104 protein-coding genes and 2 tRNA genes (1 of these 106 running past the window's edge) are annotated in these 115343 nt (G+C 56.6%); 58 read left to right on the top strand and 48 right to left on the bottom strand.

Annotated features, from left to right (window positions below):
* Nucleotides 1-1623, bottom strand: partial view of a DNA polymerase III subunit alpha gene (dnaE, locus tag ACR0NE_RS08835; protein ID WP_170594402.1) — the 5' end (the start) only. The gene continues 1878 nt to the left of window position 1, outside the view; the window shows 1623 of its 3501 coding nt (coding positions 1-1623); it begins with the start codon at nucleotides 1621-1623; its stop codon lies beyond the left edge, outside the window.
* Nucleotides 1624-1964: 341 nt separating this feature from the next.
* Here dnaE and xdhA point away from each other — a divergent pair, with 341 nt between their 5' ends.
* From xdhA to ACR0NE_RS08795, 8 genes are all read left to right on the top strand, one after another.
* Nucleotides 1965-3326, top strand: coding sequence for a xanthine dehydrogenase small subunit (xdhA, locus tag ACR0NE_RS08830; protein ID WP_170594401.1), 1362 nt, complete (start codon nucleotides 1965-1967; stop codon nucleotides 3324-3326).
* On the top strand, nucleotides 3323-5725 hold the full coding sequence (gene xdhB, locus ACR0NE_RS08825) for a xanthine dehydrogenase molybdopterin binding subunit (RefSeq protein ID WP_170594400.1): 2403 nt from the start codon (nucleotides 3323-3325) through the stop codon (nucleotides 5723-5725). The genes xdhA and xdhB overlap by 4 nt, the downstream gene beginning before the upstream one ends.
* Complete coding sequence (xdhC, locus tag ACR0NE_RS08820) at nucleotides 5725-6660, top strand: xanthine dehydrogenase accessory protein XdhC (protein WP_170564238.1); 936 nt, start codon at nucleotides 5725-5727, stop codon at nucleotides 6658-6660. Before xdhB ends, xdhC begins: the two co-directional genes overlap by 1 nt.
* Entirely contained in the window at nucleotides 6657-8174 is a 1518-nt protein-coding gene (locus ACR0NE_RS08815) for an ABC transporter ATP-binding protein (protein ID WP_170401928.1), read from the top strand. The genes xdhC and ACR0NE_RS08815 overlap by 4 nt, the downstream gene beginning before the upstream one ends.
* A gap of 38 nt (nucleotides 8175-8212) precedes the next feature.
* Complete coding sequence (locus ACR0NE_RS08810) at nucleotides 8213-9295, top strand: ABC transporter permease (protein ID WP_170392492.1); 1083 nt, start codon at nucleotides 8213-8215, stop codon at nucleotides 9293-9295.
* 1 nt (nucleotide 9296) lies between these two features.
* Nucleotides 9297-10217 (top strand): ABC transporter permease, encoded by a 921-nt coding sequence (locus ACR0NE_RS08805; RefSeq protein WP_170392493.1) that lies wholly within the window; start codon nucleotides 9297-9299, stop codon nucleotides 10215-10217.
* A gap of 34 nt (nucleotides 10218-10251) precedes the next feature.
* On the top strand, nucleotides 10252-11325 hold the full coding sequence (locus ACR0NE_RS08800; RefSeq protein WP_170392494.1) for a BMP family ABC transporter substrate-binding protein: 1074 nt from the start codon (nucleotides 10252-10254) through the stop codon (nucleotides 11323-11325).
* A 106-nt stretch (nucleotides 11326-11431) separates the two neighbouring features.
* Nucleotides 11432-12622 (top strand): S41 family peptidase, encoded by a 1191-nt coding sequence (locus ACR0NE_RS08795; RefSeq protein WP_170594399.1) that lies wholly within the window; start codon nucleotides 11432-11434, stop codon nucleotides 12620-12622.
* A gap of 195 nt (nucleotides 12623-12817) precedes the next feature.
* Here ACR0NE_RS08795 and ACR0NE_RS08790 read toward each other — a convergent pair whose 3' ends face one another.
* Nucleotides 12818-14050, bottom strand: a complete 1233-nt coding sequence (locus ACR0NE_RS08790) for an HlyD family secretion protein (RefSeq protein ID WP_170392496.1) — start codon at nucleotides 14048-14050, stop codon at nucleotides 12818-12820.
* Nucleotides 14051-14053: 3 nt separating this feature from the next.
* Nucleotides 14054-14464 carry a hypothetical protein gene (locus ACR0NE_RS08785; RefSeq protein WP_170595262.1) on the bottom strand — a complete coding sequence of 137 codons (411 nt, stop codon included), beginning with the start codon at nucleotides 14462-14464 and terminating at the stop codon, nucleotides 14054-14056.
* 203 nt (nucleotides 14465-14667) lie between these two features.
* On the opposite strand from ACR0NE_RS08785, the gene ACR0NE_RS08780 reads away from it, so the two are divergent.
* From ACR0NE_RS08780 to ACR0NE_RS08770, 3 genes are all read left to right on the top strand, one after another.
* Nucleotides 14668-15729, top strand: a complete 1062-nt coding sequence (locus ACR0NE_RS08780; protein WP_170594398.1) for an NAD(P)/FAD-dependent oxidoreductase — start codon at nucleotides 14668-14670, stop codon at nucleotides 15727-15729.
* 2 nt (nucleotides 15730-15731) lie between these two features.
* A complete protein-coding gene (locus ACR0NE_RS08775) occupies nucleotides 15732-16385 on the top strand; it encodes a DUF938 domain-containing protein (RefSeq protein WP_170594397.1) in 654 nt (217 codons plus the stop codon).
* A gap of 72 nt (nucleotides 16386-16457) precedes the next feature.
* Nucleotides 16458-16793: a carboxymuconolactone decarboxylase family protein gene (locus ACR0NE_RS08770; protein ID WP_170594396.1), complete on the top strand. Its 336-nt coding sequence runs from the start codon at nucleotides 16458-16460 to the stop codon at nucleotides 16791-16793.
* A 69-nt stretch (nucleotides 16794-16862) separates the two neighbouring features.
* Here ACR0NE_RS08770 and ACR0NE_RS08765 read toward each other — a convergent pair whose 3' ends face one another.
* From ACR0NE_RS08765 to ACR0NE_RS08750, 4 genes are all read right to left on the bottom strand, one after another.
* Nucleotides 16863-19370, bottom strand: a complete 2508-nt coding sequence (locus ACR0NE_RS08765; protein WP_170594395.1) for a GcvT family protein — start codon at nucleotides 19368-19370, stop codon at nucleotides 16863-16865.
* 140 nt (nucleotides 19371-19510) lie between these two features.
* The gene (locus ACR0NE_RS08760) at nucleotides 19511-20839 is read right to left on the bottom strand and encodes a hypothetical protein (RefSeq protein WP_170594394.1); all 1329 of its coding nucleotides are present in this window, start codon (nucleotides 20837-20839) and stop codon (nucleotides 19511-19513) included.
* A gap of 86 nt (nucleotides 20840-20925) precedes the next feature.
* Complete coding sequence (locus ACR0NE_RS08755; protein ID WP_170594393.1) at nucleotides 20926-22323, bottom strand: FAD-linked oxidase C-terminal domain-containing protein; 1398 nt, start codon at nucleotides 22321-22323, stop codon at nucleotides 20926-20928.
* Between the two features lie 27 nt (nucleotides 22324-22350).
* Complete coding sequence (locus ACR0NE_RS08750) at nucleotides 22351-23337, bottom strand: 2-hydroxyacid dehydrogenase (RefSeq protein WP_170594391.1); 987 nt, start codon at nucleotides 23335-23337, stop codon at nucleotides 22351-22353.
* A 175-nt stretch (nucleotides 23338-23512) separates the two neighbouring features.
* Between ACR0NE_RS08750 and ACR0NE_RS08745 the strand changes: the two genes are divergently transcribed.
* Nucleotides 23513-23995, top strand: coding sequence for an SH3 domain-containing protein (locus ACR0NE_RS08745; RefSeq protein WP_480459646.1), 483 nt, complete (start codon nucleotides 23513-23515; stop codon nucleotides 23993-23995).
* A gap of 27 nt (nucleotides 23996-24022) precedes the next feature.
* Here ACR0NE_RS08745 and ACR0NE_RS08740 read toward each other — a convergent pair whose 3' ends face one another.
* Complete coding sequence (locus ACR0NE_RS08740) at nucleotides 24023-24532, bottom strand: ferritin (RefSeq protein WP_170594389.1); 510 nt, start codon at nucleotides 24530-24532, stop codon at nucleotides 24023-24025.
* Between the two features lie 370 nt (nucleotides 24533-24902).
* On the opposite strand from ACR0NE_RS08740, the gene ACR0NE_RS08735 reads away from it, so the two are divergent.
* Nucleotides 24903-24977: transfer RNA gene (locus tag ACR0NE_RS08735), tRNA-Gln, on the top strand.
* A gap of 182 nt (nucleotides 24978-25159) precedes the next feature.
* Here ACR0NE_RS08735 and ACR0NE_RS08730 read toward each other — a convergent pair.
* The 3 genes from ACR0NE_RS08730 to ACR0NE_RS08720 form a co-directional block, all read right to left on the bottom strand.
* Nucleotides 25160-25378 carry a hypothetical protein gene (locus ACR0NE_RS08730; protein ID WP_170594387.1) on the bottom strand — a complete coding sequence of 73 codons (219 nt, stop codon included), beginning with the start codon at nucleotides 25376-25378 and terminating at the stop codon, nucleotides 25160-25162.
* Nucleotides 25379-25498: 120 nt separating this feature from the next.
* Nucleotides 25499-25642, bottom strand: a complete 144-nt coding sequence (locus tag ACR0NE_RS08725) for a hypothetical protein (protein ID WP_170594385.1) — start codon at nucleotides 25640-25642, stop codon at nucleotides 25499-25501.
* Between the two features lie 404 nt (nucleotides 25643-26046).
* Nucleotides 26047-27381 carry a tetratricopeptide repeat protein gene (locus tag ACR0NE_RS08720; protein WP_170594383.1) on the bottom strand — a complete coding sequence of 445 codons (1335 nt, stop codon included), beginning with the start codon at nucleotides 27379-27381 and terminating at the stop codon, nucleotides 26047-26049.
* Nucleotides 27382-27459: 78 nt separating this feature from the next.
* Here ACR0NE_RS08720 and ACR0NE_RS08715 point away from each other — a divergent pair, with 78 nt between their 5' ends.
* The 4 genes from ACR0NE_RS08715 to ACR0NE_RS08700 all read left to right on the top strand — a co-directional run bounded on the left by ACR0NE_RS08715 (nucleotide 27460) and on the right by ACR0NE_RS08700 (nucleotide 31149).
* A complete protein-coding gene (locus tag ACR0NE_RS08715) occupies nucleotides 27460-27714 on the top strand; it encodes a hypothetical protein (RefSeq protein ID WP_170594381.1) in 255 nt (84 codons plus the stop codon).
* A 10-nt stretch (nucleotides 27715-27724) separates the two neighbouring features.
* On the top strand, nucleotides 27725-29191 hold the full coding sequence (gene gntH, locus ACR0NE_RS08710) for a guanitoxin biosynthesis MBL fold metallo-hydrolase GntH (RefSeq protein WP_480459580.1): 1467 nt from the start codon (nucleotides 27725-27727) through the stop codon (nucleotides 29189-29191).
* 14 nt (nucleotides 29192-29205) lie between these two features.
* The gene (locus ACR0NE_RS08705; protein ID WP_170594379.1) at nucleotides 29206-30186 is read left to right on the top strand and encodes a CobW family GTP-binding protein; all 981 of its coding nucleotides are present in this window, start codon (nucleotides 29206-29208) and stop codon (nucleotides 30184-30186) included.
* Nucleotides 30187-30351: 165 nt separating this feature from the next.
* On the top strand, nucleotides 30352-31149 hold the full coding sequence (locus ACR0NE_RS08700; RefSeq protein WP_170594377.1) for a transporter family protein: 798 nt from the start codon (nucleotides 30352-30354) through the stop codon (nucleotides 31147-31149).
* 1057 nt (nucleotides 31150-32206) lie between these two features.
* Here ACR0NE_RS08700 and ACR0NE_RS08695 read toward each other — a convergent pair.
* From ACR0NE_RS08695 to ACR0NE_RS08645, 11 genes are all read right to left on the bottom strand, one after another.
* On the bottom strand, nucleotides 32207-32479 hold the full coding sequence (locus tag ACR0NE_RS08695; protein WP_170594375.1) for an NAD-dependent epimerase/dehydratase family protein: 273 nt from the start codon (nucleotides 32477-32479) through the stop codon (nucleotides 32207-32209).
* Nucleotides 32476-34314, bottom strand: coding sequence for a glycosyltransferase family protein (locus ACR0NE_RS08690; RefSeq protein WP_170594373.1), 1839 nt, complete (start codon nucleotides 34312-34314; stop codon nucleotides 32476-32478). Before ACR0NE_RS08690 ends, ACR0NE_RS08695 begins: the two co-directional genes overlap by 4 nt.
* 535 nt (nucleotides 34315-34849) lie before the next feature.
* On the bottom strand, nucleotides 34850-35302 hold the full coding sequence (locus tag ACR0NE_RS08685; RefSeq protein ID WP_170402067.1) for an SRPBCC family protein: 453 nt from the start codon (nucleotides 35300-35302) through the stop codon (nucleotides 34850-34852).
* A gap of 102 nt (nucleotides 35303-35404) precedes the next feature.
* On the bottom strand, nucleotides 35405-36013 hold the full coding sequence (locus ACR0NE_RS08680; protein WP_170594371.1) for a nucleotidyltransferase family protein: 609 nt from the start codon (nucleotides 36011-36013) through the stop codon (nucleotides 35405-35407).
* Entirely contained in the window at nucleotides 36006-36788 is a 783-nt protein-coding gene (locus ACR0NE_RS08675; protein WP_170402073.1) for an XdhC family protein, read from the bottom strand. Before ACR0NE_RS08675 ends, ACR0NE_RS08680 begins: the two co-directional genes overlap by 8 nt.
* The gene (locus ACR0NE_RS08670; RefSeq protein ID WP_170594369.1) at nucleotides 36785-37966 is read right to left on the bottom strand and encodes a VWA domain-containing protein; all 1182 of its coding nucleotides are present in this window, start codon (nucleotides 37964-37966) and stop codon (nucleotides 36785-36787) included. The genes ACR0NE_RS08675 and ACR0NE_RS08670 overlap by 4 nt, the downstream gene beginning before the upstream one ends.
* Nucleotides 37963-38838 carry an AAA family ATPase gene (locus tag ACR0NE_RS08665; RefSeq protein WP_170594367.1) on the bottom strand — a complete coding sequence of 292 codons (876 nt, stop codon included), beginning with the start codon at nucleotides 38836-38838 and terminating at the stop codon, nucleotides 37963-37965. The genes ACR0NE_RS08670 and ACR0NE_RS08665 overlap by 4 nt, the downstream gene beginning before the upstream one ends.
* Before the next feature lie 46 nt (nucleotides 38839-38884).
* Nucleotides 38885-41314 (bottom strand): aerobic carbon-monoxide dehydrogenase large subunit, encoded by a 2430-nt coding sequence (locus ACR0NE_RS08660; RefSeq protein WP_170465120.1) that lies wholly within the window; start codon nucleotides 41312-41314, stop codon nucleotides 38885-38887.
* Nucleotides 41311-41805: a (2Fe-2S)-binding protein gene (locus tag ACR0NE_RS08655; RefSeq protein ID WP_170392521.1), complete on the bottom strand. Its 495-nt coding sequence runs from the start codon at nucleotides 41803-41805 to the stop codon at nucleotides 41311-41313. Before ACR0NE_RS08655 ends, ACR0NE_RS08660 begins: the two co-directional genes overlap by 4 nt.
* Nucleotides 41806-41817: 12 nt before the next feature.
* On the bottom strand, nucleotides 41818-42672 hold the full coding sequence (locus ACR0NE_RS08650) for an FAD binding domain-containing protein (protein WP_170513581.1): 855 nt from the start codon (nucleotides 42670-42672) through the stop codon (nucleotides 41818-41820).
* A 111-nt stretch (nucleotides 42673-42783) separates the two neighbouring features.
* Entirely contained in the window at nucleotides 42784-43899 is a 1116-nt protein-coding gene (locus ACR0NE_RS08645) for an MHYT domain-containing protein (protein WP_170420487.1), read from the bottom strand.
* A 184-nt stretch (nucleotides 43900-44083) separates the two neighbouring features.
* On the opposite strand from ACR0NE_RS08645, the gene ACR0NE_RS08640 reads away from it, so the two are divergent.
* Nucleotides 44084-44434, top strand: a complete 351-nt coding sequence (locus tag ACR0NE_RS08640; protein ID WP_170594365.1) for a tetratricopeptide repeat protein — start codon at nucleotides 44084-44086, stop codon at nucleotides 44432-44434.
* A 127-nt stretch (nucleotides 44435-44561) separates the two neighbouring features.
* On the opposite strand, the gene ACR0NE_RS08635 is transcribed toward ACR0NE_RS08640, so the two are convergent.
* Genes ACR0NE_RS08635 through ACR0NE_RS08620 form a run of 4 tightly spaced genes read right to left on the bottom strand, consistent with a single transcriptional unit; the run spans nucleotide 44562 to nucleotide 50113 of the window.
* Entirely contained in the window at nucleotides 44562-45410 is an 849-nt protein-coding gene (locus tag ACR0NE_RS08635; protein ID WP_170594363.1) for an ABC transporter six-transmembrane domain-containing protein, read from the bottom strand.
* A 6-nt stretch (nucleotides 45411-45416) separates the two neighbouring features.
* Entirely contained in the window at nucleotides 45417-45836 is a 420-nt protein-coding gene (locus ACR0NE_RS08630; protein ID WP_170512800.1) for a DUF2141 domain-containing protein, read from the bottom strand.
* Entirely contained in the window at nucleotides 45833-48961 is a 3129-nt protein-coding gene (locus ACR0NE_RS08625) for an efflux RND transporter permease subunit (RefSeq protein ID WP_170594361.1), read from the bottom strand. The genes ACR0NE_RS08630 and ACR0NE_RS08625 overlap by 4 nt, the downstream gene beginning before the upstream one ends.
* Nucleotides 48962-48964: 3 nt before the next feature.
* On the bottom strand, nucleotides 48965-50113 hold the full coding sequence (locus tag ACR0NE_RS08620) for an efflux RND transporter periplasmic adaptor subunit (RefSeq protein WP_170594358.1): 1149 nt from the start codon (nucleotides 50111-50113) through the stop codon (nucleotides 48965-48967).
* Between the two features lie 101 nt (nucleotides 50114-50214).
* Here ACR0NE_RS08620 and ACR0NE_RS08615 point away from each other — a divergent pair, with 101 nt between their 5' ends.
* Nucleotides 50215-50832 (top strand): TetR/AcrR family transcriptional regulator, encoded by a 618-nt coding sequence (locus ACR0NE_RS08615; RefSeq protein ID WP_170594357.1) that lies wholly within the window; start codon nucleotides 50215-50217, stop codon nucleotides 50830-50832.
* Nucleotides 50833-51159: 327 nt separating this feature from the next.
* On the opposite strand, the gene ACR0NE_RS08610 is transcribed toward ACR0NE_RS08615, so the two are convergent.
* Nucleotides 51160-52755: a GMC family oxidoreductase N-terminal domain-containing protein gene (locus ACR0NE_RS08610; RefSeq protein ID WP_170512808.1), complete on the bottom strand. Its 1596-nt coding sequence runs from the start codon at nucleotides 52753-52755 to the stop codon at nucleotides 51160-51162.
* A gap of 109 nt (nucleotides 52756-52864) precedes the next feature.
* On the opposite strand from ACR0NE_RS08610, the gene ACR0NE_RS08605 reads away from it, so the two are divergent.
* The 4 genes from ACR0NE_RS08605 (at nucleotide 52865) to ACR0NE_RS08590 (ending at nucleotide 56984) form a co-directional block, all read left to right on the top strand.
* Nucleotides 52865-54103: a TRAP transporter substrate-binding protein gene (locus ACR0NE_RS08605; protein WP_170402109.1), complete on the top strand. Its 1239-nt coding sequence runs from the start codon at nucleotides 52865-52867 to the stop codon at nucleotides 54101-54103.
* A gap of 66 nt (nucleotides 54104-54169) precedes the next feature.
* Nucleotides 54170-54835: a TRAP transporter small permease gene (locus tag ACR0NE_RS08600; RefSeq protein ID WP_170392533.1), complete on the top strand. Its 666-nt coding sequence runs from the start codon at nucleotides 54170-54172 to the stop codon at nucleotides 54833-54835.
* On the top strand, nucleotides 54835-56193 hold the full coding sequence (locus tag ACR0NE_RS08595; RefSeq protein WP_170594355.1) for a TRAP transporter large permease: 1359 nt from the start codon (nucleotides 54835-54837) through the stop codon (nucleotides 56191-56193). Before ACR0NE_RS08600 ends, ACR0NE_RS08595 begins: the two co-directional genes overlap by 1 nt.
* Before the next feature lie 11 nt (nucleotides 56194-56204).
* Entirely contained in the window at nucleotides 56205-56984 is a 780-nt protein-coding gene (locus tag ACR0NE_RS08590) for an IclR family transcriptional regulator (protein ID WP_170512809.1), read from the top strand.
* Between the two features lie 271 nt (nucleotides 56985-57255).
* Here the strand turns inward: ACR0NE_RS08590 and ACR0NE_RS08585 are convergent, their stop codons facing one another.
* Nucleotides 57256-58293, bottom strand: coding sequence for a LacI family DNA-binding transcriptional regulator (locus ACR0NE_RS08585; RefSeq protein ID WP_170392925.1), 1038 nt, complete (start codon nucleotides 58291-58293; stop codon nucleotides 57256-57258).
* Between the two features lie 171 nt (nucleotides 58294-58464).
* On the opposite strand from ACR0NE_RS08585, the gene ACR0NE_RS08580 reads away from it, so the two are divergent.
* From ACR0NE_RS08580 to ACR0NE_RS08510, 15 genes are all read left to right on the top strand, one after another.
* The gene (locus ACR0NE_RS08580; protein WP_170392536.1) at nucleotides 58465-58656 is read left to right on the top strand and encodes a hypothetical protein; all 192 of its coding nucleotides are present in this window, start codon (nucleotides 58465-58467) and stop codon (nucleotides 58654-58656) included.
* A gap of 31 nt (nucleotides 58657-58687) precedes the next feature.
* Nucleotides 58688-59833 (top strand): TRAP transporter substrate-binding protein, encoded by a 1146-nt coding sequence (locus tag ACR0NE_RS08575; protein WP_170402121.1) that lies wholly within the window; start codon nucleotides 58688-58690, stop codon nucleotides 59831-59833.
* A 102-nt stretch (nucleotides 59834-59935) separates the two neighbouring features.
* Entirely contained in the window at nucleotides 59936-60451 is a 516-nt protein-coding gene (locus tag ACR0NE_RS08570) for a TRAP transporter small permease (protein ID WP_170392538.1), read from the top strand.
* A gap of 15 nt (nucleotides 60452-60466) precedes the next feature.
* Nucleotides 60467-61798, top strand: a complete 1332-nt coding sequence (locus ACR0NE_RS08565) for a TRAP transporter large permease (RefSeq protein ID WP_170402124.1) — start codon at nucleotides 60467-60469, stop codon at nucleotides 61796-61798.
* A 36-nt stretch (nucleotides 61799-61834) separates the two neighbouring features.
* The gene (gene hisD, locus ACR0NE_RS08560; RefSeq protein ID WP_170392540.1) at nucleotides 61835-63142 is read left to right on the top strand and encodes a histidinol dehydrogenase; all 1308 of its coding nucleotides are present in this window, start codon (nucleotides 61835-61837) and stop codon (nucleotides 63140-63142) included.
* Nucleotides 63143-63150: 8 nt separating this feature from the next.
* Entirely contained in the window at nucleotides 63151-63888 is a 738-nt protein-coding gene (locus tag ACR0NE_RS08555; protein WP_170594353.1) for an SDR family oxidoreductase, read from the top strand.
* Nucleotides 63885-64847: an alcohol dehydrogenase catalytic domain-containing protein gene (locus ACR0NE_RS08550; RefSeq protein ID WP_170594351.1), complete on the top strand. Its 963-nt coding sequence runs from the start codon at nucleotides 63885-63887 to the stop codon at nucleotides 64845-64847. The genes ACR0NE_RS08555 and ACR0NE_RS08550 overlap by 4 nt, the downstream gene beginning before the upstream one ends.
* Nucleotides 64848-64865: 18 nt before the next feature.
* Nucleotides 64866-65171, top strand: a complete 306-nt coding sequence (locus ACR0NE_RS08545) for a UxaA family hydrolase (protein ID WP_170594349.1) — start codon at nucleotides 64866-64868, stop codon at nucleotides 65169-65171.
* A gap of 12 nt (nucleotides 65172-65183) precedes the next feature.
* Entirely contained in the window at nucleotides 65184-66362 is a 1179-nt protein-coding gene (locus ACR0NE_RS08540; RefSeq protein WP_170594347.1) for a UxaA family hydrolase, read from the top strand.
* A gap of 208 nt (nucleotides 66363-66570) precedes the next feature.
* Nucleotides 66571-66987, top strand: a complete 417-nt coding sequence (locus tag ACR0NE_RS08535; protein ID WP_170402133.1) for a universal stress protein — start codon at nucleotides 66571-66573, stop codon at nucleotides 66985-66987.
* Nucleotides 66988-67141: 154 nt separating this feature from the next.
* Nucleotides 67142-68029: a helix-turn-helix domain-containing protein gene (locus tag ACR0NE_RS08530; RefSeq protein WP_170594345.1), complete on the top strand. Its 888-nt coding sequence runs from the start codon at nucleotides 67142-67144 to the stop codon at nucleotides 68027-68029.
* Between the two features lie 113 nt (nucleotides 68030-68142).
* A complete protein-coding gene (locus tag ACR0NE_RS08525; RefSeq protein WP_170513551.1) occupies nucleotides 68143-69096 on the top strand; it encodes an alpha/beta hydrolase in 954 nt (317 codons plus the stop codon).
* Between the two features lie 58 nt (nucleotides 69097-69154).
* Complete coding sequence (locus ACR0NE_RS08520) at nucleotides 69155-69649, top strand: nuclear transport factor 2 family protein (RefSeq protein ID WP_480459575.1); 495 nt, start codon at nucleotides 69155-69157, stop codon at nucleotides 69647-69649.
* Nucleotides 69650-69702: 53 nt separating this feature from the next.
* Complete coding sequence (locus ACR0NE_RS08515; RefSeq protein WP_170594343.1) at nucleotides 69703-70209, top strand: nuclear transport factor 2 family protein; 507 nt, start codon at nucleotides 69703-69705, stop codon at nucleotides 70207-70209.
* A 111-nt stretch (nucleotides 70210-70320) separates the two neighbouring features.
* Nucleotides 70321-71013 (top strand): SDR family NAD(P)-dependent oxidoreductase, encoded by a 693-nt coding sequence (locus ACR0NE_RS08510; protein WP_170594341.1) that lies wholly within the window; start codon nucleotides 70321-70323, stop codon nucleotides 71011-71013.
* Between the two features lie 3 nt (nucleotides 71014-71016).
* On the opposite strand, the gene ACR0NE_RS08505 is transcribed toward ACR0NE_RS08510, so the two are convergent.
* Complete coding sequence (locus ACR0NE_RS08505; protein ID WP_170402149.1) at nucleotides 71017-71853, bottom strand: LysR family transcriptional regulator; 837 nt, start codon at nucleotides 71851-71853, stop codon at nucleotides 71017-71019.
* A 91-nt stretch (nucleotides 71854-71944) separates the two neighbouring features.
* Here ACR0NE_RS08505 and ACR0NE_RS08500 point away from each other — a divergent pair, with 91 nt between their 5' ends.
* Nucleotides 71945-72940 carry a zinc-binding dehydrogenase gene (locus ACR0NE_RS08500; RefSeq protein WP_170594339.1) on the top strand — a complete coding sequence of 332 codons (996 nt, stop codon included), beginning with the start codon at nucleotides 71945-71947 and terminating at the stop codon, nucleotides 72938-72940.
* A 37-nt stretch (nucleotides 72941-72977) separates the two neighbouring features.
* Nucleotides 72978-73718, top strand: a complete 741-nt coding sequence (locus ACR0NE_RS08495) for an SDR family oxidoreductase (protein ID WP_170402156.1) — start codon at nucleotides 72978-72980, stop codon at nucleotides 73716-73718.
* Nucleotides 73719-73746: 28 nt separating this feature from the next.
* Here the strand turns inward: ACR0NE_RS08495 and ACR0NE_RS08490 are convergent, their stop codons facing one another.
* A complete protein-coding gene (locus tag ACR0NE_RS08490) occupies nucleotides 73747-74634 on the bottom strand; it encodes a MurR/RpiR family transcriptional regulator (RefSeq protein WP_170392553.1) in 888 nt (295 codons plus the stop codon).
* 130 nt (nucleotides 74635-74764) lie between these two features.
* On the opposite strand from ACR0NE_RS08490, the gene ACR0NE_RS08485 reads away from it, so the two are divergent.
* The 4 genes from ACR0NE_RS08485 (at nucleotide 74765) to ACR0NE_RS08470 (ending at nucleotide 78783) form a co-directional block, all read left to right on the top strand.
* Entirely contained in the window at nucleotides 74765-75847 is a 1083-nt protein-coding gene (locus tag ACR0NE_RS08485; RefSeq protein ID WP_480459571.1) for an alcohol dehydrogenase family protein, read from the top strand.
* Entirely contained in the window at nucleotides 75844-76422 is a 579-nt protein-coding gene (locus tag ACR0NE_RS08480) for a dimethylsulfonioproprionate lyase family protein (protein ID WP_170594337.1), read from the top strand. The genes ACR0NE_RS08485 and ACR0NE_RS08480 overlap by 4 nt, the downstream gene beginning before the upstream one ends.
* A 25-nt stretch (nucleotides 76423-76447) precedes the next feature.
* A complete protein-coding gene (locus ACR0NE_RS08475; protein WP_170594336.1) occupies nucleotides 76448-77554 on the top strand; it encodes an enolase C-terminal domain-like protein in 1107 nt (368 codons plus the stop codon).
* Nucleotides 77555-77661: 107 nt separating this feature from the next.
* Nucleotides 77662-78783, top strand: coding sequence for an aminotransferase (locus ACR0NE_RS08470; protein WP_170594334.1), 1122 nt, complete (start codon nucleotides 77662-77664; stop codon nucleotides 78781-78783).
* Here ACR0NE_RS08470 and ACR0NE_RS08465 read toward each other — a convergent pair.
* The 5 genes from ACR0NE_RS08465 to ACR0NE_RS08445 all read right to left on the bottom strand — a co-directional run bounded on the left by ACR0NE_RS08465 (nucleotide 78780) and on the right by ACR0NE_RS08445 (nucleotide 85120).
* On the bottom strand, nucleotides 78780-79862 hold the full coding sequence (locus ACR0NE_RS08465; protein ID WP_170594332.1) for a sn-glycerol-3-phosphate ABC transporter ATP-binding protein UgpC: 1083 nt from the start codon (nucleotides 79860-79862) through the stop codon (nucleotides 78780-78782). The two genes, ACR0NE_RS08470 and ACR0NE_RS08465, sit on opposite strands and share 4 nt — an antisense overlap.
* A gap of 3 nt (nucleotides 79863-79865) precedes the next feature.
* Nucleotides 79866-81521, bottom strand: coding sequence for an alpha-glucosidase (locus ACR0NE_RS08460; RefSeq protein WP_170594330.1), 1656 nt, complete (start codon nucleotides 81519-81521; stop codon nucleotides 79866-79868).
* A gap of 9 nt (nucleotides 81522-81530) precedes the next feature.
* The gene (locus tag ACR0NE_RS08455) at nucleotides 81531-82679 is read right to left on the bottom strand and encodes a carbohydrate ABC transporter permease (RefSeq protein ID WP_170392558.1); all 1149 of its coding nucleotides are present in this window, start codon (nucleotides 82677-82679) and stop codon (nucleotides 81531-81533) included.
* Nucleotides 82680-82691: 12 nt separating this feature from the next.
* Complete coding sequence (locus ACR0NE_RS08450) at nucleotides 82692-83699, bottom strand: carbohydrate ABC transporter permease (RefSeq protein ID WP_170402173.1); 1008 nt, start codon at nucleotides 83697-83699, stop codon at nucleotides 82692-82694.
* Between the two features lie 65 nt (nucleotides 83700-83764).
* The gene (locus ACR0NE_RS08445) at nucleotides 83765-85120 is read right to left on the bottom strand and encodes an ABC transporter substrate-binding protein (RefSeq protein WP_170512843.1); all 1356 of its coding nucleotides are present in this window, start codon (nucleotides 85118-85120) and stop codon (nucleotides 83765-83767) included.
* A 214-nt stretch (nucleotides 85121-85334) separates the two neighbouring features.
* On the opposite strand from ACR0NE_RS08445, the gene ACR0NE_RS08440 reads away from it, so the two are divergent.
* Together ACR0NE_RS08440 and ACR0NE_RS08435 are read left to right on the top strand one after the other, a co-directional pair.
* Nucleotides 85335-86366, top strand: coding sequence for a substrate-binding domain-containing protein (locus ACR0NE_RS08440; RefSeq protein WP_170594328.1), 1032 nt, complete (start codon nucleotides 85335-85337; stop codon nucleotides 86364-86366).
* 1 nt (nucleotide 86367) lies between these two features.
* On the top strand, nucleotides 86368-87687 hold the full coding sequence (locus ACR0NE_RS08435) for a GH1 family beta-glucosidase (protein ID WP_170594326.1): 1320 nt from the start codon (nucleotides 86368-86370) through the stop codon (nucleotides 87685-87687).
* Nucleotides 87688-87721: 34 nt separating this feature from the next.
* On the opposite strand, the gene ACR0NE_RS08430 is transcribed toward ACR0NE_RS08435, so the two are convergent.
* Entirely contained in the window at nucleotides 87722-88261 is a 540-nt protein-coding gene (locus tag ACR0NE_RS08430; RefSeq protein ID WP_170594324.1) for a ZrgA family zinc uptake protein, read from the bottom strand.
* 231 nt (nucleotides 88262-88492) lie between these two features.
* Between ACR0NE_RS08430 and ACR0NE_RS08425 the strand changes: the two genes are divergently transcribed.
* Nucleotides 88493-89761 (top strand): imelysin family protein, encoded by a 1269-nt coding sequence (locus ACR0NE_RS08425; RefSeq protein WP_170594322.1) that lies wholly within the window; start codon nucleotides 88493-88495, stop codon nucleotides 89759-89761.
* Between the two features lie 89 nt (nucleotides 89762-89850).
* On the opposite strand, the gene ACR0NE_RS08420 is transcribed toward ACR0NE_RS08425, so the two are convergent.
* Nucleotides 89851-90000, bottom strand: coding sequence for a hypothetical protein (locus ACR0NE_RS08420; protein ID WP_255612159.1), 150 nt, complete (start codon nucleotides 89998-90000; stop codon nucleotides 89851-89853).
* On the opposite strand from ACR0NE_RS08420, the gene ACR0NE_RS08415 reads away from it, so the two are divergent.
* From ACR0NE_RS08415 to speB, 9 genes are all read left to right on the top strand, one after another.
* Nucleotides 89950-90183, top strand: coding sequence for a (2Fe-2S)-binding protein (locus ACR0NE_RS08415; RefSeq protein ID WP_480444228.1), 234 nt, complete (start codon nucleotides 89950-89952; stop codon nucleotides 90181-90183). The two genes, ACR0NE_RS08420 and ACR0NE_RS08415, sit on opposite strands and share 51 nt — an antisense overlap.
* Nucleotides 90131-90616: a bacterioferritin gene (gene bfr, locus ACR0NE_RS08410; protein WP_170392566.1), complete on the top strand. Its 486-nt coding sequence runs from the start codon at nucleotides 90131-90133 to the stop codon at nucleotides 90614-90616. Before ACR0NE_RS08415 ends, bfr begins: the two co-directional genes overlap by 53 nt.
* Before the next feature lie 16 nt (nucleotides 90617-90632).
* Nucleotides 90633-92123 (top strand): di-heme oxidoreductase family protein, encoded by a 1491-nt coding sequence (locus ACR0NE_RS08405; protein ID WP_480459569.1) that lies wholly within the window; start codon nucleotides 90633-90635, stop codon nucleotides 92121-92123.
* Between the two features lie 3 nt (nucleotides 92124-92126).
* On the top strand, nucleotides 92127-93137 hold the full coding sequence (locus ACR0NE_RS08400; protein WP_170513507.1) for an imelysin family protein: 1011 nt from the start codon (nucleotides 92127-92129) through the stop codon (nucleotides 93135-93137).
* Nucleotides 93138-93140: 3 nt separating this feature from the next.
* The gene (locus tag ACR0NE_RS08395) at nucleotides 93141-94226 is read left to right on the top strand and encodes a DUF1513 domain-containing protein (protein ID WP_170594316.1); all 1086 of its coding nucleotides are present in this window, start codon (nucleotides 93141-93143) and stop codon (nucleotides 94224-94226) included.
* Nucleotides 94227-94328: 102 nt separating this feature from the next.
* Nucleotides 94329-96218, top strand: coding sequence for a biosynthetic arginine decarboxylase (speA, locus tag ACR0NE_RS08390; RefSeq protein ID WP_170594314.1), 1890 nt, complete (start codon nucleotides 94329-94331; stop codon nucleotides 96216-96218).
* 22 nt (nucleotides 96219-96240) lie between these two features.
* Nucleotides 96241-97452, top strand: coding sequence for a saccharopine dehydrogenase family protein (locus ACR0NE_RS08385; RefSeq protein WP_170594312.1), 1212 nt, complete (start codon nucleotides 96241-96243; stop codon nucleotides 97450-97452).
* 89 nt (nucleotides 97453-97541) lie between these two features.
* Nucleotides 97542-98711 carry a carboxynorspermidine decarboxylase gene (gene nspC / locus ACR0NE_RS08380; protein WP_170594310.1) on the top strand — a complete coding sequence of 390 codons (1170 nt, stop codon included), beginning with the start codon at nucleotides 97542-97544 and terminating at the stop codon, nucleotides 98709-98711.
* Nucleotides 98708-99550, top strand: a complete 843-nt coding sequence (gene speB / locus ACR0NE_RS08375) for an agmatinase (protein ID WP_170564390.1) — start codon at nucleotides 98708-98710, stop codon at nucleotides 99548-99550. Before nspC ends, speB begins: the two co-directional genes overlap by 4 nt.
* Here speB and ACR0NE_RS08370 read toward each other — a convergent pair.
* A complete protein-coding gene (locus ACR0NE_RS08370; RefSeq protein WP_170594308.1) occupies nucleotides 99547-100137 on the bottom strand; it encodes an HD domain-containing protein in 591 nt (196 codons plus the stop codon). The two genes, speB and ACR0NE_RS08370, sit on opposite strands and share 4 nt — an antisense overlap.
* Nucleotides 100138-100239: 102 nt before the next feature.
* Here ACR0NE_RS08370 and ACR0NE_RS08365 point away from each other — a divergent pair, with 102 nt between their 5' ends.
* Nucleotides 100240-101073 carry a LysR family transcriptional regulator gene (locus tag ACR0NE_RS08365; protein WP_170402209.1) on the top strand — a complete coding sequence of 278 codons (834 nt, stop codon included), beginning with the start codon at nucleotides 100240-100242 and terminating at the stop codon, nucleotides 101071-101073.
* 2 nt (nucleotides 101074-101075) lie between these two features.
* Here ACR0NE_RS08365 and lptF read toward each other — a convergent pair whose 3' ends face one another.
* From lptF to ACR0NE_RS08325, 8 genes are all read right to left on the bottom strand, one after another.
* Nucleotides 101076-102215 (bottom strand): LPS export ABC transporter permease LptF, encoded by a 1140-nt coding sequence (gene lptF / locus ACR0NE_RS08360; RefSeq protein WP_170392575.1) that lies wholly within the window; start codon nucleotides 102213-102215, stop codon nucleotides 101076-101078.
* A 72-nt stretch (nucleotides 102216-102287) separates the two neighbouring features.
* Nucleotides 102288-103703 (bottom strand): flavin-dependent monooxygenase QhpG, encoded by a 1416-nt coding sequence (gene qhpG / locus ACR0NE_RS08355; RefSeq protein ID WP_170594306.1) that lies wholly within the window; start codon nucleotides 103701-103703, stop codon nucleotides 102288-102290.
* Between the two features lie 4 nt (nucleotides 103704-103707).
* Complete coding sequence (locus tag ACR0NE_RS08350; protein WP_170594304.1) at nucleotides 103708-105018, bottom strand: radical SAM/SPASM domain-containing protein; 1311 nt, start codon at nucleotides 105016-105018, stop codon at nucleotides 103708-103710.
* On the bottom strand, nucleotides 105015-106775 hold the full coding sequence (locus ACR0NE_RS08345; RefSeq protein ID WP_170594303.1) for a ferritin-like domain-containing protein: 1761 nt from the start codon (nucleotides 106773-106775) through the stop codon (nucleotides 105015-105017). Before ACR0NE_RS08345 ends, ACR0NE_RS08350 begins: the two co-directional genes overlap by 4 nt.
* Entirely contained in the window at nucleotides 106768-108441 is a 1674-nt protein-coding gene (locus tag ACR0NE_RS08340; RefSeq protein WP_170594301.1) for a hypothetical protein, read from the bottom strand. Before ACR0NE_RS08340 ends, ACR0NE_RS08345 begins: the two co-directional genes overlap by 8 nt.
* Before the next feature lie 39 nt (nucleotides 108442-108480).
* Entirely contained in the window at nucleotides 108481-110046 is a 1566-nt protein-coding gene (locus ACR0NE_RS08335) for an FAD-binding oxidoreductase (RefSeq protein ID WP_170594299.1), read from the bottom strand.
* 120 nt (nucleotides 110047-110166) lie between these two features.
* Nucleotides 110167-113472: an adenylate/guanylate cyclase domain-containing protein gene (locus ACR0NE_RS08330; RefSeq protein WP_170594297.1), complete on the bottom strand. Its 3306-nt coding sequence runs from the start codon at nucleotides 113470-113472 to the stop codon at nucleotides 110167-110169.
* Nucleotides 113473-113700: 228 nt separating this feature from the next.
* Nucleotides 113701-113776: transfer RNA gene (locus ACR0NE_RS08325), tRNA-Trp, on the bottom strand.
* 142 nt (nucleotides 113777-113918) lie between these two features.
* On the opposite strand from ACR0NE_RS08325, the gene ACR0NE_RS08320 reads away from it, so the two are divergent.
* Nucleotides 113919-114623: a DUF374 domain-containing protein gene (locus tag ACR0NE_RS08320; RefSeq protein ID WP_170402235.1), complete on the top strand. Its 705-nt coding sequence runs from the start codon at nucleotides 113919-113921 to the stop codon at nucleotides 114621-114623.
* Nucleotides 114624-114657: 34 nt separating this feature from the next.
* On the opposite strand, the gene ACR0NE_RS08315 is transcribed toward ACR0NE_RS08320, so the two are convergent.
* Nucleotides 114658-114879: a hypothetical protein gene (locus ACR0NE_RS08315; protein ID WP_170420395.1), complete on the bottom strand. Its 222-nt coding sequence runs from the start codon at nucleotides 114877-114879 to the stop codon at nucleotides 114658-114660.
* 270 nt (nucleotides 114880-115149) lie between these two features.
* On the bottom strand, nucleotides 115150-115343 hold a 194-nt coding region (locus ACR0NE_RS08310; protein ID WP_480762215.1), incomplete at its 5' end, for an EF-Tu C-terminal domain-related protein.

The raw sequence follows: 115343 nt of genomic DNA, 5'->3' as shown, positions 1-115343 counted from the left end.
AGGCATGTCCGAACGCGGGTCCTGGTATATTGGAACCAGTGCATCCAGCGGCCGGTCTCCGATCACCACGCCGGCAGCGTGTGTCGAGGCGTTGCGCAGCAGCCCCTCGACTTGCTGGCCATATGTGAGCAGACGGTCCACGACCTCTTCATTGCGTGCCTCTTCCCGCAGGCGCGGCTCATCCTTCAGCGCCTTTTCGATGGAAACGGGTTTGACGCCTTCGACTGGGATCATCTTGGACAGGCGATCAACCTGCCCGTATGGCATCTGCAATACACGCCCAATATCGCGCACAGCCGCCTTCGACAGCAAGGCACCGAAGGTGATGATCTGCCCCACTTTGTCGCGCCCGTATTTCTGCTGCACGTAGCGGATAACCTCTTCACGGCGATCCATGCAGAAGTCGATATCGAAGTCGGGCATAGAAACCCGCTCGGGGTTCAGAAACCGTTCAAACAGAAGCGAATACCGCAGCGGATCAAGGTCGGTAATCGTCAGCGCATAAGCCACCAGTGATCCCGCACCCGAGCCTCGCCCCGGACCCACCGGAATGTCATGATCCTTTGCCCATTGGATAAAGTCGGCAACGATCAGGAAATAGCCTGGGAAGCCCATCCCTTCGATGATGCCAAGTTCGAAATCCAGCCGTTCCTGATATTCTTCAGGTGTCACGGCGTGCGGGATCACGGCCAGACGTTTTTGCAGACCCTCGTTGGCGATGCGACGCAGTTCGGCGACCTCATCATCTGCAAACTTCGGCAGGATCGGGTCGCGGCGATAAGCCATGAAGGCGCAGCGTTGCGCGATTTCAACCGTATTCTCGACGGCTTCGGGCAGATCGGCGAACAGCGTCACCATCTCCTGCTGAGACTTGAAATAGTGCTGCGCGGTCAGACGTCGGCGACCGTCCTGCTGGTCGACATAAGCCCCCTCGGCGATACAGATCAGCGCGTCGTGGGCCTCGTACATGTCCGAAGTCGGAAAATAGACGTCATTGGTGGCCACCAGCGGCAGGTTCTTGTCATACGCCATCTCGACATGACCGCGCTCGGTCAAGCGCTCGGCCTCAGGTTGGCCTCCTTCGCCAGGGTGACGCTGCAACTCAACATAAAGGCGATCCGGGAAAATCGCGGACAAACGATCCACCAAAGCCTCGGCAGCAGGGCGCTGACCTTGCTGTAACAGCAACCCTACGGGCCCGTCTGGACCGCCGGTTAAGCAGATCAAATCATCTGATCGTTCCGCCAATTCGTCCAAAGTGACCTGCGGCAATTGCCCGCTTTTGTCTACATACAGGCAGGAACTGAGCTTCATCAGATTCTCATATCCCACCTCGGATTGTGCCAGCAGCACCAGCGGCGCGGGTGCTTTGGGCTTTTCTCCCGGCTGCGCCTGAACGTAACTGAGATCGACCTGACAGCCCATGATCGGTTGCACACCTGCCCCGCTGGCGGTGACCGAAAACTCTAAGGCCGAGAACATTGAATTGGTATCCGTCACCGCGACGGCGGGCATCTCCATCTTCAGGCACAGGTCCGGCAGCTTCTTCAGCCGCACGGCACCTTCCAGCAACGAATATTCAGTGTGAACGCGGAGGTGAATGAATCGGGGGGAACTGCTCATACAGGCTAAGCTATCTCAGCCAGCGACGTTGCAAAAGCGGGAACCGGCACATCGAATGCCGAAAAAATCATCGGTGATTATTCGGCTTTTTCAGAAGGTGCTTCGGGCGCAGGAACGCACACCTTCCCAAAAAGTGTTTATTTTCAATTTATTAAGTTTCACACATACACGACAATCATGGGCCGCTCGGGTGCAATGGTGTATCATATAGGCAGTTTTTCTTGCCAGATAAGGTGCGCTGTTTCTAACATCTGACGGCAAGCTACCGCCCGCCACTCTTTCTACGTCGCATCGAAGGAGGGCCGAACGGGCGCAACCGGGTAACGCGACGGGTTTCTCGAATGAACATCACGTTTCTTCTGAACGGAGAGACAGTGGAGCTGCCGGATGTCGATCCGACGGCCACCCTACTGGACTGGCTGCGTGAAGATCGCGGTCTGACAGGCACCAAAGAAGGCTGCAACGAAGGCGATTGCGGCGCGTGCACGGTCATGGTGACGGACGAAGAGGGTGCAAAAGCTCTGAACTCCTGCATCCTGTTCTTGCCCCAGCTGCATGGCAAAGCGGTTCGTACAGTCGAAGGGGCAAGCGGCCCGGATGGCGAAGCACATCCCGTTCAACAGGCAATGGTTGACCTGCACGGTTCGCAATGCGGTTTTTGCACTCCGGGTTTTGTCATGTCGATGGTCGCCAGTCATGCGACAGGCGCCACGGATCATGACACCCAGCTTGCCGGAAACCTGTGCCGCTGCACTGGCTATGCACCGATTATTCGCGCCGCGAAAGCGGTCGAGGACCGTCCCGTGCCAGTCTGGGTCAAAGACAAGCCATTCGCATCTTCTGCTGCGTCGCGCATGCTGCCTGAATCTTCCGATGAACTGGCAGCTGTTTATGCTGAAAACCCGGATGCCACACTGGTTGCCGGAGCAACAGATGTCGGCCTGTGGGTGACAAAGCAACTGCGCGATCTGGATCCAGTAATCTTCCTCAACCGTTGCGATGATCTCAAGCAAATCACCATCACCGACGATGAAATTCGCTTTGGCGCAATGGTCGACATGAATCGGATGGGTGAGGCTCTGGCCGATCTTCACCCCTCTTACGCCGAAATGATCCGCCGCTACGCCAGTGTTCAGGTGCGCCATGCTGCAACGGTGGGCGGCAACATCGCCAATGGCTCGCCCATTGGGGACAACCCGCCTGCGCTGATTGCTCTGGACGCAACCCTTCATCTGCGCAAAGGCGACACCCGCCGGTCCCTTCCGCTGGAAGAGTTCTTTATCGACTATGGCAAACAGGACCGCGTTCCCGGTGAATTCGTCGAAGCTGTCAGTTTCCCACGTCAGCTGGATCGCCTGAAGGCCTATAAACTCAGCAAGCGGTTCGATCAGGACATCTCGGCCGTCTGCGGGTGTTTCAACATCACCGTCTCGGGCGGCATCGTCACGCAGGCGCGCATCGCGTTCGGCGGCATGGCCGGCATCCCGAAACGGGCAACCCATGTCGAGGCCGCATTGGTCGGTAAACCTTGGGCGCGCGAGACGATTGACGCCGCGCTGCCTGCCTTTGCTGACGATTATTCACCACTCACGGACATGCGCGCCTCGGCCACCTATCGACTGGAAACCGCCAAAGCGATGCTCGAAAGATACTTCCTGGAAGATCAGGGCGAAGTGACCAATGTGCTGGAGGTATCGGCATGAGCGTGACCAAACCCCTCCCCCACGACGCAGCACCGCTGCACGTTTCAGGAACCGCGCGGTATGTGGACGATATCCCAACACCCAGGGACAGTTTGCATCTGGCTTTTGGCCTCAGCCCGATTGCCAAAGGCAAGATCACCGCAATGGACTTATCTGCGGTGAAGGCTGCCGAGGGCGTCGTGATGGTTATGGCTGCGGATGATCTGCCCTTCGCCAACGACGTATCGCCTTCGATCCATGATGAACCTCTACTGTCGGACGGCACGGTTCACTATATCGGCCAGCCTGTGTTTCTGGTCATCGCCAGCAGCCATCTGGCCGCCCGCAAGGCGGCCCGTTTGGGCAAGATCGACTACGCCGAGGAAACCCCGATCCTAACCGTCGAAGAGGCTCTGGCCGCCGACAGTCGGTTCGAAGACGGCCCGCGCATCTATGCCAAAGGCAATGCTGATGCGGCTATTGCAGGATCCGCCCATGTGATCGAAGGGTCATTCGAGCTTGGCGGGCAGGAGCATTTCTATCTGGAAGGTCAGGCCGCTTTAGCCGTGCCGAATGAAAGCGCGGATATGCTGGTTCACAGCTCGACCCAGCACCCGACTGAGATCCAACACAAGGTGGCTGATGCGTTGGGCGTTCCGATGCACGCCGTCAGGGTCGAGACGCGCCGTATGGGCGGCGGTTTTGGCGGCAAGGAAAGCCAGGGCAATGCGCTGGCCGTTGCTTGCGCGGTCGCCGCTCGCGCAACTGGCAAGGCGTGCAAGATGCGCTATGACCGCGACGATGATATGACAATCACCGGCAAACGCCACGCGTTCCGCATCGCCTATAAGGCCGGATTTGACGAGAACGGCCATATTCAGGGCGTCTCGTTCCACCACTACGCCATCTGCGGCTGGGCACAGGACTTGTCCCTGCCCGTCGCCGACCGCGCGATGCTGCATTCGGACAATGCCTATCTGTTGCCAAATGCACGGATCGAAAGCCACCGGCTGAAGACCAACACCCAATCCGCCACCGCTTATCGCGGCTTCGGCGGCCCGCAGGGCATGGTTGGCATCGAACGCGTGATGGACCACGCTGCGTATGAGCTGGGTCTGGACCCGGTGGAACTGCGCCGCCGAAACTACTACGAACCGGCCCATGCGATTGCCGAGATCACGCCGTCCGAGAAGCCTTTGGGTCATCCCGACCCGCATGAGGACCTGACGAGCCGCGGCGCGGTCGAAACCGGGGACGCCCCCGTGCGCCCTCTGCCCGCTGGTGGCAATACCACACCCTACGGAATGGAGGTCAGCGATTTCGAATTGCACGGGATGACTCAGGCCCTACTGAAATCCAGCGATTACGAAACGCGCAAGGCCGCCATTGCGAAATGGAACGCCGAGAATCGTGTGATCAAGAAGGGCATCGCCTTCTCTCCGGTCAAGTTCGGGATTTCCTTCACGCTGACCCACCTGAATCAGGCAGGCGCTTTGGTGCATGTGTATCAGGATGGCTCGGTCCATCTGAACCACGGCGGCACCGAGATGGGTCAAGGCCTGTTCCAGAAGGTCGCGCAGGTGGCGGCTTCGCGCTTTGGCATCCCCCTGGAGATGGTCAAAATCACCGCCACGGATACGGCCAAGGTACCGAACACTTCGGCCACGGCAGCATCCTCGGGCAGTGACCTGAATGGTATGGCCGTGAAGGCGGCCTGCGATACGATCCGCGATCGAATGGCGGACTATCTGGCCGAGCGGCATCAGGCCGATCCGTCGACTGTCACCTTCTCTGATGGCCATGTTTCGGTTGGCGCAGAACGCTACACCTTCGCTGAAGCTGCGGCGCTGGTCTATCAGGGTCGGATCAGCCTGTCGGCGACCGGTTTCTACAAGACACCCAAGATCGAATGGGACCGGATCGCCGGACGAGGCCGTCCGTTCTTCTACTTCGCCTACGGAGCGTCGGTCACTGAAGTGGCCGTCGACACTCTGACTGGTGAGAACCGCATTCTGCGCACCGATATCCTGCATGATGCCGGTGCTTCGTTGAACCCGGCGTTGGATATCGGGCAGGTCGAAGGCGGTTATGTGCAAGGCGCGGGCTGGCTAACGACCGAGGAACTGGTCTGGGACGGCACGGGCAACCTGCGCACACACGCACCCTCGACCTACAAGATCCCCGCCTGCTCAGATCGACCCGACGTATTCAACGTCGCACTCTGGAATGCCGAAAACCGTGAGGACACGATCTATCGTTCGAAAGCGGTGGGCGAACCTCCGTTCATGCTCGGGATTTCAGCATGGCTGGCCCTGTCGAATGCGGTCGCGGCCTGTGGAGAGGTCTACCCCGCTCTTGATGCACCAGCCACGGCTGAAGAGGTTTGGCGCGGCGTCCAAAAGATGAAGGGAGGCATCTGATGGGATTTGACTTGGAGGCTTTGAGGGAGGCGGTCAAAACCCACGGAACAGTGGTCCGGGTGGTCATCGCCGGCATCAAAGGGTCGTCTCCACGTGAAGTGGGGGCCGCGATGCTAGTCTGGAAGGACGGGCAAAGTGGCACCATCGGTGGAGGCACGTTGGAGTATCAGGCAACTGAAGCTGCGCGATCCCAAACCACCGCCACCCGACTAACGCATCACGCTCTTGGCCCCGACATGGGGCAATGCTGCGGCGGTGCAGTTTCATTGCTGAGTGAAGTATTTGATCATGAAGCGCTGAATGCACTGGACGATACCGTCATCGCGCGTTCGGCCTCGGGCGGAGAGATGCCGCTATCGGTCAAACGTCGGCTGGCGGCAGCGCGAGGACAGGGTGTCGCGCCCGAGCCCCAACTGATCGAAGGTTGGATGGTCGAACCCGTTCACAAACCGACGCGTAATCTGTGGATCTGGGGCGCAGGCCATGTAGGCCGGGCGCTGGTGGACGTTTTGTCCCCCCTACCCGATCTGGCAATCACCTGGGTCGATACCGGACCCGAGCGGTTTCCCGATGTGGTTCCAACCGGTGTAACCCCGGTTCCGACCGCAAAACCCGCCGAGCTGGTTCGCCACGCGCCAACCGATGCCGAGCATCTGGTGCTGACCTATTCGCACAATCTGGATCTGGAACTGTGCAACCGGCTGCTTTCGCACAATTTCCTCTTTGCGGGGCTTATCGGCTCGGCTACGAAATGGGCGCGATTCCGGTCGCGACTTGCAGCCCTTGGGCATCCGCCCGAGCGGATCAGCCGGATCACCTGTCCGATCGGCGATCCGGGCTTGGGCAAACACCCGCAGATGATCGCCGTTGGCGTGGCAGCGCAACTGTTACGCCCCGCCCGACAGAACGAATTGAAGAAGGACCTGAGCGCGTGACCACTCCACTTCTGAGCTTGCAAGGGCTGACCAAAGCCTATCCCGGCGTCGTGGCCAATGATCAGGTGTCCTTTGACATCGGTGAAGGCGAAGTTCACGCGCTGCTGGGCGAGAACGGCGCAGGCAAATCCACGCTTGTCAAAATGATCTATGGGCTGGTGAAGCCCGACAGCGGCTCAATGCTGCTGCGGGGGCAGTCCTATGCACCGCCTGAACCGCGCGCCGCCCGTGCGGACGGGATCGCGATGGTGTTCCAGCATTTTTCGCTATTCGATGCGTTGAACGTCGCCGAGAATATCGCTCTGGGGATGGAGAACCCGCCCCCAATGGGTGATCTGGCCTCGCGTATCCGCGAAGTATCCGAAACCTACGGCTTGCCCTTGGATCCTTTCCGTACGGTGGGTGATCTGTCTGCGGGTGAGCGTCAGCGGGTCGAAATCATCCGCTGCTTACTGCAGGACCCAAAGTTGCTGATCATGGACGAGCCGACCTCGGTTCTGACGCCGCAAGAGGTTGAAATCCTTTTCAAAACGCTGAACAAATTGCGCTCGGAAGGGACATCGATCCTGTATATCTCGCACAAGCTGGAAGAGATTCGAACGCTATGCGACCACGCCACGATTCTGCGGCTGGGTAAGAATGTGGGCGAATGTGTACCAGCTGAAACCTCAGCGCGCGATATGGCTGAGATGATGGTGGGCTCGACCCTGCAGACACCTGAACGTTCCGGCCGGGAGTTCGGTGACGTTGCACTGGATGTCAGCGGATTGTCAGTGCCGTCGCCGTCGGAATTCGGAACCGCGCTTCGCAACGTCCACATGACCGTCCGCAAGGGCGAGGTTCTGGGGATCGGGGGTGTCGCGGGGAACGGTCAGGATGAATTGCTGGGTGTGCTTTCTGGCGAAATTCCGACCACCGCAGATGCGATCAAATTCAGCGGTCAACCCATCGGCAAACTCGGCCCGACCGCGCGGCGTAAGCTGGGCGTGTTGACCGCGCCCGAAGAACGGCTGGGCCACGCGGCTGCCCCTGATATGAGCCTGACCGAAAACGCTCTGCTGACTGGGTCGGTCCGCGAGGGGCTGGAGAATAACGGCTTTCTGAAGTGGTCCGAGACCAAGAGCTTTGCCGAAAAGATCATTAGCGCGTTTGACGTGCGTACGCCGGGTCCTGAAAATGCCGCCCGGTCGCTGTCGGGCGGGAACCTGCAGAAGTTCGTGATTGGTCGCGAAGTGCTGCAAAACCCGGATGTTCTGGTCGTGAACCAGCCGACTTGGGGCGTGGATGCAGCGGCGGCGGCCTCGATCCGGCAGGCCATTCTGGATCTGGCGGCCAAGGGAACTGCGGTCATCTGTATCTCGCAAGACCTCGATGAACTGATGGAAATCTCAGACAGTTTCGCCGCCTTGAACGAAGGACGACTAAGCGCCCCGCGTGAAACTACGGGTCTGACGGTCGATGAGATCGGCCTGATGATGGGCGGCGCGCATGGCATGGAGGTGGCCCATGTCTAAACAGTTAAAAGAAAAGAGAAACGCGGGGGTATGAGCAAATGATAGTGTTGGAGAAACGGCCTCAGCCGTCCAAGGCGTGGTCTTATGCCACCCCTCTGGTCGCAGTCCTGGCGACGATGGTTTTTGGTGGCATCCTGTTCGCCATTCTGGGCAAAAACCCCGTCGAGGCTATTGGAACCATTTTCTGGGAACCCCTGTTTGGCGAGTTCGCCTTCTATTATCGGCCGCAATTGCTGGTTAAGGGCGCGCCCCTGGTTTTGATCGCCATCGGCCTGTCTTTAGGCTTCCGCGCCGGTATCTGGAATATCGGGGCCGAGGGTCAGTACATTATGGGGGCCATTTTCGGTGCGGGTGCTGGTCTGGCATTCTATCCGCTGGATGCATTCTACATCTTTCCGATCATGGTGATTGCAGGCGCGTTTGGCGGCTGGCTATGGGCAATGATCCCAGCCTTCCTGAAAGTGCGCTTCGGTACCAATGAAATCCTTGTGTCGCTGATGTTGGTCTATGTGGCCGAACAGATGCTGGCCTCGGTCTCGCTAGGCCTGCTGAAGAATCCCGAGGGGTTCGGCTTTCCCGGTTCGCGCAATCTGCAATCCTACGACAGCGCGTATAATGCCGAGCTGATTGCGGGTTCAGGCATGCACTGGGGCGTAGTCACTGCCCTGATCGCTGTTATCTTTGCATATGTCTTGCTGAACCGGCACATGCTGGGCTTCCACATCCGCCTGACAGGTGAGGCCCCGCGTGCGGCGAAGTTCGCCGGTGTAAACCCTGCCCGCCTGATCTTGTTCTGTCTGGGTCTGGCCGGCGCGCTGGCCGGTCTTGCGGGGATGTTCGAAGTCTCGGGCCCTGCAGGCGTGGTCAGTATCGATTTCAACGTCGGTTACGGCTTTACCGCGATCATCGTGGCTTTCCTTGGCCGTTTGCATCCGGTGGGCATCCTGCTGGCCGGAGGTCTGATGGCGTTGACTTATATTGGTGGTGAAATCGCCCAATCTCAGCTGGGTCTGCCCGCCGCAGCCATTCAGGTATTCCAGGGGATGCTTCTGTTCTTCCTGCTGGCATTCGATCTTCTGACAAACTACCGCATCCGTGCGGCCCGTAGCGAGGTAGCGTGATATGGACCTTGGTGAAATTAACCCCGTCCTTCTGGTCGCCTCGCTAATGGTGGCCGCAACCCCACTTTTGTTGGCCGCAATCGGAGAATTGGTGGTCGAAAAAGCAGGCGTCCTGAACCTCGGTGTCGAGGGCATGATGATCGTGGGCGCAATCAGCGGCTTCGCAATCTCAGTCGAGACCGGTTCGCCCTGGCTGGGCTTTATTGCGGCAGCAATCGGTGGCGCGGTGCTATCGCTGTTGTTTGTGCTGCTGACGCAGGTGGCGCTGGCCAATCAAGTTGCCAGTGGCCTGGCCCTAACATTGTTCGGCCTCGGGTTCAGCGCGCTGATGGGGCAGAGCTACGTAGGAATCAAGCCGCCCAGCATGGGTGAAATCCATATCCCGGTGATCAGCGATATCCCTGTTATTGGACCAATCCTGTTTCAGCACGACCCGATCCTCTACGTCGGAATTGCCCTGACGGCCGCCGTCTGGGCCACGCTGAAATACACACGCATCGGCCTGATATTGCGCGCCGTTGGCGAGAACCACGATGCGGCGCATGCGCTGGGCTACAAGGTCATCAAGATTCGCATCATGGCGATCCTGTTTGGTGGTGCTTGCGCTGGCTTGGGCGGCGCCTACATCAGCCTGATCCGCGTGCCGCAGTGGACCGAGGGCATGACTGCCGGTGTCGGCTGGATTGCCTTGGCGCTGGTGGTTTTTGCCAGCTGGAAACCATGGCGTGTCTTGCTGGGCGCCTATTTGTTCGGCGGCATCACTGTGTTGCAGCTTAATTTGCAGGCAGCGGGCGTTGCCATTCCTGTCGAGTATCTGGCAATGTCGCCCTACATCATCACGATCCTTGTGCTTGTGATCCTTTCGGCCGACAAGAGCAGCGCACCTGCCGCATTGGGCCGGACCTTCCATGCCTCGCACTAAGCGAGGCCAACTGAACCAACTTGGGGAGTAACACATGAAATTCACTACACTTTTGGCAAGCGCCGCAATGGCGCTGGGTCTGGCCTCGGGGGCCATGGCCCAAGACAAGACTAAAGTCGGCTTCGTCTATGTCGGCCCAGTGGGCGACGGCGGCTGGACCTATGAGCACAACAAGGGCCGTCTGGCCGTGGAAGAGCACTTTGGCGACAAGGTTGAAACCGTGTTCGTCGAGTCGGTGCCTGAGGGCCCGGATGCAGAACGCGTGATGACCCAGATGGCGCTGGAAGGAGCGGACCTGATCTTCACCACCTCGTTCGGCTACATGGATCCGACCATCAATGTCGCGAAGAAATTCCCGGATGTGAAATTCGAGCACGCAACCGGCTACAAGACAGCCGACAACGTCTCGGTCTACTCGGCCCGTTTTTATGAAGGTCGCGCAGTCCAAGGCCACATCGCCGGTAAAATGACGGAATCGAATATCATCGGCTACATCGGGTCCTACCCTATCCCTGAAGTGATCCGTGGTATCAACTCAGCCTATATCCACGCCAAGAAGGTGAATCCGGATGTCGAGTTCAAGATCGTCTGGGCCTACACTTGGTTCGATCCTGCGAAAGAAGCTGACGCCGCCACAGTTCTGATCGAACAGGGCGCGGACGTGATCCTGCAGCACACTGACTCGACTGCACCGCAGGCAGCCGCGCAAGAGGCAGGAAACGTTGTCACCTTTGGCCAGGCCTCCGACATGAGCGAATACGCACCCTTCCCGCGTGTGTCTTCAATCATCGACGATTGGGCTCCCTACTACATCGCGCGGACCCAGGCCGTGATGGACGGAACATGGGAAAGTGCCAACACTTGGGATGGCATCCGGGAAGGCATGGTAGCAATTGGTGAGATTTCGGACGCCGTTCCGGCTGATGTTAAAGAAGAAGCACTGGCGTTGAAAGCCGCGATGGCAGCCGGTGAATACCACCCCTTTACTGGCCCGCTGAAAAAGCAGGACGGCAGTGACTGGCTGGCCGAAGGCGAGACCGCCGATGACGGTACGCTGGCGGGCATGAATTTCTACGTTGAGGGGCTGGAAGGCGAAATCCCGCAGTAGAAACTGACCCGGAAACTAACAACAAGGCCCGCATGTTTTTGCGGGCCTTTTTAGTCGCCCTGAGCCCAATCTGGACATTGACGAGTGGCTATGCGCATCGTGAAACATGTCGCTCACGGAAGACCTGAACCAAATTCTAGAAACTGCCCTGCCGACCGATCCCAGTTTTCGACAGATCGAAAAGGCCGTGATTGACGACTGTATTGGTGAAACCCGGCAATATGCCTCAGAGGGCTCTGTCGAAGCCTTCCTTTTGTCAGCGATGCGTTTATTGGCACTTCCCGGCAATGGGCACACACGGCTGATCCCGAATGATGCGATCGCGGTGCTACCGCTGAGATTCGTGAGCGTTGGACGTTCCGTTCAATTCATCGACGCGGCGCCAGAGATAGCCGCACCGCGAGGAGAGTTGATAGCGGTCAACGGCTCAGCTTTGAGCCAGATTGAAGCCACTGCAGAGAAATTTCTGGCGGGAACGTGCCAAAGGAAACGGGTCATCGGCCCGATTCTACTGGCTTGGCCGTACGCTTTGGCACGTTTGGGTTTTTCGTCAAACGGCGGCACGACCGAGTTCCGTGTGCAGGACGAAAATGGGCGGATAGCCAATCTGAAAGTGGCCAATGAACATACAGTTCCTGGATCGATGCTCTATCCGAGAAACGAGCACGGCAAGGCTGATCCAGCCTGGGAACCCGAGATATTTGTAGAGATAGAGGACTGGCAAGAGCTAGGGCTATCAATAGCGTTACCAAGCTTCTTTGATCCGAAGGAAAATGCGCTGCCTAAAGCCATCTCAGCCGCGGTGGAATGCGTGCGCGCATCCTCGAACAAAACACTACTAATTGATGTTCGCGGAAACACTGGTGGCGACTTTCTTCTAACGATGCCCTTGATCGACGCGATCTCAGAAAGCGCAAACAAGCAGGTTGTTATGCTTGTCGATAAATTCACGTTTTCCGCAGCGATAGTGTTTGTAGCCATCCTCAAACATCGATTGGGAAACAGGCTCAAACTCATTGGTGAGGAAATGGGTGATGCGCTGACGTTCTTTGCCGAGGGCGGATTGCTCGAATTGTCGACCAGTGGAGCGGTCGTTCGATACTCATCAGCCTTTCACGACTGGAAGAATGGAACGACTGACGATACCACGCCGCCCGAAATCGCAAGAAAAATCGTACCTGCGGGATCACTGAACTTGGATTTGGAATGGGTCGAAAGACCTGCAGGTGAGGATGCACCAACCGATCTCCATCAACGAGTTCTCAAAAGCATGAGCAAATCGCTAAACAGCCGCTAAGTCCGCATAGCTGCATTCAAAGAAAGCAAATGCTGCACGCACGGCGAAGGTCTACTTGGTGGCCAGTCTTATTGGAGACCCAACACCATCGGCCCGTGGGCAATATTAGCCACGAGCGTTTTGATACCCAGCTGTCGTCGGGTCAGGACTTCAAGCGATTGAATCGCCGCAATGGTTAGGTTCTAGGGCGTGAAATTAGTGTCCGCCCAGCACCAGAGTGTTCACTGGCATCAGGATCAGTCGCAGGCGCAGGCCTGCCGCATGAACGACGCCAATCGTGTCTACCACATGCAGGAACGATTTTTCCCAGAAGCCGAGGCTCTCATCCTCCAGCTTTGCATGATTATCCGTATAGATATTCGCCAGACAGTTGCTGCCTGGAGGCACATCATCGGCCATGCTTTTGTAGAGCGGTTCAAGGTAGACAAGGATCGAACCCGGATTGGTGTTGCTCTGCACGTCCCGCAACTCATCAGATGGCCTGATCTGCCCTGATGGGATCACATCCTGCACCTCGACGACAACCACCGGGATAACGGTAAAGGGCTTGGTCATGCAGCCCAATTCGCCAATCATACCCGGTTTGACCACCTGGGCCGAAAGCTGACTGAACGCCGCCTGGAATCGGTCATGTCCGGAGGAGGATGGCACCAGAATACCCGCCGGGCGCAGCAAAGGGCTGACATAGTCGCCGACCTGAAGCCCGAATTGTTCAACCCTGCCCGTCACTCCAGCGTTGACCACAGTCTTGTCCAACTCGGTCAATGCCGCATCCAGCTGCGCATTGGCACTGGCAAGTTGGGCCGGGATCAGCTCTTCGATCTGTTGTACAACCGCTGCGCGCTTTGAGACGGCTGCTTTGACCTGCGCTTCACGCTCGGCAACCAGATTTTCCAACCGATCAATCTCGGCCAAGCGCACCGCGCTGGATCCCTCGTCACGTAGGGTGGTATTGCGTTCCAGATCCTCGAGCGACTGATCCAGAGCTGCGCGCGCGCCTGCAATCCCGGCCTCAGCCTCGGCCAGATCGGTTTCCGCCACCTTCAACGAGGCTTGAACCTGAGCAATCTGGGCATGCGCTGCTTCGACCTGCGCGGTTTGCGTGAAGTCTTCGATCCGGAAAATCGGCTGTCCAGCTGTCACCTGCTCATTGTTGCGCACGTAGACTTCGGAAACGCGCCCCCCTAGCTGCGGAAGAATCGTTACCGTCCGGAAGTAGGAAGCCGCTGTTTTGCTGGACGGGTGAAAATAGAACAGCGTTGTGATAACGGTTAGCGCCAAAATAGCGCAAGTCGTCAGCCCCCAGCGCAACTCGTACCACATGGTGAACAGCGTGATCTCGTGTCCGATCCGTTTGCCCTGCACAAAGCGGCGAAACAGATAGTCAGGAAGCACGGTAATCAGGGCGCACAGCATCGTCTCGATCATTGTTCAGTGCCCCTGTGCTGCCGGTTCGGAGGGTTTGGATTGTTCGGGCTCAATTTCCAGCTCAGGAGGGGGTGAAGCGTGTTCTTTGTCCTGCCCAGGCGCCAAAGATCGGATGGCATCGGCAATCGAGCGCAGCGGTGCCGCGAAATCAGGGAACTGGAACCCAGCCACAAGGATGGCGGCAACCCAGAAAAGGCCGTTATGCGTAAACAAAGCCAAAAGCGCCAGAATCCCAACCAATTGGAATTGCGGGTGATTGGTTTCATGCGCCATTTTTTCCGGGATCGAATGCAACGTGAAGTAGGCAACCCCGATCAGCACGACCATCCCGACGGTAAAAAACAACATGAAGGTGAAGAGGAAGTCGCTACCATCTGCCTGTGTCACATATGACGGAATGTGCCCCGTTGCCATCGGGTGAATATCTGCCGCGTTCACGTCCGCCTCCGAATCTTTTGTTGTTTGCACTAAAAGCAGGCTGGCCGCCTACGATCAAGTTTCCATTGCGGTGGGCTTGTGTCTTTTCGTTTGGCAGTACGCGTGCCATGGTCCGCCAATGTCGCCAGTCAACTTACCACCGCCTCGATCACTTGGCGGCCGGAAACGGAACAAAACGCATGATTGATTTTCTGATAATCGGTGGCGGTGTCGCCGGGCTAAGCGCAGGTGCGCGCCTGTCAGAGCACGGCACAGTCACGGTGTTAGAGGCCGAGGACGGATTAGGATATCATACTTCGGGTCGTTCAGCTGCCCTGTTCGAAAAGGGTTACGGTCCAAACTCGGTCAAGGCATTGAACGAGGCAAGTGCTGCGTTCTTTGAAACAAATGCGTACCTCACACCACGCGGCCTGATGCTGATTGGCGGAAGGGATCAACAGGCGCTGTTTCAAAAAGACGCCCAAGATCTTGGTGTGCAAGAGATTTCGCCGGAAGATGCCATCGGACACATTCCTGTCCTGAATGCTGAAACTGTCGGTTATGCAGCCATAAGTAATAGCGCATATGATATCGATACAGATCGCGTCCTGCAGGACTTTGCGCGAACCGTCCGCAAGAATGGCGGTTCAGTCCTGACCCGTCAGAGGGTCAGCAGCATCCGCAAATCGGTTCATTGGACCGTCGAAACCTCAGAATCCTTTGAGGTACGCAATCTGGTAAATGCCGCCGGAGCCTGGGTCGATGAGGTGGCGCAGATGGCAGGAATCTCCCCCATCGGGATCACACCTTACCGTCGATCGATTGCGCGCATCCCCGCACCGGGCGGACATGACCTGCGAAACTGGCCAATGATGCTGGGCGCAGGCGAGAGCTGGTACGCCAAACCTGATGCGGGCAAGCTACTGGTCTCGCCTTGCGAGGCGGACCCAACCACACCCCATGACGCTTACGCCGATGACATGATTCTCGCAGAAGGACTGGCACGATACGAAGCGATGGTTACTGAAACTGTAACTCGGGTAGAAACCAATTGGGCGGGGTTACGTAGTTTTGTTGCCGATGGCACGCTGGTCCTCGGACCTGATCCAACCGATCCATCGTTTATCTGGTCGGCAGCACAGGGAGGGTATGGGTTTCAGACCGCTCCTGCTGCCTCGCAACTTGTGGCGGATCTTGTGACTGGCGCGTCGCCGCGCCTTGATGCGGCGATTGTGAAAGCGCTGACACCCGGTAGGCTGTAACGATGACAAAACGCAAACTGCCCTCAAATGCCAGCGTCGCCACCGAGAGCGACGGCAGCAAACTCGTCGCCCCAGCCGCCAGCCGAAACACGGTTGTGCTGTGCGATCTTCTGGCACGGGTCGCTCCGTCATCAGGACAGGCCCTGGAACTGGCCAGTGGAACCGGACAACACATTTCGGCCTTTGCCCAGCGGATGCCCGGGTTGCATTGGCAACCCAGCGAAGTCACCTCCGAACGGCGCGCCAGCATCGATGCGTACACCAAGGGTTTACCAAATACCGCCGCAGCCGTTCATCTGGATGCAACTGCGGAGGGTTGGCACAAAACAATGGCGCAGCAAGATTTGGTTTTACTGGTCAACCTCTTGCACCTGATCAGTTTGCCCGAGGCTGAAACCCTCATTGCCGAAGCAGCGTGCGCTCTGAAAACGGATGGGCGTTTGGTGCTTTATGGCCCTTTCAAACGTGACGGACACCTGACAAGCGATGGCGACCAGCGATTTCACGACGCACTGGTCCAACAAGACCCTGAGATCGGGTACAAAGACGACACACATATATTGTCTATGTTAAAGGACAACGCCCTCGAATTGGTCGAAATCGTAAAGATGCCTGCGAACAACTTGGCATTTGTCGCCCAAAAAACTGGAATCTGATCAGGATCAAAGTCTGCTTTGCTCTTCATCATTCATATGCAGATTATCATATGTATCAAGAAGGACGTTATAATGAGCTGGCAGGATTCACTGAACGAAACGCGCAAAAGCTTGCGTAACCTTAACGGAGCCATTCCTGATACGGCGCGTGCCTTCGGGGCGCTGGGAAAATCTGTCAAGGAAGGCGGGACGCTGGACTACAAAACCAAAGAGTTCATCGCGTTAGGCATGTCAATCGCAGTACGGTGTGAGCCTTGCATTACCCTGCATTCCGAGGCGTTGGCCAAGGCGGGAGCCACCCGCGATGAGGTTTCGGACGTTCTGGCAATGGCCATCCAGATGGGCGGTGGGCCGTCCATGATGTACGCCGCCAAGTCACTAGACTGCTTTGATGAATTGAGCGCATGAAAAAAGCCCACCGAGAGCGGGCTTTTGGTAGGCGGTGCTACGTGAGTACCGCCTTATTTCTAAAAAGCGTCAGCCGTCCTTGCGGATGACCTCGTTCTTCGGATCATACGGGCTGTCACAAGTGACGACCGCATCCCACAGCTTGTCCTGCATTTTGACCTGCAGCTTGGTGCCTTCGACCGCCAGCTCAGGCTTCACATACCCCATGCCGATGGATTTCTCGAACGCCACCGAGTACCCGCCCGAGGTCAAACGACCCACGCGCTCACCTTCCGGCGTGTACAGCGCCTCGCGGCCCCAGGGGTCGGCATCGTCCGGTCCGTCGATCAGCAGAGTGCAGCACTTCACGCGCACGCCGGTCTCTTCCAGCTTGGCTTTGCCATAAAAGTCTTTCGACAGATCAACAAAGCGCGGCAGGTCAGCTTCCAGCGGGGTCGCGTCGCGGCCCAGTTCGGTGCCGAAGGCGCGATAGGATTTCTCCTGGCGCAGCCAGTTTTGGGCGCGGGCACCAACCAGTTTCATGCCGTGCTTTTCACCGGCCTTCTCCAGCAGGTCGAACAGATAGTTCTGCATCTCGATCGGGTGGTGCAGTTCCCAACCCAGCTCACCGGTATAGGCCACGCGGATCGCGTTCACTGGGCACATGCCCAGTTCAATCTGACGCGCCGACAACCATGGGAAGCGTTTGTTGGACAGTGCGGTTTCCGGATCGGCGTCCTTGATGATCTCTTTCAGAACGTCACGCGACTTGGGTCCAGCGATCGCGAAGACGCCCCACTGGGTGGTCGCGTCCTGGATTTCGATGTAGCCGAACTCCTCCATCTTGTCCTCGGCCGCCTTGCGCAGGTAATCGGCGTCGTACTCGGTCCAGGCACCGGCAGAGACGATGTAGTAATTGTTCTCGCCATTGCGGACGATGGTGTATTCGGTGCGGGTGGTGCCGTGCGCGGTCAGCGCGTAGGTCAGGTTGATGCGACCGACCTTGGGCAGCTTGTTGCAGGTGAACCAATCCAGGAATTGGGTCGCACCGGGGCCTTTGACGACATGCTTGGTGAAGGCCGACGCATCGATCAGGCCAACGCCTTCTCGGATCGCTTTGGCTTCTTCGACGGCATACTGCCACCAACCACCGCGGCGGAAGCTGCGGCTTTCTTTGTCAAAGTTGTCCGGAGCGTCCAGTGGTCCGAAGTAGTTCGGACGTTCCCAACCGTTGACCCAGCCGAACTGTGCGCCACGCGCTTTCTGACGGTCATAAGCCGGAACGGTACGCAGCGGTCGGCAAGCTTCACGCTCTTCATCCGGGTGGTGCAAGATGTAGACGTGCTCATAGCACTCTTCGTTCTTGCGCGCCGCGAATTCGGTGGTCATCCAGCTGGACGAGTACCGCTTGGGGTCCAGCGAAGCCATGTCGATCTCGGCTTCGCCATCGACCATCATCTGAGCCAGATAATAACCGGTGCCGCCCGCAGCGGTGATGCCAAAACTGAAGCCTTCAGCAAGCCACATGTTGCGCAGCCCCGGAGCGGGACCAACCAGCGGGTTGCCATCAGGTGTGTAGCAGATCGGGCCGTTGAAATCGTCTTTCAAACCGGACTCAGCGCAGGAAGGCACGCGTTCGGCCATCGCCATGTACTGATCGGCGATCCGATCCAGATCCAGCGGGAACAGGTCGGCGCGGAAGCTGTCCGGCACGCCGTGTTCGAACTGCGCAGGAGCGCCATGTTCGTAGATACCCAGAATCCAGCCGCCACGTTCTTCACGCGCATAGGACTCGTTGTCGGCATCACGCACAACTGGATGCTCGGGGTTGCCTGCTTCGCGCCATTTGACCAGCTCAGGGTCTTTGTCCATGACGATGAAGGTATGCTCGACCGGGATTGCGGGCATCTTGATGCCCAGCATTTTGGCGGTCCGCTGTGCGTGGTTGCCCGACGCGGTCACGACATGTTCGGCGGTGATCACAACCTGCTCATCTGACGGAATGAGGTTGCCGCCCTTTTCGACCATCTTAGTGCAGGTGACTTCCCAGTGAGTACCGTTCCAGTGGAACGCATCGGCCTGCATCTTGCGAACGATGTCGACACCGCGCTGACGCGCACCTTTGGCCATCGCCTGGGTCACGTCGGCAGGGTTAATGTAGCCGTCTTCAGTGTGATAGATCGCGCCTTTCAAGTCCGAAGTTTCGATCAGAGGCCAACGTTCCTTGATTTGCTCGGGCGTCAGCCACTCATATGCAACATCACAAGTCTCCGCTGTGGACGCATAGAGCATGTATTCATCCATACGCTCTTGTGTCTGTGCCATACGCAGGTTTCCGACTACGGCGAAGCCTGCATTCAGGCCGGTTTCTTCCTCTAGTGTCTTGTAGAAATCGACTGAGTACTTGTGGATGTGGGTCGTGGCATACGACATGTTAAACAACGGCAACAGGCCCGCTGCGTGCCAGGTGGAACCGGAAGTCAGTTCGTCCCGCTCGATCAGCATCACATCATCCCAGCCCGCTTTGGCAAGGTGATAGGCAATCGAGGTCCCGACGGCGCCGCCGCCAACGACCAGTGCTTTGACTTGGGTTTTCATAGCCGGGTGTCTCCCCTTGAATTCAGTTGACACCATATGGCGCATTTGAGGGGCTCGACGCGACATTCATCCGACCAGTGATATAAGAAAAGCGACCTGAGCGTTGCACCAGGTCGCTTTCCAACAGTCGATCTGACGTGTTATCCGCCCCCCAATTTGCACCTTTTGAACGTTCCGGTGGTTGCGCAATCAATGCCCGTTCCGGAACCGCCTCGGTTTACCCGCACGGCAGTTTCTGCTTCGGAATCAGAACTACCAAAGGCTGACAACAATCCGGACAGGAAGCCTTCATTTTCGTCTACAGATGCGACTTCTTCAGAGGTTTCCTGATCTTTGAATTTGGCGAACAAATTTCCAAAGAAACCCTCGTCATCTCTGTCTGCCTGCTGCATCTCGTCTTCAAGCAAATCTGTCAGTCCTTTGCGGTATCCGACCTGGACCAAATCATCCGCAGATTCGATTCTGTTCGCGGTCAAGTCGAAGGTGTCTGCCGGCAAACCGTATTGCGCGGCCAAAGTATTTGCGACAAGAGACAACCCATCAATGTTTTCTAGCTTCAAACGCGCCAGCTCGCTGCGAAGCTTGACAAACTCGCCGCGCAAGGCGGCCATGTTTGTCGCCAGTTCACTTTCTCGTTCAGCATCAAAAACGGTATCGTTGCCGACGCCAGGCACTTGCTTTTGAAGCAGTGCGTTCAATCCGTCATAATCCAGTCGATCCAGAAACGCTCGCAGCATAGGCGCTGGTGCATCGGAATAGACTTGTAAACGAATTTCTTCGCCCAGTCCGATTGTAGCCTTGTAGATTTCAAACCGAGGTTCGACCTCAAGGTCCGTCAGGCTCGCCGTGATCATTGACCAAAACTTTCGATCTTTCACTGTGACGGGTTTGTATCGGCTGTTTTCAAACCTGAAATACGCAGCACCACCAATTATGCCGAATGGAGTGTAGCCACTCGATCCTGCGCCCAACCCTTCGACAGACCTGACGATGTTGCCAGTCAGTGTATTGGATTTAGCGTCTTTCCTGAGTTTCGCCTGTAGCCAGACCGTATGCTCGCCGCTTTCGTAGACCCAACTAGAATTATCGAGTTTTCTGGCCAGTTGTTCGGTCTCTTGCACAGCAACTCTTTTTGCAATTGGACGAGCAGCTTCACTTATTCCGTCCTGCAAAACACCTTCTCGGGCATCGCGTGTAAAATCTGCATCCACGATCGAACGACGCACCCATCCTTCGCCCGAATCCGGCAGGTACGGCTTGGCCCCCTCACGCCAACGCTTCTGCCTTTCGCGTTCAACTTCTTCCGCGGCTAGCTCCGCCTGATACAAGTTGAACCGCTGATTAATCGTGTCGACATATCCGTTGAAGGACAACCTGCCTTCGACTTTCTTATCCTGCTGATAATAATCCAGACCTACGACAACCACGACGGCAATCAGCAAAAACCCAATGAAACGCAACGCGCCCATGAATAACCTCGGAATCAAATACTGCTCTTTCCCAGATCATTCACCTAAAATTGAGGCGCTGTTATGGCCGAGCCCAACAATCGCGGTCAGAGTACCTTGCCCGGATTCATGATGTTATCGGGATCCAGCGCTGCTTTGATCGCCGCCATATAATTTGTCGCCGCACCAAGTTCTTTCACCAGATAGGGGCGTTTACCCTGCCCGATTCCGTGTTCTCCGGTACAGGTGCCCTCCATCGCAATTGCAAGATCATTTAGCCAACCGACGAATTCCTCTGCACTTGCGACCTCTTTTGCGTCATCCATGTCGATTAACAGAAGTGTATGGAAGTTACCGTCACCAACATGACCCACGATCGGGGCCAGCAAACCCAATTCAGCGGCATTATCCTGTGCGGCGGTCACACATTCGGCCAAACGCGAGATCGGAACACATACATCCGTAGAAATGCCCCGCGCGCCTGGGCGCAGTTGTAGGCTGGCCCAATACATATCGTGCCGGGCCTGCCACAGCTTGTTGCGCTCATCGGTTGTCGTAGTGGTGGTGATATCGCTGCCACCAAATTCTTCCGCGATTTGGCCAAAGGTCTCTGCCTGTTCCGCTGCACCGCTGTCCGAACCGTGAAATTCCAGCAGCAGCAGTGGCGTTTCTGGCAAATCCAGTCCCGAATAAGCGTTTGCAGCTTTGACCGACATCTGATCCAGCAATTCGATCCGCGCAACCGGAATACCATACTGAATAGTCATCATCACAGCCTGACAGGCTGCATCCACCGATGGAAACGAACAGCGGGCTGAACTGATGGCCTCGGGGATACCCTGCAATCGCAATGTGATTTCGGTGATTATTCCCAGCGTGCCCTCGGCACCGATTAGCAAGCGGGTCAGATCAAAACCCGCCGAAGATTTTCGCGCACGATGCCCCGTGCGGATCACTTGCCCGTCCGGCATCACGACCTCAAGGCTAAGCACATTGTCTTTCATTGTCCCATAACGCACAGCATTGGTGCCAGACGCGCGTGTCGCGGCCATGCCACCTAGCGACGCATTCGCGCCCGGATCAATCGGGAAGAACAACCCCTGATCCCGCAGATGGGTGTTCAATTCGGCTCGGGTGACACCCGGTTGGACAACGCAATCTAGATCACCGACATTGACCGCCAATATCTTGTTCATCTGACTCAGATCGACGGATATGCCACCAGCAGGAGCGTTCACATGACCTTCGAGCGAGGTGCCTGTTCCGAATGGGATGACTGGCACCTTGTGCTCGGCACAGGTCCTGACGATATCGGCCACTTCTTCGGTTGAATGCGGGAAGACGACTGCGTCCGGACTCTGGTTTTCAATCCACGTTGTCGTGTGCCCGTGCTGCTCGCAGATCGCAGCACCAGATTGCAGCCGGTCTGCGAACCTCTGCTTCAAAATTCCCAGCGCCGTGTCGATCCCGGCCTCGTTTCGCGGCAAAGCGGTTGCCTGCACCATTGCGTTCCCCTTTTCTCAGGCCACAGCCTAAAGCATTGCAGGCACAACCTGATCTGGCGGGCGATGACCGTCTTCGAAGGTCTTGATGTTGATAATGACTTTCTCACCCATCTCGATCCGACCCTCAAGCGTAGCCGAGCCCATATGGGGCAGCAGCACCACATTCGGCAATTGCCGGAGGCGCGGGTTCACATCCGTGCCCTGTTCATAAACATCCAGACCAGCGCCTGCGATCTCACCGGCGCGGATCATGCGTGTCAGGGCGTTCTCATCGACGACTTCACCGCGTGATGTATTCACGATCACGGCCGTGGGTTTCATCAATTTCAAACGCCTCGCATTCATCAAATGAAAGGTCGAAGGGGTCGACGGGCAGTTGATCGAGATGACGTCCATCCGCGCCACCATCTGATCAAGACTATCCCAGTAGGTCGCCTCCAGTTCCTGTTCAATCTCGGGGCGCAACCGGCGGCGGTTGTGATAGTGGACCTGCATTCCAAACGCGCTGGCACGTCGCGCAACGGCCTGCCCTATCCGGCCCATCCCAAGAACACCCAAGCGGCGACCACCGACCCGGCCACCCAGCAAGGCCGTCGGGGCCCAACCGGCCCAATCGCCCTTTTGCATCACACCTAACCCCTCGGGGATACGTCGTGTAACCGCCAGGATCAGAGCCAAAGTCATATCTGCAGTATCGTCAGTTAGTACTCCTGGTGTGTTCGAGACAAGGATCCCGCGCTGCCTCGCCGTCGCCACATCAATATTGTCGACACCGGCACCATAATTGGCGATCAGTCGCAATTTCTCACCAGCCTGCCCCAGGATACCGCCATCAATTGTATCGGTTATCGTCGGAACCAGCACATCTGCTGTGTTCACTGCCGCCACCAGCTCTTCGCGAGTCATGGGATCGTCGGTGTCACGCAGTTTTACATCGAAAAGCTCGCTTAGCCGTGTTTCCACCGCTTCGGGCAACCGTCGCGTAACGACAACACTCAGACGTTCTCTTGGCACCTTGACCCTCCTACCGCTTTGCAAACTGCCGCGCGCCATGGCATCGTGGCGCAGGATTACACGGGGCACAAGAACCCCTTGGGCATCGTCTCAACCTTTTTTGCATACGATCCACAGGCATAAGAGCAGACAGGCAGTGAGTGCTAGTTTTTCAGTGAATCGCCATTTTGTGGTGTTGATATCGGTTTTCCTGCTCGTGCACGGCGCAGTGGCCGTGTCCGCGCAGGAAAAACGCGGTCCAGTGACGAATCTACCGCTTCCACGATATGTCTCGATGAAAGCCGCCGAGGGTAATGTCCGTCGCGGCCCTTCGCTGACTCACCGAATCGATTGGGTGTTCAAACGCCGTGGCATGCCGCTGCAGATCACGGCCGAATATGGAAACTGGCGCAAGGTTCAGGATCGCGACGGTGCCGGGGGTTGGGTGCATTACGCGCTGCTTTCAGGTGTGCGGACAGTCCTAATCGAAGCCGACTTGCTGCCGGTTTACGCGATGCCCGATCCCAAGTCGCAGGTGAACGCGCATTTTGAAACCGGCGTCGTCGCCCGGCTTGAAAAGTGCTCACCCGATTGGTGCCGCATCTCGGCAGGCGGCTATCGGGGCTGGACCCTGAAAAGCAATCTTTGGGGGGTCGACCCCGCCGAGATTCGGGAATGACGTGCGTGCGCGACAGCGCCGACTGAGCTACTCCGCGCCTGCAGCGCTGCCGCGTTTTGCCAGTTCCTGATCCAACAACAGCAGGTTCCATCGGTCCCCGCTGGCCGCCTTGGCCTTATCCAGGATCGATGTGAACAGGTCTTCTTCCTCTATCTGTTCGGCCAGGAACCAGTTCAGCATATTCTGTGTGCTGTATTCTTTGACCTCATGCGCCAGCTCAAACAACGCGTTGATCTGGCCCGTCACGGTTAGCTCCTGCGCCAGCGCCTGCTCCAGTACATCAACGGGTGATTCATAGTCCGTTTGCGGTTTTGCGATGCCGTCGAGATTTACCCTCCCACCCCGCTTGGCGATAAAGTCGAATATACGCATTGCATGGGTTTCCTCTTCGGCAGAATGCCCCCGAAACCAACTGGCGAATCCAGGCAGATCCTGCGCCTCAAAATAAGCCGACATCGCCAAGTAGGTGTACGAAGCGTGGAGCTCATTGTTGATCTGCTTATTCAATGCTTCTGCAACTTGCGGGTTCAGTTTCATTGCTCGCTCCTTTTTCGTGCTGGTTAGCGGACTTTATCTAGCTAGGTCCGAAGCCAAAGACATTCAACTAATAAAGGTAATTTTTATCTCTATTAATCAATAATTTAATCAAATTCTTGTGCTATTGAAACGCAGTCGCAGGAACGAGCGTTGTGGCGCATTGCGGATTGTATCTCGCGACCGCAAAACCAAGGATTGCCAGTTGGATTTTCGTTTTAGAGATCTAGCTTCGCCTCAAACAATCGCCTGACCCCTACTCGACCATCCCGACGATCCAACCGCCATCAAACTAAATTGCATATCCACATCAAAATTGTCCAAAAAAGCCCTTGAACCCTGAAAGCAACAGTCGTAGATAGCCGCTCACCGTTGGGGTGTAGCCAAGTGGTAAGGCAGCGGTTTTTGGTACCGTGTATCGTAGGTTCGAATCCTACCACCCCAGCCATGATTTCCCGGAAATCACATACCGAGAAGTTGCACGCCGATTATAGCGTGTTTTCAGCGACTTAAGATCCAGCAATTTCAACTGAGACCCGAGCGTGTGCGCAACAGTGGTCGATTTCCGACCACAGTCCCAGGTCGCGATTCCGACGGTACGAGTTTGGTGTGTTTCGGAGAGGCGGCAGATCAGAGGGCAGAGAAGCGCTTGTGTTGATATGACCAGATCACCGGGAATCCCGACTTGATCAGGTAGTCCATTGTCAGGCCATCAGTTTGTTCGCCTGAATCGATGGCATCCAGAGCATCAGGCACCAGCATGGCCAGATCGACCACATCCTGCACCCGGCGTTTGGAGCTACCTTCTTCTTGAACGATTTCTGAGAAAGCTCTGCCATCATTGATCATCGCCAACCACCGGCGCGCCTTCACAATCCGGTAGACTGTGCTTTTGTCAGATCCTGATCGCTCAACAATATGTCCTGACTTGCGCATCATCGAAATCGCTGCGCGTGCTGAATGCGGTTGTTAGCCAAAGGCGTTCCGCATCTGCGCAATCGTGGCACCTGCCTTGCGGCACAGCTGTTTCTGTAATTGTTGCTGACGCGTCAGTTTGTTTCGCGCGGATTTGGCAGGCGATTTATTGATTTCTGTATCGGATGAAGCTGTCATTTATGTCTCCACTCTAAGGACACAGGCTGATCCTGCGCCCTGTACTGAGCGGAGCCCGGCTGTTCCGGGCAAATATTGGCGATTTCAGTACCGCTTTCTTACGGACCAAAGTCCAGACAATTTCGGCAGATAGAGCCACTACCGCCATTAGTCACTTTATGAGTTCTAGCTGATGCAGCAAATTGGCCACCAAACTGCCGTTCGCTGCATCAGCAACACTGCGCCTCATGAGCGGCGGCTATGCGCGGCAGGCAGACTCTGCAAGTCTGCAATGTCCACCCTCAATCCACAAACGGCGTAGTCCGGTTCAATCGCCGATTTTATCGGCATCTTACCCTTTCGAAGCGGAACTATTTGAATAGATTTTGACGCTCTTTTCGAGGCAATAGTCGCGATACGTTTCGTCAGTATCTGCTCAGTGCCTCTAGTATTATGTTCCGCGTATTGATGTCGTTGTGGAAAATCCTGTCGGCGAGAAACTCGGACGGAAACTCAGGCCATGTCCTGCGCATTTCAGCAACGAGCCGTCGTGCTTCTTCTGAATTTCCTAACTGATCGTGCGCAACGGCTTGGAACAAGAGCGAAGGAGCACTGACTGGCGCTCCAGCAGCTGGCGCTCCCTGAAAGGCTTCAACAACATTTTCGTAGTTCCCGAGCATAAGTTGCGAGACGCCCCAGATGTTTCTCGCACCAAACCTACCGGATCCTGATTTGGGTCTATCCGGGTTGCTAACCTCGGCAGAGAATTCCGGGGCGTTAGCCAAGATGGCGGTGATACCTGCAAGGTCGAGAATATGGCCATCATTCGGCGCCAGTTCGACCGACATCCTTGCGTATTTCAATGCCTCGTTTGGCTGGTCTTTGACAGCCAGCACCCAACCGTTTGCGCTGTTTGCCCAGGCGTCGGCCGGGGACAATTGAAGCGCTTTTCCTGACATTTCTGAGGCTTGATTGAAGAAATCATCCCTTTGTGCTTCATCCGGCGACAACACCGCCAGGATCGCCAGGACCTGCGCTGATCCGGCATAACCGTCAGACAGGGCCGGGTCGAGTTCCATCGCGTGCTGGAACATTCCCAGTGCTAATTGCTGACGCTTGACATCAAAAACGGGAAAAAACATGCCTCGGGCTTGGTCCGCAAGGTTGGCCGCCTGGAGTCTTGTCAACGAATGCTCTCCCAGTGCTGCACGTTCTGCTTTCTCGATGGATTGAGTCGTTGGAACAACCTCCCTGTAATCCTGGCTCATCCAAGTGCCAAGCACAGCGACTAATGCAAGAACACCCAGTCCGGCTGGCAGCAATTTCAGCGAACGCCAAAGGCCAACTGGATTGTCGATCTTCAGTTCACTTGATGTTCGGTCTTCGATTGTAGGTTCGTAGGAAAACCGCGGCTTGTATCCGCCAGGGTCAACAAAAATGCGAACACCGTCACCGTCCCATTGTTCTTCGTAAAACGCGTGTAGCAGTCGACGTAGCCGCCTGGCTTCGACGCGAACGAGGTTTTGACCGCCAGTGCCATCAATGCGACGCTCATAGACCTCCACAGCGATAGCTTTACCTCGTATCTGGGGACCACGACCCGCGATAGCTTCCTCGACTACGTATGTAAGAAACTGCTGGAGACGGGGCGAAGCTTGAAACTCGTCGCTCGATACAACGCGTTCGAGTGCTTCCCGGACAAGATCCGGCGACGGCTGCTCAACATGTTGATCTATCGGCAATTCATTGGCTTTGTTCAAGGCAAACTCACCCCCAACTCACGGTGACTCACTTGGCGTGCGCGGTCAACCGCACTCATTTCGATGTGAGAATAGATAGTGGGAGCCGGGATTTATCCAGTGGCGGTGGACCTGACAAAAGAAATTGCAGAACTGTCCGAGGCGTTGTCAGGGCGTATCGAAACGGATGCTTTGCTCAAAGAGGTTATCGAAGACCTTAAGAAAGCTTCCGAGCTGTTGGATGACGTTTCGACCCCAGCTCAAGAGCGTGCGGAATGGGCCCACATCAGATCTGAACTCGTGAACGAGCTTCGCCGGATGGTGAAGCGCAATCTTCGTAACACTTTTAACTGAGGACCGAACCATGACCAAGGAAGACAATGGGAAAGATCTGGAGAACAAACAAGTTCAGGCGACAGACCAAATTGAAGACCCCTCACGTCGGAGTGTTCTTAAGGGTTTAGCCACTGGAGCTGCCGCGACAGGGGCGGCTGGGTTTGCGGCGGGGAGTGCCGAGGCCCACGAAGGAGACGGCCCGCTGGGAGAAACACTCAAGAACCCATACGGTGGGCGACCCGCAGGTGGTATCTCTTTGCCAGAGTATTTCCGCCCGACCAAATACATGACAGGCTCAAACGCGAACTATTTTCCACTTAGTGAGGAGTTGGGACCAGATGAGATGCGCATCTCATTCTGTGGCTCGACACCCTATCCGCCGCGCGAAGATCAGGCGGGTACGTGTATCATGGTAGAGTTGGGAAATGGAAAACGGTTCTTCTTCGACTTTGGATCCGGTTGTGTCCGCAATATCATTGCCATGCAGGTGCCGGGGCAGCTGATCAACGACATCTTCATCTCTCACCTGCATGTCGACCACTATGCCGACATCCCTTACATATACCCTTTCCGGGCCTGGTCAGGAGGGTACACTCCACTTCGTATTCACGGCCCGTCCGGTCGGACACCCGAGCTTGGCACAGCTGGGATGGTCAAAGGCATGCAGCAGATGCTCAAATGGCACCTTGAAGCATTCGATGTGTTCCCAATTGGTGATGGCTATGAGATCGAAGTCAACGAGTTCGATTTCAGCCAGGAAGGTGGCATCGTTTATGACCAAGACGGTGTGACTGTTCGGTCCTGGCCGCGCAGCCACGCCAAGGACGGCGCAGTTGGGTATCGGCTCGATTGGAATGGTCTGAGCTTTGTATGGACAGGCGATGGTCGCCCGGATGAGCTTTCACGGAAATACGGCGAAGGTGTTGATGTTTTTGTAACCGAAATGTCGGGACAGGACATTGGTCAGTTGATGACCTACAAATACGGTATCCCACAAGATCTCTTTAACTACACTATCGATACGCATCACACCTCCCACTATGCCGTGGGTAAGCTCTTTGCTGACACAAGGCCGCGTTTGGGAATGGTGACACACTATACCCAGGATGAAGACATCGACGCTGAAATGCTGGCTGGTATTCGCGCCCACTATGACGGTCTGTTCCAATGGGGTCTCGATGTAGCCGTTGTGAACGTGACCAAGGATGCAATCTGGTACAGGAAAGCTGCACTGCCCGGAAAATCCGGTACAGTGCCACCATTTCGTGAACTGGCTGCGGCGGCCGAGGCCGGGCGTATTGAGCTTCCGGATGAAATCACATTACCGAACCCAAGACTCACTCGCGCAGACCAGCAAGACCAGAAGTATCGAGATATGGAGATCGATCCACGCGAATACTACCCAACTGACGTTTTCCGAGCACCCGGCGGGGACTGGCCGCAAGACTTTACCATCAGAGTTTCGGATGTAATCGGCTCGCGTGATGAAGACTGAGAGGAGATCGAACAATGATTGAATTTGGTTCGACTTCTGCGATCCCTGTTACGATCCTTACCGGCTTTCTTGGAGCCGGTAAAACAACGCTTCTGAACCGCATCCTTACCGGTAATCACGGATTACGAGTGGCAGTCCTGGTGAATGACTTTGGATCAATAAACGTAGACGCCGACTTGGTGGTTGGCCTCGAAGATGATGTCATGAGCTTAGCTAATGGGTGCGTTTGCTGCTCGATACGAGATGATCTGATTGAAACGGTAGAAGCTGTTCTCGCTCGGCCTGAGAAACCAGAATACATCGTCCTTGAGGCAAGCGGAGTGTCGGATCCATCATCAATCGCCATGACGTTTACGGATCAACGGTTCCGGGACATGATCCGCTTGGACAGCATTATGTGTCTTGTCGATGCGGAACAGCTATTTGCTGCGCCAGAACAAATGGAATTGAAGCTTCGTCAAATTGCGTTCTCGGACATGGTTATTTTGAACAAGGTTGATCTTGTCGACAGGGCCACAGTTCAGAAGGTGCACGACTGGCTTGGCTCTCGCTTCCGTCGCTATCGTCTTGTCGAAGCTGTAAACGCAGACGTCCCTCTGGACATACTTCTTTCAGTCGGTCGCTTTGCCGCCGAACAGCTCGAAACAGAAATACCCGATCATCACGAACATGGGCCAGATTGTGGTTGCCACCACTCTGATCACTCAGACAGCTTCTCAACAACTATGATGAAAGCTGAACGCCCAATAAGCCTGTTTTCCCTCCGGAGTGCAATTCGGAAGCTTCCGGGCGACGTTTATCGCCTCAAGGGTTTTGTTTTCAGCGAGGAGGATCCAGATCATCGCATTCTTGTTCAGGTGGTTGGAAAACGAATGGACATCGCACGGGATGGTGCTTGGGGTGACCGCAAACCCGAAACAAGGCTTGTCGCAATAGGCGCACCGGGGGCGCTCTCCGAGGATGTGCTTTCGGACACGCTTATGGAGACAGTCTGAAAGCCAGTTTCGACCAAGTATTTTGGCTAAAAGTCAACCAGGTTGGATAAATTCATCCAGTTCGGCGGCCGCGGACTGTGAGTGCGCCATTGACGTCATTGCCAATCTGGCGATTTCAAGTGCAAGCCACCCATGAGAAAACGGCCAGTTGAAAGGAGACCGCCTATGAAACTAAGGTTGCTACGCTGCTCCATACTTGCCGGGGTTGGTGTCCTTTCTGGTACTGCGTGGGCAGAGTCCCAGGAAGAAGAACTAGCAAAGCAACTTGCTAACCCAGTGGCTGCTCTCATTAGTGTGCCATTCCAGCTGAATTATGATCAGAATTTGGGTGCCGACCGAAATGGTTCGCGTTGGATATTGAACGTACAACCGGTTATTCCCTTTGATCTTACGGACGATTGGAACCTCATATCCCGAACAATTCTCCCAATTGCCTCTATAGATGGTAGCTTTCCGGGTTCTGGATCCGAGAATGGGCTAGGAGATACCGTTCAAAGCTTATTTCTTTCGCCCAAAAAACCAAGTGCGGGCGGTTGGATCTGGGGGGCTGGACCCGTTTTTCTGCTGCCAACGTCGACAGATAACAGCTTAGGTCTCGGAGAGTGGGGTGCTGGAGTTACCGGCGTGGCACTCAAACAACAGGGTCCCTGGACATATGGTGGCCTGACAAATCACATTTGGGACATTGATGGTGACACCGACATCAACCAGACGTTCTTACAGCCATTTATTTCCTACACAAATTCGAACGCGTGGACGTTCACTATAAACACTGAGTCCACCTACGATTGGGAAAACGATCAATGGTCTGTGCCAATCAACGGTGTTGTCACCAAAGTTACCCAACTCGGGGATCAACTTATTAGCGTAGGCGGGGGGATACGCTATTCGGCCGACGGCCCCGATAGTGGGCCCGATGATTGGGGCGCGAGACTTGTAGCTACCTTGCTGTTTCCCAAATAGTTGAACCTTTCCTCAGAGAATATCGCTTACCGGATGCAGGCATTGCGCGGATGAAAGCGAACGGCAGATTGTCCGCATCTTGAAAGTCATCATGCCTGGATTTGAATGTCCGCTTTGGGCTGCAGACCTGTCTAATGCGTCCGCAGCGCTGAACCGTTGTAGCAATGGCCGATAAGGGCACTCTCCCGCCGTTCTCTGCGGTGGGCATCGATTTGAAGTATAAGCCCTCACCTGCCTTTGATTCCACCTCTGCCATTCGTTCATGCAGCATGCCACAACCGCGCATTCCTGACATTCCAAATCCAGTGTTAGGTGGCAGGTGAGCGGACCAAAGCTGCCGTTCAGCTCGAATCAGCGGGCCCACGAATTTGGCTCCGAGCCGACATCCATAAATGACCTCAAATGCGGCGAACGTAGCCCACTTTGCTGTTATGCATTGCGATGGTGGAAATGCTTCTTCTACGAGCGACTGTAAAGCGAACGAACTGCCGTGAATTTCGCGCAGGAACTCATTTCACCCGTAGGATTTGGTGAAACGGCTCTATCTGCTTTTGATTGGTTTAAGCCGTTGAATTCGAAGACCCATACGGTTGCGCATGGTCTTGATGGTGTGACGTTTATCCACATCGCATCAAATGAAGTCTGGACGCTGACTCTTTTCCCGACGATGAAGTACGAGTTGTCTACGCACGGTTCCAAAAACCTAGAAGATCACGGAAGTTGTATTCGGGACGGAGAGTAACTTACGTCACGTTTCAAAACAGATCGATGGTGCGCCCAATCCGATAGCATAGATTTAGCCGTAGACTCCATTTCGGCTGCGGCTAATATAGTTCTTAAGCCATGCACCAAGTGATAATGCGCCTGCCGTACAGCTTTAGGCGGCCGACTTAACTCTTGTGGTTGGTTAGTAAGTCGGCCGCCACAAACCAACCGCGGAAAACCGACGCCACTCCAACGTCCGTTTCTGTACCACGCTTGAGGATCGTGAAATCCATGGCTGTTTGTTTCGAGAGGGTAAGAAACAAAGCGAGAAAAACGCTACCGCTACTTTTTTTCATACCATTTTCAGAAAGAACAAAATTTTTTTACATTTTCCCAACGCAATCGTGAGGTCAATTACCAGGATGGTGTGGATGCCAGAATGTGGTTCTGCAATTACCTTTTCATCACCAATGCAAGCTTCAACAAAAACTGCCGATTCTGGTAGATTTCCACAGACACCCGTCATCAAGTTGTCAAGGATCACGACAGAGTCGCCTTGGTCCAGAAACTCCCAGGCGATATGGCTGTCGACGTAGCCAGCGTCTCCGGTGATGAGAACAGTCACGAAGCAACCACGGATTGTCCAATGCGGTCAGGCCGACATACTGCTCGGACAAACCGTGGCAACTCAATTTCCGGCCTATCCATAGTCACATAATCGACGGCGTAATCTGCAGCGGCTTTAGAGCGCATTTCGTATTGATCGGATGCTTGAAGAATATATGCAGCTGCTTCGGCCGCAGTATTTACTCGTTCAAGATCCGGGAAGACTGACTCGGGAGCCCCAAAAGGTGCCATCATGGGCCAATTCCGTAGAACCGGTATAGCACCAGTAAGCATGCCTTCGACGAGACTCTCATGACTACCTTCTCTTTGGCTCGTAGATAAAACAAAGCCGATCGACCGGTACCAACTAGCAATGTCGTTTGTATACCCTTCAACTGAAACGCTATCTCCAAACTCAGAAAGTCTTTTCTTGAAATTGAGTTGATATTGCGCTTCAGAGTCCGATACATCGCTACCCCAAGGCTTTCCAACGAAACGAAGCCTCCAGGATGGATCATGCACCTGAAGTTCTTTGAGTATGTCGAGAGCGAATATTGGGTCCTTGTTTGCGGAAGCGTATTGCGTCATACCCAGGGTCTTTTTTGATAACGTCTCGCGCGTTATAAAGTTGAAATTCGACACATCTCTAATATTGGGAATGACATTTGTAACGGTGTCCAAAAGAGCCTTCTCACCCACCAGCGCAGTCAACACCTTACGAATTTGTGGCGCAATGAATACTAACCCATTGATCCTGCGAAAGTTCGCGATCAGAGGGTATGCCGTAAATGCTTCGTAGCTGTGTAAACGAACTATCAGCGGCTTTTCTTCCTGCAAATAGTGACTCATCCAGACAGCGCCCTCCGTCAGCCACTCACAAAAAACGATATCAGCCCAACCAACAAGGTCACTCGCTAACGGATTGCGGTCTGCCAGCGCTTCGCGGATAGCGGTCGCAGAGGGTCGCCCGGCGATGCTCTTTGTTTGGTACGAAATACCCAGTTTGCGATCCGTATTGGGAAACGCCTGCCTGATAATTCCAAAATCGAGGTAACGCACTTCAAATCCATCGTCCTCGAGTGCCTTCGCAGCCAGCGGAAAAAAGTTCCAGTTGTCAGAGACGACCAACACCTTTTTGCACTCGACGGGGGAACCACCATGCGCGCCGCCAACCTGCCCTGCCCTTATAAGGTCCTGCAATTCGATAGGGAAAGAAGCAACGGCGGGATCACCTTCCTGTACGGTTTGTATAAACCTCTGAAAAACTTCGGGAACCAGAAGAGGATGTCCACCCTTGTAAGGCACACCGAACTTCAGTTCGTGCACCAACCACATATTGAATACACTTCGGCGAGAATTTGCCTCTTCGGCCACACCAAATTGGTCCAACAACTGAATGAACTTTTGGAAATGGCTACGATCCTCGAACGCATTACTCAACACGCCGATCACTGCAAAAGACAGTACCTTGCGGCGGCGGCGCGATTTCAAACGCGAAAGAGCGTCCAGCGACTGTTCGGCATCAAGTTGCAATGCCTTGACCACGGCCAGTGCTTCGAACGTTGCATCAGAACACAACCTGCGGGTCTCAAGTTTCCGTTCGACTTCGTGAACAAGGTCTATTTCCGCTTCTGCAACTAAGTCTGCCTTTCCTGCTCTCACGTCCGCGGCCTTTGCTTTAGCAAGAAGCTGCGCGCCATTCCTCAGCGCTGGATTACAATTCAACGCCTTCAAAATCGTCCCCGACGCTGAACGAAAGTTCTTCTTCTCGAGAGCGTGTTTTGCCGCAGAACGAAGTTTACGTGCTTCGACGTACTTTCTTGGGTGTGTCAGTCGAAAGATTATAGCATGCAATGATGAACTAAGGTGAAGACTGAAGGGCAATTCGAACCACCGATCTGGATTGTATCAATAGATACGCAGAACTATTCTAGGAAAGCGCATCAGTGCAACCGGCGATCCCCTTTATTCAACTGCTATGCCGCATAGTTGCCATACCATTCTAACGCAGCGTTGTTGAACTCAGAACTTCAATCGTATCAGAGGCACACGTTCAAGACGCAATCGTTTCCAACCAGTACAAGCCCCGGCACATGACGTTGCTATACAACGACTTGGACACACAATTTAAACCACCGGCTTTTAACTTGAGACAAATCTGGCAGCCCTAAAGTGGTTCCAGCATTCTTCTGGTGAGAAGAGAGCGCAGATCTCTGAGAAGGCGTCGAACATTTCAGTGAATGTCCTTGCTCCAACGCGATCTGGCTTGGCCGAGACAACTGGCGGGTTGCGGGTAGACCAGGCAGTTGCGCAGGCGGTACAAGTTACCTTTCTGGTCGTTCGCGGGTGGAGCAAGCTTACAGAACCGCTTCATCCCCACCCATTAAGATTAAATCATCGCGCCTTCATTCACTACATCAGCGAAGGACTTGAAGAATTTTCCTGCGAGCTTCTTGGCTGTGCTCTGGATCAAACGACTGCCGAGCTGAGCCAGTTTTCCGCCAATCTCGGCCTTTGCTTCATAGCGCAGGATCGTTGTGTCGCCGTCTGCACTCAGCGTCACATCTGCGCCACCCTTTGCATGACCAGCGGTACCACCATTGCCCTGACCAGACAGCGAGAATGCATCAGGGGCGCCGGTCTGGTCCAGGGTGACATTGCCTCCGAACCGCGCCTTGACGGGCCCTACTTTAAGCAAGACCTTGGCCTCCAGTTCAGTATCAGAATGCTTGATTAGTTCTTCACAACCCGGGATGCATTGTTTCAACACCTCGGGATCATTCAGTGCCGCGTAGACGCGATCTTTCGGGGCGTTGATGATGATTTCGTCCTTCAGTTCCATAGGCTTGTCCTTCTTAGCAACAGGGAAATCTTATGTTGTCTGCTTGTTCAGTGGTCATTTCGAGCGATTTAAGACGCCTGCGCATCCAGATCAGAAGTCGGCTCATGAGATCGGCTCTTTCGCGGTTTCCAAATGGGTCGCATAGTCATCCGGGGTATCGACATCGGTGTAGAACCCTGGCGATGGCAGCGTAGCGGCTTGTACATGTTCGGGATGATCGCGCGTGAAGCCCAAGCAGCCGGGGCGTGCGGGGTTTTCCAGCAATCGCCGGCGCAATAGCTGCGAGATAGTAATTGGATTGCCTCGTGCGCCGTTATGGACAGGTATCGTCACTTTAGTCGCATCACCTGCAACGTGAGCCGCAATCAGATCTTGCAGATCCTGAGTGGTCAATAGCGACTGATCACCCAAGCCGATCAGAAGCAGATGGGCGTCAGGTGCACAATGCAATCCCGTGGCAACCGAGCTCTGCTGGCCGCTGGTGAAGTTTGCATTGTGAACCAAAGAAACAGCTAGCCCTGATAATGCCCGGCGCACGGCGCTCGCCTCATGTCCTGTTACCACCGTCAGGTCAGTATCAATGGCGCCTAAGTAAGCCATGGCTACACGGCGGATCATCGGCAGGCCGTCTATTGGTAATAGCAGCTTGTTTTGCGCCCCCATGCGACGGGAAAGACCGGCGGCCAGAAGGATCGCGGCAACATCAGCCATCGGCAAGCCCCACAGTCTGCCGTCTGACACGGACTAACTGCGCAAGGATCGACAGCGCTATTTCCTCGGGCGTGACCGCCCCCAGGTCCAGACCCGCCGGGGCGTGGACGGTGTTGATGGCCTCGGGAGTTATGCCGGCGGTCTTTAGTTTTTCAGCCAGTGTCGCGAATTTCCGAGCGCTTCCGACGAAGGCAACATAGTCGGGCAAATCTGTCAGTACGGATTTGAGCGCGTCCAGATCTCCTTGGCCTTGCGTCGCAATGACAACGAAGCGTCGTCGATTGCACGTCGTATCAGTCGACGTGGTGCCAGAAACCGACCAGTGGAATTGCGGTGCCAGGGAACCAAGCGCTTGGGCCACAGGGGATGCGCCAAGCACGACAAGTTCGGGCATTGGCAAACAGGGCTCGATAAAAATGTCGACGGTGCCTTTTGACGGGCAACCATTGCGCGCAAAGCGCGTCCCGTCGATCTCATCCCCCGCTATCACGCCCATTTCTTCCAGGAGTTCCTCGGGCGCGACAGAAACCAGTTGCGGCTGACCGGCGCGCAAAGCCTCTACCGCAGCGCGTTTGACCGCGCCACGCGTGCATCCGCCACCAAGCCATCCATGCAGGATTGTCCCGTCCGCGCTGAGCAGCGCTTTAGCACCCGGCTTGGCCGCCGTCGCCCCCGCAGTGCGCACGATTGTCGCGAAGGCGAAAGGTTCTTGCCGGTCACGCAGGTCTTGTGCCGCATCGGCAAGGTCCGTGTCTAGGATCTCTGCCGGACTCATAGCGTCACCAATTTTGGTTCCAGGGCGGCAAGATCGGCAAGGGTGTTGGCCGGTTGAAAAAGGTCGAGATAAGGCAAGGCCGCAGCCATTCCGCCAGCTACGGGCGCGTAGTCGCTCCAGCCCTTCAATGGATTGAGCCAGATGATCTTACAGCCGCGTTTTCTCAGCTTCTCAAGCGCTGCTGCCAGGATTGCGGGTGGCTCGGTATCATAGCCGTCCGACAGGATCACTACGACAGACCGGCCATCTACAAAGCGCCGCGCATAGGTATCGGCAAAGCGTTGCAACGATGGCCCGATCTTTGATCCACCGCCGAAGCCATCTGCCATCAGCGACATCCGACCAATTGCACGCAGTGCGTCTTTGTCGCGCAATGCTTCAGTGATGCGAACCAGCCGTGTGTGAAAAAGATAAGCGTCGGCATCTTTGTCAGCGCGCATCAGCCCAGCGAGAAAAGCAAGGAAAACTTGTGCATAGACGCTCATCGATCCCGATACATCGCAAAGCGCTACGATTTTGCGGCTGCGATCTGGGCGAGACTTGCGCAAGAGCTGCAGAGGTTCCCCTCCTGTCGCAAGGCTCAGGCGAATGGTCTTGCGAAAATGCAGGCGGTCGCCTTTGCGGGCGGCGATCCGACGGCGCGAACGTCGGTCGCGCAAAGCGGCACCGATGCGACGCGCAACTGCTTCGGCCTCTGCGATATCATCCGCGCGGACCAGATCACGCAGATCGCGGCGGCTGAGATTGCGTTGCTGAGTTGCGATAAGTTTACCGGTGCCGTCGCTGTCGGCCTCGCCGTCACCGGAATCAGGAGCGATGGCGCTGCCCGATGCGCCCATATCCTGACCCTTGGCTTGACGAGAGGAATGCACGTTATCGCTGAGCGCAGACTGCGCCTTGGGCACGGCCCTTTGCTTCACCCGACCGGAAGCCATCCAAAAACCATCGAAGAGGCCGTCGAACCGTTCGGCCTCATCCTTGCATCCTGTGCAGATGGCCCGCAACGCGCGACGGCTTTCATTCGGGACAGCGGCATTGACCTCGCCGAGGGCACGCAAGGCAAGCTCTGCCTCTGCAACACCTAGGCGAAGGCCGTTCTGGCGCAAATGCGCAATGAACCCGGCGACACGGGCCGCTGGCCCCGGATCACGCGCCGCAAATTTGGAAACCCGGCTCATGCGGCCTTCCCCGCGATGCGGGCCGCGACTTCAGCGGTGATCTGTGCCTGATCGCTTTGAGTTTTCAGCAGCGTGGTTAAGGTGGAGTGCAACACGGTTGGATCGTCGGTCAGATCCGCAATCCCGAGTCCCATCAAGGCGGCAGCAAAATCGAGCATCTCAGCGATGCCGGGCGTCTTTTCCAGTTCCTCCTCGCGAAGCTTTTGTACAAAGCCTACGACTTGCGCGCCGAGACGTGCCTCAATCGCAGGGCAGCGGGCTTTGAGGATTGCAAGTTCTGTCTGTCGGTCCGGATAATCGACATAGGTGTAAAGGCAGCGACGACGCAGTGCATCGGATAGATCGCGTGTGCCGTTTGAGGTCAGGATCACGATCGGCTTACTAGAGGCCGTGATGGTGCCGAGTTCTGGCACAGTCACTTGATAGTCGGCCAGAACTTCCAGCAAGTAGGCTTCGAATTCCACATCAGCGCGGTCAATTTCGTCAATCAACAAAACAGGCGGCGTGTCCTGGGTAATGGCGGCCAATAGAGGGCGTTCCAACAGGAAATCACGGGAAAAAATACGCTCTTCAACGCTTTTGCCCGTCTCACCATCTTCGGCGGCGGCGCGGATCGTCAGCAATTGCCGCTGGTAGTTCCATTCGTAGATGGCCTGAGCGGCGTCAAGCCCCTCATAGCATTGCAGTCGGAGCAACTTGGTGTCGCGCGCATCGCTCAGGGTGCGCGCAACCTCTGTCTTACCTACGCCTGCGGCGCCCTCCAGAAGAAGAGGCCGCTCCAACGTCAGCGCCAGATGGAGAGCAACTGCTAGGTCGTCGGATGCGACATAGCCCTGCCCTTCAAGAGCGGATTGTAAATCGGTCCAGGTCATGTGTGTCTCCGGGCAGAGCGGAACGTCTCCGCCCTGCCTTTCGCCTTTAGCCGTGCAGGCCAAGCTCATTGGCGGTCTTCCAGATCCGCCAGTGATCATGTGGCATGTTGGTATGCCGCAGACCAAAGGCCCGAAACGCATCTTGCACCGCGTTGGAGAAGCATGGCACCCCGCCCACATGCGGACTTTCGCCCACGCCCTTCGCACCGATGGGATGATGTGGCGACGGCGTGACGGTGTAGTCGGTCTCGTAGTTCGGAACCTCCCATGCGGTCGGCAGGAAGAAATCCATCAGCGTGCCCGTCTTCACGTTGCCCTGATCGTCATAGGCGATTTCCTGGCCCAAAGCGACGGCGAGTGCTTCGGTCAGGCCGCCATGCACCTGTCCTTCGATGATCATCGGGTTGATCCGGGTACCGCAATCGTCCAGCGCGTAGAAGCGGCGGATGTCTGGCACGCCTGTATCCACATCAATATCCATCACGCAGACATAGGCACCGAACGGATAAGTCATGTTCGGCGGGTCATAGTAGCTAACCGCTTCAAGCCCTGGCTCAATCCCTGGAATGGCCTGATTGTAGGCGGCGAACGCGATTTCTTTCATAGTCTTGAACCGCTCGGGTGCTCCTTTGACCACGAAACGGTCGACGTCGAACTCGACGTCATCGTCATGCACTTCCAACAGATAGGCCGCGATCATCTGCGCCTTGGCGCGGATCTTGCGGCCAGCCATGGCCGTAGCCGCCCCGGCAACCGGGGTCGAGCGCGAGCCGTAGGTGCCCAGACCATAGGGCGCGGTATCGGTGTCGCCCTCTTCGATGGTGATGCTATCGGCAGGTAATCCGATCTCGGAGGCCAGTATCTGTGCGAATGTCGTCGCGTGGCCTTGCCCCTGCGAAATCGTTCCAAGCCGTGCAATTGCAGAGCCCGTGGGATGGATGCGAATTTCGCAGCTATCGAACATGCCGAGACCCAGGATATCGCAATTCTTCACTGGGCCAGCACCCACGATCTCAGTGAAGAAACTGAGACCGATTCCCATAAGCTTGCGCGTTTCGCCCCGTTTGAACGCCTCTACACGCTCGGCCTGTTCCTTGCGCAATCCCTCGTAGTCGACGGTGCTGAGCGCTTTGTCCCATGCAGTGTGATAATCGCCAGAGTCATATTCCCAGCCAAGCGCGGCCTGATAAGGGAATTGCTCTTTCTTGATGAAGTTGAGCCGGCGCAAATCTGCCGCGTCCATGTTCAACTCGATCGCCAGCACCTCGATCATCCGTTCGATGAAATAAACCGCCTCTGTCACGCGGAAGGAACAACGGTAGCTGACCCCGCCCGGCGCTTTGTTGGTGTAGACGCCATCAACCTCAAGGAATGCGGTCGGGATGTCGTAAGATCCGGTGCAGATATTCATGAAACCCGCCGGGAATTTGGTTGGGTCGGCGCAGGCGTCAAATCCACCATGGTCCGCTGTCACATGGCAATGCAACCCGGTGATCTTGCCGTCCTTGGTGGCAGAAATGCGGCCCTTCATCCAATAGTCGCGGGCAAAGGCGGTGGTCATCAGATTGTCCATCCGGTCTTCGATCCACTTTACCGGTTTGCCGGTGACGATGGAGGCGACGACCGAACACACATAGCCCGGATAGGCCCCAACCTTATTTCCAAACCCGCCGCCAATATCGGGAGAGATCACACGGATATTGTGTTCCTCGATCCCGGAAATCAGGCTGACCACAGTGCGGATAGCATGAGGCGCCTGGAACGTGCCCCAAAGAGTCAGCTTGCCATTGACCTTGTCCATTGAGGCGACGCAGCCGCAGGTTTCCAGTGGGCATGGGTGCGTACGGTGGTAATACATGGTCTCTTCGGCAACGACCTCGGCATTGTCGATTGTCTCGAATGTTGGATCCTTGTCGCCCGCTTCCCACGTGAAGATATGGTTGTGGTGCTTTCGAGGACCATGTGCTCCATCGATTGGTTTGCCATCCTCGCCCACGGTGTCTTCACGCAGAACTATCTGTGATTCCATCGCCTTGAACGGATCGACCAGAACCTCAAGCTCTTCGTATTCGACTTCGACGGCCTCGATTCCATCTGCCGCCGCATAGCGGTCTTCGGCGACCACAAACGCCACTTCCTGGCCTTGAAACAGAACCTTGCCATCGGCCAGAACCATCTGCTTGTCGCCGGCCAGCGTCGGCATCCAATGGAGGCCGAGCGGTTCAAGGTCCTTGGCGGTCAGCACAGCGAGAACGCCGGGCACTTCAAGCGCTGCCGCCGTATCGATGTTGGTGATCCGTGCGTGAGCGTAGGGAGAGCGGACGAAATCTCCAAAGAGCATCCCGTCAAGCTTCACGTCATCGACGTAGTTGCCCTTGCCTTGAGTAAAGCGGGCATCTTCCACCCTTTTGCGCGAACAGCCCATGCCCTTGAGGTTCGCGGTGCGTTCCTCACGATCTGGTGTCATGTCATTCATTGGGCCGCCTCCTTGGCTGCATTCATCTCGGCCGCTGCGGCTTTGATAGACTTCACGATGTTCTGATACCCGGTACAGCGGCAGATATTACCTGCCATGCCAAAACGGATCTCTTCCTCGGACGGGTTCGGGTTCTCTTCGAGCAACTTTGCCGCGCGTGTGATCATGCCCGGTGTGCAGTAGCCGCATTGCAGCCCGTGATGTTCCTTAAACGCCTCTTGCAGCGGGTGCAGCGCGTCAGGCCCACCGATGCCTTCGATGGTTGTGATATCCTTGCCATCGGCCTGCGCCACGAACATGGTGCAGGACTTGACTGATTTGCCATCAATGGTGACGGTGCAAGCGCCACAATGGGAAGTCTCGCAGCCAATATGCGGGCCGGTGATGTTGAGCCGCTCGCGCAGCGTGTAGATGAGAAGTTCGCGTGGCTCGGCAAGGAATTCCTCTTCCTTGCCGTTCACCGTGATCTTGTAGTGTTGTTTCTTTGACATCGGACGATCTCCTCACGCACGCGACCAGGCGCGCTCAATGGCGCGGGTTAGAATGATACCTGCCACGTGTTTTTTGAAAGCGACGGGACCGCGGTTGTCCTCGGTGGGGTCAATATCACCGAGCATGGCGGCCACAGCGGTCTTAATGGCATTTGCATCGACGCCGGTGCCAACCAGAGCGGCCCCAGCCGCCTCGGAAAAGACCGGTGTGTCGCTCAGATTGGTCATTGCAATCGAGGCGGAGGCACAGGTGCCACCTTCTTTCACGATCTGGACTGCAGCAGCAGCGGTAGCATAATCGCCAATCTTGCGCTTTTGTTTTTCATAGGCGTAACCGCCATGCGGCGTTGGGATGGTGACTGCAGTCAACACTTCTTCGTCTTCCCGAGCGGTCATGTAGGCGGCTTCGTAAAACTCGCGGGCAGCGATTTCGCGTTCCCCGTCAGGACCCTCGACAGTGAAACGCGCATCCAGGCACTGCATCAGGCCGGGCATGTCATTGCCGGGGTCGCCATTGGCCACGTTGCCACCAACTGTACCCATGTATCGGACTTGCGGGTCTGCGATCTGAAGGGCAGCTTCGCGCAGAATCGGAGCGGCGTCAGCCAGTGCGTCGTGATCAATAATCGCGTGCTGGGTGACCATCGCACCGATGCGAATACTGTCACCTCCGATCTCGATATCAGACATGCCGCCAACATCCTGAAGATCGATCAGATGCGGCACATCCGCCATCCGCAGCTTCATCATCGGAATCAGGCTGTGCCCACCGGCCATGACGCGGGCATCATCGCCATGCTCTTCCAGGATCGACAGCACACCGGCCATGTCCTTGGGTCTGTAGTATTCGAATGCCGCTGGAATCATCGGCTCTCCTCCCTTCAAGCAAATGTTCTGGCTGAAAGGATCACTGCATGCGCTTGGATGGCGACGCTTCAGTAAATCAACAAAAAACAGGTATTTTGCACGAAATGCGCCCTAGGTCGCACGAATTGCGCCGACCTGCGATGCAAGCGCATCCTGAACCGTCTTGAGTTTGGATCGACTGACCGGCGCGGGTGGCAAACCATCCCCGTCGAACAGGCATCGACCCTTATCTTTGGTACGCTCAAACCGCGCCACGCGCTGAGGATTGACAAGGTAGCTGCGGTGGGTCTGGAGAAATCCGGTGGGCACCAATCGCTTGGCGGCCTCGGTCACTGGCCAGACACAAAACAACCGATCCGTTTCGGTGTAAACTTGGGTGTAGTGCCCATCCGCGCGCAAAAACAGAACATCTTCGGCAGAGATGAAGACCTTTCCACCATCCCGTTCGCAAGGAATTTGCAGCAATGGTTTTACATCCACGGTCGCTTCTGTTGGCTCCGGGTCTTTCCTCGAAGGTCCTGGCAGGTAGGTCACGCTGACCCACAAGCAAGCACCAAATATGATGAAACTGAACAGGATTACGCCAATGGCCAGCGTCTCATTGCTCATCAACGGGCCAAACTCAACCCCACTTGGCACCGCGACGAAACGGGTGCTCGCCAGAGCAAGAAAATGAACGGTGCAAACCGCCGCTGCAAAACACAAAGTGCCGAGCAAAATGTTTCTGTTTGTTCGCTGCCCGTAGGCAATCGCGAAAGCCAGCATACAAAGCGCTATTGCAGCAATCGAGGACAAGATGACGCCACTGGGCGTATACACTGCCCGGCAAAGCTCCAAGCCAGCCATGCCAATATAGTGCATCGCCAAGATGCCCAACCCAACAACGCCTCCTGCCATCGCAATCGTGGCGCGGTTGCGTTCGGTGAAATGCAACAGAATAAGCGCAGCTCCGACGAGCAGGATCGCGACAAGGGCAGACACAAGTGTGATTGCAGCGTCGTAATAGAACAGGATCGGCATCTGAAGCCCGAGCATGGCCACGAAGTGCATGGCCCAGATTCCACCGCCAAGCGAAACAGCCGCAAGAGCCACCGAGGCCTTCTTTTCAAAGACCGGCTTCGTCGAAAGATCTCGCGTCATCGACAATCCTGTAAACCCTGCCACGAAGGCAACAATGCAGGACATGGCGACGAGGAAACTGTTGTGGCTGACGTCGAGAAACTCCATTGTCGCAAATTGGCTAAAAAGTATGCGTTTGGCAAATGGATCAACGATGTCGGACGTTCAAAGAGCGGTTACACATTAGGCGATGCACAGCTCCGAAGCATTCGTGCCGAGGTGGCTAACAGTTGCGCCCAAACTTTGGCGCGACCTGAGCGAATACGCATCACGGTTTTTTCCAAACCCAGGCATGAGTTTTGCGGACATACATGGCGCGCTGGCTCATGCAATGGCAGGGGAAGGGGAACGCCTTGCGGTTCTGACCGAAACAAGCTTGGGTTTTGCGGCAGATCTTGTTCGCCCGGTGGCCCGTGCTTGGGGTGCGATTGCGCGACAAGATTGGACGGATGCGCTGCGACAGCTGACACCGGTCATGGCAGATCACGCTCGTCTGGGTGGCAGCCGCGCACAGCGCGACCTTTTGGAGTTGACTTACCTGAATCTGCTATTGAAATCCGGCCATATTCAAGAAGCTCATCGAACGATTACAGCGCGACGCCCGATCTTCAGTCATACTGCGCCCGTTGCAGGCTTTGTCTGAATTCACAAAGCTCTAGTTTATCAGCTCTTCTTACCCCTCCTTTAGCTAGGCTGCGCACGACCGGAATGGACTGATTACTTCCTGATTACAAATCCCGTATCACGCCATTTATGGTATGCAAGCCTGATCAATCGCTCTGCAACCTGGTCGTAATTTCTGACAGGCGAGACCAGGATTGTAAGGTGACGGGCAAAGCAAGTGCGGCTTCCGCAAACTCCCACGAATAGCTGATAATCGAAAATATCATGCCCGGTGTCGCATCCAGGTTTTGGGTCGCGAACCACAGGTTGAATAGGAGCAGACCTATTAACAGAATGAAGATTGCGCCATACAGAACGGCTTCGGTATCCGAGAGCTTTACTTCGAACCGGCGCAGTTTACTCAGGTGGACGAATACCGGACGGTCACGTCGTTGTTCCAGAACACTGACCTGATGCTCCATTTGCTCATTCAGCGCACGGTTCCATTGCCAAAACGTCGAATGAAACAGAGCGTATACAGATATCATTCCGACAAGAACCCCACAGGCAGACAGGGCCAGAACTGGCGAGAAGTAAAACAGCAAAATTGCTGATACGACGAACTGCACCACCCCCGCGATTGCCGAAGGCAGGATCTCTTCAAGAAAGTCGGCCAGTTCGCGCCCCATGCCGATCCGGGCGTTCAGCGACGAAATTGGAAGATTTGAAAACCGCGCGGCAAGCGCCTTGCCCAATTCGACACGGATCATACCGTAGACACGTGTATCGTAAATCCGCCGGATCACGCTGATCATAGTGAGGGCAACCATGAGCGCACCTAACTGCACAAAGGGCTCAAAATCTTCGCTCAGCAATCCATCTATGGCGAAGCCGACGAACAGCGGTATCAGAACCGTCAGGGCAGTTTCAGCCAGGATCAGGAACCACGTAAGCCCTACGCGCCAGCGGAACACACTCAGAAGCGTGCCGATTGTCAGTTGTCGATCTGTCAGCATGGCGCACTACTGATCATAGTGAATGCGAACACGCACATCGCCCGGCCAGACCGAGGCAGCCTTGAAATCCGGCTCGTCCTGAGGGTCTGAGGCACCTGTTGAACCCAGCCCCTCCAACAGTTTCGTCTCAGTCATGTTCAGGTCATCGTCCTTGTTTTCGTCATGAAACAGCAGCACAGCGTATGGGCCCGCGTTCAGGTCAGAAAACTCATGGCTGACGCTGCCTTTACGCGACGGAATCTGGGCGTAGTCAATGGCGCTCCAGACATCCAAACTGTCAAAGGCGCGCGCGTTATCGAATACAAGGATCACGATGTTGCCCTTGGCGTTGCGGATGCCGTCCACAGTCACATTCAGACCCTCGGCGGAGGCCGGAGTCGCAAGCGTTACCACGGCGAATGCAGGGGCTAGAAGGTTCCGTATCATGGCTTTGTCCTTTCTTCAGAAGGCTGCGGAAGGGGTGACTTGAAAATGGCAATGACATCCTCGGTGATGGCGATCAGTACCGGCACCAGCAGCAGCATGAGGGCTGTGCCAAAGAGTTCTCCAAAAGCTAAAGAGATTGCCGCAGGGATCAGATACTGCGCTTGCTCAGAGGTTTCGGTCAGCAAAGGCAGCAGACCAATCACTGTAGTTGCGGTGGTCAGAAAGATCGCCTTGAAACGTCCAATGCCTGCGCTTCTCAGCGCCAGATTCACGGGCTGACTTTCCTCTCGCGCCTGATTGTAGCGGGTGATCATGACCAGACTGTCGTTCACAATCACACCGGTCAGAGCAAGCATGCCGAAGAACGAAAACAGCGACAGCGAGACACCCATGATCAGGTGCCCGACGGCGGCTGCGATAAAGCCGAATGGCACGATGGCCAGAATGACGAAAGGCTGCCAATAGCTTTTCAACGGCACGGCCATCAGCACATAGATCAGAACGGCTGCCAGCAACAGCGCGCGCTTCAGGCCATCGCTTATATCGGCCATTTCTTCCAGTTCACCGGCCGGCAGGACGGTTACGCTGGGATATTTGGCACGGAGTTTCGGGACCAGCTGCTCGAACACCGCCTGCCCCACCTCTTCGGGAGCAACAAGGTCGCGGTCGATGGACGCGGCTACGATGTTCATGCGCTTGCCGTCACGGCGATCGATAGTGCCAGAGGCATAGGTGCCCTCGATTTCGGCGACGGTCTCAAGCGGCACCCAGGCGCCGGATGCGCTGCGCAACCGGGTCTGCACCAGATCCGCCAACGTATCGCGGTTTTCACGCGCGTTCTGTACGACTACGCGGACTTCGGACCCATCGCGTCTGACCTTGGTCACCTCGGCCCCGCCGAACCCATAGCCAATCTGTCTGGCCAGAGCCTCGGCGTTAAAACCAAGGTGCCGCGCGTCCGGGCGCAGGCGGAGTTTCAGTTCAGGTTGGCCGCCCACCAACCCATCCCTCACATTTGCCACGCCCTCGATGTTCGACAGGAAACCTTTCATTTCGGCGCTGGCTTGCTGCAGAAGGTCTTCGTCTTTTGACGCCAACCGGATTCGGAACCCTCCGGCAAGCGTTTCCGATCCGGTGAACTCCAACTCGGTGACGCCCTCGACCGCACCGACCCGGTCGCGCCATTCGCGGACCACGGAAAGGATCGGGACATTCGGACGCTCAGCTACCGGGATCATTTCAGCGAAAATTTGGGCATTTCCAGCGCTGTTGATGATGGTGAATACTGTCTGAACGGGTGGAGCAGACATACTCGCCTCTTCTGCAAGCTCGACGTTCAGCTCGTTCAACACGGCTTCGATCCGATTCACGTTCGTGCGGGTCAGTGCAAAGGGGGAGCGGGCATCCATTTCCAGGTTCATCGTGATGACCTGACCGGGCACCTCGGGAAAGAACACCGTCCTGACCTTGCCCTTGTACATCAGGCCAAGCCCCAGCGTTGCGGCGGCAATGAACAAGATCAGCACAGCGTAGCGCTGACGCACCGCCGCGACGAGCAAAGGCTGGTAGATGCGATCCCGCACCCAGTACAACCCGCCCTGCGCAGAATCCTGTACCCGCCCCCACAAGCGGGTCAGCAGGTATCGACGCTCTTGCCGCATCGAAACCTGCGCCAGATGGGTGGGCAGGATGAATTTGCTTTCGATAAGCGAAAAGATCAGCGTCAGGATCACGATGCCCGCGAACCCGGCAAATACCTTGCCCAGCGGATTGTCGATCAACAGCATCGGGAAAAAGGCTGCGATTGTGGTCAGCACGCCAAAGACGGTCGCAACAGCCACGCGATGCACGCCGCGTTCCGTGTCCCTAATCGGGTCCTTCCCCTTGCGGCGTTCTTCAAAAACGCTTTCGCCGACTACAACGGCATCATCGACCAGAATTCCCAAGGCAATGATCAGACCAAAAGTCGTGACATCGTTCAGCGAATAGTCCACCCATTTCGAGCCCGAGACAGCAAGCGCCCCCATGACCGAAACGGGAATGCCCATGGCAACCCAGAAGGCCAAACGCACGTTCAGGAAAATCGACAGCATCAGGGTCACAAGGATCAAACCCTGCACCCCGTTTGAGCGCAACAGCGCCAGACGGTCCGAGATGTAGCCAGCGCTATCACCCCAAACCTCGACCTGTACCTGCGACGGCAGCTGTCGGCTGAACTCGTCAACCGTGCTGCGCACGACATCACTGATCTCCAGCAGGTTCTCCTTCTGCCCGACCAGAACCTCCATCCCTACGGTTGGTTTGCCGTTCAGGCGAAACAGGTACTCGCCGTCCTGAAACCCGTCTTCGATTTTGGCAATATCGCCCAAAGGCACATAGGACCCGTCGTCACGTTCGATAATCGGCAGAGCTGCGTATTCCGGCACGTATTTCGCCCTGTCATCGGCCCGCAGATAGATCGTACCGCCAACGGTCCTCAGACGACCTGCCTGAAAGGCCAACGAATTCCCTTCGATGGCGCGGGTCACATCCGAAACCGTCAACCCATAGTGGCGCAGCAACGCCGGGTCGATTTCGATGCGTAATTCACGCGGTATCAGGCCCCAGATTTGCAACCGCGACAATTCCGGTTGCGCCAGCAACTCTTCTTTCAGGCGTTGCGCCAAGCTCTGTAATGTGGCGGGGTCTGTTTCTCCGAACAAGTTCAGATACAGCGCCGGGAAATCGAAACCCGAGGCTTCGATCACGGGTCGGCGCGCAGTATCAGGCAGATCAGTCAAGCCGTCGATCCGAATACGGACACGATCCAGGACGGCTTGTAGTTTCTGGCCACCTGCGCGGCGGACAGTCACGACACTTAGGTCATTTTGGGATTGTGAGATCACACTACGCACGCCCTCCAAACCTTCGATGGCCTGCTCAACTTTCTGGGTCACCAATTCATCAACCTGTTCGGCTGTAGCGTCCGGAAACTCGATCGCGATTGTAACACTTTCCGGCGGAATGCGGGGGAAGCCTTCGATCCGAATGTTCAGCAGCGTTTGCACCCCAAGAAATAGGATCAGTGCCATCATCAGATTGGCAGCGACCGGATTTCGGATAAACCAGGATGTCAGAGCGTGCATGGCTCAGCCCCCATCTGATTGCGGCGTCACCCGTTGACCCGGCAGAAACGAGGCCAAAGGTGTTTTGGCCACGCGCCACGGGCCGGTCCCTTCGGGAGCCGATACCGTCACTGTACTTTCGCTGCGGAACAGGATGTTCGGGCTAAGCCTCTGCAATTGGTCCTTATCGTCTACAAGCCAAATGTATCCCGCACGGGTCAGGACGCTTTCGGGTAGGGTTAATGTGTCCGAGATCCGGCGTCCGGGAATGTGAACCTGCAGGAAGTCTCCGGCGAGTATGCGTTCATCGGGCTTTGTGACATCCAGAAAGACCCGCACCTGCCGCGTGTCTTGATCCAGAAACCCTCCTCCACGCCGGACTTGAGCCCGCCCCAACGCTCCGCCCGAGCGCTGTGTCAGATCAGCAGTGGCGCCAGAGATCGGATGATCCAACAACGCCCAGTCCGCCTGACTAAACTCGGCGACCAGTTCGAATTGCTGGTCGTCCGAAAGGTGTATCAGGGCATCGCCTGGGTTGACCGTCTGGCCCAGGCTGGCAAAACGATGGGTTACAAATCCCGAAAAAGGGGCGACAACCTCCGCGTCCTTCAGTTCATTTCGCGCCGCATTCAGCCGTGCCTGCGCAGCTGCAACGGATTTCTCGGCAATGCGCAATTGCGGCAGATTCACAGCCAGTTCGTTTGGCGGTTCTGTTTCATCCCGGTCAAACTGTCGTTGCGCGACTGTCACTTTGTTCTGCGCGCGCAATAACGCCAGTTCCGCTTGCTCAAGCTCCATCTCAGCGGCTGCAACGGCGCTTTGATAAGGTGCATTTTCGATTGAAAACAAAGGGGCACCCCGTTCCACCTTAGTCCCTGCCAAAGCGGCGTTGTGTACCGCAATGATGCGCCCGGACACAGCAGATCGCAGCTTGGCATCCCACCGAGGCCGAACTTCGGCAAACGCCGAAACCCGCGCTTGTTCGGTTGCCGAAACTACTGTGACGACGGAGACGGTCGGTGGCGGAGGTGAGGTCGTTGTTGCCTGAACATCAATTGTATCTTCTGTATCAAACAGGAGGACGACGATCGCTACAAACAGTGCCAACGATAGTCCAATCCAAAGCCATCGCCGGGTCGGTCTTTGCCGAGTTTCCAAAGTTTTGTCTGTCATAGACCTGTCTTTCCTGTGCCGCCGAATCCATTGCACCTTGTGGCATTCGATAGAGTGTCATATACTATGAACGATCGTTCGTTCAATATTAAGTTGAAAAAATGTCCGATGACACCAAGAAGCCGGAATCAATCCGGGAAAAGGCAACAGCCAAGCGTCGCAACCAGATTTTGGAGGCCGCAGTTATGTGTTTCCTTGAGCGGGGCTATCATCAGACAGGCGTCCGCGATATCGCTGCGCGGGCGGGCGTCAGCCTTGGAAATCTCTATAATCATTTTCGCGGCAAACATGATGTGCTTGTAGAAATCGCAATACTTGAACGCCGCGAGATGGAGCCGTTTCTGAAAATCCTGAACTCAGATGCGCCCGCGCCCAAAGTCATAAGAAAGTTCATCAAGGCCTACGCAAAATACCTTGCTGCGCCGGAAAACGTTATTTTAACATTGGAAATTTCGAGCGAAGCAGTTCGTCAACCGGACATCGCGCAGCTGTTCGTCGAGAACCGGTCGAGTTTGACTGAGGCCCTGGAAGCCGTAGTGAAGCGAGGAATTACTGGCGGTGAATTGCGCGCCGTTCCGGATCCCCTTCAGGCGTCACAACTGGTGATTGAAGTTCTGGAAGGCAGTGCATATCGTAGTGTGCTGTCAGAATTGCCCATGACCGGGATCATTGTGTGCGCTGAAGACTTTATTATGAGTTCCCTGTTGGAACGTCATTAGCACGTGGGTAGCGTGTCGTTTTGGAATTCGTGAATGCTAGCCAAAGGGAGCTGCCTGAGACATTCATGTAGGCAGCAAAGACCGATTTTGAGCCGGCCAAAACGCGGGGGAGGTCAAAAGAAAGTTGGATTTGCGGTTAGGACTATTGGCTAACGCAATATCATCCGAGGTTCGGTTACCAGACTTCGTTTAGTCACAAGACAAAGCGGTCGCAAAGCGAATGCAGATTCCAACCACCGGCACAGCGCCAGATCGTTTTTGATGCGATTGACGCACTGATCTATTGATACTGTAGGGATCAGGCGATCAGATACGATGGCAGATTTCTCAAGCATCCGCCTTAATCAGGTCGCTTGCCTTTTCGCCAATCATGATCGCTGGTGCGTTGGTGTTGCCGCTGACGATTTCCGGCATGATCGAACAATCAGCCACCCGCAGGTTCGAAATACCGTGTACCTTTAGTCTTGCGTCGACAACAGACGTCTCGGCGTTCCCCATCGCGCAGGTGCCGGTTGGGTGGTAGATCGACACGCTGTTCGATCTGGCCCAATCCAGAGTGCCTTCATAATCTTCGCAGCTCAGCTCTGCCGTTGGTCGAAACTCTTCTGATATCTTCGAGGCCAGAGGGTTTTGTTTGGCAATCCCGCGCGCGATGTTCACGCCGTCGACAATGGTTCGGCAGTCCGTTTCAGTGGACAGATAGTTCGGGATGATCTTGACATGTTCGGATGGGTCCGGACCGTTCAGGCGCAGCTCTCCCCGACTTTCCGGACGCAGTTGGCAGACCGACATCGTGAAGGCCGAAAACGGATGCACACCTTCGCCTGGGCTGTCGGCGGACCAGGGTTGCACGTGGAACTGAATGTCGGGCGTCTCAACATCGGGCCGGGTTTTCATGAAACCAGTCGCAAGGCTGGCGGCCATTGTCATCGGACCCGCACGAAATAGTGCATATTTCAGCGCGATTCGCGCCTGATTGAACAGGCTGCGAACTTCGTCATTCAGTGTGGGCTCATTGCATTTGAACACCAGCCGCGCCTGCAAGTGATCCTGAAGACCTTTGCCAACACCCGGCAGGGCGTGTAGCGGTTTGATACCATTTTCCTTTAGATGATCCGGCTCTCCGATCCCTGACAACATCAGGATTTGGGGAGAGTTGATCGCCCCACCGGACAGGATGACCTCGCGCCGAACTGTCAGGGTCTGCTCGGCACCAGAACGATCCCGGTAGACCAGCCCGGTTACTTTTTTCCCATCCAGAACCACACGCGACACAAGCGCTTTGGTGATGATGTTGAGGTTCTGACGACTGCGAATGGGCTTGAGATAGGCTACGGCGGCGCTACAGCGGCGGCCATTGCGCGTGGTCAGTTGGAAGTAACCCACACCTTCTTGCTCGGCCCCGTTATAATCTGGGTTGAACGGGTAACCGGCGGCCTGTGCCGCCGCGACCCAGGCATCGCAGATCGGGCGCTGAATGCGCATGTTGGACACTGACAAGGGGCCATCGACGCCATGATATTCATCCTCGCCGCGCTCTTGATCCTCACAGCGTTTGAACAGGGGTAGCACGTCGTCCCAGCCCCAACCCTCGTTGCCCATTTGCCGCCAGCGGTCGTAATCTTCCTTCTGGCCACGCACATAGAGCAACCCGTTCAGCGAGGATGAGCCACCCAGCACCTTGCCCCGTGGCCAGTCGATGGATCGACCGTTAAGGCCGGGGTCGGGCTCAGTGCGATAGCACCAGTCAACCGAGGGGTTATGCATCGTTTTGAAATAGCCGACGGGGATGTGAATCCACGGGTTGGTATCGCGGCCACCTGCTTCGAGCAGCGCAACAGTTGTGTTGGGGTCTGCGCTCAACCGATTGGCAATGACACAGCCCGACGATCCTGCGCCAACAACTGCATAATCCACCTCCATGACCGCCTCCTTCCAACGTCGCTGAAAAAAACTCTATGCAAGATGCAAGAATTATACTAGCCTTTTTTGATACAAAACGTCTCAATAATTGCGATCAGGGAGGTAAGCAATGGAGATCGGACGGAAACTAAGTGGTATTTCACGGCGAGATTTCTTCCGCGTGGCTGGGCGTTACGGCATGAGCTCGACACTGCTGGCGGCGGGCGGGTTCGGCGGCGCGATGAGTCTGGCGAATCTGGCGCAGGCCGCCGAATCCACCTATGAAAAGCGCTTTTCGAAAGAGCCGAAGCACACGCTGAAATTCGGCGCGTCGGGCTTCAACACCCGCAACCTGTTGATTGAACGCGCCGGCGCAATCGAGTTCGCGCGCGACCTGGAAGAACGCACGGACGGCGAGATTCGCATCGAATTCATCGGCGACAACCAGATCTGCGGCCAGCTGAGCTGTGTCGAAAAGACCCAGCAGGGAATCGTCGATATTTATGCTGCCTCAACTCAGAACTCGGCCGGAGGCGCACCTTATCTGAACGTGCTGGACTACGCCTATATGTTCCCCAGCCGCGCGGCGCAGTATCACTTCTTCTATAGCCCGGCGAGCCAACGCATCCTGCGTGATCCGCTGGAAAAACGGCACGGGTTGAAGTTCCTGTTTACCCATTGTGAGCTACGCGGCCTGCAAATGGGATCGACCTTTGCCGACAAGCCGACCGTCACCAAACTGGAAGAGTTGTTTGGTACCAAAAATCGCGTGACGGGTACGCAGTTGGGCCGGATTGCAATGCAATTGCTGAATCTGAACCCAGTCCCGGTGGCTTGGGAAGAGACACTGGATGCGCTTAAGACAGGTCTGATCGATGGGGCGGAAACCTGGGCCTCGGCCGTGGCTTACGCCAACATGGCGCCGGTGGTTTCGCAGTCGGTCAATCTGAAATTTTTCTGCGGCACTGAACATACGTCCATGTCGGCCGAGGTCTTTGACGGTCTGAGTGGAGAATTGCAAGACGCAGTTATGGAATCTTCCTACTTCACTCAAGCGTTGATCCAGGGTGCGAATGAAGCCGCATTGCTGAATACGGTGGGTTTCTCGGAGCCGCAATTGCCGGACACTATCTTCGCCGAAAATGGCGTGCGCCCGGCATTCCTGGCTGACGATCAGATCAAGCTGGCCGAAGAGATGTGCGCTCCGAACTACAACCCAGAGCCTTGGGCCCAGTGGCGCGAACGTCTGAATAAATGGGCAGGCGGCATTGATACCTATCAGGAAATCTACGACATCGCGCGCGAGATTCCGGCCGACACCCTGCCGGAAAACGTCGAACCGCGCCGTTGGTGGAAAGGCGAAGCCTGATAGACTGTTACGAACCGGCCCTGAGCGGGCCGGTTCAACTTTATACCGACTGGGAGGACGGGGTTCATGTCGTTTTGGGCAGACATCGGCGCGATTTTCAGCGCCTTTCTCAGCCAGGATTCGTTCGAGATTCAATCCGCACTGGAATCCGACGCCGCCTGGGTGTTGGGCGCGATTGTCTCGGCGATTGGCGGAATCGTGATCATGTTGATCTATCGGGCGGTGCCCTTTGTTGAACGCCATCTGGAACGGTCGGTGATGGTGTATTCCTACCTTGCGATCGCATTAATTATCTTCTGGGGCGTGATCGACCGGTTTGTGTTCAACGATCAGGAACCCTGGTCGACCACCATCCCCCCGCTGCTGTTCATGGTCATGGCGTGGTTTGGGGCGTCGTATAACGTCCGCCTGCGCACACATTTGAGCTTCAGCGAATTCCGCACTGCAATGCCGAGGGCTGGGCAATTGGCTTGCCTGATACTCGACGCGATATTGTGGTTCATCTTTGCGGTGATCGTCATCGTGACCACTACACGGCTGGTGGCATTGTCGGCATCAAACTTTCAGATCGTTCTGGGAACAGACAATATCATGCAGTGGTGGTTCCTTCTGGCCGCACCGCTGTCGTTCTTTCTGATGGTCGGGCGCGTGTTTCAGAACCTTGCCGATGATCTGAACAACTGGAAAACAGGCGAGCCGCTGATCAAGCAGGCCGTGATCGGAGCAGACTGATGACAGACGGAACTATGGTCACACTGATCTCTCTTGCGGTCACCTTTCTGTTCATGCTGGGCGTGCCGGTTTTGCTGGTAATCGGCTATTGGGTCATCGGCTGTTCGTTTGTTCTTGGCCTGACGCTGGACAACATGGGTGCTGAACTTCTGAACGTGTTCAACAAGGGTTTCGCCTTGCTGGCGATGCCGCTGTTCATCCTGACCGGAGACCTGATCAATAAATCGGGGATCGCGAGACGTCTCAGCGATTTTGCTTATGCCTGTCTGGGCTGGATACGCGGCGGGCTGGCGATGGCATCCCTTGGGGCATGCGGATTGTTCGCAGCAATCTCAGGCTCAAACTCGGCCACAACCGCCACGATCGGTTCGATGCTGCACCCTGAGATGGTCAAAGGGGGCTATGACGAACGGTTCAGCGCGGCCACGGCGGCGGCAGGCGGTACGGTGGGGATCATCATTCCTCCCTCGATTATCTTTATCGTCTACGGTTTCCTGATGAACCTGCCGATTTCCGAGCTATTCGTGGCGGGTATCCTTCCGGGCGCGCTGATGGTTTTTGGCATGCAGTTCGCCTGCTGGATCATCTGCCGCATGAACGGGTGGGGTCATCTGATACCGCTACAACTGAACCGGGTGCTGAAGACCGCATTCGGTGCCTGGCTTGGGTTCTTCGCCATCGGGCTGGTGTTGTGGGGTATATACACAGGCAAATTCTCACCAACTGAGGCAGCCGGAGTGACGGTCGGCTTCTGCGTTATTGCAGGGTTGGTCAGCTATCCGATCAATCGGATCATGGGCGCGCGGAACGACATCTCACCCACCGAAAAAAGCTATGCCGAGATGTTTGTCGTCGAAGGCTTCACGATCCCCGAGATCCCCTCAATCGTGATCCGCTCGGCCCAGATCACAGGTATCCTCGCACCGCTGATCGCGATTTCTGTGGTGATGCAGCAGATCCTGTCATTGCTTGGCGCTCAGCAAACCATTGGGGATTTCGTAACCTCGATGGGTGGCTACTATGCGGTTCTGTTTACTTCGATGGTGATCGTTTTCTTCTCGGGCATGGTACTCGAAAGCCTGCCTGTCACGATTATCCTGGCCCCGATCCTGGCACCGATTGCGGCCTCGGTCGGGATTGATCCGATCCATTTCTCGGTAATCTTCCTTGTGGGGGCTTCGATTGGCTTCATCACACCACCCTACGGTCTCAATCTCTACGTGGCATCAGGGGTGACTGGCGTTCCCTACTTCCGTCTGCTTCGGTACACTGTGCCCTATCTAGCAGCGCTGATATCAGTGTGGATTTTGATCTCGCTTGTACCCGATCTGGCCTTGATCCTGCTGCCAAATAACTAGACTGTTGCGGGATGGCCGAAACGGAAACACAAGACAAAGAAACTCAGATCCCAACTAACTTGCGCCTTCTCCTCATCCTTGAGGAGGTGGCGCGTCGCGGGGTTGCCGTCAAACCATCGGACCTGATCGAGACACTCGGTCTGGCGAAACCAACAATCCACCGTTTGTTGCAAACAGCAGAGGCCGAAGGTTTCCTGCAGCGTGATCTGGATGGCCGCTCATACGGTCCCGGGCACCGTCTAAGGTTGCTTTCAGTCAACACCATGTCGTCCGAGCATCTGCGCACAGCGCGTTTGGCGATCTTACGCAGTGTCGCCGAGCAGGTTGGTGAGACCTGCAATCTCGCCATCCCTGACCGAGAGGGCATGATCTATCTTGACCGGGTCGAGACGAAGTGGCCTTTGCGCATTCAATTGCCGGTTGGGACACAGGTTCCCTTTCATTGCACCGCCAGCGGCAAGATGTACTTGTCCACGCTCCGGCAGAAAACACTGGATGGATTTCTTTCAGCAGGAAATCTGCAGCCACAGACTGAAAGTTCCCTGACCGATCCGCAGTCATTGCGAACGGAAATCCAGCATATCGCTGAGAACGGTTATTCCACCGATGACGAAGAGTTCATGAGTGGAATGGCAGCCCTAGCAGTACCCGTTCAAGATGGGCAAGGCCGATTGGTGGGCACACTTTCGGTTCATGCACCGACACAACGTCACAACGTCAACAGCCTGATGTCGTTTCTGGGTATCCTGAAAAAGGGAGCAAATGAGCTTTCGGCTCTGTTAACCACGTGACCAGAACCTGAAAGACAGCCGCGACATAGTAATTTTTGCCCGACTGCCACGGCAAGCATCGTCCGGTTCGGGGCATTCTGCATCGCAACGGATGAGCCGCACACAAAGGCCTTCCTCACAGCTCTCTTAGTCTGCTAGCCATAAACTCTGAGTCTAAGAAATACTCACACCAGTAGTTCAAGTTGGATTGGCCGTGCATGCCGAATCCGGGTCGTACATCGTTGGTAGATTCGAGCGAGTAGATTTCCAAAGATAGCCCTCAAGGTTGGGATCACTCAATAGTGCGGGCAGGACCGAGTGATTGACGTAGTCTTATTTCTGTCGGCAACTCAACACTTTGACCGCTGTGCGCATCACGGAGTATCTGGATCAGCATCCCAGCGGCGCGACGACCCATCTCGCGATGCGGGACATGGACCGTCGTAAGAGCGGGTTCGGCGAGCATTGCAATTTCGATATCGTCAAAACCGGTAATTGAGAGGTCCCTGGGCACCTCAAGCCCCATTTCCCGAGCCGCACGTAAGGCTCCGACCGCCAAAACATCATTGACGCACATCACGGCAGTCGTTTCTGGTGCGGCTGTCATGACCTCGCGCAAAGCAACTTCACCAGTTTCAACGCCGTAAGCGGTCTCGACAAGAAACATTGTATTCGGGTCCTGACCGGCCTCTTGTTTGGCATCCCGAATGCCTTGAACGCGTTCCCTTGCCCGATCATTCGAAGCGGTTGGAGCAGAGATACACGCGATATGCTGATGCCCATATCCAATGACCTGCCGGGCAAGGGCAAACATCGCAGCCCGATTGTCAAAGCCGATGGCAGGCGGGGATTGGTCAGGATCAAATGACCAGGCGATCAAAGTTGGTACACGCTGCTTTTCCAGAAACGCATAGATTTCCGGTTCGCGATCGTACCCAATCAGCAGCAACCCATCTGCACCCCGCGCTACCAACGCACGCACCTGTTGTTCTTCCAGCTCTGAATCATAGGCGGACGAAGCAACCAAAAGCGTTTTACCATGCCGCACCAGTTCTTCCTGAAACGCCTGTAGTCCGCGTGCAAAAACAGCGTTCTCCATAGTCGGTATCACGGCGGCAATCGTATTTGTCTGCCTTGCTGCAAGGGCTTGGGCTCCGAAATTTGGCGCGTACCCAAGTTCTCGTACAGCTGCCAGAACTCGTTCCCTTGTGCTTTGCCCTACCCGCTCTGGCGAGTTCAGGCACCGCGAGACAGTTGCGGTGGACACGTTCGCATGTCGGGCAACATCTGCAAGGGTTGGGACTGTGTTTTCGTGACCGCTTTGAGGCATGGTTTTTCTTGTCATTCTGGATGGGCAACTAGCTCAAGACAAATTCTATCAAAAGCACGATTTGTCGGGAACCTACAGCACATACGCAATGTAAGCGCTTGCATAACAAAATGTAAGCGCTTACATTGCGGACGACTCAGTGCGAGACATTGGATGGGTTGGGGAGGACGCATGCCATACTTGATAGCTGGAATATTGCTGCTCGCGTTTGTAGCGAACGTAGTGATCGGAGCAGTCTCGAATGCGCCCTTGGTCAACAATATCTGGGAAATGTTGATCTTGTTTGCTGCGGCCATCGCCTTTTCGATCGGCATTCTGCGGAGCGAAGCAAAAGAAATTTCGGAGAAAAAATCAAAGGAATAAATCCGAAAAAAGTCCAACGGGAGGAGAACACATGGACAAGACTAAACAGGAGCTGGCTTCGGCCGAGCGTCGGAATTTTTTGAAACTCGCGGGCACCGGCTCGTTCACGGCAGCTATGGTCGCCGGCGCGGCTGGGACATTGTGGTCCAGCGAAGCGGCAGCACAGACCGCCGCCGAGGAACGCGATCGCGAAAACGCGGCTGAATTCAAGATGACGTTGGCAACGGCCTATGTTCTGGGCGCGTCTCGCAGCTATCCGATCATGCAGCTGGACCTGAAAGAAAACATCCAGAACATGACGAATGGCAAGGTCTATGTGAAACTGGCGCCCGGTGGTCAGCTTGGTGCAGGTGGTGCGTTGGCGCAGGCGGTTCAGGGGGGGACCATTCAAGCCGCGCAACACTCGTTGTCAAATTTCGCGCCCTTCGCAAGCGTCGTCGACCTGATCAACCTTCCATATTTCTGCGGGTCCAACCAGCGGTTCACGAACCTAACTTCCTCTGAAGCTTGGAAGGCGGAAGTAGACCCCAAGATCGCGGCATCCGGCTTTAAAGCGCTGATGTATATCGTGATCGATCCGCGCGTCGTCGCTGTTCGCCAGGGAGGCAACGCAATTATCACCCCCGGCGATATGTCCGGTGTCAAATTCCGCGTACCCGGATCAAAAATGCTGCAGCAGTATTATGGCATGGTGGGTGCGAACCCGACGCCTGTTGCGTGGGGTGAGACTCCGTCAGCGATCCGGCAAGGCGTCGCAGATGCGCTTGATCCCTCGGTGGGCGCGCTGCATGTCTTTGGCTTTGGTGAGATCCTCAGCCATGTGACCTTCACTCAGGCGGTGCCGGACAGTCAGGTCTATTCGATCAACCTTGAATGGTTCGACAGCCTGCCGATGGACGTCAAAGAAGGTATCGAATTTGCGGGCGAAGTCACCCAGCAGCAGAACCTGTCCAAAGTGCCTTCGGCACGGGCCTACGCCATGTCTCAATTGATCGCGAACGGCGTCGAGTTCCACTCGCTCAGCGAAGATCAGTTGGGCGAATGGAAAGAGGTCGGTGGCTATCAGCGCAGCGAATGGGACAGCTTCAAGACCGAGCTGGCCGGATCGATGGATGCGTTCGCCAAGCTGGAAGAAGCCGCAGACACGCGTGCGAAATACTACGTGCACGACGCCTGATCGCGTCTTCGGGCCGGCGCGTCCAGCGTCGGCTCATCCGATGTTTGCCCATTAAAAACCCACTAGAACACGTCGCCGCCGCGTGACGGTAGTGAGGATGCTATGTCTCAGCTCTTTCGAGCGATTGATAAAAATGCCGAACGTTGGCTGCTTTTGGTCTTCTACGTCATGCTCGTCGGCACGATGTTTATCGAAGTGGTCCGGCGCGAGGTCTTTGCCTACTCGTCCATCTGGGGCGAAGAAATCGTCCGGTATGCGTTCATCTATCTCGCATGGATCGGTGCCGCCGCTGCGGTCAAGGAGCGCGGGCATATCCGCATTGATGTTCTGATGCACTACGTCCCGCGCACGGTCAAAACGCTGCTCTACATCTTCGGCGACATCGTGATGTTCATCGTGGCACTCGTCGCAATCTATTGGTCGTGGGAGACAGTCCACGTGTCCTGGAAATTCGGGTCTGTCACGCACGGCCTGCGGATCAGCCAGGTCTTTTTCCTCATGGCGGTACCGTTTGGCTTCGCGCTAGTCATCTTTCGGCTGGTGCAGTCCTTCCTCCGCGACATTGCCGACCTTCGAACGGGCCGTCCCGTCTACGAAGGCGACAAGCTGTTTGATTAAGGGAGGGCCTGAACCATGATGTGGCAACAACTCGGCGGTCAAACGCTTGAACTTGGGTGGGATTTCTACGCCTCTGTCATTCTCTTCGTCGCTCTTGTCGCGCTCGCCGTTCCGGTCTGGGCCGCGATCGGCGCAGCATCGATCACAATGCTGATCATGTCCGGCGCATTGCCGCTGAGCCTTGTCGGCGAAAAGCTGTTCTCGGGCATCGATGCCTTCGCGCTGACGGCCGTACCGCTGTTCATCCTGACCGGCGACGTGCTTGTCCGAACCGGGCTCAGTCGAAAGTTTCTGGACGTCGCCGAAGCCCTGACCTGTTGGGCCAAGGGTGGCTTCGGTTCGGCCACCGTCCTGGTCTGTGGCATGTTCGCGGCGATCTCCGGGTCGGACGCAGCAGGTGCGGCAGCGGTAGGGCGCATGACTATCGACCGGCTGGTCGAGAGCGGTTATCCCCGCCCCTACGCCTGTGCTTTGGTCGCAGCAGGAGCCTGCACCGGCATCCTCATCCCGCCCTCTATCGCCTATATCATCATCGGCCTCGTGCTGGGCATAGCGGTCTCGACCTTGTTCCTTGCTGCGCTGATCCCCGGCCTTTTGATCTTGACGGCCATCCTGATCACCAACGTTGTGATGAACCGGCTGAACCTTTGGGAAGGCGGCGGCATGATGACCGCAGCTGAATGGCGCGCGAACCTGTGGAAGACGGTCAAGTCCGGCTGGTACGCTTTCCTTGTCCCCGGCATCATTTTCTACGGCATCTTCTCGGGGAAACTGACCCCAACGGAGGCAGGCGCTGTGGCGGTTGTCGTGACCATCGTCATCGGGTTTATCCTGGGCACACTGAAATTGTCCGACTTCCCGGCCATGCTGGTCAGTTCGGCCAAGGTCAACGGTGTGATCCTTCCGATCATCGCCTTCTCGATCCCTCTGGCCGAAGCTCTGGCGATCATTGGAGTGCCGCAAGGATTTGTAGGGGCTTTGACCTCAGTCAGCAGTAACGAATTCGTACTGATCGCCATGATGGTCCTTATCCTGATCATTGCGGGCTGCGTTATGGAAACGACGCCCAACATCGTGATCCTGGCACCGATCCTCTACCCGTTGGCGCAAGAGATTGAGATGAACCAGATTCAGTTCTGCATAATGATGATCACCGCGCTGGGGGTCGGGTTCATTACTCCACCCTTGGGGCTGAACTTGTTCGTGGTGTCGGGGATTACGGGCGAGTCGATCCTCAAGATCGCCTACCGCGCCATCCCGTTTGTTTTCTTCATGCTGATCGTGACGTTGATGATCGCCTATATCCCGGCGTTCTCTACCTCGCTGTTGCCTGATGTCTATCGATAAGCCGCCGAAAGACGCGGTAAGAAAAGGACTCGATACATGACCCGTGAATACCTGAAGAAAGCCACGCTGACCGCGCGCAGCGGAGCGTCGGATGTCAGTGAAATTGTGCAGGGAATCCTGACCGACATTGAGACAGGTGGCGATGCCAAGGCGTTGGAATACGCAGCCAAATTCGACAACTACGAAGGCAACGTCATTCTCAGCGATGCCGAAATCCAGGCCGCGATGGATGCCGTGCCAGAAAAGCTGAAGCGCGACATCGAGTTCAGCCACAGCAACGTCAAACGCTTTGCCGAGGCACAGAAAGCGTCCATGACCGACATCGCAGTCGAGGTTGTGCCGGGCCTGACCGCTGGCCAGAAGATGATCCCGGTGGATGCAGCCGGTTGCTACGTCCCAGGCGGGCGCTACAGCCATATCGCCAGCGCGATCATGACCGTGACGACGGCGAAGGTGGCGGGATGTAAACATATCGTCGCCTGCTCACCACCGCGCCCAGATGTCGGTATCGCGCCTGCGATCGTCTACGCCGCGCATATCTGTGGCGCCGACAAGATCATGGCCATGGGCGGCGTGCAGGGGGTTGCGGCGATGACCTTCGGGTTGTTCGGGCTTCCCAAGGCTAACATCCTTGTGGGCCCCGGCAATCAGTTTGTGGCCGAAGCAAAGCGTATCCTGTTCGGGCGTGTCGGCATCGACATGATCGCGGGCCCGACGGACAGTCTGGTCCTTGCGGATGTCACTGCTGATCCGATGGTTGTTGCAACTGACCTCGTTGGGCAGGCCGAGCACGGATACAACTCACCGGTTTGGCTGGTGACAGACAATCGCGACCTCGCCGAAGAGGTTATGCGCTTGGTGCCAGTGCTGATCGAGGACCTGCCCGAAGTGAACCGCGAAAACGCTACGGCTGCGTGGCGCGATTATGCCGAGGTCATCCTGTGCGCGGATCGCGAAGAAATGGCGGCGACATCGGATCAATACGCCCCGGAACACCTGACAGTCATGGCCGATGATCTTGATTGGTGGCTGGATCGGCTGACGTGCTATGGGTCGCTTTTCTTGGGCGAAGAGACCACGGTTGCCTTTGGCGACAAAGCCTCGGGCACCAATCACGTGCTGCCCACGAGCCGGGCGGCCACTTACACCGGTGGCCTCAGCGTCCATAAATACATGAAGATCGTGACCTGGCAGCGCTCGACCGCTGATGCGATGAAGCCGATTGCGCAGGCGACGGCCCGTATCTCACGCCTTGAAGGTATGGAGGGGCACGCGCGTACTGCGGATATTCGACTGGCCAAGTTCTTCCCCGATGAAAACTTTGACCTGACAGCCGAAGACTGACCCAACCCGTGACCTATCATCCTGATCTCACTGGACATACCGCTCTTGTGACCGGGGCCAGCTCCGGCCTTGGTCGCAGAGCGGCAGAGGTATTGTCGCATGCCGGCGCTAAGGTCGTGGGCGTGGCGCGACGTGCAGAAGCGTTGGCCGAGCTGGATCAGGTCCATCCCCTGCCCTGGGATCTTTCGGATCGTGATCGGTTGGCGGAGCTGGCCGTTGCCGCGTCGCAGCCGTTTGGGGCACCGGATATTCTGGTGCATGCCGCCGGGATCAACACGCGCGAGGCTGCGGATGATGTATCGCCTGAGGGGTGGGACATCACACTGGGATTGAACCTTGCCGTTCCCTTCTTTCTGTCGCAGCACCTAGTGCCCGATATGAAGGCCAAAGGCTGGGGACGGATCGTAAATTTCGCATCGCTCCAGTCCAGCCGAGCTTTTCCAGGTGGGCTTAGCTATGGGGCGTCAAAGGGCGGCGTGGCACAGCTGACCCGAGCAATGGCCGAGGCCTGGTCATCAAGCGGAATATGCGTAAACGCGATTGGCCCTGGGTTCTTTCGAACCGAGCTGACGGCTGCAGTGTTCAATGATCCTGAACGCGCGAACCGTAATGCTGCGCAGACCTGTATCGGTCGCAACGGAGAGCCCAAAGACCTCGACGGCCCGTTGCTGTTCTTTTGCTCTGATGCCTGTGCCTTCGTGACCGGGCAAGTTTTGATGGTTGATGGGGGGTTTACAGCGAAATGAGAGCGTTGGTCTACACCGATGTCGAAACACTGGAATACCGCAATTTCGCGGACCCGGAGCCCGGCCCCGATGAGGTTCTCGTCCGTATCGATAGCGTCGGCATTTGCGGGTCTGACATGCACGCCTATCTGGGCCATGATGACCGCCGCCCGGCACCGCTGATCCTCGGCCATGAAGGGGCCGGTGTGACGGCTGATGGCCGTCGCGTAACCATCAATCCGCTGGTCAACGACCCCAACAGCGCGGCTAGCCGGTCCGGACGTGAGAACCTTTGCCCCTCGCGACAGATCATCTCAATGCCGCCGCGCGAAGGCGCTTTTGCGGAATATGTCGCTATCCCAGAGCGCAATTTGATTGAAGTGCCCTCGCATATCACGCTGGAGCAGGCCGCACTCGCCGAACCGATTGCGGTCAGCTGGCATGCGGTGCGGCTGGGGCTTGCGGCCCTGCACCCGGCAGACGAACGGCGTGCCCATGTGATTGGCGGCGGGGCAATCGGGCTAGCGGCAGCTCTTGCGCTCACTGCGATGGGGGTCGAGCAGGTGACCTTATCCGAACCCAACGCAGCCCGTGCGACCTATCTTCGCGACACCTGTGGAATCGCCGTTGTGGACACACCGGAACAGGACATTCCATTGGTGATCGACGCAGTGGGGTTTGCGTCTACCCGTGCGGTTGCCTCGGCGCTCGTCAGCCCGGGCGGGGTGATTTTGCACATCGGCCTAGGCAGTTCCGAAGGTGGATTGGATATCCGACGCATCACGCTGCAGGAAATCACGCTAATCGGCACCTACACCTATACCGCACAGGACTTCCGCGACACATGCAATGCCATGTTCAAGGGCCGCCTCGGGACGCTTGACTGGGTTGAAACCCGCGACCTGTCCGACGGGGCCGCGGCCTTTACAGACATTCGCGCTGGCAAGACGCTTGCGCCGAAAACCATCCTTAAACCATAGCAAAAACCGGAGACCTTCATGTCAAATCCAGCCCCAAATGAAATACCGCACCTTTTGGTGCATGAAGAGGAAGACAATGTCGGTGTCGTGGTCGTCGAAGGCCTGACTGCAGGCACCGACATGCTGTGCTGTATTACACATGACAACTCGACCTTTCGCCTGACCGCAGGTGCGGATGTTCCGATTGGCCACAAGATTGCGCTCACGGAGCTCAAGAACGGCGATACGGCGATCAAGTATGGTGAGGATATCGGCAAGATCATCGCTGACATCCCACGCGGCGGGCATGTCCACACGCAAAACTGCAAGACCAAGCGCTGGTAAGGGGTTAATACCATGAGCAAATATTCAAACATGACTGTCATGGGCTACCGGCGCGAAAACGGCCGGGTTGGTGTGCGCAACCACGTGCTGATCCTGCCCGTCGATGACATTTCCAACGCCGCCTGCGAGGCAGTCGCCAACAACGTCAAGGGCACGCTGGCAATCCCACACGCTTATGGCCGCCTTCAGTTCGGTGAGGACCTCGAGCTGCATTTCCGCACTATGATCGGCACAGGGGCCAACCCGAATGTCTACTCGGTGGTCGTCATCGGCATCGAGCCGGGTTGGACCAAGCGCATTGCCGACGGCATCCGCGAGACCGGCAAAGACGTGGCAGAGTTCTCAATCGAACAGAACGGTGACTTCGAGACCATCCGGCGCGCTTCATGGGCCGCCAAGGATTTTGTCCACAAGGCCACCGAGGTCCAGCGCGAGGAATGCTCGATCAACGAGCTTTGGATTTCGACCAAATGCGGTGAAAGCGACACGACAACGGGTCTGGGGTCCTGCCCAACCGTTGGCAACATGTATGACAAGTTGCTGCCCGAAGGGATCACCGGGTTCTTTGGTGAAACCTCGGAAATCACCGGGGCGGAACATATCTGCCAGAAACGCGCCATCAACGAAGAGGTCGGCGAGCGCTGGTACAAGATGTGGAAGGCCTATCAGGACGATGTGATCTTTGCGCATCAAACCGATGATCTCAGCGACAGTCAGCCAACCAAGGGCAACATCGAAGGTGGCCTGACCACCATTGAGGAAAAGGCGCTTGGCAACCTCGAAAAGATCGGCCGGACTTCGCAGTATATCGACATTCTGGAACCTGCCGAGCAACCTAACTCGGGCAAAGGCCTGTACTTCATGGACAGTTCATCAGCTGCGGCGGAATGTGTGACGCTGATGGCGGCGGGCGGTGCTGTGATCCATACCTTCCCGACAGGTCAGGGCAACGTGGTGGGCAACCCGATCGTTCCGGTCATCAAGATCACCGCGAACCCGCGTACAGTGCGCACCATGGGCGAACATGTGGATGTTGATGTTTCAGGCATCTTGCGGCGCGAACAAACCATCGATCAGGCTGGTGATGCTCTGATCGATATGATCCGCAGGACAGCAAACGGCCGTAACACCGCGGCAGAGGCGCTGGGACATCGGGAATTCTCGATGACAAAACTGTATCGCAGCGCATAGTAACCTCAAGGCGGCCATTGCATATGCGGTGGCCGTCTTTCTCTTGAACCGAGGTCCAGAATGGGCGCGGCTCGAGGTGTTTGGCCACTAAGGCAGGGCGGGGTCCTGGGCAACAGATCAGAACCTTTAATTCTGAAAGTACTTATCAAGTTATGATGCACCAAGCCCTGCTCGTTGACATCGCCGAAACTCACTGGGAGTGCTTTACATGTATAAATCCATATTGATCCCCGTTGCCATTGATCATGAAGAGTTGGTTGCCGAGAAAATCACCACTGCCCGCAAGCTTTTGGCAGCTGACGGAAAGATCACACTACTTACAGTTCTGGAACAAATCCCGGGTTTTACAGCGGAATTCGTGACAGTGAAATCCGAGAACCATCTGACCAACAAAATCATGGGAACCCTAAAGTCGATCGCCGGAGAAGCGACCGATATAAACTGCCAGGTAGAAACGGGAAAGCCAGGGCTGCGCATTACCGAGTTCGCACGGGAAATCGGCGCTGATTTGATTGTTGTCGGAGCGCATCACCCATCGGCAATGGACTATTTTCTCGGATCAACGGCAGCGCGTGTTTCTCGTCGGGCATCGTGTTCCGTCTTGATTCAGCGACCGCAATCTTGAAAATTCTCTAAGCGTCGACCCGAACGCCACAGCTGCGTTGCGAGAAGCAGGTGGCACGGCACCACTCCATGGGTTCGCGCCCCTGTTGGATGTTTTCAACCGTGTGCGATCGACGCCAGCGAGAATTGCCCAGGTGCACTATGGGAGCCGACGATTGCCTTCGAGATATGCGGACATTTACCCCTCGGAACCTTTACTAAACAGCGATGCGATCGAGCGGCCTTCGGCCGCAGGGTTGATGTCCGTTCGGTATTTCCGGGCTGACCCGGATCAGATGCCCGAGGATGTTTTCAAAGAGCATCACGTGCTTCTCAATCTCCAGACCATTCCGCACAGAGTTCGGAACTGGAGGGATGGTGAGTTGCGGGATTTCATGTTTCACAAGGATGAAATCATCGTCACTCCGGCTGGTATGCGATCGGGTTGGCAATGGTACGCGACGTCTGATGTCATCGTTATCACGCTGGACCCGGCTAAGGTTGAGCGCTTTGCTCAGTCCGAGCTGGGCATGCTGCTTGACCCGCAGCAATTTCGGGATTTGCCGCAGTTCTCGGACCCTGATCTGTGCACGGCTGGCGTTATACTGCGCGACGCATTGGAATCGACCGACATGTCTTCGGTCGTGATGTTCGAAGCCATGAGCCGCGTATTCCTAGTGAAACTGCTCCAGAAATATGGAAAACGCCGGATCGAAGATGTTCAGTTGTCATCCCGCTTCACATCCCGGCATTACCAGCGCGTTTTGGCCTTTGTACAGAACCGGCTGGATCAGACCATAACCGTTGAGCAGCTCGCGACCGAGACGGGAATGAGCCCTTCGCACTTCGCACGCATGTTCAAAGAGACGTTGGGCACGACCCCGATGCAATATGTCATGGCCTACCGAATTGAACAGGCGATGAAGATGATGCAGGACCAGCAGCGTCCTCTGGGTGATATCGCTTTGGAATGTGGCTTTTCCGATCAGGCTCATTTCACGCGCAGCTTTAAACAGGTGGTGGGACAAACCCCCAAGGCTTATCGCGCGGCCAACATGGCTTGATGCAGGATCATTCAAAAACACAGCAGTCCGGTGCAATCAAGTGAACCTCCGGCAACGTATCTCTTTCGTCATCGGGCTTGCGCCCATCCAGACAGACTTTGGGAGATATCGCGATGAAAACCCTCGCTTTGAATACCGCTGCGGCTTTAATGGCCTCGACAGCTGCCGTCGCACAGGTCGAAACCCGCATTGTCACCTTTGAGAATGAAGGTGCCACCCTATCCGGCACACTGTACCTACCCGAAGAACGCGGCGATGCACCTTTGCCAACGGTCGTGGTCACAGGGGCCTGGACCTCGGTACAAGAACAGATGCCGGCGAACTATGCCCGGGAAATGGCCGAACGCGGATTTGCCGCCTTCACCTTCGATTTCCGGGGCTGGGGTAAATCCGGCGATCTGCCGAACCAAGCGCGCTTTGTCGAAAGCCCCGAAGCCAAGACCTCGGACATCAAGGCAGCGATCGAATTCATAGCGACCCTGCCAGAAGTGGACGCCGAGCACATCAATGGGCTGGGTATCTGCGCCTCAGCGGGTTATATGGTCGATGCCGTCTCGGGCAACCCGCTGGTTCAGCGACTTGGTTTGGTTGCTCCCTGGCTGCAGAACGCCGAAATTGTTGAGGCCGTCTACGGCGGCGCAGAAGGTGTTGCCGGCTTGCTTCAAGTCTCTCGGGCTGCCGAAGCCGCCGGGGGCCAGATCATTCCTGCCGCGGGTCCAGAAGGTGCCGAAGGCGTGCTGATGCCGATCGGTGGTTACTACTATGAGGCTGACCGTGGGGCGATTCCGGAATATGATGACAAATGGAACAATGCAGGCTGGGAAGGCTGGCTGACCTACCATCCCGCCGACAACCCACAGCGTCTGGATAAACCGCTGACCATTGTTCACTCTGAAAGCGCAGCGATCCCGCAGGGCGTGCAGACCTTCCTTGCCGGATTTGCCGGTGACGCGACTGCGCAGTGGCTCGAGGATGTCACGCAGTTCGATTTCTACGACAACCCCGAGGACGTGACACGGGCGGCCGACGCCGTTGCCGACCACTTCCGCGCCGGATTGGATAATTGATCCTGCTGATCAGGCGTCGGGCCTCGCTATCCGACGCCTCATTCCCTTGGAGACCCCTATGACCCGAAAACTTCAACTAGCACTCGCGGTCGCGACCATTATGGGAGGCAACGCAATGGCCGATACCCCCGAAGACAATATGAAAGTGGTTCAGAACTTTTTTGCGGCTTACGGCTCGAACGACCTTGATGGAATCGCCGCAGTCATGGACGAGGACGTACAATGGCACATTCCCGGCCGCCATCCGCTGAGCGGCACCAAAAACGGTCGGGATGAAGTTTTGGCCTTCTTCGCCCAATTGGGCGCAGCTGGGTTTCAGGCTGACCCGATCTACTTTGGCGCGGATGAAACCCATGTTGTAGATATTCACCGAGGCTGGTCCAACGCCGAAGGTAAGCCGAATGTCGATACCATCTGGGCGCTGGTCTACCGGATCGAGAACGGAAAGATCGTCGAGGCCACCAATCTCAGTGCCGATCAGGATGCGGCAAATGCGTTTTTTTGGTCGCAATACACCTTAGCGCCCGTGCCTGAACGCTTGGCTAATGAATGAAGCAGGCGCAGCAACGTACGTTGCTTTGTCCAACTCTGACAAAGGACCCGGATATGAAACGATCCCTCATCGCCATGCTCACCGCCATAACAATGATTGGAGGCCCTGCATTGGCCGATCAAACCGACATCACCCGCACCCTAACGGATATCGCTGCAGGCGCAGACCGGCATGATTGGACCCGTGTAAGGGATGCGTTCGCCGATCACGTCACCATTGACTACACCAGCCTTTGGGGTGGAGACCCGGCAACCCAACCCGCTGACGAACTTGTTGCGGGCTGGGCCGCCTTCCTGCCCGGGTTTGACAGCACGCATCACATGGTGACCAACCACGCAATCACCTCAGTTTCAGAAACCGCCGCGACAGCGCAGGCTGATTTCACCGCCACCCACCGTCTTGACGATGGCCTATGGGTTTTGGGCGGCCGCTATGACTATGCGCTGGAAAAAACAGGTGACCGCTGGGTTGTGACAACGATGACGATGACCGCTCTTTGGGAAACCGGCGACCGTGGTCTCGTCGCCCTCGCCGGTGAACGCGGGACCGGGGCTAACTGACATCAGTTAACGCTGCATCGTTGCGCGCCGGTTGCCTTGCCAGAGCGATGTTGGCAATCTCACTATTAGGCTTTGCTTTCGGTTAACTGACGAAAATTCAAAGGAAACCTCATGACCGAACAACGTATCGCACTTGTGACCGGAGCCAATCGAGGCATCGGCAAAGAAGTCGCCCTACAACTGGCCCGCGATCATGGATTATTTGTTTTGGTAGCATCGCGCGACCCGCAAAAGGGACAATCCACGGCCGAAGAGATTGGGCATGGAGCTAAGGCCTTGCAACTGGACGTGTCCGATCAGAGCTCGGTCAACGCTGCCTTTGATAAGATCAACTCCGAATACGGATATCTCAACATACTGGTAAACAATGCAGGCGTTGACTACGACACGGATCAGCACGCGCTCAGCGCCGACCTGGTGCGCGTGCGCCGTGCTTTTGAGACCAACTTCTTCGGAGCCTGGGCAACAACCATTTCGGCCGTTCCTTTGCTTCAAAATGGTCATGATGCCCGGATTGTAAACGTGTCTTCCGGCTCAGGAGCGCTGACAGGCATGTCATCCAGCACTCCCGGATATGGCATCTCGAAAACAGCGCTCAATGCACTGACCATCAAGACTGCGGCTGATTTGAAGCCCGAAGGCATCCTTGTTAACGCAGTGTGCCCCGGCTGGGTCGCCACTGACATGTGCGGGGGTGGTCGCCCGGTTCCCGAAGGGGCCAAGGGCGTCGTGTGGGCTGCAACACTGCCCGTGGACGGTCCAACAGGTGGTTTCTTTCGGGATGGGGTGCAAATTGATTGGTAGGATTTATCCCGGTGCCATGAAATCGATCAGTTTCCTGACACGCTCGGGCAACAGGCGACGGCTGGGATAAACCACATACATGTCTCGAGTCAGCGGGACAGTATTCTCAACTTCCAGTCGTCGCAGATCGCCCTCCACCATATCCTTCGGCAACATCGCTATCCCCAGATTACGACGAGCGGCCTGTGCTATGACATCAAGGTCGCCAATATTATGGGCTATGTGGGCTGGATTCACCGTCTCTCCCGTTTCCAGTACCCAAGGTTGACCCGCCATCAGCGCAGGAAGAGTCTGGAACTTCGGTCGCATTAAAGGACCCGAAAGCCCGTGCTCTCGAATGAAGCCCTGCCCTGCGCAAAAACAATATGGAACTGACCATAACCGCTTGGCAACAAGACCGGAGTCCGCAAGCGGACCGACCCGAAAGGCGAGGTCGATATTGTCCGCGAAAAAATCCAGCATGATGTTAGTCGTCGTCAGTTCAAGCTGGACCTGAGGATTTTGTTCCGCGAAATCCACCAGCTTTGGCCCTATCGTTGTACGAGCTGCCAAGGGTGGGGCCGTAATGCGGATCGTGTGGTGCCGCGTGTCATCGGTAAAACCCGCAACACGCTGAAGCGCTTCAATCGGATCCTGACAACGATCCAGAAGACGGCGCCCCTCTTCGGTCAGGCGCACCTGCCTTGTCGTGCGCTCGAATAACTTAGCGCCCAGATGATCCTCTAACTTGGCAATCCTGCGGCTAATCCTGCTAAGCGGAATACCCAGACGATCTGCAGCTTTGGAAAAGCTGAGGTGGTGGGCGACAACAGTAAACAGGCCAAGGTCGTTGAAGATCATAATACTATCTATGAGATAATTCCTTCTAAATTCAACTATTATCACGAAATGGCGTCATCGCTATCTTCTGCGAAACAAAAGGAGATGCATCATGCCGTACGCGATAGAAATCACCCAAACTGGCGGGCCCGAAGTTCTGCGAAGTGTTGGCCAAGCTGTCGCACAGCCCGGTGCCAGAGAAATCCTGATCCGTAATCATGCCGGGGCGGTGAATTTTATCGATACGATTATTCGCCGTGGCGAAATGCCAGAGGGCATGATGCCAGACCTGCCCCATGTACCCGGCGTTGAAGGTGCCGGAATCGTCGAAGCGACGGGCAAAGATGCCGTTGGTTTCGCCGTGGGTGATCGCGTCGCATGGATGGGCCCGATTGGTGCGGGCGGCTACGGTACGCATTCCGTAATAAGTGCACCTTATGTAACCAAAATTGCCGATACCATCGCCTTTGAAACCGCAGCAGCAATCCCTGTCAACGCAATGACGGCCTATCACATGCTGGTCAATCTGGGCGGTGCGGCGGCCGGAAGATCCGTACTGGTGCATGCGGCTGCAGGCGGAGTGGGCACGATGGCCCTACACATCGCCAAGCATCTGGGCATGACTGTGATCGCTTCGGTCAGCACTGAAAAGGTCGGATACGCCCAGGCGCAAGGAGCAGATTTTGTCATCGACTATCGTACTCAGGACGTGGCAACGCTGGTGTCAGAGATCACAAGTGGCCGCGGTGTTGATCTGACGTTGAATCCGGTTTCCGGTGACTCCTTGAAATCAGACCTTGATGCGCTGGCTCCCCTTGGAACGGCTGTGCTCTTCGGATTCCTTGCCGGGCCGCCAGCTGGCGATTTTGCCGAGGATCTGGCGAAACACTTCCAGAAATCTGTCTCAGTGCGGGTCAGCGATATTTACACGTATTTTTCCAACCGACCAACTGCATTCGGCGCGGACATGACCAAGGTATTCAAGCTGTTGGAAACTGGCATTCTGCGTCCTCAGATCACCACATACCCAATCGCCAAGGCCACGGAAGCGCATCGCCGCCTAGAGGCGGGCGAAACCACCGGCAAGTTGGTGCTCAGCATCGATTGACTCATCCAACAGACACGACAAGCAAGGAACCAAAGCAATGAACTCGGTTTTCGAAACGGCCCTCATCGGCAAACACGTTGTTATCATTGGCGGCAGCAGCGGCATGGGTAAGGTCACCGCAAAGCTGGCGGTGGCGCTAGGTGCGAAAGTTACCATCGCCAGCCGGAGTCTCGCCAAGCTGGAGGCAGCAGCGGCAGACATCGGAGGCGGAGTTCAGATCGCACCGGTCGATACCACAAACGAAACTGGCATGAAGTCCTGGGCCAGCGGCCTTGAAAAAGTAGATCATCTGGTCATCTCTGCCTCAAGCGTAGCGCGTGGGGCCTTCGCCGAATTGCCAACCACTGACCTGCGCGCGATGTTCGAGGCTAAATTTATTGGGCCCTATGTGGCGGCGCGTGAAGTCTTGCCTGTCTTGACTGAAGGCGGCTCCATCACCTTCTTTTCTGGCGTCCTCAGCCGCCGACCCTCTGCCGGTGCAACGGGTCTTGGGGCCGTGAACGCGGCGGTCGAAGCCCTGTCCAAGGGGTTGGCACTAGAGTTATCAGGCCGTGCGCGCGTGAACTGCATCAGCCCTGGAATGGTTGCGACCGAGGCTTACGCGGCAATGTCCAATGAGGCTCGCGAGGCCATGTTCGCTCAGGTTGGTAACAGCCTGCCCGTCGGACGCATTGGTGAGGCCGAGGACATCGCCCAAGCTGTGATAATGGCAATGACAAATGGCTATCTCACGGGCGCTGTGCTGGATGTGGATGGTGGTCACCTGGTGCGTGGCTGAATGGCCAATGCGGATTGGCCTGATCCAATCAGGGCTCTTCCGCGTGATACAGACCTAGCTGATGGCGACGCTTGTGAAAGGTCGCCACTCTTTCGACGATCTCGTCGCTGGCCACAGCAATGACGAAGGACAAAAGCGTTTCGAGCAATGCGATAGTACTTACTGATGACGGGAAGAATTGCGGCGTATCCGCCGAGATGACGAACCCGTGTTGTGCATTGCGCAGAACAGGGCTGGCTGGGCTATCAGAAAGACCGACCACCGTCATGCCCTGCTCTCGGGCAACTTGCACCGCCTCGACCACTTCATTCCGATAAGGTTTGCAGGTCATCGCAATTAGTACATCGCGTTTGTCCGCCCATGCCAGATCGTCAATCGGATTTGATCCGGCGCGCGGGATAGCATGAAACTGCACCATGCCCGTCGAGGCCAGATAAACAAAGTTTCGCGCATTCGAATTGTTCACGCCAACGCCCAGTACGAACACGTTACGCGAATTCCAGATATCTTCAGCGGCGGCTTTCAGCTGTTCGGACGAGATATTGGCAAACGTCTCCTCGACGTTGCGCAGAGCGTCCTGAACCATATCCGCATAAAGCCCGCCCATATTGCCGGACTTACGAATATCCTGCAGCCAACGCGCGCGCTCCGGGAAATCGGCCTGCCCGCGCCGGATCGCCTCGCGGAAGGGAACCCGGAAATCTTCGTAGCCTTCGAACCCCACCTGCCGCGCCATTCGGACAATGGTATTGGGTTTCACATTGGCGGCTTCAGCAATTTCGCGTACAGTCGATACGCCCACGTCGCGCGGGTTCTCAAGCACATAGGTCGCAGCCTTGCGTGCCTCGGGTGTCAACTGAGACAGTTCTTCCGCCAGCCGTTCCAAAACTAAATTTGATACATCTGTCCCATTCATGATTGACGATGGTATTTTTGTTTGCATACGGTGTCGAGACCAAATCGACTCAGGGGGCCGGACCGATGTCTTTCAGCTCACTCCCGCGCTTGATTGAGGTCACCGTAAATGCATCGACGGAGTTTGCCGCATGGCCCAATCCGAGACAATGAAGGCGATGGTCACCATGGGGCACGGTGATCTGGATAAGATGGTCTGGCACGAAAACTGGACCTGCCCCACTCCCAAACCGGGCGAAGTTCTGATCAAGGTTGGTGCCTGTGGCCTGAACAATACCGACGTAAACACTAGGTCCGGCTGGTATTCTAAAACAGTCAGCGATGCGACCACCGGCGGCGCGTTTGAAGAGGTCGGCACTGATGACCCAACCTGGGGCGGAGCGCCACTGGCCTTTCCGCGCATTCAAGGGGCGGATGTCTGTGGGCAGATCGTTGGAGTCGGGGACGACGTGGATCCAAACCGCTTGGGCGAGCGTGTGATAACCGATTGCTGGTTGCGCGATCCGACCGATCCGATGAACAAGGACAAAACCGGCTACTTCGGATCAGAGCGAGATGGCGGCTTTGCCGAATACACAACGATCCCGGCTGTCAATGCGATAGCCATCCAATCAACACTTTCGGATGCTGAGCTGGCAACCTTCTCCTGTTCCTACTCAACCGCCGAAGGCATGCTGACCCGCGCCAAGGTCACCGCGGCTGACACTGTTCTTGTTCCGGGTGCATCTGGCGGCGTCGGTGGCGCTCTGGTTCAACTGGCCAAGCGCCGAAATGCGCGGGTCATCGCGATGGCATCGGAGGTTAAGCACGACAACGTGGCCCTCTTGGGTCCAGATGTCATCCTGCCACGCGCACCCGATGATCTGCGTAAATCGTTGGGGGACGAAAAGATCACGGTCGTTGCCGACGTAGTGGGCGGGTCATACTGGCCGCAGCTTATCAGCATTCTTGAACGCGGCGGACGCTATACCTGCTCGGGCGCCATCGCGGGCCCTATGGTCGAGTTCGATTTGCGGACGTTCTACTTGCGCGATCTGACCTTTACAGGCTCGACCGTCATCGACCCCGAAGTAATGCAAAATCTTGTACGTTATATCGAAGCGGGCGAAGTAAAACCGGCCCTGGCCGCAACCTACCCTCTAAGCCAATTGCATGAGGCACAAACCGCCTTCATCGCGAAGAAACACACCGGAAACATCGTGGTGATCCCATGACGTTGGATGATGTTTTAATGGCCGCCAGGCGATTGCATCAGAACCACCCGGATTTGGCGGGTTTTGGGGGTTGGCCAACAGATTTATCCAGAACGGACTTACAGCCCGCACAGATTCCGGCAACCCGGCTTGTCAGCAAATTTGGTCTGAAAGGTACGCCCGAAACACAGGCATTGGTTACGGCTATTGCAGCAACTGCTGAGCAAGCGCACTGGAAACTGACCTATTCCGAATCCGAAGTCGGTGCGGATTTCTTGTCCCGATACGGGTATTACGAATTGTTCGGACCCAGCGGGCATTTCCATTCGACCCAACTACGCGGTTATGTCGCCTATTGGGGCGCAGGTCTGCAGTATGACTGGCACAGCCACCAGGCTGAAGAGCAATACCTGACGCTCGCTGGAAAAGCCTGTTTTAAGGTTGAAGGGAATGCACAGCTTGTCGGGCCGGGCCAGACCCGCCAGCATGAAAGTTGGCAAAGCCACGCCATGACGACAAGCGATCATTCAATCCTGACCTTTGTCTTGTGGCGGGGCGATGGAATGGATGATCTGCCTCGGATGGATGCCGCATGACATACTGCGTCGAGGTGAAACCAAAATGAAAATTACCGGGATTTCTGTCTTTCAAATCGACCTGCCATTGGAGCATCCATACTGGCTGTCAGGCGGGCGATTGAAGTTTGAGAAGCTCGATGCGACGCTGGTCAAGATTGAAACCGACAAAGGGCTTGTTGGTTGGGGCGAAGGCACGCCCTGGGGGCATACCTATGTACCCGCCCACGGCCCCGGCATACGGGCCGGGATCGAGACGATGGCACCGTTTGTTCTTGGCCTCGACCCGCGGCGAGTTCTGGATGTTGAACGCGCGATGGATCAGGCCCTACCCGGACATCTCTACGCCAAAAGCCCGATTGACATGGCGTGTTGGGACATAGCCGGTCAGGTTGCTGGTCTTCCGATTGCTGATTTGATGGGGGGAGGGTCGCGTACGCCGCGCCCAATCGCATCCTCCGTAGGAGCCAAGACAATCGAAGAAACCCGCGCCGTCATCGAACGATACCGGCAGCGCGGCTATATCGCTCATTCCGTCAAAATCGGCGGCGATGTGGCCCGTGATATCGCCCGAATCCGTGACGTGGAAAGCCTGCGCAATCCCGAAGACATCATCCTCTATGACGTCAATCGCGGCTGGTCGCGGCAGCAGGCATTACGCGTGATGAGTGCGGTCGAAGACCTCAATGTCATGATCGAACAGCCTTGCGAAACACTGGATGACATTGCCGCGATCTCAGGCAAACATGCTTCGCCTGTTTCGGTTGATGAAAGCCTTGTTACCCTTCAGGACGCGACGCGCATAGCCCGCGATGGCATTGCCGAAATATTCGGCATTAAGCTCAATCGGGTCGGCGGGCTGACCAAAGCGGCCCGAATGCGCGATGTCGCGCTGGCGCATGGGATTGACATGTTTGTAATGGCAACCGGTGGTTCTGTGCTGGCGGATACCGAAGCGCTGCATCTGGCGGCGACAATTCCGGATGCGAATTGTCATGCTGTCTGGGCCTGTCAGGACATGATCACCGTCGATATCGCCGGTGGGCGTGGGCCGAGAAACGTGGACGGCCACCTGCATCTTCCCGAAACACCCGGCCTTGGCGTTCACCCAGATGAAGATGCGTTGGGTGATCCTGTGGCGATCTACCGGTAACGATACACGCCTCTTGTGCAAGTTCGATAACGGTCATCTGCCGAGGTTGACCTTGCCGCTTCGCCATGGGAACGATGCGCGATGGCTTAGTCGAACAGGATAGCGCGATGAAGATCGAACCCTTTGGCGTCGAAATCTGGATGGATGAATGGGAAACCCGCTGCGCCTTTAACCTCGCAGAGACTTGCGTCGAGAGCCTGAGTATCGCCGAGCTTTTGAAGCTTTCCGGCAAAAACTCGGATGATCTGTCTGAATTGCTGGGGATGAAAATGACCTATGGCGCGATCCGGGGCTCGGACCGGCTGCGCGATGCGATTTGTAGCCTATATGACCAGCAAAAGCGTGAGAATGTCATCGTCACCCATGGCACCATCGGTGCCAACATGCTGGTCCACAAAACGCTGGTCGAGCGCGGCGACAAGGTGGTGGCCGTCGTGCCCACCTATCAGCAACACTATTCCATCCCGGCCAGCATCGGCGCGGAGGTGACGCAGATCCATCTACGGGCCGAGAACGCTTATTTGCCCGATCTCGAGGAGCTGCGCGCCGCCGTAACTCCGGGCACCAAACTGATTGCCATCAACAACCCCAACAACCCAACCGGTGCGGTGATGGATCGCGCGTTCCTGCTTGAGATCGTCGAAATCGCACGCTCCGCTGGAGCATGGTTGCTGTGTGATGAAGTCTATCGCGGTACCGGGCAAGAAGGTTCGGGCATGACGGATGCGGTTGCAGATCTTTATGAGAAAGGCATTTCAACCGCGGGCATGTCCAAGGCGTTTTCGCTGGCAGGGCTGCGACTGGGTTGGATTGCGGCCAACCCAGAACTGATCGAAGCGGTTTCGATCCATCGGGACTATGACACGATCTCGGTCGGCATGATCGACGACCATTTCGCCGCGCTTGCGCTGGAAAACAACGACAAGGTTCTGGCGCGCAGCCACGCCATAACGCGCGGCAACCTCGCCATGCTGGAAGAATGGGTCGAAAGCGAGCCCAAAATCAGTTGGGTCAAACCCAAGGCCGGAACAACCGCGCTGTTGCACTACAATTTCGACATGCCCTCGCGCGAGTTCTGCGTGAAACTGCTGCAGGAAACCGGCGTGATGTTCACACCGGGCTCTGCCTTGAGTCTCGAAGGCTGTGTTCGGATCGGTTACGCCAATACCCCGTCGATCATTCGCGAAGGGCTGGAAAAAGTCTCCACCTTCCTTGCGAAGCTCGACTAGCGCCTCATCGACTGGTCGTTGTGGAACAGATGCACCTTTTCGGGTGCCGCCGTGACCGAGACGGTTTTTCCTCGCAGATTGCGCTGAACACCAGGTAGTTTTGCAATCACGGCCTCCCGTCCATCCGGGACTGCAAAGTAAAGCAGCGTGACCTCACCCAAAGCTTCGGTGAAATCCACCAAGCCGGAATAAATTGGTGTTCCATCAGTGATATTTAAGTCCTCAGGCCGGACACCGATATTGACCTTTTTGCCTTCGTCAGCGGCATCCGTCGGGATTGATGAGATTGCCACGCCGCCATCATCCAGCGTGACGGTTGTTGTCTCTCCTGTCGCGGTAATGGTCCCGGGCAGCAGGTTCATTGCTGGTGAGCCGATGAACTGCGCGACAAACTCGTTATCTGGCGTCTCATAGAGTTCCAGCGGCGTGCCGACCTGCGCAATTCCCTTATTGGCCAAAACCACAATACGGCTGGCGAGTGTCATCGCCTCGACCTGATCGTGGGTAACGTAAATCATCGTGCTGTCGGGCATCGCCTCTTTCAGGCGTGCAATCTCGATCCGCGTCGCCACGCGCAGGGCAGCGTCGAGGTTCGAAAGCGGCTCGTCGAACAAATATACTTTGGGGTCGCGCACGATGGCACGACCGATGGCAACGCGCTGGCGTTGTCCACCAGACAATGCCTTGGGCAGGCGATCCAGCAGGGGTTCAAGCTGTAGAATCTGGGCCGCGCGCTCCACGGCGGCATCAACCTCAGCGCTCGGCATCTTGGCGATCTTGAGCGCGAAGGCCATGTTTTCGCGCACCGTCATATGCGGGTAAAGCGCATAGGACTGAAACACCATCGCGATGCCGCGTTGCGCAGGTGGCACATCGTTCACCACCTGCCCTTCGATCTCAAGCGTACCGCCAGTGATCTTTTCAAGGCCCGCGATCATCCTCAGCAAAGTGGATTTTCCGCAACCTGACGGGCCGACAAAGACAATCAGTTCGCCTTGCTCGATCTCGAGATCGATATGTTTCAGAACATCGACAGGACCATAGGATTTGGCTACATCCGTAAGCTTGAGTTCCGACATGGTTTACCTCTTTTCCCGAGCCAATAGACAGAATTGAGCGGCATCCAGCGTCACGTTGCTTTCCCCGCGAACGCCGCCCAACTCCTCCCCGATCACTTGCCAGTCACCTTCTGGCAGGGTCACGTCAACCGGACAGTCACCCAGATTGAAGGCGCAGAAGACCTGCTCGGCTTCATCCTCTCGGGTGAAGGTCAATACCGAACCGATTTGTGACATCCCTGTCTGCGCGCCGGACATCAGCGCTGAGTGCGCATGACGCAATGCAATCGCATGGCGGTAGTGGTGCAGCATCGACGCTGGATCTTTCTCCAACCGATCCACCGCCCGCTCGGCCTGCGCAGCGCTGACTGGCAACCAGGGACGGCTCGTGCTGAACCCGGATTGTTCGTCCTGTGCGGTCCAGACCATCGGAGTACGGCAGCCATCGCGACCTTTGAATTCAGGCCAGAATTCAATGCCATAGGGGTCTTGCAAATCTTCGAACGCAACATCTGCCTCGGGCAGGCCCAGTTCCTCACCCTGATAAAGACAGGCTGAGCCACGCAGGCACATCATGAGAACGGCGTGCTGCCGGACAGCTGCATCGTCCAAACCCCAACGCGAAGCATGGCGTTGCACGTCGTGGTTTGAGAAGGCCCAGCATGGCCATGCATCACCTGCCTTGTCCTCAAGCTGGTCAAAAACCTGCTTTGCGTAAGCTGCCGTCAAAGCCCGCTTTTCGAGGAACTCGAAAGCATAACACATGTGCATCCGTTTATCGCCGCTGGTGTATTCGCCCATAATCTCAAGCCCGCGCTGCGCGTCGCCGACCTCACCCAGACAGGCGCGGCCCTCGTATTCGTCAGTCAGGGCGCGTAGCCTTTCCAGGAAGGCGATATTCTCGGGCTGACTTTTGGAATAGAGGTGATCCTGATGGTTATACGGGTTCACCATCGGCGCAATTGATGAGTTCCTCTGATCCATCGGCAGGCCCGGATTGTCACGTAGCTGGGCGTCGTGGAAATAGAAATTGATGGTGTCCAGACGGAAGCCGTCGACCCCCATATCCAGCCAGAAGCGCGCCACATCCAGCAGGGCATCCTGGACATCCTTGCAATGGAAGTTCAAATCTGGCTGCGAAGTCAGGAAGTTGTGCAGATAATACTGCAAACGCCGCGCATCCCACTGCCAAGCCGAACCGCCAAAAATCGATAACCAGTTATTCGGAGGTGTCCCGTCAGGCTTGGGATCGGCCCAGACATACCAATCGGATTTCGGATTATCTCGGCAGGTGCGGCTTTCACCAAACCACGGGTGCTGATCTGAGGTGTGGGATAGCACAAGATCGATCATCACCTTCAGCCCGTGTGCATGGGCCTCATCTAACAACTCTTTAAAGTCCGCCATAGTGCCGAACATTGGATCGACATCGCGGTAGTCGCTGACGTCATAACCGAAATCCTTCATCGGAGATTTGAAGAACGGCGAAATCCAGATTGCATCAACCCCCAGCGAGGCGATGTAGCCTAGCCGCTGGGTGATACCCTTTAAGTCTCCGATCCCGTCACCGTTGCTGTCCTGAAAGCTGCGCGGATAGATCTGATAGATCACCCCGCCCCGCCACCAATCTGACGCCGACTTGATTTTTTCGAATGCTTTCGCGTTGGTCTGCACGTTCATCACACGCCCTTATTTTACGGAACCGGCCAGCAAGCCGCGAACCAGATATTTCTGCATTGCAAAGAAGACTGCCAACGGCACCGCGATTGAGACAAACGCCGCCGTGGCCAAGATTTCCCAGTTACCGCCCCGCGTACCCAGCAGTTCGACGATACGGTTGGTCATTACCGTTGTCTGGCCGCTGGCATCGATCAGGAAGACTTTGGCAACCAGCAGATCGTTCCATGTCCAGAGGAACTGGAAGATCGCAAAGGATGCCAGTGCCGGAAAGCTAAGCGGCAGGATCAACTTGGTAAAAATCTGAAACTCGGTTGCGCCATCTACCCGGGCGTTCTCAATCAGGTCACGAGGCAGCCCGGCCATGTAGTTACGCAATAGGTAGATCGCCAATGGCATCCCGAACCCGGTATGGGCCATCCAGACCCCCAGGTATCCTTTGCCGATCCCGATATTGAGATGCAGTTTCAGCAACGGGATCAGCGCCAGCTGCAATGGCACCACCAATAGGCCAACCACCGCAGCGATCAGCAGGGCACGCCCCGGGAAATCCATCCATGCCAGCGCGTAAGCCGCAAATGCTGCGACAAGAATCGGGATAATCGTCGCCGGGATCGTCACCGTCAGGGTATTGAAGAACGCCTTGCCCATACTGTCGGAACTGCTTTCGTTGAAGAGAACATGGGCATAGTTTTCCAAGGTGAATTCAGGCGGCAGAGTAGTCGTCACAAACACGCGAGGGCCGCGCTTGCCCGAAAACTCTTCTGCGTTTTCCATCCGATAGTCACCGTTGGCCTGAACCGTGATCGTCCCGCCACGACGAAGCTCAGCCGTTTCGCCCGGAGCAAAGGCATCAATCGCACGGGAATTCACACCCCATCGCGAAATGTCCGAGGCCCGATCACCATCGAAGATATTGCCTTCGATCACATAGAGACCATCCTGCAAAACTTGTGTTTCAGGTGCCGCCGCGCGCAGAGTCAGGTTTTGTTCCGACGGGAAGAGCGCCCGCCACCAGCCGCTGCTGGATATCTGGTCCGCTGTTCTGAATGACGAGATCAACAAACCGAGTGTTGGGAAAACCCAAAGCACCACAAGCAGCACAACCGAGGCGTGAACGACCCATCTAAGGGCTGGGCGGGTTCCTGCAATATCGCTCATAACCCCGTCCTCCTACTGCATTTCTTTGCGCGCATTGCGCACGTTCCAGATCAGGATCGGCGTCACCAGCAACATGATCACCATGGCGGATGCCGATCCCACGCCCCAGTCATTGGCGCGGAACATCTTGTCGTACATGTAATTGGCCAGAACCTGCGTCTCCCACTGGCCGTTGGTCATCGCAAAAACGATGTCAAAGACCTTGAGGACCACGATGGTGATGGTGGTCCAGACCACCATGATCGTGGTTTTGATCTGCGGCACTTTGATCTTGAAGAAAATCTGGAACGGATTGGCCCCGTCCAGAATGGCGGCCTCGATGGTCTCTTCCGGGATGCCGCGCAGCGCGGCGGACAGAATGACCATGGCAAAGCCAGTTTGTATCCAGACCAGAACGATCATCAGGAAGAAATTGTTCCAGAAAGGCAGGGTCAGCCAAGTGTGCGTTTCGGTTCCACCAAAGAAGATGTAGATCGCGTTCAGGACGCCGATCTGATCCTGATCGGCCGGACGCGCATCATAGACCAGTTTCCAGATTACCGAGGCGCCAACGAAAGAAATCGCCATCGGCATAAAGATCAACGACTTGGCGACGTTACCCCAGCGGATGCGATCCGTCAGCTGCGCCACGAGCAGGCCAAATGCGGTGGACATGGCAGGTACAACAATCAGCCAAAGCATGTTGTTGCGCATCGCCTCCCAGAATTTCGGCTCGGCTACCATCTGGGTATAGTTGTCAAAACCCGCCCATTCATATCCGCCTCCGGCTACGCGATCAGTCAGCGACAGGCGCAGCGTCTCAAACACCGGATAGGCAAGATAGACCCCAAGGGCGAGGATCGCGGGAAGCAGAAACAGCCAGGGCCGGATCATATTCGCGCGGTTGATATTGCGACCCGCGTTCGGTCCACGCGCAGGGAACAGGACTTTATCCAGAAATTGGTTGGACAGGTAGAAATAGCCCACGCATCCCGACACACCGATTACGATTGTTAGCAGGCCCTGAATTGCCGGATTCATGGCGTCCTCTCCCTTGCTAGGGTTTCGGGCAACCTGATTGAAAGGTTGCCCGAAGGTTCAGCGGATTACTTGATTGCGTCCCAAGATGACTGGATTTCGCCGGTGACTTCTTCGGCGGATTTCCCGCCAGTATAGTCAACCATGCCGGTCCAGAACGTACCCGCACCCACGGCGCCCGGCATTAGGTCCGAGCCGTCGAAGCGGAAGGTGGTCGCGCCCAGTAGAATGTCACCCAGACCGCGCAGAGTATCATCCTTATAGGCTTCGGTGTTCACGCCCTTATGCGGGGTCAGGAATCCGGTTTGTGCCATCATGACTTCATGTGCAATCGGTTGCTTGAGGAACTCCATGAACGCGCTGGTCGCATCCGATGGATTGCTTACCGCCATCAGAGTACCGCCACCCAGAACCGGGTTACCCAAGTCCTTGTCTGCGAAAGACGGCATGTAAAAGAAATCTGCATCCAGGCCGAACTCGACATCTTCGGGGAAGAAGGCCGGAACAAAGGACGCCTGACGGTGCATGTAGCACTGGGGCGGCGATGAGAACATGCCTTTGGGGCTGTCGCGGAAGTCAGTCGAGGCGACAGCATCTGACCCACCCGAGACCTTGGCGTCATCACGCGCGAACCAGCCAAACTCTTCGATTGCGGCGATAACGCGCGGATCATCAAACGGAATCTCGTTTGTCACCCACTGGTCGTAAACCTCGGGCGGCTGAGTCCGCAGCATCATGTCTTCAACCCAGTCGGTCGCGGGCCAACCGGTGGCGGCACCCGATCCCAGGCCAATGCACCACGGGGTTTCGCCATCGGCGACGATCTGCTCGGTCAGGGCCTTCAGTTCTTCCATGCTCGTCGGCACTTCGTATCCGGCATCCTCGAAGTTTTCCGGGTTATACCAGACCAGAGACTTGACGTTCACATTGTAGAAGAAGCCATACATCTGGTCATTGCCGTCGGCGTCTTTGTAAGTGCCAAGATCAACCCAGGAATCGCCAGCCGCATAATTGTCACCAACCCAGGCCGCCATATCTTCACCCAGCGGTGTCAGCTGCCCTTTGGATGCCATGATCGCCGCCAGTCCTGGCTGCGGGAAGACCGCGATATTGGGGGCTGATCCTGCCTCGGCATCGATAACGATCTGCTGCTCGAAACTGTCGGAACCGGTATAGATCACATCTGCGCCAGTCGCCTCTTCGAAATAGGCAATCATGTTGTTGAAGTAACCGTCTTCCGGGGTCAGCCACGGACCAAAAATCGTGACCGTCTGACCGCTCAGATCCGGGGCGCTTTCGGCCCAGGCATTATAGCTGTCCCAGTTGAACGGCCCCTCGCCCGGCGCGAAGACCAAATCTTGTGCTTGTACCGACCCGGCCAGCAGAGCGATCGCCGCCGCACCCGAATAAAGTGCGTGTCTCATGAGTTCTCCTCCCAATATTTTCGGCGCAAACGAGATTCGTTTTCAAAGCGCTTTGGATGCCGTACTTTATCCGCTAACATTCAGACCCTGTCAATATCTCGCCTACTAACACCTAAAAAACTGCCATTCTAAGACATTCTCTCGAAACATGTTGACTGAGCCAGGTTTTCACAACAAAACAAATGGGCATCAATTTGAAGGCGCTTTGAGTGAAATGAACCTAAAGCAACTCTCTGAGATCCTCGGCCTTTCACAAACAACCGTCAGCCGCGCGCTGAACGGTTACCCGGAGGTCAGCGAAGGGACGCGCATCCGGGTTCAGGCTGCCGCGAACAAGCATGGTTACCGCCCCAACAGCCGCGCCAAGGGGCTGGCGACAGGGCGGTCTATGGTCATCGGCCATGTGATTCCCACCTCGTCCCGGCACGAAATGGTCAATCCGATTTTCGGAGATTTTGTGGCAGGCGCAGCCAAAACCTATGCGGCGAACAATTATGACATGATGTTCACGCACGCGCCGGACACATCAATTGAAGAATCCTATCGCAGCCTGTTCAATCGGGGCGTCGTAGACGGCGTGGTCCTGCAAGGCCCCAAGGTACGAGAGCCGCGCATCTCGGTGTTATCGCGCCTCGGCGTACCCTTCATTGTTCATGGCCGGTCGACCTACGCCAAAGAGCCATATGATTGGATCGATGTGAACAATCAGCGTTCATTCGAACGCGCTACTCGGTTTTTGATCGATCTGGGCCATCGGCGCATCGCGTTAATCAACGGACTCGAGGAAATGGATTTCGCGCGTCGGCGGAGGAACGGCTATCTGGCGGCGCTCAAAGAAACCGGGATCTCGCTTGATCCACACCTGCTGCGCAGCGCCGAGATGACCGAGATTTATGGGCATCAGACAGCTTGCGACATGCTGAAGCTCGACGACCCGCCAACAGCAATTTTGGCCTCTTCGATTATCTCTGCGGTTGGAATCCGGCGCGCACTTGAAGAACGCGACCTGAAAATGGGGCGCGATATCTCGGTGATCGCTCATGATGACGAGTTGTCATACATGCGCAATGGTATGGATGTTCCAATTTTCACCGCGACGCGCTCGTCGGTCAGACACGCGGGCGAGGTGGCTGCCGAAATGCTGATCGAGCGGATCAACGCTCCGGATGACCCACCCAAAACGCGCTTGCTGGAGGCTGAACTTGTCGTCGGCAGCTCGACGGGGCCAGCCCCAAAAAGGATGTGAGATGAAGTACAAACGCGCAGATTTCCCGCCAGATTTTCAGTTTGGCGTGGCGACGTCGGCCTATCAGATCGAGGGACACGCCAATGGGGGCGCAGGCAAGACCCATTGGGACAGTTTCGCCGCAACTCCAGGTAACGTCGCCAATGCGGAAAACGGAGATTTGGCCTGCGATCACTATAACCGGTTCGAACAGGATCTGGATCTGATCCGGAGCGCAGGCTTCGACTGTTACCGTTTTTCAACCAGTTGGGCGCGCGTGCTGCCCGAAGGGCGCGGACCGATCAATCAGCAAGGTTTGGATTTCTATGATCGCCTGACCGATGCGCTGCTTAAACGCGGCATCAAACCCTGCGCAACGCTGTATCACTGGGAACTCCCGTCACCGCTCGCCGATCTGGGCGGTTGGCGAAACCGGGATATCGCGAATTGGTTTGCAGACTTCACCGAGATCATCATGGGCCGCATAGGCGATCGGATGTTCAGCGTCGCACCTGTCAACGAGCCTTGGTGCGTAAGCTGGCTGAGCCATTTCGAAGGCCAACATGCCCCCGGCTTGCGCGACATCCGGGCGACCGCGCGCGCGATGCACCACGTGCTGCTGGCCCATGGTCGCGCAATCGAAGCCATGCGTGGATTGGGCATGTCGAACCTTGGCGCAGTGTTCAACCTTGAATGGGCGGAACCTGCTGACGACAGCGATGAGGCACAGACTGCGGCGGCGCTTTACGACGGGATTTACAACCGCTTTTTCCTGGGCGGCGCATTTAAGAAATCCTACCCTCAGAATGTTCTGGAAGGATTGGAGCCGCATCTGCCGGACAAGTGGCAGGATGATTTCGACACAATCGCGTCGCCGGTCGATTGGTGTGGGCTCAATTACTATACGCGCAAGTTGATAACGCGCGCAGATACGCCTTGGCCTTCCTTGACCGACGTCCCTGGCCCCTTGCTAAAAACGCAAATGGGGTGGGAAATTGATCCGGCAGCCCTGTCCCGTTTCCTGATCCGAACCGCGCAAGAGTATACTGGGGACCTGCCTATCTACGTGACCGAAAACGGCATGGCGAGCGCAGAACGTCAAAACGACGCTGACAGAATTGACTACTTGAACCAGCATCTTGCCGAAGTGTGTAATGCCCTGGACCACGGCGTTCCGATCAAGGGATATTTCATCTGGTCCCTTCTCGACAATTACGAGTGGGCGCTGGGATATGAAAAACGGTTCGGGCTGGTCGATGTAGATTTTGAGACGCTGGAAAGAAGGCCAAAGGATTCCTACCGCGCGTTGCAGGCCGCATTGGCCCGGGATCAGTCTGGTTGACCGTCAAGCTTTGCTACTGCGGGCACACGCCGGTTCAGTTTGGCATCTTCAAATGTGGCGTTTGGCGTTCCACCATAAGGTTCTGTGTGGCCGAGGATGACGTCAGCTCAACAAACAAGCGCTCGGCGCGCGCAAACCGTTCGAAATAGGTGAACTGGATTGAAGTCACTAACGACGGCTCCTGACACTGCACCAGATAATCGGCCTGAAATTCGGTGTGATGCGCGGCATTATCGCTGACTTGCCCTTCATCCTGAACGAAGACATCACCAACAAGCGCGACATTGGCCGTTGCAGTCACACACCCCGCTTCAGGCGGCACCTCAAAGATCTCAAGCGGTTTAGAAAGGTCCGAGATTGCGACGGCAACATCCGCCCTCGCATCTTCGTTCTCGGCAGTGTGTTCGAACCCAACAATATCTACGCCTGGCACTTCAAGCGTCAGGCTAAATCCGGTTTCAACGAATGAAATTGCCATATGACCCGCGCCATGAGTATGCGCTTCGATGGCGGTCTCTGCCTGCGCCATCAGCGCGGCTGGTATTAGCGCAAGAACAACGGCCGCGCGTTTCATTCTGTTCACCATTAACCAAACAAACCGTAGGGCATTTTAATACAATTGCGCGTCAGCGCAATGTTCGCCGGGTGCATCGGGCTCCCCAGATATGGTTAGTCAGAAATGGGAATAATACCTGACAATAAAACTCAGGTTGACATTGCTGACTATTTCACTAAGAAATTGCCGCATCCAGCCCCGCTGCATCTGCCGGGGTCCGAATCCCGCTAAGAAAGAAAAGTGTTCCACATGACCAGATTGTTCAACGCGGCCAGTGCCCTGACCTTGTGTATCGCAAGTACAGCTGTCGCCGAGGCCCCGTCCAAAGCCGATGTTCTGACCACATATTCCAATATCGCCGAAGCCAAATATGACGACAGTCTGATTGCAGCAAAGAAACTGCAAGCTGCCGTCAACGCCCTCATTGCTGACCCGTCCGATGCCACTCTGAACACAGCCCGTGCCGCATGGGTCGCCGCGCGCGTGCCGTATCAGCAGACCGAGGTTTATCGCTTTGGCAACGCCATCGTCGACGATTGGGAAGGCAAGGTGAACGCATGGCCTCTGGACGAGGGCATGATAGACTATGTGGATTCCTCTTACGGAGGCCCGAGCGATGAGAACGAGTTTGCCGCGCTGAACGTCATCGCCAATCCCAGCTTTGATCTGTCTGGCGAGACCATCGACGCCAGCGAAATTACCCCTGCCCTGCTGTCGGATACGCTGCATGAGGCTGACGGGATCGAGGCGAACGTCGCCACCGGCTATCACGCCATCGAATTCCTGCTGTGGGGTCAGGACCTGAACGGCCACGGCACGGGCGCAGGAAGTCGTCCTTATACCGATTATCTAGTTGGTGACGGCTGTACAGGTGGCAACTGCGATCGCCGCGCCCAGTATCTGAAAGCGGCAACCGATCTGCTGATCAGTGATCTGGAATGGATGACTGCCCAGTGGGCCGAAGATGGTGACGCACGTGCCGCTCTTGCCGCAAATGAAACTGCTGGCGTTAGTGCGATCCTAACCGGCATGGGTTCGCTGTCCTACGGCGAGCAGGCGGGTGAGCGTATGCGCCTCGGCCTGATGTTGAACGACCCCGAGGAAGAGCAGGACTGCTTCTCGGACAACACCCACAACAGCCATTACTATGACGGCCTGGGCATCCAGAATGTGTATTTGGGCAGCTATACCCGCATCGATGGCACGCCTGTTTCGGGTGCATCCCTATCGGATCTGGTGACCGCAGCCGATCCGACGCTTGATACAGAGATGAAAGCCAAGCTGGCCAACACCATGCTGGCGCTAGGCCGTATCAAATCAACCGCCGAAGCGGGTTTTGCGTATGACCAGATGCTGGAACGCGGCAATGAAGGTGGCGAAGCGCTGATTATGGGTGGCGTCAATGGACTGGTCGATCAAACCAAGACCATCGAACGCATCGTGACCGTGCTGGAGCTTGAGCAGATCGATTTTGAAGGCTCGGACAGCCTGGATAACCCTGACGCGGTATTCCAATAGGTATCATGGCCGGGCGCATTTTTAGTGCTCTCGGCCTTTCTCAACATCGAGTGTGGCGTCTTGGCACTGGACGCGCCCACAATAACCTACTATTTCACTAGGAAATAGCATACCCCGACTGAGTCGCCATGATCGTTTGCCAATGCACCAACATCTCTGACCACGACATCCGAGCGGCGATCGATTGGATGCGCGCGGCAGACCCACAGACCATCATCACTCCCGGCAAGATCTATCATGCCCTTGGCAAGTCAGCGGATTGCGGCGGATGTATGCCGCTTTTCCTAGACACAATGCGCGCAGACGATAATCTTAAAGTCCCCATGCAGCTTCGGTCATTGCGATCCGAAGTATCACAGGAGAAAGCACATGAAGGGCGATCCCAAGGTCATAGAATACCTCAACAAATCACTGCGGCATGAACTGACGGCGGTCAGCCAGTACTGGCTACATTACCGCCTGCAAGAGGATTGGGGGCTTGGCCATATGGCCAAGAAAAGCCGTGAGGAATCCATCGAGGAGATGGGCCATGCAGACAAGCTGATCGAGCGGATCATCTTTCTGGAGGGCCACCCCAACCTGCAGAAACTTGACCCACTCCGCATCGGGCAGACCCCGAAAGAAACACTGGAATGCGATCTAGCCGCCGAACAAGACGCGCGGGCGCTTTATGTCGAAGCGCGGGAATACTGCCGCGAGGCCGGCGACTATGTGTCCATGGGTCTGTTCGAAGAACTAATCAGCGACGAAGAAGGACATATCGATTTCCTCGAAACGCAGCTCGACCTTTATGAAAGGATTGGCGAAGCCAATTATGCGCAACTTAACGCATCCAAGATGGACGAAGGCGAGTAAGCTTGCCCTTGCATCGGTGGCCGCACTAACGGCCACCTCTTCCCAAGCCACCGAGCTGCGGGACTCTCATCTAAACTTCCTTCCAAGAACTGCCGAAGAACGCGCCCGGATCGACGCTGTCACAGCTACGCCGGATGACTTCAGTGTGCCGCAGCGGTTCGAAGAACTGTCCGCTGGTGCTGCGACCGTGCGGGCGCGCACTGATACGGACGCGTTTTCTCAGCCCTCCGCCAATTTAAGCTTCGAACAGGAGCTGGACTTCAAAGTCGGCAACGGGTTGTTCAAAAAGATCTGGGTCTCGTCTCCGTCGTCCACTCTGGCTTCGGACGGTTTGGGTCCGCTATACAACGCCCGCTCGTGTCAGCGCTGTCACATCAAGGACGGGCGCGGTCATACGCCTAACGGCCCGGATGACAATGCCGTCTCGATGTTCCTGAGAGTTTCGGTTCCCGGCAAGCCAGAGGGCGCGCCTGCCGAGATCGAAGACTTTATCGCCACCCTGCCTGATCCGAGTTATGGCACTCAACTGCAGGATTTCGCTCTGGCAGGCCATCCCGCAGAATATCGGCTGGACATCACGTATGAGGAAGTCCCCGTCGCGCTGTCCGACGGCGAAACGGCCTCGCTCCGCCGCCCCAGCTATAAGGCCGCCGATTTAGGCTATGGCCCGCTGCACCCGGACGCGATGCTTAGCCCTCGAGTTGCGCCGCAGATGATCGGACTGGGGTTGCTGGAATCAATTCCGGTTGAGGACTTGCTGGCCAAAGCCGATCCTGATGACGAAGACGGCGATGGTATCTCGGGCCGTCCGAACATCGTATGGTCGACGGAATTTGGCGAACCAATGATGGGCCGCTTTGGTCACAAGGCCGGGATGCCCACGGTGATGGAGCAATCGGCGGCGGCCTTCGCAGGTGATATCGGCATATCAAGTCCGCTTTACCCCGCGCCGCACGGCGATTGCACCGAATTGCAGGCCAACTGCATTGAGGCACCGCACGGTGACAGCGATGTGCGGGGATTCGAGATTGACGCAATTGGCATGGACCTCGTCGCCTTCTACAGCCGCAATCTCGGTGTTCCGGCGCGCCGAGACACCGATGACCCTGAAGTGCTGCGCGGGAAAGAAGTGTTTCTTGCCTCGGGCTGCGCATCCTGCCACACGCCTGCTTATGTCACCCACAGGATGCCCGATAGGCCCGAACAGAGCTTCCAGCTTATCTGGCCCTATACCGACCTGCTGTTGCACGACATGGGCGAGGGTCTGGCCGATAACCGCCCCGAGGCCCGCGCAACGGGCCGCGAATGGCGCACGCCGCCTTTGTGGGGCATCGGCCTGACCCAGCGCGTCTCGGGCCACACCCAATTCCTGCACGATGGTCGCGCGCGATCCCTGCTTGAAGCCATCCTTTGGCATGGTGGCGAGGCGCAGGCCGCCCGCGACACGGTTGTTTCAATGCCAAAAGCCGACCGCGACGCCCTGATCCGCTTTCTTGGGAGCCTCTGACCCATGCGTAGCCTTACTTTCGCCGCCGCCCTGCTAGTGCCCTTGGGCGCCTTTGCTCAGGATCGTGCTCCGATTTTGATGGATGTGACCGAAACGCATATTCTACCGCGCTTTGCAGAGCTGGCTGACGCAACCGGTGCTTTGTCGACCACAGCCCAAACAGATTGCGAACCGGAGTCAGACGACCTGCGCGCTGATTACGCCACGGCATTCGATAGCTGGATTTCGGCCAGCCATTTACGTTTTGGGCCGTCCGAGGCTGACGATCGCGCTTTTGCACTGGCTTTCTGGCCAGATACCAAAGGATTCACGCCCAAAACCCTGTCCCGACACATCGCCAGTGAAGACACTGCCGTCGACGACCCCGATGCCTTTGCCGAAACCTCAATCGCCGGGCGCGGCTTTTTTGCATTGGAACGAATGCTCTTTGATCCAGCGATGACAGAACAAGGAAGCGCCGACTATCGTTGCGCGCTTATCCGCGCCATCACCACTGATATCAACCGAAATGCCGTCGCGATCAACACGGACTGGCAAAGCTACGCACCACGACTGACGCAGCCGGGGGACAACAGCCTCTATCGCTCGGGCGATGAGGCAATGCAGGAGCTGTTCAAGGCGCTTACAACGGGGCTAGAGTTCACAGCCGACACACGCATTGGACGCCCTTTAGGAACGTTCGAGCGTCCGCGCCCGAACCGTGCTGAAGCGCGGCGGTCCAAGCGGTCGTTGCATCATGTCACGCTGTCTCTGATCGCCCTGCGTGACTTGGCCGCCCGTCTGTCCTTTGACCACCCTGAGATTGCTGCAGATCTGGATGCCGGTTTCGCGCGGGCCATCGACCGGGCTCAATCACTGAACGACCCCGCCCTTGCCGGTGTTGCGACACCGCAAGGTCGCGTCCGCATCGAAGCGCTGCAGCAATCGATCAACGACATTCGCGAGATCGCCGCGACCGAGCTTGGCCCGACGCTCGGCATCAGCGCCGGATTCAACTCACTGGATGGGGATTGACCATTGACGAACCGCCGCGAATTTCTTGCAGGCCTTGGTGCCGCCAGTCTTGCTTCGGTGCCGGGCTGGGCGTCCGTCGGCGCGCCCCGCTATCTGGCCGCTGCCTTATTCCCAGATGGTAGCTACCGCCTGTCCGGCCTGGATAACTCGGGCGCAGTTTTGTTCGCTATACCGCTACCCGCGCGCGGGCACGCGGCCGCGGCCCATCCGTTCAAAGCCCAAGCGGTCGCCTTTGCCCGCCGCCCCGGGACCTTTGCAATTGTAATTGATTGTACAGATGGTTCTGTCCTAAAGCGGCTGGAGGCACCCAATGGCCGCCACTTCTACGGGCATGGTGCATTCTCGGCTGATGGAACACAGTTTTTCACAACCGAAAACGACTATGAGGCCGCAGAAGGTGTGGTTGGCGTCTGGGACGCGATCAGCTTCGCACGGCTGGGAGAGTTCTCGTCAGGTGGGATAGGCCCCCACGACATGCGCTTGCTGCCCGGTGGCGCCATACTGGTCATCGCCAATGGCGGCATCGAGACACACCCCGACAGCGGTCGGACCAAGCTAAATCTGCCAACGATGCAGCCCAACCTGAGCTATCTCGACATTTCGGGTTCGATATTGGAGCAAGTAGAGCTACCCCGCGCGCTGCACAAAAACTCGATCCGCCATCTTGCGGTGCGTGACGATGGTCTAGTGGGTTTTGCAATGCAATGGCAAGGCAGCCAGACCAAGTACCCTGCCCTTCTGGGGCTTCACCGAAGGGGCGAAAAGCCTCGCCTTTTGTCAGCGCCCGAAACGCAGCAAAGAGAGTTGCAATGGTATGCTGGCAGCATTGCCTTTTCCACCGATGGCCAATCGGTTGCGATCACCTGTCCGCGAGGCGATGCATTGCACCGTTTCGACGTAAATAGCGGAGCATTCATCGAAGCTTTAGTGTTCGAAGATGTTTGCGGTTTAGGCGCCGGCAAGGCTGGGTTGGCGTTTACCACCGGAACCGGTGCATTTGGCACTCTGACGACCACCGGCGCCGAAATCACCGCGCGGTCGGATTGCCAGTGGGACAACCACCTGATCCCGATCCGTACATACGGCTAGAATTCGGCGGCGAACCCTCTCACAGTTTACACTTGGACGAATCAAACCGCTGCCGTATTGGCAGGCGCTAAACCAGCACACCCAAGTTAAGGACTGATCTGATTGAAACAGACGCCCGAAGCACCGCATTCCATCTACGGGGTTGAGAAATGGGGCCATGGCCTCATTGAGGTGACAGAAAGGGGCGAGATAGCTCTGCGCAATCCGATGGCCCCCGAGGCCGAGGCAATCAGCCTGCCGGGCATCCTCAGCGATCTGGACGACCGGGGGATCAAAGCCCCGATGGTCTTGCGTGTTGCGTCTTATCTAGAGCATGAAATCGCGCACCTGAACGAGAGCTTTGCCGAGGCAATCGCGCGCGTAAACTATAAGGGCCACTATCGCGGTGTTTTTCCGATCAAGGTGAACCAACAGGCGCAGGTGGTCGACCGGATCGTCGAGTTCGGCAAAAAATACAATTATGGCCTTGAAGCAGGATCAAAACCTGAACTGGTGGTGGCCCTGGCCCATCGCCTGGCCCCCGAAGCGCTGATCGTCTGCAATGGCGTCAAGGATGCTGAATTCATCCAATTGGCGATCCTGTCTCGCAAGATCGGGTTCAACACCGTCATAGTGCTGGAAAGCCCAAAAGAGGCCAATACCGTCATCGAGGTCTATAACCAACTGGGGATCGAGCCCCTGATAGGCGTTCGGGTCAAATTGACCAATCAGATCAGCGGCAAATGGGAAGAAAGTTCCGGCGACCGTTCCGCCTTTGGAATGAACACCGACCAGCTTGTTGCCACCGTGGACAAGCTGAAAGCGGCGGGATTGCTGCACTGCCTCAAGCTGCAACATTCGCATCTGGGTTCACAGGTGCAAGACGTTAACGATGTGCGCCGCGCTGTTGGCGAGGCATGCCGGTATTACACCGAACTCTCGCGTGAAGGTGTACCACTCAGCTACCTGGATCTCGGCGGCGGCATGGGGGTGGATTACACGGGCGAAAAAAAGGCCGCGGAAAACTCGATCAACTACACGGTCGAGGAATATTGCGCCAACGTAGTCGAAACCGTGGCTTACGCCATGGACGAGGCTGAAATCGACCACCCCACACTGATCACCGAAAGCGGCCGTGCGGTGGTTGCGACGTCGTCCATGCTGGTCTTCAACGTGTTGGAAAGCACACTCTACGACGCCCCGGACGGACCAATGGCCGAGCCCGATGACCACCACATGGTTTCGGACCTCGCCGCGGTACACGGCTATCTCAGCAAGGATCGGCTGCAGGAATGCTGGAACGACGCAACCTTCTATCGCAATGAATTGCGCGCGCTTTTCAGACGCGGGTATGTCGACCTGCGCCAGATGGCCCGGGCCGAGCGCATCTACCTGTCCCTTATGGCCCGTCTCAAGGCCTTGGCGGCAAGTGATGATCTGGACACGGAAGTGGATGACCAGCTTGAAAAGGTCGCAGACATCTACCATTGCAACTTCTCGCTGTTCCAATCCCTCCCCGATGTCTGGGCCATCGACCAATTACACCCGATCGTGCCGCTGCAAAGCTTGAATGAAACACCAGACCGCCGCGCGGTCTTGTCCGACATCACCTGCGATAGCGACGGAAAGATCGACCGATTCATACTGGCCGACGGCGTGTCCCCCAGCCTGCCAGTGCATTCGCTGCCCGAAGAAGGCGAGTATTTCATGGGCGTCTTCTTCGTTGGCGCCTATCAGGAAACACTTGGCGACCTGCACAATCTGTTCGGCGACACCAATGTAGTCACCATCGACCTGCGAACCGACGGTGGCTTCGACTTGCTGCATGAACAAGAGGGCGACACAATTTCTCAAGTCTTGTCTTATGTGGAATTCGACCCGCAAGACTGTGTCGCCGCGTTCCGCAAAATGGTGGACGAGGCGATTTCGACCGGTACTCTGCAAGCCAAGGACCGAAAAACCCTGATGAGCGCCTATCGCGACTCGATCAACGGCTACACCTATTACGAATAACCCCTTGAGAGGAGACTATCCCATGGGCAAAACACTGGTTGTCGGCGCGGGCGGCGTGTCCCACGCAGCCGTGCACAAAATGGCGATGAATTCGGACATCTTTACCGAGATCACGCTGGCCAGCCGCACGAAATCGAAATGCGACGCCATCGCAGCGGCCGTTAAGGACCGCGTCGGTGTGGACATCGCGACTGCCGAGTTGGACGCCTACAAGGTTGAAGATACAGTCAAACTGATCAAAGAAACGGGTGCAGAAATCCTCGTAAACCTGGCCCTGCCGTATCAGGATCTGGTTCTGATGGACGCGTGTCTTGAGGCCGGCATCCACTATCTCGACACCGCGAACTATGAGCCCGAGGACGAGGCCAAGTTCGAATACCACTGGCAATGGGCCTATCAAAAACGGTTCAAAGAGGCTGGTTTGACTGCCATCCTCGGCTCGGGCTTCGATCCGGGTGTTACATCCGTCTTCGCCAAATGGCTGAAGAAGCACAAGTTGGATACGATCCGTCAGATCGATGTGTTGGACGCGAATGGCGGCAGCAACGATCAAGAATTCGCCACCAACTTCAACCCGGAAATCAACCTGCGCGAAGTGCTGGCCGAGGTGCGCCATTGGGAAAACGGCGCATGGCAGCACAGCCCGGCGATGACCCACAAGGTCGAGTTCGACTTCCCCGCCATCGGCCCCAAGAACATGTACCTGATGTATCACGAGGAACTGGAGTCGCTCAGCACCCATTTCCCCGAGATTGAGCGCGCCCGCTTCTGGATGACCTTCGGTGACGCCTATATCACTCACGCCAAAGTGCTGGAAAATGTCGGCATGACCCGCATCGACCCGGTGATGCATGACGGCAAGGAGATCATCCCGATTCAGTTCCTGAAAACCCTGCTGCCCGATCCCGGCGATCTGGGCGCGGAGACCAAGGGCAAAGCCTGCATCGGTGACATCGCCACAGGTCAGGCCAAGGACGGCTCGGGCGAAAAGACCTATTATATCTACAACATCTGCGATCACGAGGAATGCTATGCCGAGGTCGGCAGCCAAGCCGTCAGCTATACCACCGGCGTCCCCGCCATGATCGGTGCGGCGCAGGTGCTGAAAGGCAACTGGACCCAGCCGGGCGTGTGGAACATGGAACAGCTCGACCCGGACGACTTCATGGACATGCTGAACACCCACGGCCTGCCGTGGCAGGTCCACGAACTCGACGGTCCCGTCGATTTCTGATCCGCATCAGCTTCATCTGGCTATAAATATCTCGGGGGGTCCGGGGGGCAGCGCCCCCCCCGCCTCTCCACAATCCGGAGACACCCGAATTGTCCGACATGATGACCACCCAAGCCGGAGATGCCGGAGCTTTCCGCAATTTCGACTTCAACCGCGTGCCCACCCCTTGCTTCGTGGTCGATGAGAAAGCCCTTGAGCGCAACCTGACCATCCTCTCCGAGATAGGCACCTGCTCCGGCGCACATGTCCTGAGCGCGCTCAAGGCGTTTTCCATGTTCTCGCTGGCCCCACTGGTGCGCCGACACCTTGGCGGCACCTGCGCGTCCGGCATCTATGAGGCGCGGCTGGGGCGCGAAGAATATGGCGGCGAGGTCGCAACCTTCTGCGCCGGATATAAAGACGCGGACATGGACGAAATCCTGTCGCTATCGGACCACATCATCTTCAACTCACCCGCGCAAAAGGACCGCTTTCTGGCAAAAGCCCAAGCCGCCGGCGTACAGGTCGGTCTGCGCATCAATCCGGAACATTCCGAAGGCGAAATCCCCAAATACGACCCTTGCGCTCCCTGCTCGCGTCTGGGCACGCCGGTCAGCCAATTGACCGCCGAGACTATGAGTGGCGTGGACGGGCTGCACATGCACACGCTCTGCGAACAGGGGTTCGAGCCGTTGCAGCGGACTTGGGACGCGGTTGAGCCAAAACTCAAACCGTACCTTGGCCAACTCAAATGGCTGAACTTCGGCGGCGGGCATCATATCACCCGTGATGACTATGACCGCGACGGGCTGGTCGCCTTCATCAAATCCATCCGTGAGACACACGGTATCGACGTCTATCTGGAACCCGGTGAAGCGGTGGCCCTGGATGCGGGCATTCTGGTTGGCGAAATCCTCGACTTGCCGACCAACGGTATGACCCTTGCGATCACCGATATCTCGGCCACCTGCCATATGCCGGACGTCATCGAAGCCCCCTATCGCCCCGCCCTCATGGATGAGGCCGAGGCAGGCCATACCTATCGCCTTGGCGGCCCGTCCTGTCTGGCGGGCGACGTGATCGGTGACTACACTTGGGACAAGCCACTGGAAATCGGCCAACGCTTTGCCTTCCTCGATCAGGCGCACTACTCGATGGTCAAAACCAACACCTTCAACGGAGTTCCGCTGCCGACTATAGCGCTGTGGAACAGCGAAACGGACGAACTGAAAATCATCAAACAGTTCGGCTATGACGACTTTAAAGGCCGCCTCTCATGAGTATTTTCCTCGACAGTGAACTGTCCGCATCCGAGCGCACTGAGGACGCGCGGTTCCGTGTGATCCCTGTGCCGCTAGAACGCACTGTATCTTACGGGGCGGGCACCGCCAAAGGCCCGGACGCAATTATCGAAGCCAGTAATGAACTGGAACGCATCACTGGCCACGCCGAGCCCTGCGTCGAGGGGATCTTGACCGAAGAACCCGTTGACTGCGATGCAGCGTTGTCAGAGATAATGGAACGCCTAGCCCAACGCACGGAGGCGGCCGTTCGCGCCGGCAAAATCCCGGTGACGCTAGGTGGAGAGCATTCACTTAGCTACGGCGCAGTGTTGGGTGTTGCCCGCGCTCTAAACCAACCGATTGGTATCGTGCAGATCGACGCCCATGCTGATCTGCGCAACGCCTATCAGGGCGAGAAACATTCTCACGCCTCAGTCATGCATCTTCTTGCCGAAGAAGGTATCCGTCTGGCGCAATTCGGCGTTCGCGCCTTTTCGACCGAAGAAGCCCAAAGCCGCCTGAGAAACCACGTGTTTCATGTGGACGCCGAAGAACTGGTTACCGGCAACATCCACTCGGTTGATCTGCCAAAGGATTTTCCCGAACTGGTGTACGTCAGCTTTGACGTTGATGGGCTGGACCCGGCAATCATGCCCGCCACTGGAACACCCGTCCCAGGCGGGCTGGGATATTATCAAGCCCTGCGCCTGGTGGAACACGCCCTGAAGGGCCGAAAATGTGTGGGTTTCGACGTCGTCGAACTGGCCCCGAACGGCAATGCCGCCTGGGATTTTACCGCCGCCCAGATCGTCTATCGCCTAATGGCTGCCTGTTAATTCTCCGCGGTTTCATTCAGTTCCATGTGCCCTTCGCCCTTGTTCAGAACGCGGCGTAGCATGGGTTCGAAGAACTCCAGCGGTTTGGTCGGATAGTCCGGGTCGAACGCCTTCTGATCGTATTCATGGCAAAAATAGCGGCAGTCCTCCCAATACGGGCTGTCGCGATATTTGTCGCGGGCATTCCGATCACCACCTAGATGATGATTGTAGTAGTAGCCCTGAAACACGCAGTGGTGCTTGAGAATCCAGTGTGTCTTCTCACTGACATAAGGCTTCATCATCGCGGCGGACAGTTCCCCGTGATTATAAGGCGACAAGATATCGCCGGTGTCATGGATCAGGGCAGCCACAACCAACTCTTCATCAGCGCCGTCCTCATACGCTCGTGTCGCGGCCTGTAGGCTGTGCTGATAGCGATTCACCGGATACGGCGTCCATTCTTCATCCAGTGAACGAATGGCGTCCAGTATGCGATCCGGCAAAGCAGCGTTGTAGCTCTCTTCATACTCCATGACCGCATCCCAGTCGGCCTTGGTCGCCTCTTCAAAACTGGTCCAGGTGGGTTTGTGGCTCTTGTCCAGCATCGCGCGAATCCTTTGGCTACGTTCGTCAAATCACTTTAAAGCGGCAGATATAGGCAAAAAAATGAATTGATTTTATCAATTCGATCAAAAAATACTTTCAATATGCAAACCAAATCTCTGGAAACATTTTTAAGCGTAGCGGAAACCGGTGGGTTTCACTCAGCGGCCCGTAAGTTGAATGTAACCCAAACCGCAGTCAGCGCCCGGATCAGGGCCCTGGAAGACGCAACAGGCAAACCGCTGTTCTCGCGCGGGGCAGGCGGAACGGTATTGACCGAGTACGGTCGCCAATTCAAACCCTATGCTGAACAGATGCTGTCGCTGTGGTCGTTCGCAGCCAACGACCTGCCTGAACAGATTCAAAATCGGTTGGCACTGCGTCTGGGTGCCCAGTTGAGCGTGTGGGATCCGTTACTGGTGGACCTTGCTGTTCGCTTTGAACAACGGTTTGGACAATTGCTTTTAACCCTGAATTACGACCATGATTTGGATATGGTCGACGCCGTTGCGACCCACGTACTTGACGCCGCGCTGACCCATGAAAAACCTGCGGACCGGCGCGTGGTATTCCACGAACTTGCGCCCGAACGGCTGTCTTTGGTTCAAAGCAGGAAGGATGCGAACACCGACGCTGAACGGGTATTTGTCAACATAGAACTGGGCGAGACCTACCGGGATCATGTCCGTTCCACAGCGCGTCTCGCGACAGGTCAAACTATCTTTCTGGGTAATTGCTTGATGGCTTTACGCTATCTCCTACAGCGTGGCGGGTATGGGTATTTCCCGGACTATGTCATCACTCAGCATCTGAACTCAGGCGAGCTGTTGCGCGAGAAAGATGCGCGCGACTTAATGCTACCGCTGTATTTGGTGGTCCGTTCGGACAGTCAAGAAGTTGAAAACATCCTGCAGTGCCTGGAGGAACTTCGCCGCTGACTTCAGACCGGTGACGGCTTTGGTGCTCCGTTTCGAACCCTTTTTCGCAGCAAGGGTCGCCCCGCGGCCAGTAAAAACAGAACCGACACAAGCACGCCCATAACGGCGGGAAGATACAGCAAGCCCCAAAGTCTGGGATCATTGATGACGAACGGGGATACGAATCCCCGAACCCCCTCAAGCAGGACCAGAATGGTAAAGGCACCCAGGATCTGAGGCCAAAGCCCAAAGCGCGAAAAGCTACCCAGCATCAGGGTCGAATATCCGACCAATGCGACCGCAATACATATTGCAATCCACGAAAACCTCTGGTGCAGCTCATCCACCAGATGGCCGATGCTGTGATCATCTTTCACTGAGACCGCTTCGCGATCCCAGATCAACTCGACCGTCGGGATGGCTTCAAGGCTGCGATGGCCCATACTCGAATTCTGGGTCAGTTCGGAAATGTCGTAAGAGGCGTCTTCGAACAACGTGGATGACAGCGTGTTACCAGCCTGATCATACCGCAGCGCAATCCCATCCAGCATAACCAGATGAATGCCCGAAGCCTGATTGACCAGATAGGCCGTAGCACTGGAATAACTGACCGGGTTAATCCCATCGCGACGGTCCGAGACGAAGACTTCGCGCAGCGTTCCGTCCAAATCGATATCGCCGATATAGACGGTTACGCCTTCTGCTGGATGCAAGAACTCGCCCTCATTCAACAGCTGTGCGGTGACATCTCCGGCAACTTCATCCTGTCTTAATTCCAGTTGATCAACCGATGCAGGTCGCAGAAAGACGCTGATGACAGCCATCATCAGTCCCGCACTGAGCCCGAACACCAAGACCGCTCGCGCAAGTCGCCACGGGCTGGAGCCTGTTGCCAGCATCACCGTCATCTCGCTTTCGCGGCTCAAACGGTTGGTTGCGTAAACAGCGGCCGCAAACACAGCCATGGGCATGACCGTCCGGATCAGCGTCGGCAAGGTCAACGCCGTGAACTCCAGGAATACCATCGCCGATTGGCCGCCGCTGATGACCCGATCAAAAAGGCTGACTGAACGCGTGATCCAGAACACCCCTACAAGCACAAGGGTGAAAAAGCCAAACAGCACCAGCAATTGCCGCAGGAAATACCCATCAAAACGCGACATGCGACCTCTTGTTTCTTGGCGATTGGCGTTGCGGCGGACTTTAGGTGATTCAACGCGCCGAGGAAACCTCGATTAAGCCTGATCAGCGGCGGGGATCACGATGCGATGATACCAAAGCCAGCGCAGAATGCGCGACGCCGTGTGTGTGGCCAAAACCTCTGACCAGCTCTTGATGATGTTCAAAGTGGTTGTCGGGGCGCCCAGCCGCTCTAGCAACGGTCCCAGCATTGCGCCCTCCAGATTTGCAACTGGCCTTGGAAGATTCGGGTGCCCTATGACAAGGCCGGGTTCGATATGCGAAGCGGTTTGCACGCCGGAAGTGATGAGCTTGGCCTGAGGTGACAGGATGAGGGGCTGATCATCACGCAACGCCTCCGTGTTTGGATCGAACGCTGGAGACTTTACCCAATCCAACGGCTTTGCGCGCTCAGCCCAGAAGTGCGAAGGATCGACAGCATGCTGCCGTGCATAGAAATCGGCTGCGAGCGCTGCATGGGTCTGCACACGCTCGAATTGCCGATCCGCATAAAAAGACAAGGCCAGATCACTATGATCGGGGGTTGTCAGAAGCGTGTTCACCACAGCTGCGGCCTGCACCGCCTGCCCCATCGCCAATTGCACCCCCTGCGACGACAACGCGTCGACCGCGAAGCTGGCCTCTCCGACCCGCAGAAGGTCGCGCGTTGGTGGTGTTGTCTCGGCCTGGCTGGTCGCATCCGCCCGCCGCACAGGTCCGATACGGCGCTGTTCCAGACAGGGCGCTAGTAGTGTCGAACGGGCCAGAAGATTCAGATAGAGATCGCGTCGATCTGCGGGTGGCAGCCCGATGCAGGCGTCGGGATCGACAAAAACCATTGCGTTGACCACTCCTCCCGGTAACAGCGCGCCCCAATACCAATGTCCTTGTCCCGCCTCGACCCGGGCTTGCGGGCCAAAGCCCGGCGGCACGTGCCAATAAGCATAAAGCGCTAACAAAGGTTTGGATGCAGGGCGAAACCTGCGGCCCAGCCCGGCTTGCCGTCCCGCTGCGTCCAGCAGGATTTGTGCCTGGATCCGAAAGGCGCCCGTGTCGGTCCGAACGGGAATCTCCCAACCAGACTGCTGGCGCACCGGGCGGTATGCGCGCGCAGGTTGGATGACCTGCGCCCCTGCCGCTTGTGCTGCACGTAACAGCACCGCATCGAACTGGCCCCGGTCAACCAAAAGTCCGGGGTGATCACCGTCGACGCCGCGACGTTCGAACGCTCCGGCCCAATGCAAAAGCGATCCGCTTGCACGCAGAAAACCGGCTTGGGAAACGGTTTCGTCGACCCCCAACAGGTTCAGGATCGGCCAGATTGATGGCGGCAATGACTCGCCGACATGCTGGCGCGGGAACGTTTGCCGCTCGATCAGGCAGACACGCCGACCTAGCTGAGCCAACTTCAGCGCAGCAGAACTACCTGCCGGGCCTCCTCCGATCACGCAGATTTCGGTCTCAATCTCCATCCGTTCAGGCAGAGGCCACCTGAGCGGACACGCCAAAATAATCCGGACGTGCTTCGGACAAGCGGACATAGGCTTGAAGGCAATAGTGCAACCAACCTCGAATGTAGTCGCAAGCGGGGCGTCCGCGATGGATGACTTCGTGATGACACCCGCCGCCGCATAGATACCGCGCCCAGCAGGTGCCGCACGGGGACTGCGTGTGCACGTGCCGATCCGCCAACCAGTTCTCGCGCCGTAGGTCGGGGCCATCATAGACGTTGCCCATGGCTCCGGCTTCGTCTTCAACAAAGCGATGGCAAGCGAACAGGCCGCCATCAGCGGACACGCCAAAATACCCGCCCCCTGCCCCGCAGGCATAGGGCCGATGGGTGCCTCGGTGGATCTCCTGCATCGCCGCTGCCATGTTCGAGAATGGGTAGCGCCGCCCTTCGATTACCGCCGCCTCGAAAACTTCGCCGCAACGGATCATCTGCGATAGCATCTCGTCCAAATCACTCCGGTTCAGTTCATACTGACCGTTGGGCGAGGCCAGCATGGGCGAGAATCCAATCGAATGAAATCCCATTCCCACAAACCGATCCAGCGTCTCTGGCAGGTTCATATTCTGCGGCGTAACCGTTACCCGGGCACCAACCTGCATAAGGTGTTGAGCTGCCAGCAAAGGCTCGACCCGTTTCAGGATCGTATCAAAACTACCCCGACCGCCACGATTTGGGCGCAGCTTGTCATGGACCTCGCCCACGCCATCCAGACTGATGGTGACAGCAAATCCATGCGCTTCGAAAAACGCCGCATCCTCGGGGCGTAGCAGGGTCCCGTTGGTTGTGATCGAGAACCCGACGCTCAACCCGTTGGCATGCGCCTGATCGACGGCATATTCCGTAGTGCGTTGCACCAGATCGCGGTTGATCAGAGGTTCTCCACCCAAATAGGCAAGGTTGATCCGCACACCGGGTTCGGCTTCGGCCACCAGCCGATCAACCGAAGCCTTGGCGACTTCCCATTCCATATTCCGCGCGGGTCCGCCAAATTCTCCCCCTGCAGCATAGCAATAAGTGCAAGCCAGATTGCATTTCTGCGCCACTGCCAGTGACAGCGACCTCACGGGCATACTCTGAGGCGGCGTGTCATCGATGAAAGGTGTTCCATCCAATCCCATGGACCTGAGGAAAGCGCTCTGACTTCTCTTGTCCATCGTTGCGAATTGGTCCGCCGTCCCCTCAGGCACATCAAACACGCGCGATCCATCAACGGCCAGCATGTGATCTCCATGCCCTGTGTCAAAGAAATGCACCTGCGCGGCGGGTGGGATCACGCCTTACCCTCCGTCCAGAACGGGATGCCAATCCCCTTGGCGGCCAGCGCTTCGCCCTCGACGCGGAACAGCTTCATGTCATCGCGCACCTGCTGGATGTAGGCCTGGGAGTCTTCAAATTTGCCATCCGCTTCAAGCGTATAGGCGTTGGCTAACCCATCCTTGACCTTCGCGTAGAGTTCCAGCGCCGTCCTGGCCTCCTCTTCAGTGCCAACCTCAATCTGACGCAAATAGGCAGGCGTGCCCTCTCCCGTATCGTATTTGGCCAAAACGTCCTTCATTTGACTGAAGCGCAGGAAGTGCTCGTCCCCGTCGGTGTCGATCCGTACCGCCAGCGCATAAAGGCGGCGTTCCGGGAACAAATCCTCCTGCTCCAAAGTCGCCACACATTGTGCATAAGCGCGGTCGATAAAGCCTCCGGGGCGCTCGATCTCGATGAAATCCGCAAGCGCTTCGGCCGTCAGTGGCCTCAGTGCGCGCGGCTGCGTCTTACCCTTGCCCGCCGGCAAGGTTTCGGACGGGGTCAAGATGGGTTCATACCCCTCGGGCTCAAGCTCCCACAGCAGTTGGTTCGCCCAGCGCATATGGGTCATCTCGCCAATCGCGACCTCCAGCACCGAACGCCGGGCAAATATCAGATCGTCTTTCAGCGTCGGCCATTTTTGGGTATCCGCCGTTTCGGGATCCGCCAGAGAGAAATAGGCGTAAAGATATTGCAGGCTCAGCGTCATCTCCATCGCGGCCAGACGCGTCTTGAGGTCCTCGATCATCGCCTGCGGCGTGTCATAGGGCTCCACGCCTGGCATTTCGGGATCAACTTCATAAACCTCGCCCGTTTCGCGGCCTTCAACGACGATAGGCAATTCGCTCCACATCTGATTTACCTGATAATGGTCAATCTGGTAGGGGCGGTTTTGTTCGACCGTATTCAGCGCCGCGACGTTACCGGACGGAGACTTGTCCGAGCGCAGCCAATCCAGATAGGTCTCGGCCTCGATCGGGTTCTTTGACTGACCCGAGGGCAGCTGATCGTCATGCGCCACCTCAGCCATCACTACGTCGGGGTGGTTCGAAGGCCAGTAGTGGCAGCCGCAGTCGCGGAAGTCATGGGACCACGGATTGCACAGGCTTTGCGTCAATTCTCCGGGATCATAGGCTTCGCTGAAGACACCCGCCTCGGTCCGGTACTGGCGGCGGAATCCGTGCAGGACGACCTGCTCGGTATCCACGATGCCATCATGATTGCGCCGTTCCAGAGCAATGCTGACCGGTTTGTCATCACCATGTTCCAGACTGCGGATGAACCGCCAAATCATCAGCCCGTCATAGGGTGTGCCGTCTTCCTCCTTGAAAGTGATGCGCTTACCGCTCTGCTCGACCCATGACAGGAACCAGCGACCTTGGCTGAGCTTTGCGCCGATGTCACCGCTGTAGGCCTCCAACAGCGTCTGCACCCACTCCTCGGGGCTGTTGTCAGGCAGCATCGGATCATAGAAATAGTCCACAAAAACCAGATGAAAGCCCTGTGAATTCTTCGGCGCCTCGGGCACGGGGTTCAGCGGCACCCGCGCGGCGTTGAACACCAGACCGGGGAAAAAGCGGCGGTCCAGGTTGCGCACATCCATTTCCAGACCGGGAAAGCAATTCCCCACCGATCCGTCCAGTCGCGTGTTGTCGGGGTTGCCCGGTACCTTATAGGCCGCGCGGGCGGTCAGGTTGCGGGGTTTAACGCGGATTTGGCCGGGCTGATCAGACATTCTGAGCCTCCGTTTCCTGTGCAACCAGATAGTCGATGAACGAGATCACCAGATGGTACTGCCTGCGCGACAGCGACAGCGGGTAATAGTTGGAATCGCGCATATAGGGCGGCATCCGCGCGTCGTGCATCGAGTCGCGGATAATCCGAGGATCGCGAAAATCCGGGTTCGGATTTTGATCAGGGTTCGGGTCGGTTTCAAGCTCGGTCAGGATACCATATGGTGGACGCAGCAGTGTTTTAACGAAATCCGGGCGACGGCGTAGGAAATCCAGCAGGTTGGCCTCGTCAATCAACTGCTCATGCACGAACTTCGTCGCCACTGTATAGGGCAGCCGATCATTCGGCACGGAGTTCGAAAAGACCGAGATCGGTTGCGGGCGGATCAGTTCGTCGATCTTGTCCGGCGGCCTTGCATCCTCCTCCGTCATGGATTTCGCATCGGTTGACGGCAGGCCCGGCGTCGGGGAAATCCCGGTTTTCGCCTGTAATTTGGCATTGTCCTTCAAACCTTGCGCGCGGATATCGTCGAGGTTGATCAGGCTGTTGGTCTCGAAGGCGCGGCGGAAGATATCGACCACCTCGTCTTTGGCCTGGGTGTAGTTTTCTTCAGTTACCGAGATTAGCGACAGATCACGATCGGCCAGATCATCCTCAAGGCTGTAGAACGGCCGCGCATCAGGTGCAAAATCGGGTGGTCCGGTCATGATCGTGGCGCGCGCGGTCAGGCGTTCGCCACGTACTGCCAGCGTCGCCTCGATCACGCCATCGCTGGTGTCATCGGCCACTCCCCAGGATTGGTCATTGCCCACACGGGCACCGTCGTAACTATCGTGCGGCTCAGGGTCGTCCGAGGTGCCGGACATCATGATCCATTTCGACCAAGGGGTGTCGGGGTTCAGGATGCGGTTCTGTTCGGGCACGATTTCGTGGATGCGACCATATTCCGATTTCGGCGGGTCGTTCTGATAGCCCGGTACGGCCAGCGTCGCCGGACCGTATGCAGCATCAGGCGGGCCATAAACCTCACCTTTCGGAGGCATAAAGCGCAGGCGCAGGATGCTGCGGTCGATGAACTCCCCTTCGACCGGTTCATCATGACCCTGCACAGGATGCATCACACGGATTGAGCCTAGCGGGATCGGGTTATGCTCATAGACCATCGGCTGTTGTTCGGACGTATACGGGCTGAAGGCCAGCAGGGGTTTCGGGGTGAAATCCTGACCCGCAATCTCGACCCGTGCACGAAACCCGCAAGCCGCGTCGCCAGTCCGGCGCTCGGCCTTGGTGTTCCCGACGGTGACCGAATAGCGCACGTTTTGCAGCGACAGGCCCTGATCGTCGAGCAGATCGAGCGTCACCGGTGTCTCATATTCCTCGCCCGTCTCGGCATCATGCATCCGCGCCCACAGCTCAAAGAACGGGGCAACCGGGCGCAACGCGCCGCCTTCGTCGCGAAAGCGGATTGTGTCGGGATCGGGAAGATAGGCAGTGACACTGCCATCTTCAATCTCGCGAAAGGTTATGTTCGACCGGATGACCGTTTTGTTGTTGCCATGGGCATCCATGTCCTGCTGCCACTCATAGCTTTCCAGCGGTGTCTCACCCGGTCCAAGGCGGGCAACCGCCATGGGTGGCAGAAAGAAAATCTCTTGGATCGTGTCCATACTGGGCCCTCCCCCGTTTGGCCTTGGCAGCCCCCGCTTTCAGGGGTTCGAATAGCTCTCGTATGTGATCGTTGGGTCGTCGAATATCGACTTGGACGTATCTCGGATGATGTCAGGCGGAGCGTCATCCGGCACAGGCGAAATGCTCTGCTGATAATGGAAGAAATTATGCGGGTCGAATTTCTGCTTCAAGAACAGCAAAGAGTTGAAATACTCGCCCCAATATTGCCAGCGATAGTTCTTCTGAGTCCGCCGCGGATAGTTCTGATAGACGCGGTCAATGAAATAGCCTTCTTCGGTCATCAGTTCCATGAATCCGTCGAGCCACGGCACCACGATCTCTTTTTCTTCTTCCGACACCCAGAACACATCGACGTAGAAGTTCAGCGACACATCACGGTGAATGAAGGCATTGCCTTGTTTGCCCAACGGCATCCGATTGATCGCCCCCCCATAGGGTTCGATGGCCACAGCGCCATAAGCGTTGGGCGTGCTGTCGAGGTAGTCCACGACGCGCTGCCATTCGGCTTCGTTGAGCTGGCGTTCAATATATCCGGCCTGCTTATCTTCACGCGCCTGATCGGGGACGACGGGGATGTCATATTTGTCGTCATACAGCCATGAGTTGATTTCTTGATAGGTGCCATAGTTCTGGTCGTCCTCCCCCATCTCGCCGCCGATTTCATCGCTCAGCAGGGGCTGAACAAACGCGTTCCCCTCTTCGGACGTGCCATCATAGAGCGCCGACACCAGCAGCACTTTTCGATCTCCCTGATAGGCCAGAAAGATATAGGCCCCGAAACGGTCATCTTCGCAGGTGCGCATGTAGTTGGCCTGCAGGTACTCCAGTGCCTTGGCGGCTTTGTCCAGCGGCCATGTGATGTGGCAACCCCAGACTTCATATAGCTGGTGCAGCTGGTAGCGGATTTCCAGCAACACACCAAAGTTGTTGCCGGTCCCGCCTCGTATGGCCCAGAAGAGGTCGGAGTTCGTATCTTTGTCCGCGATCACGATACTGCCGTCCCACAGCATGACCGTGACGCCCAGAACGTTGTCGCAGGCCATCCCAAGCCGGCGCGAGGTAAAGCCATAGCCGCCGCCCATCATGAAACCCGCCACGCAGACATCCTGACAGGCCCCGCCCGGCACATGCAGGTGATAGGAGTTCAACTCCGAATTCAGCATCTTGAACGGTGTGCCCGGACCGACATAGGCCATCGGCACCTTTGGATCGACGGTCACGTAACGCATTCGGCTGGTATCCAGCACCATCTGGTTATTGACCGAATACCCCGCCGTGCTGTGACGCCCTGACCGCGCAACAACCCACAGGTCATGCTCACGCGCGAAAGCAAGGCTGGCGCGTACATCCTGAATGGTCTCGCAATAGACGATGATCTCTGGGTAGTCCTGGAAAGCCGGATTCCAAACCTGCCGGTCATTGTTGTAATCCGCGTCGGTCGGCAGAGTGACCGTTCCGATCAGTTTCTTCTCAAATTCACGTAACTCATCGGGCGTGATCGAATGGTACTGCTGCAGCGCCAGATCGGTACGGCTTTGCGCCAAGACATCCTTGGCCAGAAGTGTTTTGCTGATCTTACGCATTAGGTCTCCTCATACCACAAGAGCGGGGCGCCGGACTGGTGACCCAGCGCTTAAAAGTCGAAATTCAGGTATCATCCCAACTCTGCCCGCGCCCAAGCTGGCAGCAAGTTGGCCTTCGGGTCAAGTAATCGTTTCCATCAACGCTCGTGCGTCTTTGAGGTCCGGCAGTTGGGCATCTTGATGGAAATGCGACATGACCGAAATCAACGCCTCACCAACCGGTTCGCCTCGGTGTTGCCGCCACTCCGCCAACGCGACCGCCGCACGAAGCTCGTAAAGCCGCGCGCCTTGCCTTTGCGCTGTTTCGATAGCGCGCAACAGCAGCGGTACGGGATCGCCCCCTGTCTTGGCTACAAGGGCGGCCTCGATACGAAGCTGATCGGCCTCGGCCCATTTCTCTTCGGTTTTACTCAGAACATTTCTGGCGTGCGTCAGAGTCTGATGCGCAGCGTCGTGATGGCCGGCGTTTGTCTGAATCTCGGCAATCAGCGAAGGGAAGAAAGTCTTGTAATTTCCGGCCCCAACCGACCACCAGTCTTCCGACGCCTGACGCAGGTCCTCGATATGTTCGACTTCAGAGGTCGTGGTCGCCTTTGCCCAGCTTTCCCATAGCCGCGCAATGGTCGCCATAAAGGGTAGCGAATGCTCCTCGGCGACTTCGGACAGCGCCTTAACATCCCTTTGCAATGCAGGGATGTCGCGCGCCAGCAGGTGAACCTTGCACATGTAAACCAAGATCTGCGCCACACTATGCGCGTGCTTGAGGTTCTTGGACCATTCCAGCGCTGTATTCTGCACCTGCAGGGCATCTTGATGCCGACCCATCAGGCAATAACATGTGCCCAGAAATGCTGATGTAATCGCGGCATGATCCGTTCCATAGACATAGGCTAGCTGGCTGTGCTGATCAAAATCATAAAGCGCCCAAGCTTGCTCAAGATGGCGCTTTGCATCTGACAGGTTGCCCAGATGCAATTGCACCGCCCCCATGGCGCGATGACCGACCATGCGGTGTTCGGTCTTGCCGCTTGTCGCCGCCAGATCGAGGATCTGCGCAGCCACGCCTTTCGCCAATCGATATTCGGCACGCACAAGATGGAATGCATATAGCCCGTTGAGCACAGGAAACAGCCGCTCGGTCTCGTCAGCTCGGTGACATAGTTCGCGCAGACGCCCATAGGCCTCACCCGTCGCATCCCCCGAAATACCGCTTGTTGAGCGCAAGACACCGGCACGCAGGATCTGGATGTCGATCTCTTGCAAATCCCGTGCACGGCTCTTTGGCAGATCGGCAAGCTGATCCAGAGCTTTCGACAGATGGGTCAACGCCTCGGCCTGGGCCGAGCGTTCGATCGCTCGACGCCCCGCGCTTTGCCAGTGCATCACGGCCTCATCCGCGCGTTGGGCCAACGTGTAGTGCTGTGCCAGAACCTCGGGCTGAGTCTGGGCCAGTTGCGGCTGGTTCTCTAGCAACGCACCCGCCGCGCGGTCATGCAGCGACTGCCGTTCCGTGCGCAGCAGGCTGTCATAAGCCATGTCGCGAATCAATGCGTGGCGGAAGATGAACTCATCCTCTGCCGCATCCGGGGCTTGAAGAATGATCCCGGCCGATGAGAGCTGTTCCAGTCCGGCCTGCAGAACCGTCGGAGACAGAAACGAAACAGAGGCCAGCAACGCGATCGAGAACTGCCGCCCGAACACGGCGCCGGTTTGCGCCACTTCTTTGGCCTTGCCCAAACGGTCTAGACGCTCCATCAGCGAATCCTGCAACGTGCTGGGAACTGAAAGCGATGGCAGGGGGCCGCGCACGACATACCCCTTGTCGCTCAAGCGCAATTGCCCCGATTCCAAAAGACCGCGGGTCACTTCCTGGACATAAAGCGGAATGCCATCCGTCTTGGCCGCAATAAGGTCGCAAACCTCGGGTGGTACAGGGTGCCCCCCCGCCACCTCAGCTACGATCTCAGCCACATCCCGATTGGTCAAACGCTTGAGAGGTATACGCAGGGTATTGTTGTGGTGACCCCAACCCGGATCGAAACCGGTACGTGCTGTTACGACGATCAGCACCGGTAAGTCCCGAATATGTTCGATCACCCGATCTGTAAGAGACAAGGTGGTCGGATCAACCCAATGCGCATCTTCGAACAACAGCAACACCGGTCGTTCTCGCGCTAACGTCGCAAGCTGTTCTGTCACTGCCTCCAACGTCTTCTCAAGCTTCACTTGCGGCGGCAGGTCGAGAGGCCCCAGCGTAGCATCAGCATCAACGCTCAACAAATCGGCGATCAGGCGCACATGCTCAGGCGGGTGATGGCGCAAGAGGTACGAGAGTTTTCCCAGTTTATCCTCATCGTTGTCTGTCGGCGCAAATCCTGCTGCGCGTTCCAGATGCTGAATGATCGGATAAAGTGCCGAGTTGGCATGAAAGGGCGAACACTGGAAGTTCAGGCGAAGCGCGCCTTGATCCAGCACTTCTTGGCTAAGCCCCTCAATCAGGCGTGATTTGCCGATCCCCGCCTCGCCAGTGACAAGAACCGATTGTCCAGCGCCCTGACTTGCCTCATTCCATTTGTCGGTCAGCTTGCGGAACTCTGCCTGGCGCCCAATGAGCCGACCAGAACCGGCATCAGGCATTATGTCAAATCTGCGCTCGATCCGCGCCTGCCCTGTGACGCTCCAGGCTTGTATCGGTTCCGAAAACCCTTTCAGTGCGAAAGACCCGCGATCCTGCAGTTCAAATGCATTGCCCACCAATCTGCGAGTGGATGGGCTGATGATCAGTGTATTGGGCTCGGCCAAACTCTGCAAACGTGCTGCCAGATTGGGTGTACGCCCCATGACCACGTCATGTTCCTTCAACCCTTCGCCATGGATCTCGCCCACAACGACAAGACCGGTCGAAACACCGATCCGCGCAGTCAGACGCTCCTCGCCTTCCATGCGATTCAATCCTTCAAGAATATCCAGACCCGCATGAACGGCGCGCGAGGCCGCATCTTCCACCGCGTGAGGATACCCGAAATAGATCATCGCCCCGTCACCCATGAAATCGGCGATATGTCCACCAAAGCGAGCAACCGAGGTCGAGCAAATTTCCTTGAACCGCCGAAGCAGCTCCCCCAAGTCTTCGGGATCAAGCCGCTCGGACATGGCAGTCGAGCCAACCAGATCAACAAACATAACTGTCAGTTGCCTCCGCTCGGCGACAATCTTCCCGCTGCCTTGCACCGGGGTCGGGTTGGCATCCCGCGCCTGCCCCAATGCGGCCATCAATCGGCGCCTTGGTCCAAGTGGCAGCCCAAGGTCGATCAAATCATGTTCGGAGAGATGTGCGAGATCGGCCAATGTAACTTCGTTCGACGCGAATACCGGCGCATATTTCGACAGCCCGTGTTCTTCAAGGAATGCGTCGATCTCTGTCATTATCCCCGTTGTCCCCGATCGTCTCCGGGTTCCCCTACCCGGTCAGGCTTGCATATTGTGACACAAAAGCCGAACGACTTTAGCACATTAGCTGGACAGTCCTGATGGCTTTTCCTTCAGCCTTGATCAAGCTTTTTCTTTATTGCCGCACACGTCAAGTGAATTGCGCCACACGTAAGCACCAAGCCCACGCCTCTGTTGCAGGAATTTCGCTTGTCTGGTGGGAAATGGCAGGGGCAGCAGGGTTCGAACCCGCGACCTACGGTTTTGGAGACCGTCGCTCTACCAACTGAGCTATACCCCTAGGCTGGGCCATCAGATATGACAGAGGCGCAGCGGACTCAAGAGGCTTTTTGAGTTTTCCGAACACTTTACCGCTGACAAAAAAGTTGCGCCCGGCGCGCAGTTCTTTAAGACAAGGCTCGGCCAGCAGGAGGACCGCAGCCTTGAGCATCCGCAAGAAAATCGCAGACAGCGAAGCCGTGCTGAACTGGGTCGCGCGACGGATCGCAAGCTATATCCGATTGGTGCATCGCAACACACGCTGGCAGCGCATCGGTTACGAAGAACTGGATCAACTGGCCGAACAGGGCGAACCGGTCATCGTGGTGCTGTGGCACCAGAGACTGGCACAATCGCCATATTTCTTCCCACTGGACAAAGGCCGCATCTGCTCGATCACTTCGGCAGCGCGCGCGGGCAGCATGGTGGGGCGAGTGCAGAAGCTGTTCGGGATGGATACAATTGCAATGTCCAGCCGCAAGCGCCACGTCGCCTTGTCGCGCGAAGTGCTGGGAAAGATGAAACAGGGTATCTCGATTGGCATTGCCGCCGACGGCCCTCGCGGACCCGAGCGGGTATCCTCGACCGTACCGCTGGTCTGGGCTCGCACATCAGGTAAACGAGTTTTCGGCATCACCTATTCCGCGCGGCACGGGCGCGAAGCCGGAACTTGGGATCGTCTGCTGATGCCTCGCCCCTGGCGCAACGACGGCGTATTTCTGTGCCGCGAATGGACCGATCCAGTTCCACGCAAGGCCAGCGAAGAGCAGATTGAGGCCCTTCGTCTGAGCCTTGAGCAGCATATGAACGACATCACCGCCGAGGCCGACCGGATGGTCGGGCGTGAGCCATGGGCAAAGAGCATGTGAACCCAGAAACCGGCTTGAAACGACCATTGCGCCGTTAGGCCGCGTCTGCGCTGGTTTTGACCGAGGTCGCTCCTCTCGCCATGCTGTCCGACATTTCAGCAAGCTTGATATCAAATCGCTTGCGCTCTCGGCAAAAGTCGCTGATTTTGCACTCAACTTCCTGTTCGTCATCACCGAGAACAGCGGCTCTCATATCGTCCAAATCCTTGCTGTGAAGGATTTGCGTTCCATAGTTCAGAAATTCAAAACCAAACATCTTAGTCTCCCCTGATCGCCGGGACGCGCTTGATTTGCGCGTCACCCTTGCTGTTGCAATAGAGAGCTGGGAGTTCAGTCTTCGTTTGGAGTGGACGGTAGATTAAGAATGCGAGATCGACTTCTGTTTTGTTCAATGAACTCAGCTTGCCCGAGATTATTCGACGAATAATCTCAATGCGCCGAGAAGATTGGATGAGAAAAGGCCGCCCCATGTGGAGCGGCCTTCTTTAGTTCACCGATTTGCCGGGCCAAAGCCCGACTACCGTGATTACTCGATGATTTTCGAGACGACGCCGGCGCCGACGGTGCGGCCGCCTTCGCGGATCGCAAAGCGCAGGCCGTCTTCCATCGCGATGGGCGCGATCAGCTCGACGGTGAAGCCGACGTTGTCGCCGGGCATAACCATCTCGGTGCCAGCCGCCAGGGTCACGGTGCCGGTCACGTCAGTTGTACGGAAGTAGA

This window comes from Ruegeria sp. C9 (assembly GCF_056537585.1).
The sequence above is the reverse complement of the archived record's forward strand: the minus strand, read 5'-3'. Positions and strand labels throughout refer to the sequence as shown.

Bases quoted from the DNA above. Each gene is read 5' to 3' on its own strand.
- ACR0NE_RS08425 (WP_170594322.1), top strand. From the start codon at position 88,493: ATGACCAGATTGTTCAACGCGGCCAGTGCCCTGACCTTGTGTATCGCA.
- ACR0NE_RS08435 (WP_170594326.1), top strand. From the start codon at position 86,368: ATGAAGTACAAACGCGCAGATTTCCCGCCAGATTTTCAGTTTGGCGTG.
- ACR0NE_RS08630 (WP_170512800.1), bottom strand. From the start codon at position 45,836: ATGATACGGAACCTTCTAGCCCCTGCATTCGCCGTGGTAACGCTTGCG.
- ACR0NE_RS08795 (WP_170594399.1), top strand. From the start codon at position 11,432: ATGTCGCTCACGGAAGACCTGAACCAAATTCTAGAAACTGCCCTGCCG.
- ACR0NE_RS08540 (WP_170594347.1), top strand. From the start codon at position 65,184: ATGAGCAAATATTCAAACATGACTGTCATGGGCTACCGGCGCGAAAAC.
- ACR0NE_RS08765 (WP_170594395.1), bottom strand. From the start codon at position 19,370: ATGAAAACCCAAGTCAAAGCACTGGTCGTTGGCGGCGGCGCCGTCGGG.
- ACR0NE_RS08770 (WP_170594396.1), top strand. From the start codon at position 16,458: ATGAGCTGGCAGGATTCACTGAACGAAACGCGCAAAAGCTTGCGTAAC.
- ACR0NE_RS08545 (WP_170594349.1), top strand. From the start codon at position 64,866: ATGTCAAATCCAGCCCCAAATGAAATACCGCACCTTTTGGTGCATGAA.
- ACR0NE_RS08615 (WP_170594357.1), top strand. From the start codon at position 50,215: ATGTCCGATGACACCAAGAAGCCGGAATCAATCCGGGAAAAGGCAACA.
- ACR0NE_RS08565 (WP_170402124.1), top strand. From the start codon at position 60,467: ATGATGTGGCAACAACTCGGCGGTCAAACGCTTGAACTTGGGTGGGAT.
- ACR0NE_RS08680 (WP_170594371.1), bottom strand. From the start codon at position 36,013: ATGGCTGATGTTGCCGCGATCCTTCTGGCCGCCGGTCTTTCCCGTCGC.
- ACR0NE_RS08725 (WP_170594385.1), bottom strand. From the start codon at position 25,642: ATGACAGCTTCATCCGATACAGAAATCAATAAATCGCCTGCCAAATCC.
- qhpG (WP_170594306.1), bottom strand. From the start codon at position 103,703: ATGGAGATTGAGACCGAAATCTGCGTGATCGGAGGAGGCCCGGCAGGT.
- ACR0NE_RS08455 (WP_170392558.1), bottom strand. From the start codon at position 82,679: ATGAGCGATATTGCAGGAACCCGCCCAGCCCTTAGATGGGTCGTTCAC.
- ACR0NE_RS08385 (WP_170594312.1), top strand. From the start codon at position 96,241: ATGGGCAAAACACTGGTTGTCGGCGCGGGCGGCGTGTCCCACGCAGCC.
- hisD (WP_170392540.1), top strand. From the start codon at position 61,835: ATGACCCGTGAATACCTGAAGAAAGCCACGCTGACCGCGCGCAGCGGA.
- ACR0NE_RS08430 (WP_170594324.1), bottom strand. From the start codon at position 88,261: ATGAAACGCGCGGCCGTTGTTCTTGCGCTAATACCAGCCGCGCTGATG.
- ACR0NE_RS08585 (WP_170392925.1), bottom strand. From the start codon at position 58,293: ATGCCTCAAAGCGGTCACGAAAACACAGTCCCAACCCTTGCAGATGTT.
- ACR0NE_RS08740 (WP_170594389.1), bottom strand. From the start codon at position 24,532: ATGAAACTGAACCCGCAAGTTGCAGAAGCATTGAATAAGCAGATCAAC.
- ACR0NE_RS08550 (WP_170594351.1), top strand. From the start codon at position 63,885: ATGAGAGCGTTGGTCTACACCGATGTCGAAACACTGGAATACCGCAAT.
- ACR0NE_RS08365 (WP_170402209.1), top strand. From the start codon at position 100,240: ATGCAAACCAAATCTCTGGAAACATTTTTAAGCGTAGCGGAAACCGGT.
- ACR0NE_RS08315 (WP_170420395.1), bottom strand. From the start codon at position 114,879: ATGTTTGGTTTTGAATTTCTGAACTATGGAACGCAAATCCTTCACAGC.
- ACR0NE_RS08600 (WP_170392533.1), top strand. From the start codon at position 54,170: ATGTCGTTTTGGGCAGACATCGGCGCGATTTTCAGCGCCTTTCTCAGC.
- ACR0NE_RS08535 (WP_170402133.1), top strand. From the start codon at position 66,571: ATGTATAAATCCATATTGATCCCCGTTGCCATTGATCATGAAGAGTTG.
- ACR0NE_RS08520 (WP_480459575.1), top strand. From the start codon at position 69,155: ATGACCCGAAAACTTCAACTAGCACTCGCGGTCGCGACCATTATGGGA.
- gntH (WP_480459580.1), top strand. From the start codon at position 27,725: ATGACCAAGGAAGACAATGGGAAAGATCTGGAGAACAAACAAGTTCAG.
- ACR0NE_RS08490 (WP_170392553.1), bottom strand. From the start codon at position 74,634: ATGAATGGGACAGATGTATCAAATTTAGTTTTGGAACGGCTGGCGGAA.
- xdhA (WP_170594401.1), top strand. From the start codon at position 1,965: ATGAACATCACGTTTCTTCTGAACGGAGAGACAGTGGAGCTGCCGGAT.
- ACR0NE_RS08755 (WP_170594393.1), bottom strand. From the start codon at position 22,323: ATGGTGCAGGCAACCGCTTTGCCGCGAAACGAGGCCGGGATCGACACG.
- ACR0NE_RS08330 (WP_170594297.1), bottom strand. From the start codon at position 113,472: ATGACAGAGATCGACGCATTCCTTGAAGAACACGGGCTGTCGAAATAT.
- ACR0NE_RS08505 (WP_170402149.1), bottom strand. From the start codon at position 71,853: ATGATCTTCAACGACCTTGGCCTGTTTACTGTTGTCGCCCACCACCTC.
- ACR0NE_RS08625 (WP_170594361.1), bottom strand. From the start codon at position 48,961: ATGCACGCTCTGACATCCTGGTTTATCCGAAATCCGGTCGCTGCCAAT.
- ACR0NE_RS08595 (WP_170594355.1), top strand. From the start codon at position 54,835: ATGACAGACGGAACTATGGTCACACTGATCTCTCTTGCGGTCACCTTT.
- ACR0NE_RS08730 (WP_170594387.1), bottom strand. From the start codon at position 25,378: ATGATCAATGATGGCAGAGCTTTCTCAGAAATCGTTCAAGAAGAAGGT.
- lptF (WP_170392575.1), bottom strand. From the start codon at position 102,215: ATGTCGCGTTTTGATGGGTATTTCCTGCGGCAATTGCTGGTGCTGTTT.
- ACR0NE_RS08590 (WP_170512809.1), top strand. From the start codon at position 56,205: ATGGCCGAAACGGAAACACAAGACAAAGAAACTCAGATCCCAACTAAC.
- ACR0NE_RS08645 (WP_170420487.1), bottom strand. From the start codon at position 43,899: ATGGAGTTTCTCGACGTCAGCCACAACAGTTTCCTCGTCGCCATGTCC.
- ACR0NE_RS08650 (WP_170513581.1), bottom strand. From the start codon at position 42,672: ATGATTCCAGCGGCATTCGAATACTACAGACCCAAGGACATGGCCGGT.
- ACR0NE_RS08780 (WP_170594398.1), top strand. From the start codon at position 14,668: ATGATTGATTTTCTGATAATCGGTGGCGGTGTCGCCGGGCTAAGCGCA.
- ACR0NE_RS08475 (WP_170594336.1), top strand. From the start codon at position 76,448: ATGAAAATTACCGGGATTTCTGTCTTTCAAATCGACCTGCCATTGGAG.
- ACR0NE_RS08620 (WP_170594358.1), bottom strand. From the start codon at position 50,113: ATGACAGACAAAACTTTGGAAACTCGGCAAAGACCGACCCGGCGATGG.
- speB (WP_170564390.1), top strand. From the start codon at position 98,708: ATGAGTATTTTCCTCGACAGTGAACTGTCCGCATCCGAGCGCACTGAG.
- ACR0NE_RS08440 (WP_170594328.1), top strand. From the start codon at position 85,335: ATGAACCTAAAGCAACTCTCTGAGATCCTCGGCCTTTCACAAACAACC.
- ACR0NE_RS08510 (WP_170594341.1), top strand. From the start codon at position 70,321: ATGACCGAACAACGTATCGCACTTGTGACCGGAGCCAATCGAGGCATC.
- xdhB (WP_170594400.1), top strand. From the start codon at position 3,323: ATGAGCGTGACCAAACCCCTCCCCCACGACGCAGCACCGCTGCACGTT.
- ACR0NE_RS08610 (WP_170512808.1), bottom strand. From the start codon at position 52,755: ATGGAGGTGGATTATGCAGTTGTTGGCGCAGGATCGTCGGGCTGTGTC.
- ACR0NE_RS08340 (WP_170594301.1), bottom strand. From the start codon at position 108,441: ATGGACACGATCCAAGAGATTTTCTTTCTGCCACCCATGGCGGTTGCC.
- ACR0NE_RS08675 (WP_170402073.1), bottom strand. From the start codon at position 36,788: ATGAGTCCGGCAGAGATCCTAGACACGGACCTTGCCGATGCGGCACAA.
- ACR0NE_RS08450 (WP_170402173.1), bottom strand. From the start codon at position 83,699: ATGAATCCGGCAATTCAGGGCCTGCTAACAATCGTAATCGGTGTGTCG.
- ACR0NE_RS08470 (WP_170594334.1), top strand. From the start codon at position 77,662: ATGAAGATCGAACCCTTTGGCGTCGAAATCTGGATGGATGAATGGGAA.
- ACR0NE_RS08810 (WP_170392492.1), top strand. From the start codon at position 8,213: ATGATAGTGTTGGAGAAACGGCCTCAGCCGTCCAAGGCGTGGTCTTAT.
- ACR0NE_RS08345 (WP_170594303.1), bottom strand. From the start codon at position 106,775: ATGTCTGATCAGCCCGGCCAAATCCGCGTTAAACCCCGCAACCTGACC.
- ACR0NE_RS08790 (WP_170392496.1), bottom strand. From the start codon at position 14,050: ATGATCGAGACGATGCTGTGCGCCCTGATTACCGTGCTTCCTGACTAT.
- ACR0NE_RS08775 (WP_170594397.1), top strand. From the start codon at position 15,732: ATGACAAAACGCAAACTGCCCTCAAATGCCAGCGTCGCCACCGAGAGC.
- ACR0NE_RS08480 (WP_170594337.1), top strand. From the start codon at position 75,844: ATGACGTTGGATGATGTTTTAATGGCCGCCAGGCGATTGCATCAGAAC.
- ACR0NE_RS08660 (WP_170465120.1), bottom strand. From the start codon at position 41,314: ATGAATGACATGACACCAGATCGTGAGGAACGCACCGCGAACCTCAAG.
- ACR0NE_RS08685 (WP_170402067.1), bottom strand. From the start codon at position 35,302: ATGGAACTGAAGGACGAAATCATCATCAACGCCCCGAAAGATCGCGTC.
- ACR0NE_RS08575 (WP_170402121.1), top strand. From the start codon at position 58,688: ATGGACAAGACTAAACAGGAGCTGGCTTCGGCCGAGCGTCGGAATTTT.
- ACR0NE_RS08500 (WP_170594339.1), top strand. From the start codon at position 71,945: ATGCCGTACGCGATAGAAATCACCCAAACTGGCGGGCCCGAAGTTCTG.
- ACR0NE_RS08805 (WP_170392493.1), top strand. From the start codon at position 9,297: ATGGACCTTGGTGAAATTAACCCCGTCCTTCTGGTCGCCTCGCTAATG.
- ACR0NE_RS08635 (WP_170594363.1), bottom strand. From the start codon at position 45,410: ATGCTGACAGATCGACAACTGACAATCGGCACGCTTCTGAGTGTGTTC.
- ACR0NE_RS08605 (WP_170402109.1), top strand. From the start codon at position 52,865: ATGGAGATCGGACGGAAACTAAGTGGTATTTCACGGCGAGATTTCTTC.
- ACR0NE_RS08640 (WP_170594365.1), top strand. From the start codon at position 44,084: ATGAGTTTTGCGGACATACATGGCGCGCTGGCTCATGCAATGGCAGGG.
- ACR0NE_RS08670 (WP_170594369.1), bottom strand. From the start codon at position 37,966: ATGAGCCGGGTTTCCAAATTTGCGGCGCGTGATCCGGGGCCAGCGGCC.
- ACR0NE_RS08800 (WP_170392494.1), top strand. From the start codon at position 10,252: ATGAAATTCACTACACTTTTGGCAAGCGCCGCAATGGCGCTGGGTCTG.
- ACR0NE_RS08570 (WP_170392538.1), top strand. From the start codon at position 59,936: ATGTCTCAGCTCTTTCGAGCGATTGATAAAAATGCCGAACGTTGGCTG.
- ACR0NE_RS08665 (WP_170594367.1), bottom strand. From the start codon at position 38,838: ATGACCTGGACCGATTTACAATCCGCTCTTGAAGGGCAGGGCTATGTC.
- ACR0NE_RS08445 (WP_170512843.1), bottom strand. From the start codon at position 85,120: ATGAGACACGCACTTTATTCGGGTGCGGCGGCGATCGCTCTGCTGGCC.
- ACR0NE_RS08370 (WP_170594308.1), bottom strand. From the start codon at position 100,137: ATGCTGGACAAGAGCCACAAACCCACCTGGACCAGTTTTGAAGAGGCG.
- ACR0NE_RS08785 (WP_170595262.1), bottom strand. From the start codon at position 14,464: ATGGCAACGGGGCACATTCCGTCATATGTGACACAGGCAGATGGTAGC.
- ACR0NE_RS08460 (WP_170594330.1), bottom strand. From the start codon at position 81,521: ATGAACGTGCAGACCAACGCGAAAGCATTCGAAAAAATCAAGTCGGCG.
- ACR0NE_RS08515 (WP_170594343.1), top strand. From the start codon at position 69,703: ATGAAACGATCCCTCATCGCCATGCTCACCGCCATAACAATGATTGGA.
- bfr (WP_170392566.1), top strand. From the start codon at position 90,131: ATGAAGGGCGATCCCAAGGTCATAGAATACCTCAACAAATCACTGCGG.
- ACR0NE_RS08465 (WP_170594332.1), bottom strand. From the start codon at position 79,862: ATGTCGGAACTCAAGCTTACGGATGTAGCCAAATCCTATGGTCCTGTC.
- xdhC (WP_170564238.1), top strand. From the start codon at position 5,725: ATGGGATTTGACTTGGAGGCTTTGAGGGAGGCGGTCAAAACCCACGGA.
- ACR0NE_RS08420 (WP_255612159.1), bottom strand. From the start codon at position 90,000: ATGATAGATCTTGCCGGGAGTGATGATGGTCTGTGGGTCTGCCGCGCG.
- ACR0NE_RS08760 (WP_170594394.1), bottom strand. From the start codon at position 20,839: ATGGGCGCGTTGCGTTTCATTGGGTTTTTGCTGATTGCCGTCGTGGTT.
- ACR0NE_RS08400 (WP_170513507.1), top strand. From the start codon at position 92,127: ATGCGTAGCCTTACTTTCGCCGCCGCCCTGCTAGTGCCCTTGGGCGCC.
- ACR0NE_RS08485 (WP_480459571.1), top strand. From the start codon at position 74,765: ATGGCCCAATCCGAGACAATGAAGGCGATGGTCACCATGGGGCACGGT.
- ACR0NE_RS08580 (WP_170392536.1), top strand. From the start codon at position 58,465: ATGCCATACTTGATAGCTGGAATATTGCTGCTCGCGTTTGTAGCGAAC.
- ACR0NE_RS08700 (WP_170594377.1), top strand. From the start codon at position 30,352: ATGAAACTAAGGTTGCTACGCTGCTCCATACTTGCCGGGGTTGGTGTC.
- ACR0NE_RS08525 (WP_170513551.1), top strand. From the start codon at position 68,143: ATGAAAACCCTCGCTTTGAATACCGCTGCGGCTTTAATGGCCTCGACA.
- ACR0NE_RS08655 (WP_170392521.1), bottom strand. From the start codon at position 41,805: ATGTCAAAGAAACAACACTACAAGATCACGGTGAACGGCAAGGAAGAG.
- ACR0NE_RS08705 (WP_170594379.1), top strand. From the start codon at position 29,206: ATGATTGAATTTGGTTCGACTTCTGCGATCCCTGTTACGATCCTTACC.
- ACR0NE_RS08415 (WP_480444228.1), top strand. From the start codon at position 89,950: ATGCGCGCGGCAGACCCACAGACCATCATCACTCCCGGCAAGATCTAT.
- ACR0NE_RS08335 (WP_170594299.1), bottom strand. From the start codon at position 110,046: ATGCGTAAGATCAGCAAAACACTTCTGGCCAAGGATGTCTTGGCGCAA.
- ACR0NE_RS08495 (WP_170402156.1), top strand. From the start codon at position 72,978: ATGAACTCGGTTTTCGAAACGGCCCTCATCGGCAAACACGTTGTTATC.